Source organism: Achromobacter agilis, from assembly GCF_900496965.1.
Lineage (GTDB): Bacteria > Pseudomonadota > Gammaproteobacteria > Burkholderiales > Burkholderiaceae_B > Achromobacter > Achromobacter agilis.
In genome coordinates this window covers 1-114,700 of record NZ_UFQB01000015.1, presented here as the reverse complement: position 1 = coordinate 114,700, position 114,700 = coordinate 1, and the positions used below count along the sequence as shown (strand labels likewise).

At 65.9% G+C, this 114,700-nt stretch carries 98 protein-coding genes, 1 tRNA gene and 4 pseudogenes (1 of these 103 cut by a window edge); 84 read left to right on the top strand and 19 right to left on the bottom strand.

Annotated features, from left to right (window positions below):
* On the bottom strand, positions 1-235 hold the 5' portion of the coding sequence (gene trxA, locus AGI3411_RS18120) for a thioredoxin TrxA (RefSeq protein ID WP_088145935.1). 92 nt of this gene lie to the left of the window's left edge; only the first 235 of its 327 coding nucleotides appear in the window; its start codon is at positions 233-235; its stop codon lies beyond the left edge, outside the window.
* Positions 236-564: 329 nt separating this feature from the next.
* On the opposite strand from trxA, the gene parE reads away from it, so the two are divergent.
* Genes parE through AGI3411_RS18100 form a run of 4 tightly spaced genes read left to right on the top strand, consistent with a single transcriptional unit; the run spans position 565 to position 6,716 of the window.
* On the top strand, positions 565-2,526 hold the full coding sequence (gene parE, locus AGI3411_RS18115) for a DNA topoisomerase IV subunit B (protein ID WP_165359203.1): 1,962 nt from the start codon (positions 565-567) through the stop codon (positions 2,524-2,526).
* Positions 2,526-3,131 carry a YcxB family protein gene (locus tag AGI3411_RS18110; RefSeq protein WP_129528741.1) on the top strand — a complete coding sequence of 202 codons (606 nt, stop codon included), beginning with the start codon at positions 2,526-2,528 and terminating at the stop codon, positions 3,129-3,131. The genes parE and AGI3411_RS18110 overlap by 1 nt, the downstream gene beginning before the upstream one ends.
* A 35-nt stretch (positions 3,132-3,166) precedes the next feature.
* On the top strand, positions 3,167-5,491 hold the full coding sequence (gene parC, locus AGI3411_RS18105) for a DNA topoisomerase IV subunit A (protein ID WP_129528740.1): 2,325 nt from the start codon (positions 3,167-3,169) through the stop codon (positions 5,489-5,491).
* 7 nt (positions 5,492-5,498) lie between these two features.
* Complete coding sequence (locus AGI3411_RS18100) at positions 5,499-6,716, top strand: DUF418 domain-containing protein (protein ID WP_244240382.1); 1,218 nt, start codon at positions 5,499-5,501, stop codon at positions 6,714-6,716.
* Here AGI3411_RS18100 and AGI3411_RS18095 read toward each other — a convergent pair.
* The 4 genes and pseudogenes from AGI3411_RS18095 to AGI3411_RS18080 form a co-directional block, all read right to left on the bottom strand.
* Positions 6,717-9,336: pseudogene (locus AGI3411_RS18095) on the bottom strand (TRAP transporter permease).
* Between the two features lie 140 nt (positions 9,337-9,476).
* Positions 9,477-10,481, bottom strand: coding sequence for a TAXI family TRAP transporter solute-binding subunit (locus AGI3411_RS18090; protein ID WP_129528739.1), 1,005 nt, complete (start codon positions 10,479-10,481; stop codon positions 9,477-9,479).
* A gap of 162 nt (positions 10,482-10,643) precedes the next feature.
* A pseudogene (locus tag AGI3411_RS18085) lies at positions 10,644-11,985 on the bottom strand (aspartate aminotransferase family protein).
* Between the two features lie 44 nt (positions 11,986-12,029).
* Entirely contained in the window at positions 12,030-12,965 is a 936-nt protein-coding gene (locus tag AGI3411_RS18080) for a MurR/RpiR family transcriptional regulator (protein WP_129528738.1), read from the bottom strand.
* Between the two features lie 261 nt (positions 12,966-13,226).
* Here AGI3411_RS18080 and AGI3411_RS18075 point away from each other — a divergent pair, with 261 nt between their 5' ends.
* The 6 genes from AGI3411_RS18075 (at position 13,227) to AGI3411_RS18050 (ending at position 18,062) form a co-directional block, all read left to right on the top strand.
* A complete protein-coding gene (locus AGI3411_RS18075; RefSeq protein WP_129528737.1) occupies positions 13,227-13,775 on the top strand; it encodes a MarR family winged helix-turn-helix transcriptional regulator in 549 nt (182 codons plus the stop codon).
* The gene (gene ectA, locus AGI3411_RS18070; protein WP_129528736.1) at positions 13,772-14,332 is read left to right on the top strand and encodes a diaminobutyrate acetyltransferase; all 561 of its coding nucleotides are present in this window, start codon (positions 13,772-13,774) and stop codon (positions 14,330-14,332) included. Before AGI3411_RS18075 ends, ectA begins: the two co-directional genes overlap by 4 nt.
* A gap of 121 nt (positions 14,333-14,453) precedes the next feature.
* A complete protein-coding gene (gene ectB / locus AGI3411_RS18065) occupies positions 14,454-15,761 on the top strand; it encodes a diaminobutyrate--2-oxoglutarate transaminase (RefSeq protein WP_129528735.1) in 1,308 nt (435 codons plus the stop codon).
* Positions 15,758-16,162 (top strand): ectoine synthase, encoded by a 405-nt coding sequence (locus AGI3411_RS18060; protein ID WP_129528734.1) that lies wholly within the window; start codon positions 15,758-15,760, stop codon positions 16,160-16,162. Before ectB ends, AGI3411_RS18060 begins: the two co-directional genes overlap by 4 nt.
* 15 nt (positions 16,163-16,177) lie before the next feature.
* Positions 16,178-17,104 carry an ectoine hydroxylase gene (gene thpD, locus AGI3411_RS18055; protein WP_129528733.1) on the top strand — a complete coding sequence of 309 codons (927 nt, stop codon included), beginning with the start codon at positions 16,178-16,180 and terminating at the stop codon, positions 17,102-17,104.
* An 85-nt stretch (positions 17,105-17,189) separates the two neighbouring features.
* Complete coding sequence (locus AGI3411_RS18050; RefSeq protein WP_129528732.1) at positions 17,190-18,062, top strand: MOSC domain-containing protein; 873 nt, start codon at positions 17,190-17,192, stop codon at positions 18,060-18,062.
* A 22-nt stretch (positions 18,063-18,084) separates the two neighbouring features.
* Here the strand turns inward: AGI3411_RS18050 and sugE are convergent, their stop codons facing one another.
* Positions 18,085-18,402, bottom strand: a complete 318-nt coding sequence (sugE, locus tag AGI3411_RS18045; protein WP_129240586.1) for a quaternary ammonium compound efflux SMR transporter SugE — start codon at positions 18,400-18,402, stop codon at positions 18,085-18,087.
* Between the two features lie 208 nt (positions 18,403-18,610).
* On the opposite strand from sugE, the gene panD reads away from it, so the two are divergent.
* The 14 genes from panD (at position 18,611) to AGI3411_RS17975 (ending at position 34,859) form a co-directional block, all read left to right on the top strand.
* Complete coding sequence (gene panD, locus AGI3411_RS18040) at positions 18,611-18,979, top strand: aspartate 1-decarboxylase (protein WP_043541431.1); 369 nt, start codon at positions 18,611-18,613, stop codon at positions 18,977-18,979.
* 65 nt (positions 18,980-19,044) lie between these two features.
* Positions 19,045-20,091, top strand: a complete 1,047-nt coding sequence (locus tag AGI3411_RS18035) for a CDP-6-deoxy-delta-3,4-glucoseen reductase (protein WP_129528731.1) — start codon at positions 19,045-19,047, stop codon at positions 20,089-20,091.
* Between the two features lie 180 nt (positions 20,092-20,271).
* Positions 20,272-21,528, top strand: coding sequence for a D-amino acid dehydrogenase (locus tag AGI3411_RS18030; RefSeq protein ID WP_129528730.1), 1,257 nt, complete (start codon positions 20,272-20,274; stop codon positions 21,526-21,528).
* A 4-nt stretch (positions 21,529-21,532) separates the two neighbouring features.
* Positions 21,533-22,873 (top strand): extracellular solute-binding protein, encoded by a 1,341-nt coding sequence (locus AGI3411_RS18025; protein ID WP_129528729.1) that lies wholly within the window; start codon positions 21,533-21,535, stop codon positions 22,871-22,873.
* Between the two features lie 198 nt (positions 22,874-23,071).
* Positions 23,072-23,932: a TrbG/VirB9 family P-type conjugative transfer protein gene (locus AGI3411_RS18020; RefSeq protein WP_129528728.1), complete on the top strand. Its 861-nt coding sequence runs from the start codon at positions 23,072-23,074 to the stop codon at positions 23,930-23,932.
* Positions 23,929-25,509, top strand: coding sequence for a hypothetical protein (locus AGI3411_RS18015; protein ID WP_129528727.1), 1,581 nt, complete (start codon positions 23,929-23,931; stop codon positions 25,507-25,509). Before AGI3411_RS18020 ends, AGI3411_RS18015 begins: the two co-directional genes overlap by 4 nt.
* Before the next feature lie 2 nt (positions 25,510-25,511).
* The gene (locus AGI3411_RS18010) at positions 25,512-26,837 is read left to right on the top strand and encodes a hypothetical protein (RefSeq protein ID WP_129528726.1); all 1,326 of its coding nucleotides are present in this window, start codon (positions 25,512-25,514) and stop codon (positions 26,835-26,837) included.
* Positions 26,824-27,330 carry a hypothetical protein gene (locus tag AGI3411_RS18005; RefSeq protein ID WP_129528725.1) on the top strand — a complete coding sequence of 169 codons (507 nt, stop codon included), beginning with the start codon at positions 26,824-26,826 and terminating at the stop codon, positions 27,328-27,330. Before AGI3411_RS18010 ends, AGI3411_RS18005 begins: the two co-directional genes overlap by 14 nt.
* On the top strand, positions 27,327-29,042 hold the full coding sequence (locus AGI3411_RS18000; protein ID WP_129528724.1) for an ATPase, T2SS/T4P/T4SS family: 1,716 nt from the start codon (positions 27,327-27,329) through the stop codon (positions 29,040-29,042). The genes AGI3411_RS18005 and AGI3411_RS18000 overlap by 4 nt, the downstream gene beginning before the upstream one ends.
* Positions 29,035-30,171, top strand: coding sequence for a type II secretion system F family protein (locus AGI3411_RS17995; protein WP_129528723.1), 1,137 nt, complete (start codon positions 29,035-29,037; stop codon positions 30,169-30,171). Before AGI3411_RS18000 ends, AGI3411_RS17995 begins: the two co-directional genes overlap by 8 nt.
* Positions 30,172-30,229: 58 nt before the next feature.
* Positions 30,230-30,847: a type 4 pilus major pilin gene (locus tag AGI3411_RS17990; protein WP_129528722.1), complete on the top strand. Its 618-nt coding sequence runs from the start codon at positions 30,230-30,232 to the stop codon at positions 30,845-30,847.
* Positions 30,844-31,899: a type II secretion system protein gene (locus AGI3411_RS17985; protein ID WP_129528721.1), complete on the top strand. Its 1,056-nt coding sequence runs from the start codon at positions 30,844-30,846 to the stop codon at positions 31,897-31,899. Before AGI3411_RS17990 ends, AGI3411_RS17985 begins: the two co-directional genes overlap by 4 nt.
* Positions 31,900-31,977: 78 nt before the next feature.
* On the top strand, positions 31,978-34,602 hold the full coding sequence (gene alaS, locus AGI3411_RS17980; RefSeq protein ID WP_129528720.1) for an alanine--tRNA ligase: 2,625 nt from the start codon (positions 31,978-31,980) through the stop codon (positions 34,600-34,602).
* Positions 34,602-34,859: a sulfurtransferase TusA family protein gene (locus AGI3411_RS17975; RefSeq protein WP_129528719.1), complete on the top strand. Its 258-nt coding sequence runs from the start codon at positions 34,602-34,604 to the stop codon at positions 34,857-34,859. Before alaS ends, AGI3411_RS17975 begins: the two co-directional genes overlap by 1 nt.
* A 77-nt stretch (positions 34,860-34,936) precedes the next feature.
* On the opposite strand, the gene AGI3411_RS17970 is transcribed toward AGI3411_RS17975, so the two are convergent.
* Entirely contained in the window at positions 34,937-35,518 is a 582-nt protein-coding gene (locus tag AGI3411_RS17970) for a hypothetical protein (RefSeq protein WP_129528718.1), read from the bottom strand.
* Positions 35,519-35,943: 425 nt separating this feature from the next.
* Here AGI3411_RS17970 and rpsP point away from each other — a divergent pair, with 425 nt between their 5' ends.
* The 8 genes from rpsP (at position 35,944) to AGI3411_RS17930 (ending at position 42,195) form a co-directional block, all read left to right on the top strand.
* On the top strand, positions 35,944-36,204 hold the full coding sequence (gene rpsP, locus AGI3411_RS17965) for a 30S ribosomal protein S16 (RefSeq protein ID WP_043541446.1): 261 nt from the start codon (positions 35,944-35,946) through the stop codon (positions 36,202-36,204).
* A gap of 93 nt (positions 36,205-36,297) precedes the next feature.
* Positions 36,298-36,915, top strand: coding sequence for a ribosome maturation factor RimM (gene rimM / locus AGI3411_RS17960; protein WP_129528717.1), 618 nt, complete (start codon positions 36,298-36,300; stop codon positions 36,913-36,915).
* On the top strand, positions 36,915-37,751 hold the full coding sequence (gene trmD / locus AGI3411_RS17955; protein ID WP_129528716.1) for a tRNA (guanosine(37)-N1)-methyltransferase TrmD: 837 nt from the start codon (positions 36,915-36,917) through the stop codon (positions 37,749-37,751). Before rimM ends, trmD begins: the two co-directional genes overlap by 1 nt.
* Before the next feature lie 103 nt (positions 37,752-37,854).
* Positions 37,855-38,538: a helix-turn-helix domain-containing protein gene (locus AGI3411_RS17950; protein WP_129528715.1), complete on the top strand. Its 684-nt coding sequence runs from the start codon at positions 37,855-37,857 to the stop codon at positions 38,536-38,538.
* Between the two features lie 99 nt (positions 38,539-38,637).
* On the top strand, positions 38,638-39,393 hold the full coding sequence (locus tag AGI3411_RS17945) for an ABC transporter substrate-binding protein (protein WP_129528714.1): 756 nt from the start codon (positions 38,638-38,640) through the stop codon (positions 39,391-39,393).
* Between the two features lie 121 nt (positions 39,394-39,514).
* The gene (locus tag AGI3411_RS17940; RefSeq protein ID WP_129528713.1) at positions 39,515-40,168 is read left to right on the top strand and encodes an amino acid ABC transporter permease; all 654 of its coding nucleotides are present in this window, start codon (positions 39,515-39,517) and stop codon (positions 40,166-40,168) included.
* Complete coding sequence (locus AGI3411_RS17935) at positions 40,165-40,896, top strand: amino acid ABC transporter ATP-binding protein (RefSeq protein WP_129528712.1); 732 nt, start codon at positions 40,165-40,167, stop codon at positions 40,894-40,896. The genes AGI3411_RS17940 and AGI3411_RS17935 overlap by 4 nt, the downstream gene beginning before the upstream one ends.
* A 9-nt stretch (positions 40,897-40,905) precedes the next feature.
* A complete protein-coding gene (locus tag AGI3411_RS17930; protein ID WP_129528711.1) occupies positions 40,906-42,195 on the top strand; it encodes an NAD(P)/FAD-dependent oxidoreductase in 1,290 nt (429 codons plus the stop codon).
* 75 nt (positions 42,196-42,270) lie between these two features.
* Here the strand turns inward: AGI3411_RS17930 and AGI3411_RS17925 are convergent, their stop codons facing one another.
* On the bottom strand, positions 42,271-45,165 hold the full coding sequence (locus tag AGI3411_RS17925; RefSeq protein ID WP_129528710.1) for a valine--tRNA ligase: 2,895 nt from the start codon (positions 45,163-45,165) through the stop codon (positions 42,271-42,273).
* 391 nt (positions 45,166-45,556) lie between these two features.
* On the opposite strand from AGI3411_RS17925, the gene ndk reads away from it, so the two are divergent.
* From ndk to AGI3411_RS17810, 23 genes are all read left to right on the top strand, one after another.
* Positions 45,557-45,982 carry a nucleoside-diphosphate kinase gene (gene ndk / locus AGI3411_RS17920; RefSeq protein ID WP_129528709.1) on the top strand — a complete coding sequence of 142 codons (426 nt, stop codon included), beginning with the start codon at positions 45,557-45,559 and terminating at the stop codon, positions 45,980-45,982.
* A 42-nt stretch (positions 45,983-46,024) separates the two neighbouring features.
* Positions 46,025-47,179, top strand: coding sequence for a dual-specificity RNA methyltransferase RlmN (gene rlmN / locus AGI3411_RS17915; protein ID WP_129528708.1), 1,155 nt, complete (start codon positions 46,025-46,027; stop codon positions 47,177-47,179).
* Positions 47,176-47,670, top strand: a complete 495-nt coding sequence (locus AGI3411_RS17910; protein WP_129528707.1) for a helix-turn-helix domain-containing protein — start codon at positions 47,176-47,178, stop codon at positions 47,668-47,670. The genes rlmN and AGI3411_RS17910 overlap by 4 nt, the downstream gene beginning before the upstream one ends.
* Before the next feature lie 13 nt (positions 47,671-47,683).
* Complete coding sequence (gene ispG, locus AGI3411_RS17905; RefSeq protein ID WP_129528706.1) at positions 47,684-48,970, top strand: flavodoxin-dependent (E)-4-hydroxy-3-methylbut-2-enyl-diphosphate synthase; 1,287 nt, start codon at positions 47,684-47,686, stop codon at positions 48,968-48,970.
* 54 nt (positions 48,971-49,024) lie between these two features.
* Positions 49,025-50,311: a histidine--tRNA ligase gene (hisS, locus tag AGI3411_RS17900; RefSeq protein WP_129528705.1), complete on the top strand. Its 1,287-nt coding sequence runs from the start codon at positions 49,025-49,027 to the stop codon at positions 50,309-50,311.
* 3 nt (positions 50,312-50,314) lie between these two features.
* Complete coding sequence (locus tag AGI3411_RS17895; protein ID WP_129528704.1) at positions 50,315-50,953, top strand: YfgM family protein; 639 nt, start codon at positions 50,315-50,317, stop codon at positions 50,951-50,953.
* A 5-nt stretch (positions 50,954-50,958) separates the two neighbouring features.
* A complete protein-coding gene (gene bamB, locus AGI3411_RS17890; RefSeq protein WP_129528703.1) occupies positions 50,959-52,116 on the top strand; it encodes an outer membrane protein assembly factor BamB in 1,158 nt (385 codons plus the stop codon).
* Positions 52,117-52,138: 22 nt separating this feature from the next.
* Positions 52,139-53,491 (top strand): ribosome biogenesis GTPase Der, encoded by a 1,353-nt coding sequence (der, locus tag AGI3411_RS17885; RefSeq protein WP_129528702.1) that lies wholly within the window; start codon positions 52,139-52,141, stop codon positions 53,489-53,491.
* A 3-nt stretch (positions 53,492-53,494) separates the two neighbouring features.
* Positions 53,495-54,568, top strand: coding sequence for a histidinol-phosphate transaminase (hisC, locus tag AGI3411_RS17880; RefSeq protein WP_129528701.1), 1,074 nt, complete (start codon positions 53,495-53,497; stop codon positions 54,566-54,568).
* A 156-nt stretch (positions 54,569-54,724) separates the two neighbouring features.
* Entirely contained in the window at positions 54,725-54,961 is a 237-nt protein-coding gene (gene hfq, locus AGI3411_RS17875) for an RNA chaperone Hfq (RefSeq protein ID WP_006218585.1), read from the top strand.
* A gap of 84 nt (positions 54,962-55,045) precedes the next feature.
* Positions 55,046-56,152 (top strand): GTPase HflX, encoded by a 1,107-nt coding sequence (gene hflX, locus AGI3411_RS17870; RefSeq protein ID WP_129528700.1) that lies wholly within the window; start codon positions 55,046-55,048, stop codon positions 56,150-56,152.
* On the top strand, positions 56,118-57,419 hold the full coding sequence (gene hflK / locus AGI3411_RS17865) for an FtsH protease activity modulator HflK (protein WP_129528699.1): 1,302 nt from the start codon (positions 56,118-56,120) through the stop codon (positions 57,417-57,419). Before hflX ends, hflK begins: the two co-directional genes overlap by 35 nt.
* A gap of 18 nt (positions 57,420-57,437) precedes the next feature.
* Positions 57,438-58,340 (top strand): protease modulator HflC, encoded by a 903-nt coding sequence (gene hflC, locus AGI3411_RS17860; protein ID WP_129528698.1) that lies wholly within the window; start codon positions 57,438-57,440, stop codon positions 58,338-58,340.
* A 262-nt stretch (positions 58,341-58,602) separates the two neighbouring features.
* Entirely contained in the window at positions 58,603-59,760 is a 1,158-nt protein-coding gene (locus AGI3411_RS17855) for an ATP phosphoribosyltransferase regulatory subunit (RefSeq protein WP_129528697.1), read from the top strand.
* A gap of 76 nt (positions 59,761-59,836) precedes the next feature.
* Positions 59,837-61,132, top strand: coding sequence for an adenylosuccinate synthase (locus AGI3411_RS17850; protein WP_165359201.1), 1,296 nt, complete (start codon positions 59,837-59,839; stop codon positions 61,130-61,132).
* 83 nt (positions 61,133-61,215) lie between these two features.
* Positions 61,216-61,758, top strand: a complete 543-nt coding sequence (locus AGI3411_RS17845; protein WP_129528695.1) for a phosphoribosyltransferase — start codon at positions 61,216-61,218, stop codon at positions 61,756-61,758.
* Between the two features lie 319 nt (positions 61,759-62,077).
* Entirely contained in the window at positions 62,078-62,290 is a 213-nt protein-coding gene (rpsU, locus tag AGI3411_RS17840; RefSeq protein WP_006218592.1) for a 30S ribosomal protein S21, read from the top strand.
* A 19-nt stretch (positions 62,291-62,309) separates the two neighbouring features.
* Entirely contained in the window at positions 62,310-64,355 is a 2,046-nt protein-coding gene (gene dnaG, locus AGI3411_RS17835) for a DNA primase (protein WP_129528694.1), read from the top strand.
* Positions 64,356-64,848: 493 nt separating this feature from the next.
* Positions 64,849-65,088, top strand: coding sequence for a hypothetical protein (locus AGI3411_RS17830; protein ID WP_129528693.1), 240 nt, complete (start codon positions 64,849-64,851; stop codon positions 65,086-65,088).
* Positions 65,051-67,318 carry an RNA polymerase sigma factor RpoD gene (rpoD, locus tag AGI3411_RS17825; RefSeq protein WP_129528692.1) on the top strand — a complete coding sequence of 756 codons (2,268 nt, stop codon included), beginning with the start codon at positions 65,051-65,053 and terminating at the stop codon, positions 67,316-67,318. The genes AGI3411_RS17830 and rpoD overlap by 38 nt, the downstream gene beginning before the upstream one ends.
* A 9-nt stretch (positions 67,319-67,327) precedes the next feature.
* Positions 67,328-67,406, top strand: a tRNA-Ile gene (locus AGI3411_RS17820).
* Positions 67,407-67,602: 196 nt separating this feature from the next.
* The gene (locus AGI3411_RS17815; RefSeq protein ID WP_129528691.1) at positions 67,603-67,848 is read left to right on the top strand and encodes a hypothetical protein; all 246 of its coding nucleotides are present in this window, start codon (positions 67,603-67,605) and stop codon (positions 67,846-67,848) included.
* Between the two features lie 338 nt (positions 67,849-68,186).
* The gene (locus tag AGI3411_RS17810; RefSeq protein WP_129528771.1) at positions 68,187-69,719 is read left to right on the top strand and encodes a GGDEF domain-containing protein; all 1,533 of its coding nucleotides are present in this window, start codon (positions 68,187-68,189) and stop codon (positions 69,717-69,719) included.
* 86 nt (positions 69,720-69,805) lie between these two features.
* On the opposite strand, the gene AGI3411_RS17805 is transcribed toward AGI3411_RS17810, so the two are convergent.
* Positions 69,806-71,929, bottom strand: a complete 2,124-nt coding sequence (locus tag AGI3411_RS17805) for a LamG-like jellyroll fold domain-containing protein (RefSeq protein ID WP_129528690.1) — start codon at positions 71,927-71,929, stop codon at positions 69,806-69,808.
* Positions 71,930-72,259: 330 nt separating this feature from the next.
* On the opposite strand from AGI3411_RS17805, the gene AGI3411_RS17800 reads away from it, so the two are divergent.
* Positions 72,260-72,853 carry a BPSL1445 family SYLF domain-containing lipoprotein gene (locus AGI3411_RS17800; protein WP_129528689.1) on the top strand — a complete coding sequence of 198 codons (594 nt, stop codon included), beginning with the start codon at positions 72,260-72,262 and terminating at the stop codon, positions 72,851-72,853.
* A 55-nt stretch (positions 72,854-72,908) separates the two neighbouring features.
* On the opposite strand, the gene AGI3411_RS17795 is transcribed toward AGI3411_RS17800, so the two are convergent.
* A complete protein-coding gene (locus tag AGI3411_RS17795) occupies positions 72,909-73,841 on the bottom strand; it encodes a LysR family transcriptional regulator (protein WP_129528688.1) in 933 nt (310 codons plus the stop codon).
* 139 nt (positions 73,842-73,980) lie between these two features.
* On the opposite strand from AGI3411_RS17795, the gene AGI3411_RS17790 reads away from it, so the two are divergent.
* The 21 genes and pseudogenes from AGI3411_RS17790 to AGI3411_RS30620 all read left to right on the top strand — a co-directional run.
* Positions 73,981-74,382 carry a Zn-ribbon domain-containing OB-fold protein gene (locus AGI3411_RS17790; RefSeq protein WP_129528687.1) on the top strand — a complete coding sequence of 134 codons (402 nt, stop codon included), beginning with the start codon at positions 73,981-73,983 and terminating at the stop codon, positions 74,380-74,382.
* The gene (locus AGI3411_RS17785; RefSeq protein ID WP_129528686.1) at positions 74,379-75,551 is read left to right on the top strand and encodes a thiolase; all 1,173 of its coding nucleotides are present in this window, start codon (positions 74,379-74,381) and stop codon (positions 75,549-75,551) included. Before AGI3411_RS17790 ends, AGI3411_RS17785 begins: the two co-directional genes overlap by 4 nt.
* Before the next feature lie 32 nt (positions 75,552-75,583).
* Positions 75,584-76,270, top strand: a complete 687-nt coding sequence (locus tag AGI3411_RS17780) for a 3-oxoacid CoA-transferase subunit A (protein WP_129528685.1) — start codon at positions 75,584-75,586, stop codon at positions 76,268-76,270.
* Positions 76,260-76,928, top strand: coding sequence for a 3-oxoacid CoA-transferase subunit B (locus AGI3411_RS17775; RefSeq protein ID WP_129528684.1), 669 nt, complete (start codon positions 76,260-76,262; stop codon positions 76,926-76,928). The genes AGI3411_RS17780 and AGI3411_RS17775 overlap by 11 nt, the downstream gene beginning before the upstream one ends.
* Positions 76,929-76,961: 33 nt before the next feature.
* The gene (locus tag AGI3411_RS17770; RefSeq protein ID WP_129528683.1) at positions 76,962-78,506 is read left to right on the top strand and encodes an acyl-CoA carboxylase subunit beta; all 1,545 of its coding nucleotides are present in this window, start codon (positions 76,962-76,964) and stop codon (positions 78,504-78,506) included.
* 10 nt (positions 78,507-78,516) lie between these two features.
* Positions 78,517-79,884, top strand: coding sequence for an acetyl-CoA carboxylase biotin carboxylase subunit (locus tag AGI3411_RS17765; RefSeq protein ID WP_129528682.1), 1,368 nt, complete (start codon positions 78,517-78,519; stop codon positions 79,882-79,884).
* Positions 79,881-80,093: an acyl-CoA carboxylase biotin carboxyl carrier protein subunit gene (locus AGI3411_RS17760; protein ID WP_129528681.1), complete on the top strand. Its 213-nt coding sequence runs from the start codon at positions 79,881-79,883 to the stop codon at positions 80,091-80,093. Before AGI3411_RS17765 ends, AGI3411_RS17760 begins: the two co-directional genes overlap by 4 nt.
* A 42-nt stretch (positions 80,094-80,135) precedes the next feature.
* Complete coding sequence (locus tag AGI3411_RS17755; RefSeq protein ID WP_129528680.1) at positions 80,136-81,164, top strand: Bug family tripartite tricarboxylate transporter substrate binding protein; 1,029 nt, start codon at positions 80,136-80,138, stop codon at positions 81,162-81,164.
* Positions 81,165-81,229: 65 nt separating this feature from the next.
* Complete coding sequence (locus AGI3411_RS17750) at positions 81,230-82,159, top strand: SDR family oxidoreductase (RefSeq protein ID WP_129528679.1); 930 nt, start codon at positions 81,230-81,232, stop codon at positions 82,157-82,159.
* 51 nt (positions 82,160-82,210) lie between these two features.
* The gene (locus AGI3411_RS17745) at positions 82,211-83,059 is read left to right on the top strand and encodes a MaoC/PaaZ C-terminal domain-containing protein (RefSeq protein WP_129528678.1); all 849 of its coding nucleotides are present in this window, start codon (positions 82,211-82,213) and stop codon (positions 83,057-83,059) included.
* Between the two features lie 18 nt (positions 83,060-83,077).
* Positions 83,078-83,650, top strand: a pseudogene (locus tag AGI3411_RS17740) (MFS transporter); the annotation flags it as partial.
* A gap of 451 nt (positions 83,651-84,101) precedes the next feature.
* Positions 84,102-84,368, top strand: coding sequence for a hypothetical protein (locus tag AGI3411_RS17735; RefSeq protein ID WP_129528770.1), 267 nt, complete (start codon positions 84,102-84,104; stop codon positions 84,366-84,368).
* On the top strand, positions 84,365-85,783 hold the full coding sequence (locus AGI3411_RS17730) for a pilus assembly protein TadG-related protein (RefSeq protein ID WP_129528677.1): 1,419 nt from the start codon (positions 84,365-84,367) through the stop codon (positions 85,781-85,783). The genes AGI3411_RS17735 and AGI3411_RS17730 overlap by 4 nt, the downstream gene beginning before the upstream one ends.
* Positions 85,780-86,385 (top strand): pilus assembly protein, encoded by a 606-nt coding sequence (locus AGI3411_RS17725; RefSeq protein WP_129528676.1) that lies wholly within the window; start codon positions 85,780-85,782, stop codon positions 86,383-86,385. The genes AGI3411_RS17730 and AGI3411_RS17725 overlap by 4 nt, the downstream gene beginning before the upstream one ends.
* A gap of 2 nt (positions 86,386-86,387) precedes the next feature.
* Positions 86,388-87,167, top strand: a complete 780-nt coding sequence (locus tag AGI3411_RS17720; RefSeq protein ID WP_129528675.1) for a hypothetical protein — start codon at positions 86,388-86,390, stop codon at positions 87,165-87,167.
* Positions 87,164-88,024 carry a Flp pilus assembly protein CpaB gene (cpaB, locus tag AGI3411_RS17715; protein WP_129528674.1) on the top strand — a complete coding sequence of 287 codons (861 nt, stop codon included), beginning with the start codon at positions 87,164-87,166 and terminating at the stop codon, positions 88,022-88,024. The genes AGI3411_RS17720 and cpaB overlap by 4 nt, the downstream gene beginning before the upstream one ends.
* On the top strand, positions 88,021-89,379 hold the full coding sequence (locus AGI3411_RS17710) for a type II and III secretion system protein family protein (RefSeq protein ID WP_129528673.1): 1,359 nt from the start codon (positions 88,021-88,023) through the stop codon (positions 89,377-89,379). The genes cpaB and AGI3411_RS17710 overlap by 4 nt, the downstream gene beginning before the upstream one ends.
* Before the next feature lie 4 nt (positions 89,380-89,383).
* Positions 89,384-91,072, top strand: a complete 1,689-nt coding sequence (locus AGI3411_RS17705; RefSeq protein WP_129528672.1) for a TadA family conjugal transfer-associated ATPase — start codon at positions 89,384-89,386, stop codon at positions 91,070-91,072.
* A complete protein-coding gene (locus AGI3411_RS17700) occupies positions 91,069-91,914 on the top strand; it encodes a type II secretion system F family protein (protein WP_129528671.1) in 846 nt (281 codons plus the stop codon). Before AGI3411_RS17705 ends, AGI3411_RS17700 begins: the two co-directional genes overlap by 4 nt.
* 13 nt (positions 91,915-91,927) lie before the next feature.
* Entirely contained in the window at positions 91,928-92,800 is an 873-nt protein-coding gene (locus tag AGI3411_RS17695; protein WP_129528670.1) for a type II secretion system F family protein, read from the top strand.
* Positions 92,797-93,030: pseudogene (locus AGI3411_RS30620) on the top strand (DUF192 domain-containing protein); the annotation flags it as partial. The gene AGI3411_RS17695 and the pseudogene AGI3411_RS30620, both read left to right, overlap by 4 nt.
* Before the next feature lie 6 nt (positions 93,031-93,036).
* Here the strand turns inward: AGI3411_RS30620 and AGI3411_RS30395 are convergent.
* On the bottom strand, positions 93,037-93,840 hold the full coding sequence (locus AGI3411_RS30395) for a BPSS1780 family membrane protein (RefSeq protein WP_244240381.1): 804 nt from the start codon (positions 93,838-93,840) through the stop codon (positions 93,037-93,039).
* A 64-nt stretch (positions 93,841-93,904) separates the two neighbouring features.
* Positions 93,905-94,873, bottom strand: coding sequence for a homoserine kinase (locus AGI3411_RS17685; protein WP_129528669.1), 969 nt, complete (start codon positions 94,871-94,873; stop codon positions 93,905-93,907).
* A 177-nt stretch (positions 94,874-95,050) separates the two neighbouring features.
* Here AGI3411_RS17685 and dusA point away from each other — a divergent pair, with 177 nt between their 5' ends.
* Positions 95,051-96,067 (top strand): tRNA dihydrouridine(20/20a) synthase DusA, encoded by a 1,017-nt coding sequence (dusA, locus tag AGI3411_RS17680; protein ID WP_129528668.1) that lies wholly within the window; start codon positions 95,051-95,053, stop codon positions 96,065-96,067.
* A 29-nt stretch (positions 96,068-96,096) separates the two neighbouring features.
* On the opposite strand, the gene AGI3411_RS17675 is transcribed toward dusA, so the two are convergent.
* Both AGI3411_RS17675 and AGI3411_RS17670 read right to left on the bottom strand, forming a co-directional pair.
* Complete coding sequence (locus AGI3411_RS17675) at positions 96,097-96,555, bottom strand: CBS domain-containing protein (RefSeq protein ID WP_129240525.1); 459 nt, start codon at positions 96,553-96,555, stop codon at positions 96,097-96,099.
* Positions 96,556-96,593: 38 nt separating this feature from the next.
* Entirely contained in the window at positions 96,594-97,904 is a 1,311-nt protein-coding gene (locus tag AGI3411_RS17670; protein ID WP_129528667.1) for a YihY family inner membrane protein, read from the bottom strand.
* A 17-nt stretch (positions 97,905-97,921) separates the two neighbouring features.
* On the opposite strand from AGI3411_RS17670, the gene AGI3411_RS17665 reads away from it, so the two are divergent.
* From AGI3411_RS17665 to AGI3411_RS17655, 3 genes are all read left to right on the top strand, one after another.
* Complete coding sequence (locus tag AGI3411_RS17665) at positions 97,922-98,293, top strand: DUF2069 domain-containing protein (protein WP_129528666.1); 372 nt, start codon at positions 97,922-97,924, stop codon at positions 98,291-98,293.
* The gene (locus tag AGI3411_RS17660) at positions 98,290-99,762 is read left to right on the top strand and encodes a protein adenylyltransferase SelO (protein WP_129528665.1); all 1,473 of its coding nucleotides are present in this window, start codon (positions 98,290-98,292) and stop codon (positions 99,760-99,762) included. Before AGI3411_RS17665 ends, AGI3411_RS17660 begins: the two co-directional genes overlap by 4 nt.
* A gap of 200 nt (positions 99,763-99,962) precedes the next feature.
* A complete protein-coding gene (locus AGI3411_RS17655; RefSeq protein WP_129528664.1) occupies positions 99,963-100,682 on the top strand; it encodes a response regulator transcription factor in 720 nt (239 codons plus the stop codon).
* Between the two features lie 15 nt (positions 100,683-100,697).
* Here AGI3411_RS17655 and AGI3411_RS17650 read toward each other — a convergent pair whose 3' ends face one another.
* Both AGI3411_RS17650 and AGI3411_RS17645 read right to left on the bottom strand, forming a co-directional pair.
* Entirely contained in the window at positions 100,698-102,125 is a 1,428-nt protein-coding gene (locus AGI3411_RS17650) for a sensor histidine kinase (protein ID WP_244240380.1), read from the bottom strand.
* A 104-nt stretch (positions 102,126-102,229) separates the two neighbouring features.
* Positions 102,230-104,203, bottom strand: coding sequence for a bifunctional diguanylate cyclase/phosphodiesterase (locus AGI3411_RS17645; protein ID WP_129528663.1), 1,974 nt, complete (start codon positions 104,201-104,203; stop codon positions 102,230-102,232).
* A 524-nt stretch (positions 104,204-104,727) separates the two neighbouring features.
* Here AGI3411_RS17645 and AGI3411_RS17640 point away from each other — a divergent pair.
* From AGI3411_RS17640 to AGI3411_RS17630, 3 genes are read left to right on the top strand one after another with little or no spacing between them, the layout of a single operon-like run.
* Complete coding sequence (locus AGI3411_RS17640; RefSeq protein WP_129528662.1) at positions 104,728-106,110, top strand: putative bifunctional diguanylate cyclase/phosphodiesterase; 1,383 nt, start codon at positions 104,728-104,730, stop codon at positions 106,108-106,110.
* A gap of 36 nt (positions 106,111-106,146) precedes the next feature.
* Complete coding sequence (gene aroC / locus AGI3411_RS17635; protein WP_129528661.1) at positions 106,147-107,214, top strand: chorismate synthase; 1,068 nt, start codon at positions 106,147-106,149, stop codon at positions 107,212-107,214.
* A gap of 35 nt (positions 107,215-107,249) precedes the next feature.
* Complete coding sequence (locus AGI3411_RS17630; protein ID WP_129528660.1) at positions 107,250-108,092, top strand: M48 family metallopeptidase; 843 nt, start codon at positions 107,250-107,252, stop codon at positions 108,090-108,092.
* Positions 108,093-108,117: 25 nt separating this feature from the next.
* Here the strand turns inward: AGI3411_RS17630 and AGI3411_RS17625 are convergent, their stop codons facing one another.
* The 3 genes from AGI3411_RS17625 to AGI3411_RS17615 all read right to left on the bottom strand — a co-directional run.
* Positions 108,118-110,082, bottom strand: a complete 1,965-nt coding sequence (locus AGI3411_RS17625; protein WP_129528659.1) for a bifunctional diguanylate cyclase/phosphodiesterase — start codon at positions 110,080-110,082, stop codon at positions 108,118-108,120.
* Between the two features lie 17 nt (positions 110,083-110,099).
* Complete coding sequence (locus AGI3411_RS17620; protein ID WP_129528658.1) at positions 110,100-110,783, bottom strand: transglutaminase-like cysteine peptidase; 684 nt, start codon at positions 110,781-110,783, stop codon at positions 110,100-110,102.
* Positions 110,784-110,881: 98 nt separating this feature from the next.
* A partial coding sequence (locus AGI3411_RS17615; RefSeq protein WP_129528657.1) for an Ig-like domain-containing protein occupies positions 110,882-114,700 on the bottom strand: 3,819 nt, incomplete at its 5' end.

The window sequence follows — 114,700 nt, the reverse complement described above, 5'->3', positions numbered from 1 at the left end:
GGGTGGGAATGCCACGGATGCCGTACTTGGCGGCGGTGCCCTGGTTTTCGTCCACGTTCAGTTTGGCGATCGTCAGGCGGCCGGCGTATTCGCTGGCGACTTCTTCCAGGATTGGGGCAATCATCTTGCAGGGGCCGCACCAGGCAGCCCAGTAGTCCACCAGCACCGGCTGGCCGGACTTCAACACATCGGCATCGAAGCTGGCGTCACTGACGTTCTTGATTTGGTCGCTCATGATGGTGATTCTCGGTTCGGCAGCAAAAGGCGCGCAAAAAAAGGATGCGCCTTGCCGTTGTTCTTGTTTGTGGAATGGATTAAAGCATACCACTGTCAATAACAACAGGCACTACCACTGTTAATAACAACAGGGTTTGCCGGATTTGTGTAGGATGTTGCGGCGCAGTTGTCGCGATCCGGGCCGTGTGGCCCCGATGCGCCGGCTGTGATTGTCGTCATCCTACCGAATTCGGAGGTGGTCAGGTCGTGCGCATCCCACCGGGAGCCGCGCAGAACCTGGGCTTATCCGTAAAATGTCGGTTTTTTTCCACAGATGTTGGGGATAACTTGGCCACTCCACGTTACACCGAGGCGTCCATTCGCGTCCTGAAGGGGCTGGAGCCCGTGCGCCAGCGCCCGGGCATGTACACCCGAACCGAAAACCCCCTGCACGTCGTGCAGGAGGTCATTGATAACGCCGCAGACGAGGCATTGGCCGGCTACGGCAAGCAGATCCAGGTCACGCTGCACGCGGACGGCAGCGTTTCCGTCGAGGACGACGGGCGCGGCATTCCCGTCGGCCTGCATCCCGAAGAACACGCTCCCGTCGTGGAACTGGTGTTCACCCGCCTGCACGCGGGCGGCAAGTTCGACAAGGCGGGCGGCGGCGCCTACGCCTTCTCCGGCGGCCTGCACGGCGTTGGCGTTTCCGTCACCAACGCCCTGGCTACGCGCCTGGAAGTCGTGGTGTGGCGCGATGGCGCGGTCAACCGTCTGGTTTTCAAGGGCGGCGATGTCGCCGAGCCCCTGGCGCCCTACGACCAGGGCGGCCGCAAGAAGTCCGGCACCCGCGTGCGCGTCTGGCCGGACGCCAAATACTTCGACAGCCCCAACATTCCACTGGGCGAGCTGACGCATCTGTTGCGCAGCAAGGCCGTGCTGCTGCCCGGCGTGAAGGTGTCCCTCATCAACGAGAAGACCGGCGACACCCGCACCTGGCAGTACCAGGACGGCTTGCGCGGCTATCTGTCCGAGGCGCTGTCGGGGGCCGAGCTGATGGTGCCGTTCTTCGAGGGCCAGCAGTACGCCGGCGCCGACCACGAGAATTTCGCCGAAGGCGAGGGCGCCCAATGGGTGGTGGCCTGGACGGAAGACGGCAATGCCGTGCGCGAGTCCTACGTCAACCTGATTCCCACGCCGGCCGGCGGCACCCACGAGTCCGGCCTGCGCGAAGGCCTGTTCGGCGCGGTCAAGGGCTTCGCCGAACTGCACAGCCTGCTGCCCAAGGGCGTGAAGCTGCTGCCCGAGGACGTCTTTGCGCGCGCAAGCTTCGTGCTGTCGGCCAAGGTGCTGGACCCGCAATTCCAGGGCCAGATCAAAGAGCGCCTGAACAGCCGCGACGCGGTGCGCCTGGTGGGCGGCTTTTCCAAGAGCGCGCTCGACTTGTGGCTGCACAGCAACGTCGAGTACGGCAAAAAGCTGGCCGAACTGGCCATTCGCCAGGCGCAGGCGCGCCAGCGCTCCGCGCAGAAGGTGGAAAAGCGCAAGAGTTCGGGCGTGGCCGTGCTGCCGGGCAAGCTGACCGATTGCGAATCCAGCGATTCGTCGCGCACCGAGGTGTTCCTGGTCGAGGGCGACTCCGCCGGCGGCTCCGCCAAGATGGGCCGCGACAAGGAATTCCAGGCCATCCTGCCGCTGCGCGGCAAGGTGCTCAATTCCTGGGAAGTGGATCGCGACCGGCTGTTCGCCAACAACGAAATCCACGACATTTCCGTCGCTATCGGCGTGGACCCGCACGGCCCCGGCGATACGCCGGACCTGTCCGGCCTGCGCTACGGCCGCATCTGCATCCTGTCCGACGCGGACGTCGACGGATCGCACATCCAGGTGCTGCTGCTGACGCTGTTCTACAAGCATTTCCCCAAGCTGGTGGAAGCCGGGAACGTCTATGTGGCCAAGCCGCCGCTCTTTCGCCTGGACGTACCCGCGCAGGGCAAGCGCCCGGCGCGCAAGATCTACTGCCTGGACGAAGGCGAACTCGAGGCCGCGCAGGACAAGCTGCGCAAGGAAGGCGTGCGTGAAGGCGCCTGGGCGGTCAGCCGCTTCAAGGGCCTGGGCGAAATGAATCCCGAGCAGCTGTGGGAAACCACCATGAACCCGGACACGCGCCGCCTGCTGCCGGTGGGCTACGGCGACCAGACTCCCGAAGATACCACCCGCATGTTCGACATGCTGATGGGCAAGGGCGAGTCCTCGCAGCGCCGTTCCTGGATCGAAGAAAAGGGCAACCTGGCGGAGCTGGACATCTGATGGCCGGATCCGCGTCCGGGCAGGCCCGCATGGACGTCGACCTGACGGCCGACGACTATGCCGACTTCGCCGTCTACGTGTACAAACGCCCGGAGCTGCGCCGCCGCCGCTACCGGTCGCACCTGCGCTTCGCCATCCTGATGGTCGTGGCGCTGCTGGCCTATCTGGTCTGGCAGACCTGGGATGGCAAGGGCCCGAACTGGGGTCAACTGCTTCCGGTGTATTTCCAGGGGCTGGCGGTGGGGCTGGGCATCCTCGCGGTGCTGGCGCTGGCCTACGAATACGTGCTGCCCGCCCTGGTGAAAATGAACACGCGGCGCATGCTCGCCAGGCAGCCCGACGACCTCTTCCTGGGGCGGCATCAGCTGGATTTCGGCCCCGAGGGCATTTCGGATTCCACCGCCGCGGCCTCTGGGCGCATGGACTGGTCCGATGTGCGGCGGGTCGAAGAAACCCCGGAACACCTCTACGTCATTCTCGGCACCCTGCAGGGCGTGATCATTCCCAAGCGCGGCCAGGACGCGGCCACGCTGGACGCGGTGCGCGGCCAACTGCGCGCGCATGTCGCCGACACGCAGCTGATGCCGTCCGCGCAGGCGCATTGACGCCGTTTCGATGAATTTGTCTACCTGAAACCATCATGACCGACAGCAATCAACCCGGCCTGTTCGACCCCACCCCGCCCGATGGCGAGGGCGATGCCGCCATCACCCTGGCGCGCTACGCGGAACAGGCCTATCTGGACTACGCCGTTTCCGTGGTGCGGGGCCGCGCCCTGCCGGACGTCGGCGACGGGCAGAAACCCGTGCAGCGCCGCATCCTGTTCGCCATGCAGGCGATGGGCCTGTCCGCCGGCGCCAAGCCGGTGAAGTCCGCACGCGTCGTGGGCGACGTGCTGGGCAAGTACCACCCGCACGGCGACCAGGCCGCCTATGACGCCATGGTGCGCATGGCGCAGGATTTTTCGCTGCGCTACCCGCTGATCGACGGCCAGGGCAACTTCGGCTCGCGCGACGGCGACAACGCGGCCGCCATGCGTTATACGGAAGCCCGCCTGACGCCCATCGCCAAACTGCTGCTGGACGAGCTGGACGAGGGCACCGTGGATTTCGTGCCCAACTACGACGGCAGTCAGCAAGAGCCCCAGATGCTGCCGGCGCGGCTGCCCGTGATGCTGCTCAACGGCGCCTCGGGTATCGCGGTCGGCATGGCCACCGAAATTCCGCCGCACAACCTGCGCGAAGTGGCCCAGGCCTGCGTGGCGCTCATCCGCCATCCCCAGATGCCGGACGCCGAGCTGCACGCGCTGGTTCCCGGCCCGGACTTCGCGGGCGGCGGCCAGATCATCACCCCGCCCGAGGACATCGTCCAGATCTACTCGTCCGGCCGCGGTTCGCTGAAAGTGCGCGCCCGCTGGCAGTTCGAGGAAATGGCACGCGGCCAGTGGCAGTTGGTGGTCACCGAACTGCCGCCGGGCACGTCAGGCCAGAAGGTGCTCGAAGAAATCGAGGAAATCACCAATCCCAAGGTCAAGACCGGCAAGAAGAGCCTGACGCCCGAGCAGACCCAGGCCAAGGCGGTCATGCTGAACCTGCTGGACGCGGTACGCGACGAGTCGGGCAAGGACGCCGCGGTGCGCCTGGTCTTCGAACCCAAGACCTCGCGCGTGGACCGCGACGAATTCGTCAACACGCTGCTGGCGCAGACCAGCATGGAAAGCAGCGCGTCGATCAACCTGGTGTGCATCGGCACCGACGGCCGGCCGCGCCAGAAGGGCCTGCGCGACATCCTGGTCGAATGGCTGGCGTTCCGCACCAATACCGTGGTACGCCGCACGCGCTTCCGCCTGGACAAGGTCATCGACCGCATCCACGTGCTGGAAGGCCGGATGGTCGTCTATCTGAACGTGGACGAAGTGATCCAGACGATCCGCGAATCGGACGAGCCGCGCGCCGCGCTGATGGAACGCTTCAAGCTGTCCGAGCGGCAGGCCGAGGACATCCTCGAAATGCGCCTGCGCCAGCTGGCCCGCCTGGAAGGCTTCAAGATCGAGCAGGAACTGGCCGACAAGCGCAAAGAGCAGCTCAACCTGCAGGAATTGCTGGACAATCCTTCCGCGCTCAAGCGCCTCCTGATCAAGGAGATCGAGGCCGACGCCAAGCAATACGGCGACGACCGCCGCACGCTGATCGAAACGGCGGAGCGCGCCGTGCTCGAAACCAAGGTGCTGGACGAACCGGTCACCGTGGTGGTGTCGCAGAAGGGCTGGCTGCGCGCCCGCCAGGGCCACGGCCACGACGCCGCGCAATTCGGCTTCAAGCAGGGCGATGACCTGTACGGCGCGTTCGAGTGCCGCACCACCGACACGCTGATCGCCGTGGGCGACAACGGCCGCGTCTATTCCGTGCCGGTTTCCGGCCTGCCTTCGGCGCGCGGCGACGGCCAGCCGGTCACCACCATGATCGACCTGGGGTCGGGCACGCGCATCGTCCACACGATCGCCGCGGCCGCCGACAGCCGCTGGCTGCTGGCGACGCGCGGCGGTTACGGCTTCGCGGCCAAGCTCTCCGACATGGTCAGCCGGCAGCGCGCGGGCAAGCAGTTCATCACGCTGGAAGAAGGCGACGAGCTGCTGCGTCCGGTGCCGCTGTTCGCGGGCGCCATCCAGCTTGCGCTGCTGTCGCACAAGGGCAAGTTCCTGGTCTTCGGCCTGGACGAAGTCAAGAACCTGTCGGGCGGCGGACGCGGCACCATCCTGATGGGCCTGGATGCCTCCGACAAGCTGGAGCAGACCGTGCCCATCGGCGCGGGCGGCCTGCGCGCGACGGGCATCTACCGCAACAAGCAGACCGAGGACATCCTGGCGGGCGAGGCGCTGGCGCCCTACGTCGGCAAACGCGCCCGCAAGGGACGCGCGCTGGACGTCCGGCCCAAGCAGCCCGTGTTGTCTCCGGTACTGGGCTAGCCCGGCAATGCGCGTCCAACCGGCGGCCGGCGCCATGGGGGCTTCCGAGCGGCTGGCCCAGGTGGACGCGCTTCGCGGCTTTGCGCTGTTCGGCATCCTGGTGGTCAACATCGGGGTGTTCGCCTCGCCGTTCTACGGCGCCGGTGTCGCCGATCCGGTGTACTCGCGGCCCTTGGACCTGGCCGTGCGATGGCTGATCGCCTGGCTGTTCGAGACCAAGTTCTACCTGTTGTTTTCGTTCCTGTTCGGCTATAGCTTCACCTTGCAGATGGCGACCGCGGAACGCGGCGAGGCCGCGTTCACGCCCCAGTTCCTGCGCCGGCTGGCGGGGCTGGCCGTGCTGGGCGGCGCGCATGCCGTGCTTTTCTATCAGGGCGACATCCTCCTCACATACGCGTTGCTGGGCCTGGGGCTGCTGCTGTGCCGGCGCATGGACCCAGGGCGGGCGCTGCGCATCGCGCTGTGGCTCATCGTGCTGGCGTCCCTGGTATGGGCCTTGCTGGGCGCGCTGGCCTTCCTGGACCCGGTGCCTGCCGATTACTCGGCACAGTACCGGGCGGATGCGCTGTCGGCCATCGAGGCTTATCGGGGCACCATCGGCACGACCATCGCCCAGCACGTGAAAGAACTGCTCGAGGCCGTCTGGTTCACGGTGCTTTTCGTGCAGGGGCCGTTCGTCTTCGCCATGTTCCTGGCCGGCTACGCGCTGGGCCGCCGCGAGGCGCTGGTCGATCCCTGGCGCCAGCCGCGCGCGCTGGGCTTGCTGTGCGCACTGGGGTTGCTGCCGGGCCTTGCCGGCTCGGCGGTGTATGCCACGACCGCGCTGCCTTTCGCGGGCTCGGCCTGGGAATTGCCGGGGCTGGCGGCCGATCTGCTGACCGCGCCGCTGCTCAGCATGTCATATGCCGCGGCGTTCCTCCTGGCCTGGCGTACGCGGCTGGGCGGGTGGCTCGGCGCCGTGCTCGCGCCAGCGGGGCGCATGGCGCTGACCAATTACCTGATGCAGTCCATCGTCTGCGCCTTCATTTTCACCGCCTGGGGCTTGCGGCTGTTCGCCACGGTGTCGCCGCTGGCGGCCTTCGGAATGGCCGCGGCCATTTTCGCGGCGCAGCTACCGCTGTCCGCCTGGTGGTTGCGGCGGCATGCCTACGGCCCGGTGGAGTGGTTCCTGCGCGCGCTCACCATTGGCGCCTGGCCGGCCTGGCGGCGCGCGCGGGCCGGCTGATCAGGCCGGCGTCGTGTGCAACCGGCGAGCGGGGGCGCCGCCGTCCCGACGCCCCTGGCGCACCCACATGCCTGCCAGCAACAGCAGCGCGGGCACGTACACCCAGAATTCGGACCAGCGTTGCGGGTTCGGCATTTTCACCTCGACCACGTCCCAGCCCTGTTCCCAGCCGGCGCGCTGGGCGCGGCTGCCGAAGCGCAAGCCGCCGATCTGCGTCTGGTCGCCCAGGCTCATCAGCGTCAGGCCGGCTTCGGCCAGGCGCTTGCGGCCCGCGTCCGGCGCGCCGGCATCCCCCGACAGCTCGGACAGGGCGACGGCGACGGTCTTGGTCAGTTCGTCGCCTTCCAGATTGATCCCGCGCAGCACGACGGTCAGGCGGCCGTTGTCCGGCAGCGTGGCGGCGATAGCCTGCAATTCGGATACCGGACGGCTCTCGTGGCGCGCCGCAAAATGGTCCATGAACCAGTCCGGGCGAAAGAGCATGAACGTCACCAGCAGTAGGACGCCGACTTCGAGCAGCGTGCAGCGCGTGCGGAACCACCTCATGGTGGCCGCGGCGAAGGTCAGCGAGGCCAGGGTGGCGCCCGTCACGACCAGCGCCAGCTCCCAGCCGTAGTTGACGTCGATCAGCAGTAGCATGGGGTTGAACACGAACATGAACGGTAGGATGGCCGTGCGCGCCGCGTAGATGACGCCCTGAATGCCGGTCTTGATCGGGTCCTCGCCCGAGATCGCGGCGGCCGCGAAGGTGGCCAGGCCCACCGGCGGCGTGATGTCCGCCATGATGCCGTAGTAGAAAACGAACATGTGGACCGCGATCAAGGGGATGACCAGCCCGCTCTGGGCGCCCAGCTCCACCACCACCGGCGCCATCAGCGTCGCCATCAGGATGTAGTTGGCCGTCGTGGGCATGCCCAGGCCCAGGATCAGGCACACCAGCGCCGTGAAGATCAGCATCAGCAGCACGTTGCCCATCGACACCAACTCGACGAACGCCGTCATGCGCAGGCCCAGGCCGGTCAGGGTGATGGCGCCGACGATCAGCCCCGCGGTGCCGCAGGCGATGGCGATGCCGATCATGTTGCGGGCGCCGTCCTCCAGGCCGCCGATGGCGTCGCGCCAGCCCTGGCGCCAGGCTGGCCCCGCCGGCTGCTGGCGGAACCACGCGATCAGCGGGCGCTGCGTCACCATCTGGAACAGCATCGCCATCGCCGCCCAGAACGCGGACAGGCCCGCGGAAAGCTCCTCAACGCTCAGGCACCAGACCAGGATGCCGATGGGGATCAGGAAATACAGCCCGGCGCGCACCGTCGGCCAGGGCTGCGGCCGCACCGGATGGTTGATGTCGATATCCTGCGGCAGGTCGGGGTGGCGCGCCGCAATGCGCAGCAGCCACAGATAGAGCGCCGCCAGGATGGCCAGCAGCAGCCAGGTGGCGGCGGCGCCCGCCAGCGCCTGTATGCCCGGTGCCGATCCAGTAAACCGCGCCCATGACCACCAGCGTGCCGCTGATGCCCATGCCCCAGCCTGCCAGCTTCTGCAGCGGCGTGCGCGAAGGGCCGGAGGCCATCATCGGCTGGATCCCGAGCTTCAGGGCTTCCAGGTGGACGATGTAGAAGAGGGCGATGTAGGAAATCGCGGCTGGCAGGATCGCGTGACGGATGATGTCGGTATAGGGGATGCCGACGTATTCGATCATCAGGAAGGCGGCCGCGCCCATGACGGGCGGCATGATCTGGCCGTTGACCGACGAGGAGGTTTCGATCGCGCCGGCGCGCACGCCGCCGTATCCGGCCTTCTTCATGAGCGGAATCGTGAAGATGCCGCCCGTCACCACATTGGCCACCGATGACGCCGATACCAGGCCGTTGACCGCGGAGGACACCACGGCCACCTTGGCCGGGCCGCCCCGGAGGTGACCCAGCAGCGCGAACGACACCTGCATCATGTAGTTGCCGGCGCCGCACTTGTCCAGCATGGAGCCCAGCAGCACGAAGATGAAGATGTACGACACCGACACCCCAAGCGCCACGCCGTAGACGCCTTCGGTGGTGAGCCACATATGGGACATCAGGCGTTCCAGCGACGCGCCACGATGCGCCAGCACGTCGGGCAGCCAGGGACCGGCCAGCGCGTAGGCGACGAACACCAGGCCCAGCACCGTCATGGGCAGGCCCAGCGCGCGCCGCGTCACTTCCAGCAGCAGGGCCAGGCCGATGGCCGCCGTGGCCACGTCCATCGTCGTGGGCTGCCCGGGGCGGCCGGCGAGCTCGTTATAGAACAGGTACAGATAGCTGCCGCAGAAGCCGGCCGTCAGCGCCAGCGCCCAGTCGTACCAGGGCATGCGGTCGCGCGCGGACCGTTTGCTGGCCGGATACGCGAGGTAGCCCAGGAACATGGCGATGCCCAGGTGCAGGGCGCGCGCCTCGGTGTCGTTGAAAATGCCCCAGTTCAGCGCGAACGGCAGCGGGGAGGCGTACCAGAGCTGAAAAACGGACCAGATCAGCGCGCCCACGGCCAGCGTGGCGCCTGCAACGCCACCGACGTTGCGGCCTCCGCGGTCGGCGTCTGCGACCAGCTGTTCCAGGTCCGGGGCCGGCGAGTGCGGCTCTTTTGTCATGAAATTCCCCTACGTGTCATAGCGCGCGCCATGGAACGGCGCGCGTTGTGTCCCTGCGCGCGTCAGAGGCGCCCAAGGGCGGCAGCCGCGGGGTTGCGCGTGGCGCCCCCCGCGGTTGCCGGGCAAGCGGCCGGGCAGCTTTAGAGCAGGCCCTTTTCCTTGAAGTACTTCTCGGCGCCCGGATGCAGGGGCGCCGACAGCCCGTTCTTCACCATGTCGGCGGCCTTCAGGTTGGCGAAGGCCGGGTGCAGCTTTTTGAAGTCGTCGAAGTTGTCGAATACGGCCTTGACCACGGTATAGACGGTGGCGTCCGGCACATCGGCCGACGTGACGAAAGTGGCGGTCACGCCGTACGTCTTGGTGTCGTCGGGGTTGTTCGGGTACAGCCCGCCCGGAATCGTGGCGTGGGCGTAGTAGGGGTATTTCTCGACCAGTTTGTCCACCGCGGGGCCGGTCAGCGACACGAGCTTGGCGCCGCAGCTGGTGGTGGGATCCTGGATGTTGGCCGACGGGTGGCCGACGCCATAGAAGAAGCCGTCGATCTTGCCGTCGCACAGCGCGGAGCCGTGCTCATCGGGGCGCAGTTCGGACGCCAGCGAGAAATCCTTCATCGTCCAGCCCATGGTGGCCAGCAGCTCTTCCATCGAGGCGCGGGTGCCCGAGCCGGGGTTGCCGACGTTGAAGCGCTTGCCTTTCAGATCCTCGAACGACTTGATGTTGGCCTCCTTGCGCGTCACAACGGTGAACGGCTCGGGGTGGATAGAGAAGACGGAGCGCAGCTTGGGATATGGACCCGCCTGCTTGAACTGGCCCTGGCCGTTATAGGCGTTGAAGCCGACGTCGGACTGCACGACGCCCAGGTCCAGCTCGCCAGCCTTGATGGTGTTGGCGTTGAAGACCGAACCGCCGGTCGATTCGACCGAGCAGCGGATGCCGTGGGTGGAACGATCCTTGTTGACGAGACGGCAGATGGCGCCGCCGGCGGCATAGTAGACGCCGGTGACGCCGCCCGTGCCGATACTGACGAACTTCTGTTGAGCGGCGGCAGGAGCCGGCGCCGCGGACAGCAATGCCGTGGCCAGGCCCGCCGCGGCGAGCGACCAGCCACTGCGATGGCCCAAGGGGTGTTTGACGGACGTGGTCATGCAAACTCCTTTTGGGGTTTTTCCCCGTGAGATTGCCGGTCTTTGCCGGCGGTTGGCGCATCCCGCGAGCCGCGGAACGCCCTGTGCGAATCGTCACGTACCCGCGCAAGGCGGGCGGAGGTGCGCAGCGGATTCCCCCCGCTGCGCCGGCAGGCGCCGCGCTTAGGCGCGCGTCTGCGCGATGGCGGCGTCGATGGCGCCGGCCAGGCGTTCGGTCAATTGGTCCAGTTCGTCTTCCGTGATGATGAAGGGGGGGCGCGAGCAGCACGTGGTCGCCCTGGCGGCCGTCGATGGTGCCGCCCATCGGATAGACCATCAGCCCGCGCGCCATGGCTTCGCGCTTGACACGCGCATGCAGCGAGAGCGCGGGGTCGAAGGTCTGCCTGGTTGCCCGGTCCTGCACGAGCTCGATGCCCATGAAAAGGCCCCGGCCCCGGATGTCGCCCACCTGCGGGTGGCCGCCCAGCGCGCGCTCGAGCCGTTCGCGCAGGCCGGCGCCTTGTTCGCGCACGCGCGCCAGCAGGCCGTCGCGGCGGATCACGTCCTGCACGGCGAGCGATGCCGCGCAGGCGACCGCATGGCCCAGATAGGTGTGGCCGTGCTGGAAAAAGCCGCTGCCTTGCTGCATCGCTTCCACGATGCGCCGTTGCGCCATCACGGCGCCGATCGGCTGGTAGCCGCCGCCCAGGCCCTTGGCGATGGTGATCAGGTCGGGCGTCACGCCTTCCTGTTCGATCGCGTACAGCGTGCCGGTGCGGCCCATGCCGCACATCACTTCGTCGGCGATCAGCAGCACGCCGTGGCGGTCGCACACTTCGCGCATGCGGCGGAAGTAGCCGGGTACCGCCGTAACCGCGCCCGCGGTGGCGCCGACCACGGGTTCGGCCACGAACGCCATGACCGTGCCGGGGCCCAGCCGTTCGAATGTCTGCTCCAGTTCCTGGGCCAGGCGTTCGCCGTACTGCTCGGCGCTTTCGCCGTCGCGCTGGTCGCGGTAGGCATAGCAGGGCGAGACGTGCTCCACCTCGATCAGCAGCGGCGCGAATTGCGCGCGGCGCCAGGCGTTGCCGCCCACCGCCAGCGCGCCCAGCGTATTGCCGTGGTAGCTCTGGCGCCGCGCCACGATGTGGCGGCGCTCGGGCTGGCCGATTTCGACGAAATACTGGCGGGCCATCTTCAGCGCGGCTTCCACGGCTTCCGAACCGCCCGACACGAAGTAGGCGTGCGAAATGCCCGCTGGCGCGTCGGCGACCAGGCGGTCGGCCAGGCGCTCGGCGACCTCGGTGGTGAAGAAGCTGGTGTGCGCGTAGGACAGCGCGTCGATCTGCGCATGCATGGCGGCCTGGATGTCGGGGTGGTTGTGCCCCAGGCAGGAAACGGCAGCGCCGCCCGAGCCGTCGAGATAGGCGCGGCCGGTGCTGTCATAGACCCACACGCCCTGGCCGCGTACGGCGACAGGGGGCGTCTGGCGTAGGGAACGATGCAGGACGTGGGTGTGGCTCATGGGGCGATTCCGCAATACAGGAGTTGAAGACGAATCGGGAGGCGTCAGGCCGCGGGCCGTCGGCCCCGGCCGCCGGCCCAGTAGATGTTGTCGGTAAGCAGGCGCTGTTCCACTTCGGTCAGGCGGCTGAGCACTTCGTCTCCGCCACGGGCCGTCAGGCGCGCGATCAGGTGTTCGGCCAGGCCCAGCAGGCCGGCGGTGGTGTGGAAGAACGATCCAGGGCCCTGGCGCGCCGGCCGCGCCTGCACGCCGTCGCGGTCCGGCGGGGCGAAGCGCAGCGTGTGGCGGGCGTCCACGGCCAGCGGCGACAGCGGATCGTCGGTCAGCGCGATGATCGCCACGCCGCGCTGGGCTGCCTGGCGCGCCAGCTGGACGGTGGCGGTTGGATAGGGGGCCTGCGAAATCACGATCAGCGCATCGCTGGCGCCCAGGTTGTCGGCCTGCTCGGCGGGCGCGCCGCCCAGGCCGTCGATCAGTACGCTGTTGCGGCGCACCAGTTGGTAGGCGTAGCGCATCTGGAAGGCAATGCCGAACGCGGAGCGGGTTCCCAGGAAACCGACCTGCCTGGCTTCCAGCAGGGTCTGTACCGCCGCATCGAAGGCCGAAGGCGGATTCAGCGCGCACACGGAACTCATGGCCTGGATCTGATATTCGGTCAGCACGTCGTGTCCGGGCGGCGCGGGCTCGCCCGCCGCGGCCTGCAGGGCGGCGGCACGGTCGCGCAGCCCCGGCTTTCCTTTGCCTGCCAACGCCTGCTGGAAGGGAAGGCGGAAATCCTCGTAGCTGGAGAACCCCACGGCCCGCGCCAGCCGCAGCATTGTGGCGGGCGCGACGCCCAGCGCCTGGGCCTGGCGCCGCATCGACCACAGCCCCACTTCGGCAGGGTGCGCCACCACCCACCGCGCCGCCCGCTGGAGTTCCGGGGGCAGGTGTTCCAGTTTTTCCTGGAGGGCGAGAAGCAGGTCCGACGGCAGGGACATATCAGGCGGTATCATGGAAAAAACACATGATAAATCTGCAAACAATGAAAAAACATATGTTTTTTGTAGGGGCTTCCCCTTATGGCTCGGAAGCAAAACCCCGCGATTGCGTCTCCGTCCGCAAGTCCACGAATCTTGCGGTCATCCACTGCAAATACGTATTCATTTATTTACATCGTGCGCCGGGGTTTTTGTTTGACTCAAATGGATCGTGCGCATATCATTTGTGTAGAAATGAATTTCAGCCAACCCACTTCTTCCATGACTGACGCCGCGAAATCCGATCCTGCACAGCAGTACGACCTGCGCATTTTGCGGGCCCTGCGCCGCATCACGCGTTCGATCGCGCTGCATTCGCGCCAACTGTCCGCCGTCAGTCATATCACCGCGCCGCAACTGATGTGCCTGCGCACCGTGATCGGCAATGGCCCCATGACGGCCACGGCGATCAGCCGCGAGATGCACGTCAGCCCCAGCACGGTGGTGGGCATCCTGGACCGCCTGGAAGACAAGGGCTTGATCCGCCGCGAACGCGGCCGCGAAGATCGCCGCATCGTGTTCGTCACGGCCACGGAAGCCGGGCGCGAACTGGCGCAAGGCGCGCCTTCGCCGCTGCAGAAACATCTGGCCGACGCGCTCAATGCGCTGCCGGAACTCGAACAGGCCACTATCACGCTGTCCCTGGAGCGCATCGTGACGCTCATGGAACAGGACGGCCAGGCCGCCGTCGACACGCATGGCGATGTGTCGTCGCCCATCCTTGAAGTGCCCACGGGCGGGGCACCCCCAGAATCGGGAATCGTCGCATGAAGAAAAACGAACTGGATAACCCAACTCTCTCAAGTGCCGTGGCGCCGGCGGTCAGCGCGCAGACCCATACCATGCGTCTGCCCGACCGCAAAGACGGCGCCGCCATCCACCGCCTCATTTCCGAGTGCCCGCCGCTCGACCTGAATTCCCTCTACGCGTACCTGCTCCTCGCTGAGCACTTCCGCGACACCTGCGTCCTGGCCGAAAGCAACGGCGGACGTATCGACGGTTTTATCTCCGCTTATGTGATCCCGACCCGGCCCGACGTTCTGTTCGTCTGGCAGGTCGCGGTGCACACCCGCGCACGCGGCCATCGGTTGGGCCGCTCCATGCTCCGCGAGCTCTTGCGCCGCAAGGGTCTCGAGCATGTCCGCTATCTCGAAACCACGGTGGGGCCTGACAACCAGGCATCGCGCCGCAGCTTTGCCGGCCTGGCCGGCGAACTGGGCGCCCACGTCTCCGAACAGCCGTTCTTCGACCGGCACCTCTTCGGCGGCGCGGACCATGACGACGAGATGTTGTTGAGGATAGGTCCGTTCGCCTTGCCGACCCCCTAGGGGTAGTGCAAGCCCAGCGGTCTTATCGATTACCGGGATGGTTGGCCGATCCGGATGCGCATACGCGTCCGGAGGGCGCTGGCCGTCTATCAACTTATGAGATGAAGGGAGGATTAATCATATGGACTTGAAAATCTTTGACCGGATGGAGTCGGAGGTGCGGGGCTACATCCGGTCGTTTCCCGTGATCTTCAGCCAGGCCAGGGGTTCGACGCTGATCGATGAGGACGGCACCGAGTACATCGATTTCTTCAGCGGCGCCGGCACCCTCAACTACGGCCACAACAATCCTGTTCTCAAGGAAAAGCTGCTGGAGTATGTGCAATCGGACGGGGTCGTCCATGGCCTGGACATGGCCACCAGCGCGAAGAAGCGTTTCCTGGAGACCGTGGAACGCGTGCTGCTCAAGCCGCGCAATTGGCAGTACACCTTGCAGTTCACCGGCCCGACGGGAACCAACGCGGTCGAGGCCGCGCTGAAGATCGCCAGGCAGGTCAAGGGGCGTCCGAACGTGATTTCGTTCACGCACGGCTTTCATGGCGTGAGCGGCGGCTCGCTGGCGGTGACCGCCAACATGAAGTTCCGCGAAGCCTCCGGCTATGCGCTGGGCAATACGACCTTCATGCCCTACGACGGATACTTCGGTCCGGACGTGGATACCATGGCCTATCTCGAACGTATGCTCGAGGATCCCAGCAGCGGCATGGACAAGCCCGCCGCCGTCATCGTGGAAACGGTGCAGGGCGAGGGCGGCGTCAACGTCGCCACCTTGCGCTGGCTGAAAGAGCTGGAAAAGCTCTGCAAGCGCCACGACATGCTGCTCATCGTGGACGACATCCAGGTCGGCTGCGGCCGGACCGGCACGTTCTTCAGCTTCGAGGCCGCGGGCATCCGGCCCGACATCATCACCTTGTCCAAGTCGCTGTCCGGTTTCGGGCTGCCGATGTCGCTGGTGCTGATGAAGCCCGAGCTGGACATCTGGAAGCCGGGCGCCCACAGCGGCACGTTCCGGGGCAACAACCTGGCCTTTGTCACGGCGACTCAGGCGCTGGAAACCTACTGGACCAACAGCGCCTTCACCGCCGACATCCAGCGCAAGGAGCGCCAGGTGCGCGACTGGCTGGAGAACCTGGTGCACAGCTACCCGAACGCCGGCCTGTCGGTGCGCGGCCGCGGCCTGATCCAGGGCCTGGTGTGCAACGCCACGCCCGCCCTGGCCAACCAGATCGCGCAGAACGCTTTCAAGAAGGGCGTCGTGATCGAAACCTCGGGAGCGCAGGACGAAGTGCTGAAGCTGCTGCCCGCGCTGACGATCGAAGAAGAGCTGCTGAGCAAGGGCCTGGAAGTGATCGAAGCCAGCGTCGCGGAAGCGCTCGCCGAAGAAGGGCAGTCCGCCCGCATCCTGAAATTTGGAGGAAAGCGTCAATGATCGTACGCAATGTCAAAGATGTGATCGGCACCGCCGATGAAGTCCGCACCGATACCTGGGTCAGCCGCCGCGTGCTGCTGAAGAAGGACGGGATGGGTTTTTCCTTCCACGAAACCACCATCTTCCCGGGCGGCCGCACCCATATCCACTACAAGAACCATCTTGAAGCGGTGTGGTGCATCGAGGGCGACGGCTCCATCGAAACCATTGCCGACGGAAAGAAGTACGACCTGGGGCCCGGCGTGGTCTATGCCCTGAACGAGAACGACGAGCACTGGCTGTGCGGCGGCAAGGAGCCGCTGCGCGTCATCTGCGTGTTCAACCCGCCGCTGACCGGCCAGGAAGTGCATGACAAGGAAGGCGTCTATGCGCTGCCCGAAGCCGAGGCCCAGGTCGCCTGATACAAGGAGGTTCGCATGATCTCACCTGCACAGGATCCGTACGCCTCGCGTACGGATCGAAGTTCCGCCATCATCGCCCGCCAGGATCCGGTGGTCTACGAGAACGGCCAGTACGCCAGCGCGCTGAATGCCGAGCAGCTCGGGCAGTACGAGCGCGAAGGTTTCATCCTGTTGGAAAACCTGTTCTCCGACGATGAAATCCGCGCGCTGTCCTCCGAGGTCGAGCGCATGACGCGCGATCCCTCGATCGTTCGCCGGGAAGAGTCCATTACCGAGCCGGGCAGCAACGCCGTGCGCTCTATCTTCATGGTGCACGTGCTCAATCCCATCCTGGCGCGCCTGGTGCGCGATCCCCGGCTGGTCAACGTGGCGCGTCAGATCCTCGGATCCGAGGTGTACATCCACCAGTCGCGCGCCAACATGAAGCCCGGCTTCAAGGGCAAGGAGTTCTACTGGCACTCCGATTTCGAGACCTGGCACGTCGAAGACGGCATGCCCTCGATGCGCGCCCTGAGCTGCTCGGTGCTGCTGACCGACAACAATGAGTGCAACGGCCCCTTGATGCTCGTGCCCGGATCGCACCGGCAGTTCATCTCGTGCGTGGGCGAGACGCCCAACGAGCATTACAAGCAGTCGCTGAAAAAGCAGGAGTATGGCGTGCCGGATCCGGTCAGCCTGCAACTGCTGGTGGAGCAGGGCGGCATCCGCTCCATGACGGCCAAGGCCGGTTCGGTGGTGTTCTTCGACTGCAACACGATGCACGGCTCCAACAGCAACATCTCGCCGTGGCCGCGCGCCAATGTGTTCATGGTCTACAACAGCATGGAGAACACCTTGAGTCCGCCCAAGTATGGGCTGACGCCGCGTCCGGAACATATCGCGACGCGCAAGGGGTTCAAGGCGGTCACGCCGCTGGACACGCTGAAGCTGGTCGGCGGTTGATCCGCCAGTAGGAAAGCCCGGGCCCGCCCCGGGTTTTTTCTTTGCTATTCTTGGCGCATTCCGCAACCTTGGAACCCGGTCCGCCATGCCTGCCCGCATTCTCAGCCTGCACATTTACCCGCTCAAATCCTGTGCGGGCATCGACCTGAGCGAATCCCCTATCGATCGTGCCGGCCTGGCCTATGACCGCCGCTGGATGCTGATCGGGGACGACGGGCAGTTCATGACGCAGCGCCAATGGCCGGCCATGGCGCTGATCCGCACGGCGATCATGGCGGACGCCTTGCGCCTGTCCGCGCCCGGCATGCCCGATCTGGACGTCGCCCTGGACGGTTCGGGCCTGGCGTCGGGCTCGGCGGACGTTCCGGTCTGGAGCGACACGATTGCGGCCCGGCGCGAAAGCGAGGCCGCCGGGCGCTGGTTTACCGAGTTTCTCAAAACGCCTTGCCGACTCTACAAGGTGGATCCCGCCGCGCACCGTCCGGCCAAGCCGGACTGGGTATCGCGCTGGACCGAGGCGCATCCCGACCTCGCGGACAGCTTCGTCGGAGATCACTATTTCGGCTTTGCCGACGGCTTTCCGCTGCTGATCGCCAATCAGGCCTCGCTGGACGATCTGAACGCCCGCCTGCAGGCCAAGGGCGTGGCGCCGGTGCCGATGGACCGATTCCGTCCCAATATCGTGGTTCAGGGCGAGTGGGAAGCCTTCGAGGAAGACCAGACCGCCATGATCTCGGCGGCGGGCGTGAAGATGGCTTTCGTCAAACCCTGCACGCGCTGCTCGATTCCCGATATCGACCAGCGCACCGCCCAGCGCCACGAGGAACCGGGCCGCACCCTGGCGGGCTACCGCAATCTGGAAATAGGCGTCGTATTCGGCCAGAACGCCATTCTCGACGCGCCCGCCGGGGCGCGCCTGAAGGTCGGGGACGGGGTAGAGATCGAACTGGATTTCTAGCCCGCCGCCAAGGCTGGGGGCCTCAGGCCGAGGACAGCTTCAGGCCCACCAGGCCGAGCACGATGAGGGTGACGCTGGCGATCCGCATCCAGCTGGTGGATTCGCCGAACAGCACGATGCCGGCCACAAAGGCGCCGATCGTACCGATGCCCACCCAGACCGCGTAGGCGGTGCCCAGGGGCAGGGATTTCATGGCGACCGCCAGCAGCCAGACGCTGATGGCCATGCCGCCCGCGGTAACGAGAGATGGCCAGAAGCGGGTGAATCCATGGGTGTACTTCAGGCCCACCGCCCAGACGATTTCAAACAGGCCTGCAAGTACCAGGATGATCCAGGTCATGTACGACTCCTATTGCATTGCCGGCAAGGCGCCGGCCTAGGGGTCGTCCCCGGAAAAGGGCATGCCGGCCGTGTGGCCGCGCGCGGCAGCGGGCCGTCCCGCTGCGGCAAAAATTATAGAATACGGGCTTCCGACGGCAAAACCGGGTGCCGGGCATCAACTCTTGCAACACTTCGCGGTCCGGGCGCGAAACCAGGATATTCCCATCATGCAACGCATTATGCTGCGGGCAAAGCTGCACCGCGTCACGGTCACCGAAGCCGACCTCCACTACGAAGGATCTTGTGGCATCGACGAAGACCTGCTGGACGCTGCCGGCATGCGCGAGTTCGAACGCATCGAACTCTACAACGTCACCAACGGCGAACGCTTCGACACCTACATCATCAAGGCGGCCCGCGGCAGCGGCGCCATCTCCTTGAACGGCGCCGCCGCGCGCCGGGCCCAGGTCGGCGATCTGCTGATCATCTGCACCTACGGCCCGATGTCCGAGGCCGATTCGGCCGTGCACAAGCCGCAGGTCGTGCTGGTGGACGACGCGAACCGCGTCAAGGAAATCCGCAAGTTCCCGGCCTGACGCCGGGCCGCGCGCGGCGCCAGCCTTGCCGGCCGGCGCCGCGTAAACCCTGAACCCGTTTCATCATGAGCTTCCAGGTCATCATCCAACCCAGCCAGCATCAATTCCCGGTCGAGCCCGGCCAGACCGTGCTCGATGCCGCCCTGGCCGCGGGCATCGTCCTGCCCTACAGCTGTCGCAACGGCGCGTGTTCCACCTGCAAGGGCCGCGTGGTTTCCGGGGAGTTCGATGCCGGGCAGTATCCGGCGCAGATCCTTTCGCCCGAGGAGCTGGCCGACGGCTATACGCTGTTCTGCCAGGCCCGTCCCGCGTCCGACATGGTGGTCGAGTCCACCGAGGTCCGGCTGGCCAGCGACATCCAGATCCGCAAACTGCCTTCGCGCGTGCAGACGCTGGAGCGTGTGGCGCCCGACGTAACGGTGGTCAAGCTGCAGCTGCCGGCATCCGAGCAGTTCCGCTACTACGCCGGCCAATACATCGAAGTCATCCTGAAGGACGGGCGCCGCCGCAGCTATTCCATGGCGGGCGCGCCGCATACCGGCAGCCCTCTCGAACTGCACATCCGCCACATGCCGGGCGGCGTCTTCACCGACCACGTGTTCGGCGCGGGCGACACGCAGATGAAAGAGCGCGAAATCTTGCGCCTGGAAGGGCCGTTCGGCTCCTTCTTCCTGCGCGAAGACAGCGATAAGCCCGTCGTGCTGCTGGCCAGCGGAACGGGTTTCGCCCCGGTCAAGGCGATCGTCGAGCACATGATCCACAAGAACATCAACCGTCCCGTCGCGCTGTATTGGGGCGGACGCCGTCCGCGCGATCTCTATATGCATGAGCTGGCGCAATCCTGGTCGGCCCAACTGCCGGATTTCCGCTATGTGCCCGTGGTGTCCAACGCCCTTCAGGAAGACGGCTGGACCGGGCGCACCGGTTTCGTCCACGAAGCCGTCCTCCAGGACATCGCGGACCTGTCGGGCCACCAGGTCTATGCCTGCGGCACGCCGCTGATGGTGGATGCGGCCAGGCGCGAGTTCAGCACCCAGAACGGGCTGCCGCCGGAAGAGTTCTATGCGGACGCCTTCACGTCCGAAGCCGACCTGGCGAAAGCCGCGTCCTGAGTAACAGGGCGTGAACGAAAGGGGTGGAACGAACGGGCCTGGAAAGGTTTGTGACTTCCGCCCCTTTTTATTCCGTAGGCGCGTGCAAATCGCCGGGGTAAACTGCCGTGGCAGCAGCTTGCCATGGGTCGCGGACATCGGGTCCGGGAACCGAGCTGGCACGCAAGGAGCAATGCGGGCATGAAAGTAGCGGTATTGGGTGGCGGCATCATCGGAATCTCCAGCGCCTGGTGGCTGAACCAGGCGGGCCATGACGTCGTGGTCATCGATCGCTGCACCGGTCCCGCGCAGGAAACCAGCTTGGCCAACGGCGCCCAGATCTCGGTGTCGTATGCCGAGCCCTGGGCCAATCCGCAGGCGCCCCTCAAACTGCTCAAATGGATGTTCCAGGACAACGCCCCGCTGCTGTTCCGTCCGCAGCTCGACTGGCGGCAATGGATGTGGGGGCTGGCGTTCCTGCGCGAATGCCTGCCGGGCCGCCTGGCACCCAACATCCGCGCCATGGTCCGCATGGCGGAATACAGCCGCGCTACCCTGCGCGGCATGCGCGCGGACCTGGGTATCCAGTACGACCACCTGGAGCGCGGCATCCTGAATTTCTACCGCGACCAGCACGAATTCGAGAATTCGCAACGCGCGGCCGGCCTGATGCGCGATTTCGGCGTGGAGCGGCGCGTGGTGTCCACGGACGAAGTGATCGCCATCGAACCTGCCCTGGCCCCGCACCGCCAGACGATCGTCGGGGGCGACTACACCCCCGAAGACGAGAGCGGCGATGTGCACCTGTTCACGGTGGCCCTGGCGGAACGCTGCGTCCGCGCCGGCGTGGAATTCCAGTACAGCACCCGCGCCACACGCCTGCTCACGACGGGCGGCACGGTGCAGGGCGTCGAACTCATCGGGCCGGACGGCCGCTATGGCACCCTATTGGCCGATGCCTATGTCGTGGCGATGGGCAGTTTCAGTCCCGCCCTGCTGCGCCCGCTGGGCATCGCCTGCAACGTCTACCCGGCCAAGGGCTATTCCGCGACTTTCCCGGTACTCAAGCCCGAGGCCGCGCCCACGGTCAGCCTGACGGACAGCAGCCATAAAGTCGTCTTTTCCCGGTTGGGCGACCGCCTGCGCATGGCGGGCACCGCGGAACTGTCGGGTTATTCCCGCAGCCTGAATACGGGGCGCTGCGAAGCGATGAGCCGCCTGGCGCGCGAACTTTTTCCCGACGCGCTCGATTTCGAGCGCGTCAGCTATTGGTCGGGCTTGCGCCCGTCCACTCCCTCGAACGTGCCCATCATCGGCCGCAGCCGCATTCCCAACCTGTATGTCAATACAGGCCACGGAACGCTGGGCTGGACGATGGGCGTTGGCTCGGGCCGGGCATTGGCCGATCTGCTCAGCGGACGGCGGCCAGAACCGGAATTTCCTTTTCTTGGTCTGTGAACCTATGAAGAATCTGCAATTGGCGGGCATTGCCCGCGCGATGTTCGCCAACCGGCGGGCATGGGTATTCGGCGCCGCCATGGCGGTGGCCGGAGCGGCGAATGCCGCCGCCGTCGAAATACAGGTCTGGCACACGCTGGGCGACGCAAACAAGGCTGAGTTCGAGAAACTCGCCAAGCAATACAACAAGGAACAGGACCAGGTCCGCGTAACGTTGCGCGGCTTTGCCTCGCCCGCCGCGCTGGAACAGGAAGCCGTGTCCGCGGTCAAGGCCAAGAAGGGCCCGAACCTGCTGCAGCTGACCGACAACCATTCGCCCGAGGTCGTGGCCCAGCACAAGGCGGTGCTGCCGCTGTACGAATTGCTGGCCAAGTATCCGATCAAGGACCTGAACTGGTTCGTGCCGGCCACCAGCAGCTTCACGCGCGACAGCAAGGGCCGTCTGCTGGCTTTCCCCTGGATGGCCGAAGTGCCGGTGATGTTCTACAACACCGCCGCCTACAAGAAGGCCGGGCTGGATCCCAACAAGCCTGCCCGCACCTGGACCGCCCTGCAAGGCGAACTGCTGAAACTGCGCGATGTGGCCGACATCGACTGCCCGTACGCATCCAGCGAGCAGGTCACGGTCCACCTCGAGAACCTGGCGCCGATCAACAACCAGCTGTTCACCAGCAACAACAACGGGCTGGACGCGGTCTCCAAGAAATCCGCCGCGCCGGCCATGCAGTTCGATACGCTCTACATGCGCCACATCTCGCTGATGGTGAGCTGGAAGCGTTCGCTGTTGTTCATGGCGCACTCGGGCGACAACGCCAGCGACAAGCTGTTCGCCAAGGGCGAATGCGCCGTGCTGACCTCCAATACGGGCGCCTTCGGTCAGTTCATCAACACCAAGTCGCTGTCTTTCGGCGTGGCGCCGCTGCCTTACTACGACCAGGTCACCAAGGACGGCGGCAAGCCGTTCGTGAGCGGCTCGGCGCTGTGGGCGCTCGAGGGCCATCCCCAAGCAGAGGAAAAGGCCACCGCGCAATTCCTGGCCTGGTTGTCCAAGCCCGTCATCGCGGCGGAATGGCACCAGCGCACCGGCTATCTCCCGCTGACGGAAGCCGCCTTCCGTGCCTCGGACGTGTCGTTCTACAACCGCATCCCGGGCGTCCAGGCGCTGATCGCCTCCATGCGTACCCAGCCGGCCACCAACAGCCGCGGCTTCCGCATGGCGAACTACCAGCGCATCGAACCCGTGCTCAACCAGCAGCTCAACGATGCGTTCGACGGCAAGGTGCCGCCGGTCGCGGCGCTGAACAATGCCGCGTCGCAAGCGCGCAGCATCGCCGCGCAGCGCTGATCGCAGCAATGCGGGCCGGCGCTGCCGGCTTCTGGGAAAACCCGGTCCTCGGACCGGGTTTTTTTTCGTCCGGCGGTAGCACGAGAGGAGGGGACCAAACCATCCATGCGTACATGCCAGTCTGGCGAGGCAGGAGGCGCTCATCCACCATGCGTTCATGCGCATCGCTTCCGGTGCGCCCTTTGTTCGCGGTGAGGCATGGTTCGACTCTTCTTCATGGCGGCAGGCCTGTCCTGCCTGGGGGCTTGCACATGGTCCGACAAGGTCCCCGCCGGATCGTCCTGGCAGGGCGCGCGGCCGGCAGCGCAAGGCTTTCGTTTCGATTGGCAACTGTCCGGCGATCCGGCCGTGGCGCCCATGCAGGTGTTCGACGACGGCAAGGAAACCTGGCTGCAGTTCGCGCCCGGCCAGGCGCTGCCTGCGATCTTCGGCGTCGGCAGCGACGGCGAACGGGCCTTGCCGTATTTCCGGCGCGATCCCTATGTGGTGCTGACGGGCGGATGGAACAGCCTTTCGTTCCGGGGAGGGCGCCTGATGGCGCGGGCGCAGCGTCTGCACGCGGTTGCCGGGGCCGAACCGGCGCCGTCCGCGCAGCAAGCCGTCGCGCAACGTATCGGGCCACCGCCGGCGGCCGTGGGCGGCCTGGCGGCCGGCGGCCCGCTGGCCCTGGCCGCGGCGCCGGCAGAAGCAGGCGCGCCCGCCGCCGATCCTGGCGCCGCCGCGCCGCCATTGCCGATCGCGCCGGATAGCCCGGCCGTGCCGGCCACGCTTTACCGCGCGGCTCCGCCGGACGCCACGCTGCGGGCCGTCCTGGCGCGCTGGGCAGGCATGGCGGGGTGGACATTCCAGCCGCAGCATTGGGCGGTGGACGTGGATATCCCCTTGTCCGCCACGGCGGAATTTCCCGGCGATTTCAAATCGGCCGTGCGCGACCTGCTCGGCGCCACCGAGCTCGCCGAACGGCCGCTGCAGCCTTGCTTCTATGGAAACAAGGTGCTGCGCGTCGTCCCGCTGGCCCAGTCCTGCACGCGCATGGCCGCGCCGGGAGGAACCGCATGACACGCAGACTGCTTTTGTGCGCCGTAGCGTCCGGGGTGTTGGGCGGCTGCTCGATATCGCAGCAGGTCTCCGACCTGCGCCGCGGCGCCAGCGACCGGCAAGCCGGCGTCACCGCCCGTCATCAGGCGTTCGCCGACAGCCTGTCGGATCGCGCGGCACGCATGGCCGCGCAAGAGGTGGCCACGCCCTGGCTGGCCGGCAAACCCCAGCCCCTGGCGCGCGAGGTGCTGTTGCCTCCCGCTTTGCGCGAAAACGTGCGGACCACGCTGATGTTGGCGGACGACGCCGACCTGTCCACGGTGGCGCAACGTCTCACTGCCGCAACGGGCATTGCCGTGCGGGTGCAACCGGATGCCTTGCTGCCGCTGGACTTGTTCCTGCCGCGCCTTGCCGTCAGCGGTGCGCTGGCGGTCCCCGCGCCGGCCAATATCGAGATCCGTGCGGGCGGGCAGCCGCTGGCCGATCTGCTCGATGCGCTGGCGGCGCGCTATTCCGTGCATTGGCGCTACGAGCGCAATGCCCTGGAGTTCTATCGCATCGAAAGCCGGGTGTTCGATCTTCGGGCGCTTTCGCTCGCCAGCAAGGTCGACATCCGGCTGGGCCGTTCGGGCAGCCCGGAAGGCGAGGGCTTCGAAAGCGCCTCCAATACCTCGCTGTCTGCCGGCCAGCACGATGCGCTGGCCATCCTGCGCGCCAACATCGTGCCGTTCCTGACCCGCTCCGGCGTCGTGGCCGATGCCGTCGAGGGGGCCACTTCCATCGTCGTCACGGACACCCCCGAGGCGCTGGAACGCGTCGCCCGCTACCTCGAGCGCGAGAACAAGGCGTTGACGCGCCGGGTCAGGCTGGTCTTCGAGGAAATCACCGTCATCGCCAACGAGGCGGTGTCGGGCGGCATCGACTGGAATGCCGTCTACGCCGCCGCCGGGGCGGCTGCCCGGCTGGCGCTGCCGGGCGGCGGCGACGGCGTGTTCGACGCGGCGGTGCGCGAGGGGCCGTTCCAGGGCTCGCAAGCCATCGTGTCCGCGCTCAGCGCAATGGGGGCGGTCGTGCGGCACAGCAAGGTCCCCGTCCTGACGTTGAACCGCCGGCCCGTCACCCATGCCGTAAGAACTACGTTTTCCTACATCGACCGGGTGCAGAGCACCGCCGTCCCCGGCTCCACGGCAGGTGGCGCCAATGGCACGCTGCCCGCGGTGTCCATCAGCCAGAAGGAAGAAACGGTCGGTTCGTTCCTGACGCTGCTGCCCGACATCCAGGAAGACGGCCAGATCCTGCTGTCCCTCGCCTACGACAATGCGGTTGCGCAACCCTTGAAGACCATTACCTTCGGCGAACGCGGCAATCAGGTCCAGGTCCAGCAGATCACCATCGATGGCAACGGCACCGTACAGCAGATCGAACTGCGCCCCGGTCAGCCCGTCATCGTTTCCGGCTTCGACCGCAAGCAGGACCAGCACGAACGCCGACGGCTCGCGCCCGGAGCGCCGCTGATCGCGGGCGGTCAGGACAGCGGCGCCTCGGAACGCACGACGACGCTAGTGCTCGTGACGGCCCAGGTCGAAGAGGGGTACTAGGCATGGACCGCGTTCCTCACTCGCTGCTGCTCGATTGTCCGGGCTCCGGGCGGCTGCTCGCGTTCGGGCTGCGCTGGTTCGCGCTCATCGGTTCCAACGCGCCGGCGCTGGCCCGTTCGCGCGGTCGGCGCCTGCGCGCCAGCCATTATGTCGTGGGCGGAGCGCCCGCCACGATGGCCGGCTATGGTCGCCTGCGGCCACCACGGCTGGGCCGGTTGCGCGCCACGCGCGGGTACGGGCGCGGCGCGCCTCACATCCAGGCCGCAGCGCAGCTCTATGCCTTGCTCCACCCCGACGGCGGGCACAGTCTGATCCGCCTGCCGGATGGCAGGCATTGGCTGGTGGCGGCCCAGCGCGGCACCGTGCTGTCGCAGACCGATCGCGTATTCGCGTCCCGGGACGAGGCCTTGCGCGAGCAGGCGCTCTTGCTTGCCCAGCGGCCTGCCTTGCCCTTGCTTGAGGCCGACGCCGTCTGGGCGGCGCTGCTGCAGGCGGTGGATCCCGCCTCTCGCCTGAACACGCTGCCGAGCCGCTGGGCTGAATTGCCGCTCGCCCTGAGGCTGTTCCTGGCCTGCGTGGGGCTCGCTGCCGCAGCGCCTTCGCTCTGGAGCCTCCTGGCGGCGCAATGGCCCGGGCGCGAAGCGGCTGTGCCTGACGGCCCCGACGAAGGCACGCCGAGGCAGGATCCCTATCTTGCCTTGTTGCAGACCACCGCAGCCCATGGCCCGTCCGAGGTGCGCCGTCTATTGGCAGGCATGGGCAGGCTGCCCATACAGGTCCAGGGTTGGGCGCTGAGCCGCGCGCATTGTCTTGCCGAACCGCAGGCCTGGACGTGTTCCGCGGCCTACGTCAGGGCCCATCCCTACGCCACGAACCAGATGCTGCATGCGCTGCAGCCCGCCGGTTGGAATCTGTCCTTTCAGCCGATGGAAGCCGCGACGCTGTCCTGGCGGATGTCCTCGGGGCAGGCTTGGCTCGCGGATTTGTCCCTGCCCACGGGCATCCAGGTCGATACCGAACTGGTCGCGGCCTTGCAGCGGCTGCAGCCAGCATTTTCCGCCATCGCACTGGCGGCGGCCTTGCCGGTGCCAGTGCCTGCGCCGCCCGAGGCTGAAGGGGCCGTCGCCGCTGCGCCGGGCCGGCCGGGCATCCGCCGCCGGTCCATCACTTTGCGAGGGCCATTGCGTTCATTCGCGCTGCTGCCGGACGCCATTTCAACGGCGCGGTGGTCACGTTTATCGCTGGAGATCCAGCCACAGCCGCGGCCCAGCCTGGCCGCGAGCATGCTCACCGCCGAACTGCAGGGAGAACTCTATGAACAGGAATAGCGCGAAGGCCGTCTGCCGCGCGGTTGCGGCCCGGGTCGCCTGCAGCCTTGCGTTGTCAGCCGCGCTGGCGCCATGCGTTCGCGCCCAGCTTCCGCCGGCGGCCGCGGAAGATCCTCAAGCCTGGCCGGAAACGGAAACCGTGCGCACGCTGCTGCGCGCGGATGCCGCTGCCGCCTTGGCGGATTGCCGCGTTCCCGGTATCTGCGCGGCGGGTTCGGGGGCCGCATCTCCGCCGGGGTTGGCGGCATCCTCCGCCCGCCCATCCGACGACATCCGCGTGCTGGCCATATTCGGCGTCGCCCGCAGCCTGCGAGTCGACCTCGACGTCAACGGCGCGGTGCTGCGCTACCAGTCCGGCCGCGGCGCGCCTGTGGCGGGTTCCGCCGTAACGGGCGCCTACCAGTTGCTCGCCATCGAGGACGCCTGCGTACGGCTGCGGCGCGACGATCTCGAACGCACCGCCTGCCTTGATCTCGGCAGGGCCTATCCATGAATCCATCCACCTTGCTGCCTGCCGTCGCGGCATGGCATCCGCCTGAGCTGCGGACGCCGGAAGACATCGCCCGCATGGCGCCGGCCTTCGTGCGCGCCCTCGGCCGCGAGTTCGATCTGGCGGCCTTGGCGGGCAGGCTGTGTCCGGTGCTGATGGAAAACGGCGAGGTCGCCGTCTTCGCCGTGAAGGACTACATGCTGGGAGACCAGATCGACGAAATCGAGCGCATGGTCAAGGCGGAGGGGTACCGGATGGCGCAGGTACCGCGCTATCAGGTGCCCGCGCCGCTGCTGCTGATGGTTGCCCGGGGCCAGTTGGCGGCGCCAGGCCTGGCCAGCCGGGGCAGGGCTCAACAGGAAGCGCGTACCTCGGCGCTTGCCGCGCTCTTCCTGGACATCGTGCGCTGGGGCGTGGCCCAGGGGGCGAGCGATGTGCACATCAATGTCGACCGGCGGCGCGAAGCGTGCGAGATCCGCTACACCATCGGTGGGGAATACATCGGCACCGAGCGCTTTGCTGGCCTGTCCAACGCAACGTTGCTGGAAGTCCTGGCGGTGGCCTGGATGGACGTCAGGGGCGGCAACGGCGCGGTGTTCGATCCGGCGCTGGAACAGCAGGGGCGCATCGGGCTGGACATCGACGGCATTCCCATCGTGTTGCGCTGGGCTTCGCTGGCCGCCGACACGGGCCCATCGGTCTGCCTGCGTATCCTGCGGCTGGATGCAACTGCCGACGGCGACCTGCTCGCGCTGGGTTATCTGCCGGCGCAGGTTGAGACCCTGGTACGCGCCCGCGAACGCGAGGGCGGGGCCATCGTGCTGGCGGGCGTGGTGGGCTCGGGTAAATCCACGACCATCGCGGCGCTGATGCGCGGAATCGCCTCCACCCGCAAGGTCATTACGCTCGAAGATCCGGTCGAATACCTCATCGGCAACGCCTTGCAGAACACCTTGGGAAGCACCTTGGCGGAATCCGCCTGGTCCGCGTTCGACGCCAAACTCAAGACCATCAAGCGGTCCGCGATGAACGATCTGCTCATCGGGGAAATCCGCGATGCCGACACCGGCCGCGCGTTCATGGACCTGGCCAGTTCCGGCGTCAGCCTGTACACCACGACGCATGCGGCCTGCGCCGTGATGATCCCCGAGCGGCTGGCCTCGGACGCGATCGGCGTGTCGCGGGATTTCCTGGCCTCGCCCGGCATCCTCAAGCTCCTCGTCTACCAAACCTTGCTGCCGCGCCTGTGCGCCCGCTGCGCGTTGCCGGCGGACAGCCTGTGGGCGGCGTCCGCCGGATTGCCCAAGGTGGTGGTGGACATCGATTGGCGCAAGTGGATCCATACGATGGCCGCCAGATTCCAGTTGGACGCCAGCGCGCTGCGGATCCGGAATCCGGCGGGTTGCGCCGATTGCAGGCGCCTTCACTTGCCGGAGCTGAACGGAACGGCGGGCCGCTGCGTCGCGGCCGAGATGGTCGAGCCTGAACGCATCGACGGTTTTCTCGAATGCGTGCGCACACGCGACAACCTGGGCCTGAAACGGCAGGCCCAGGCGGCTGGCCCGGCGGCGTGGCGCGATGAATCCACGCGCGGCGCGCAGGCGCTGGACAGCGCCCTGTACCGGGTCAGCCTCGGCGACATCGATCCGCGCTCCCTGTTGCGCCGCTTCGACCTTCCGGCGGACGCGGCATCGCGCAGGAGGGCTCATGGCTGAGCCTCTCGCGCACGCGTTCGCCTGGCGCTGGCGTGCCGGCCGCGCGCCGCTGCTACGCCTGGATGCCGCCCGCTTCCGCTCCCATCGCGCGGACTACTACGAATACCTCGCGGACCTGATCGAGGGAATGCAAGGGCGCAAGAGCCTGCGCGACATCTTCGAAGACGATGCACGCCGGTATGGCCAGGATACGGTGCGCGGACGCCTGTCGCAGCGATGGGCGGCCGCGTACCAGGAAGCTGGCGGAGACCTGGGCGCGGCATGGTCCGATACGCTGCCAGCCAGCGAATGCCTGATGCTCAGCTGTGTGCAGGAAGAGGGCGGGGACCTGCCCGCGGCGCTGCGGGATCTGGCGCGCGCCGTGCGGCTGGCCGAAGACGCGTGGCTGGCCCTCGTGTCCGCGGCCGCGGCGGGCGTGGCGGCTGCGGCCGTCGCCTTCGCAGTGCTGTGCGCCATTCCTTTCTTCACCGTGCCGCGGCTGCAGCAGGTGTTCATGGCTGTGGCGGTGGAAGACTACGCTCGCCTGACCCGCGCGTTGTTCTCGCTTGCCCGGGGCCTGAAGGCATGGCTGCCCCTGTGGCTGGTGCTCGTCTTCGGCCTGGCCGCGCTGAGCCTGTGGTCGCTTCCGTACTTCACCGGTCCGGTCAGGGCACGGCTCGACCGCTGGCTGCTCTGGCGGCTGTATCGCGATTTCCAAGCCATCCGCTTTCTTTCCCTGCTGGCCGTGCTGGTCAGGCAGCACGGATCGGCCGACACCCGCCTGCGGCGAGCCCTGGCCGTGCAGGCGCGCGAAGCGCCGCCGTGGCTGTTCGCGCACCTGCAGGACATGCTGGGGCGCATCGACGCCGGCCTCGCTGGCCCGGAGATATTCGGCACGGGCCTGCTGGAGGCGGATACCTGGTGGTACCTCGCCGACATGATCGACGCTTTGGGCATGGAGGCGGGGCTGGCCCGCGCGCGCCAGCGCGTGGAGGGGCGTCTTCTTGCGCGTGTGAGGCGGCAGGCTTCGGTGTTGCGCTGGTCGCTGCTGATCGCGTCCGTGTCGGCCGTTCTGGGGATCACGCTCTGGCACTACGGCGTGATCGACGAATTGCGCCAGGGGCTCACCAATTTCTATGCCAGCCGGTAAGCGGCTGGGGCCGGCTGCTTGCCCGCAGCCGGCGCTTCATTTCACCTAGGAGATAACCATGCGACTTTGCCATGCATTCCCGTCCAACGTCATCCGGCAACGGGGTTTTTCACTGATGGAAGTTTCTATCGTCACCGCCATCGTCCTGCTGATCGCGATCGTCGGCATTCCGGCCATCGGCGCCTACGTCATTGAAAACAAGGTGCCCAAAGTGGGCGAGGAATTGCAGCGCTTCATCGCCAGTATGAAGATCAACGGGCTGGGTGGCGGCGTCACGCCTTATGCAGGCCTGGACACCGGCGCCATGGCCAACGCCCTGCGGGATTCCAGCGTCCTGTCCGTGCAGGGCTCGGGAGCGGGGGCGCGCGTCGTGCATGGCTTGGGCGGCACCGGCGTGGGCAGCAATGGCGTCATCGAGGTGGCGGCCGCCGCGGTCGGCAGCGCAGGGCTGGGTTCCGCGTTTTCCATCACGCTGACCAACGTCAGCCATGCGGCGTGCCCGGCGCTGGCCTCGGTGCTGCAGCGGATGTCCGAAACCATCTCCATCGGGGCGGCGGGCGGGGGCCGGGTCGTGAAAAACTCGCTGGCCACGCCCGAGGTGCCGTACCGGGCCGCCCAGGCCCAGGCGCAGTGCAGCAAGGGCGACGTCAATACTTTTGTGTTCACCGCCAAATGAGCCGGGGCGCGCGTCCGCGCCGCCAGCGCGGATTCTCGGTGCTGGGCCTGGTGGTGGCTCTGGCCCTGACCGTCATGGCCGCCATCTGGGCCTCCAACCAGTTGGCGCAGAGGATCGAGGACGCGGCGGCGCGTTCGACGGGGGTGTGGCTCACCCAGATCCGGATGGCCGTGGCCCAGATGCTGTCCAGCCATTTCGCGGCGCTGGCCAAGGGAGAGACGCCGCGCAACACCCAGGGAACGCCGCTGTTCGCGGATCCTCTGGCGCCGACCTTGGGCGAATTGCGCGGCGCGGGGTTCCTGCCCGCCGGCTTTCCCGACCGGTCCACCATGGGTTTTGGGGCGCAGCTGCGGATCGCCAGGGCGCCGGCCTGCCCCGGCGCGCCGTGCCGGCTGGACGGGCTGGTCTACAGCGCCCAGCCTGTGCTGAAAACAGGGACGCAAGCGCCGGACCTGGTCGGCATGGCCGCCATCATCGAGGCCGCGGGCGGCTATGGCGGTGCGGTGTGGCCCGGTTCGCCGGGGCGGCTGCGGGGGGCGGCATTCGACTTCGCGAATCCATTGATGGTGGGCGGGCCGGCCCATGCGCCCGGTACCCTGGCGCTGTGGGCGGGGGAAGGGGCGGGCGACGGAACAGGGCCCGGCGGCCCGGACCTGGACCGCTTCGTGCAGATCCGCGACACGCGCGACCCCCAACTCCAGGGAACGCTGAGCGTCGCGTCCTCGGCGTCGGTCGGCGCATACCTTTCCGTCGGCGCGCAGGCCGCGGCGGGGCAGTACTGCGGCCTTGCCAACGGAACGGTAGCCAACTCGGCCCAGGGAGAGCTGCTGACCTGCCAATCCCATGTCTGGGCGCAGGCCAGCGGGGGCTTCGGCGGGGCGTACAGCGTGAATTACCCCCTGGGTTGCTACCATTACACGGGTGTGTCCACGGCCAATCCACGCACGGGCTCCTGCTCGTGCCCGGTAGGGTTCCACTCGGTGGTCGTTTCAGCGGGTGGAAAATGGACCGAAACGGAAGGCTGGACCACCGGCTATGTCTGCGTGCGCTGAGCCCGCTCCCGCCCGTTGCCGCGTATGCCCGCCAACCCTCTATAATCAAAAATTCGCCTAAATCCTGCTTCATCCACGATGAAATCCTCCGAGATTCGCCAGCAGTTCCTGCAATTCTTCAAGTCCAAGGGACACACCATCGTCCCGTCGTCGTCGCTCGTCCCGGGCAACGACCCGACTTTGCTCTTCACCAATTCGGGCATGGTCCAGTTCAAGGACGTCTTCACGGGCAAGGAATCGCGGTCCTATACGCGTGCCACCTCCTCGCAGCGCAGCGTGCGCGCGGGCGGCAAGCACAATGACCTGGAGAATGTGGGCTATACCGCCCGCCACCATACGTTCTTCGAAATGCTGGGCAACTTCAGCTTTGGCGACTATTTCAAGCGCGACGCCATCCAGTACGCCTGGGAGCTCCTGACTCAGGTCTACAAGCTGCCGGCCGAGAAGCTCTGGGTCACCGTATACCAGGAAGACGACGAGGCTTACGACATCTGGGCCAAGGAAGTCGGGGTGCCGGCCGAGCGCATCATCCGCATCGGCGACAACAAGGGCGCGCGCTACGCGTCGGACAACTTCTGGCAGATGGCCGATACCGGCCCCTGCGGTCCTTGCTCGGAAATCTTCTACGACCACGGCCCCGAAATCTGGGGCGGCCCTCCGGGATCCCCCGAGGAGGACGGCGACCGCTACATCGAGATCTGGAACCTGGTGTTCATGCAGTTCGAGCGCGACGCCGCCGGCAACATGCCGCGCCTGCCGCGTCCCTGTGTCGATACCGGCATGGGGCTGGAGCGTATCGCCGCCGTGCTGCAAGGCGTGCACTCCAACTATGAAATCGATCTGTTCCAGCACCTGATCGCCGCCGCCGCGCGTGAAACCGGCATCAAGGACCTGGAAGACAATTCCCTGAAGGTCATTGCCGACCACATCCGCGCCTGCTCGTTCCTGATCGTCGACGGCGTGATCCCCAGCAACGAAGGCCGCGGCTACGTGCTGCGCCGCATCGTCCGCCGCGCGCTGCGCCATGGCTACAAGCTGGGGCAGACCAAACCGTTCTTCCACCGCCTGGTGCCGGATCTGGTCGCTGAAATGGGCGAAGCCTATCCGGAGCTGGCCGCCACGGCCGACCGTGTCGCCCAGGTCCTCAAGCAGGAAGAAGAACGTTTCGGCGAAACGCTGGAACACGGCATGCGCATCCTGGATTCCGCCCTGGCCAATGTGCCCAAGGGCGGTCTGCTGGACGGCACCACGCTGTTCACGCTGTACGACACCTACGGCTTCCCGGTGGACTTGACCGCCGACATCTGCCGCGAGCGCGAAGTAGACGTGGACATGGCCGGCTTCGAAGTCGCCATGGAACGCCAGCGCGACCAGGCGCGCGCCGCGGGCAAGTTCAAGATGGCCGAAGGCCTGAGCTACGAAGGCGCCGATACGCGTTTCGAAGGCTACGAAAAGCTCGAGCTCGACGACGTCAAGGTCACGGCCCTGTACGTCGACGGCACGCAGGTCCAGCAGGTCAAGGCCGGCCAGAACGCGGTCGTCGTGCTGGACGCTACGCCGTTCTACGCGGAATCGGGCGGCCAGGTGGGTGATACCGGCCTGCTCGAGGCGGATGGCGTGCGATTCGCCGTCGCCGACACCCTGAAGATCCAGGCCGGCGTCTTCGGCCATCACGGCCAGCTGGAGTCCGGCGCCCTGTCCGTGGGCGACACGCTGCTGGCGCGCGTGGACGCGGTGCGCCGCGCCCGCACAGTGCGCAACCACTCCGCGACCCACCTGATGCACAAGGCCCTGCGCCAAGTGCTGGGCGCCCACGTGCAGCAGCGCGGCTCGCTGGTGGATCCCGACAAGACCCGTTTCGACTTTGCCCAGGATGCGCCGCTGACTGCCGAGCAGATCGCCCGCGTCGAGGCTATCGTCAACGCTGAAATCCTGGCCAACCAGCCCACCGTGGCGCAGGTCATGGCCTACGACGACGCCGTCAAGGGCGGCGCCATGGCGCTGTTCGGCGAAAAGTACGGCGATACCGTCCGTGTGCTCGACATCGGCTTCTCGCGCGAACTTTGTGGCGGCACGCACGTCGGCCGCACCGGCGATATCGGCCTGTTCAAGATCGTTTCCGAAGGCGGAGTGGCCGCGGGCGTGCGCCGCATCGAGGCCATTACCGGCGACAACGCCCTGGTCTGGGTGCAGAACCAGAATGCCCTGCTGACGCAAGTCGCGGGCATGCTGCGTTCCACCCCGGCGGACCTGCCCGCGCGCATCGCGCAGGTGCAGGACCAGGTCAAGGCGCTCGAGAAAGACCTGGAGCAATCGCGCAGCAAACTTGCTGCCAGCGCGGGCAATGACCTGGCCTCCAGCGCCGCGGTCGACGTCAAGGGCATTAAGGTCCTGGCCGCCGGCATCGGCGACGTGGATCCCAAGGCGTTGCGCGGCATGGTCGACAACCTGAAAGACCGCCTGAAGCCGGCTGTCGTGCTGCTGGCCACGGGTTCTGCCGATGGCAAAATCAGCGTGGTGGGCGGCGTCACCGCCGACCTGACCGACCGCATCAAGGCCGGCGATCTGGTCGGCTTCGTGGCGGCTCAGGTGGGCGGCAAGGGCGGCGGCCGTCCGGACATGGCCATGGGCGGCGGCACCGACGTCAGCGCCTTGCCCGCGGCGATCGCCAGCGTGCAGAAATGGGTGGACGAGCGTCTGTGATGAGCGGCCCTGACGCGAGCGCCGAAGCGCCGTCCTTCGAGCAAGAGGTCGACGCCAGCGGCCTGACCTGCCCCTTGCCCATCCTGCGCGCCAAGAAGGCCCTGGCGCAGATGGCCAGCGGCGAGGTGCTGCGCGTCATCACCACGGACCGCAACGCGATCCGGGACTTCCAGGCCTTCGCCCGCCAGACCGGCAATACCCTGGTCGCGCAGCAAGAGGTCGATGGCCGCGGGGTGCATTTCCTGCGGCGGCGCTGACCGGCAAGCCGGCCGAGCCATTCAGCCAAAAGGGCCCGCCTTCCGGCGGGCCCTTTTGTTTTGGCTGCCCGAGCCCGCTACTTGTGGATGGCGGCGGCGACGGCCTGGGTGATCGTGAAGTCGACGAGATCGCCTTCCTTCAGTTGCTGGAGCCGCGCCTGCAGGGCGGGGTCCTGCACCTGGATGGTACGCATGCCGCCTTGCGGGCCCTTCAGCGTGACCAGGTTGGCGCTCTTGTTGATGTGCCAGATCTCGGCGGTGATCGTGGTCTGACGGCCGGCGGCGCCGCCGGGCATGGCTCCCTTGGGGTTGCGCGTGCCGGCCGATTCCGTGACGACCTCGGGCGCGCCCGATCCGGCCGGCCGCACGGCCACTGCCACGGATTCGTAGTAGTCGAGCGTCAGCGAGTCGCCCGGCTTGATCTGCTGGAAGTTGCGCACGTTGGGGCCGGCAAGGATGTTCAGGGTATTGCCGTTCTCGCCTTGCAGCGTGATGGTCCGGGTGGCCGGGTCCACTGCGGTGACCTTGCCCGTGGCCGTCGTCAGGGCGGCGCCGACGATGCGGGCGGAGGCCGTCAGCGGCATCGCCAGTGAACCCGCCAGCAAGCCCGCTAGGGCCAGGCGCGCGACAGGGGTGAAGACCGAGTTCTGTTTCTTCATGATGTTGCACCCTCCGAGTAGAGGAAGTTTGGGGGAAAAGCGCGGGGAAGAGGGGACGGCGACGAGGAGCGGGGAACCCGTCCTCAGGGGAATGGCTTGAAGACGGCGCGGTAACAGCGCCGCAGTGTTGCAGCAGGGGGGAGCAAAGCGCGGGATCTTGCGTACGATGACATAAATCCGATCTCCAAAATCGGGTTTTTCTTCAAACGCACTGACTTTGAACGCACTGAGACGGACACAAGCGCGGCCGGGCGGCTACACTTTGTGCTGCGGCGGGCTCCGGCCCGTTTTTGTAGAATACCCGGATGTGGTGTTTTAGGATACAAATCCTGCCGCTATGCAAGATTCCCGCACTTCCATTTGCCAGCTGGCTGGTTTAAGTGCTAGAATTTCCCGTTTTTCACAACTAATTCAAGGGATTACCTATGGTGGTGATTCGCCTGGCCCGCGGTGGGTCCAAGAAGCGTCCGTTTTACAACCTGGTGGCCACCGATTCGCGTAACCGTCGCGACGGCCGCTTCATTGAGCGTGTGGGTTTCTACAACCCCGTCGCCAGCGAAGGCACGGAAAACCTGCGCATCGCGCTGGATCGCGTGCAGCACTGGACCAGCAACGGCGCCCAACTGTCGCCCGCTGTCGAGCGTCTGGTCAAAGACTACTCGGCCAAGGTTTCCGCCGCGGCTTAATTGCCCGCGTCGCTAAGCCTTAAGCCCTGCTAGCTTTACTACGCTTTAAAGCTACCATTCATAGCTGCTTCATAGCTACCAAGAGCACGATACATGCCTGATGCCGCAACCTCCAACGCGGCGCCGACGGATTTGATCGAGCTGGGCCGCATCAGTGCAGCCTACGGCGTGAAAGGCTGGGTTAAAGTGCAGCCGCATTCGGCCAATGCCGAAGTGCTGCTCTCAGCATCTCAATGGTGGTTGACTCGCCCTGTGCCTGAATTGGCGCGGGGCGCTGTCGCGTCTGCGCCTGTCGCATACAAGGTCGTGCAATCCCGTTCGCAAGGGGCCACTGTGGTGGCTCAGCTGGCGGGCATTGCCGATCGCGACCAGGCCGAAGCCCTGCGCGGTTGCTCCGTGCGGGCGCCGCGGGGAGCTTTCCCCGCGACCGAGGAAGACGAATACTACTGGGTCGATCTCATCGGTTGCGCGCTGTATTCCAGCGCCAACGGCGAACCCGCGCTCCTGGGCGTGGTCGACGAGGTCCTGGACAACGGCGCTCACGCCGTCCTGAAGGTCCGGTGCCAGACGGCAGGGGCCCAAGGTCCCGAACCTGTCCTGGACGCCAAGGGCCGGCCCGCCGAAATGCTTGTTCCGTTCGTGCGCGCGCACATCCACGCTGTCGACCTGGCTGCCCGCCGTATCGACAGCGACTGGCCCGCGGATTTCTGATGCGATTCGACGTCGTTACGCTCTTTCCCGAAATGTTCGGGGTAGTGCGGGACCTGGGCGTCACCGGCCGGGCGCATGCCCAGGGCCGGTGGTCCCTGCATGCCTGGAATCCGCGCGATTTCACGCAGGACGTGCACCGCACCGTGGACGACCGCCCATACGGCGGTGGCCCTGGGATGGTGATGATGGCGGGGCCGCTGGAAGCCGCCGTCAACGCCGCCCAGGCGTCGCGTGCCGCGCAGGGCCTGGGCCGCGCGCCCGTCGCCCTGCTGGCGCCGGTCGGCCGGCGCTACGACCAGACCGGCGCTGAATCCCTGGCCGCAAGCGAGGGCATCATCCTCATTTGTGGCCGCTACGAAGGCGTCGACCAGCGGTTTATCGACCGCTGCGTCACGCAGGAAATCTCCCTGGGCGACTTCGTGCTGTCCGGCGGCGAGATCGCGGCGCTCGCGGTGATCGACGCCGCCGTGCGGCTTTTGCCTGGCGTCCTCAACGACGGCGATTCCGCCTTGCAGGATTCCTTTAACGACACGCTCTCCGGCTTGCTGGACAGCCCCCACTACACGCGCCCCGAAGTGTACGAGGGCGAATCGGTGCCTGCCGTGCTGCTCAGCGGCCACCATGCCAATATCGCCCGTTGGCGGCGCGAGCGCTCGCTTGCGCTGACGGCCGCCCGGCGGCCCGAACTGATCGAATCCGCCCGCGCCAAGGGTTGGCTCGACAAGGCGGACGAGCGCTACCTGGCCGAACTGGCCGGTACCTGGGATCCCGCCGCAGAAGCGCCCAAACGCAGGCGCAGGCCCGCCCGGCCCGCCAAGGCGCCCGACGCGTCCTGACTTCCCCCTCTGATTAGGCCCGCAAGCGCTAGGGATGTTCCTAGCTTGTGGGCCTTTTGGCTGCTCTCTAGCATTGAAAATTACATGGAAATGAAATTTTCATATGAGCCACTCCAATCTCGCCCGACCCGCGAGCCACGCCGCCGATTCGCTACGGCAGGCGAAGCTTCAGTCTGGCCGGCCGGAATCCGCCGTTGACTTGTGGCTGGGCCAGCAGCTGCGCCAGCTGCGCAAGCAGCAGGGCCGCTCACTGGCGGACGTGGCTCACGCCTGTGGCATCTCGCTGGGGCTGCTGAGCCAGATCGAGCGGGGCCTCAGTTCCGTCTCGGTAAAGATCCTGCATCTGCTGGCCCGCGAATTCCACGTATCGGTGAATTCGCTGCTGCGCAACGCCGAGCATACGCAGCTCGAGGACGGTGGGCGGGTCGCCCGCGCGGGCACGCACCGCTATATCGACTTGAGCGAAAAAGGCATCAGCAAAGAGATGTACACGCCGCCGGCCTGCCGCAGCATGGACCTGTGCCGCGCCACCATTGAACCGGGCGGATCCACCGGCAATGAACTCTTCGTGACCGGGCAGGGCGAGCAGATCGGCGTGGTGGTCAAGGGGGTGCTCGAATTGTGGGTGGGCGACCGGGTCGTGCTGCTCAATGAAGGCGACAGTTTTTGCTATGCCAGCAGCACGCCTCGCCGCTGGCGCAATCCCGGGTCGCAGACGACCGAGGTCATCTGGGCCATTTCCAACATCACTCAAGTCGCGGGGGGCGATACGCAACAGGCGCCATGAGCGCATAGCATCCACAGCGGCGCGATGACGCAGGGGATCGTCGCGCCACCGGACGCGCAAGGCGCCGTCCGGGTTTCTTTGCCACGACGAGGAAATGTCATGAAATTCAAGACTCTGGCTGTCTCTGTAATTGCTGCATTGTCCATGGCCGCGGGCGCGCAAGCCCAAACGGTGTTGAAAGTGGGCTCCACGCCCACCGGCAGTCCGTTCACGTTTCTCGACACCAAGACCAATAGCATTGAAGGCGTGATGGTCGACATCGTGAAAGCGGTCGGCAAAGAAGCGGGATTCGAGGTGCAGATCGAACCCATGGCGTTTTCCGCGCTGATCGGCTCGCTGACGTCCAAGCGCATCGATATCGTGTCGGCGGCGATGTTCATCACGCCGCAGCGCCAGCAGGTGGTGAGCTTTTCGGAGCCCGTGTATCGCTATGGCGAGGGGCTCATGGTGCTCAAGACCGACAACAAGGAATACAAATCCTTCGCCGACATGAAGGGCATGACCGTCGGCGTGCAGGTCGGCACGGCCTTCGTCGAACCGATACAGAAGAGCGGCGTATTCAAAGAGGTCAAGCTCTACGACAATCCGCCCGACATGATGCGCGACGCCAATGCGGGCCGCATCCAGGGCGGCTTCATGGACTACCCCATCGCGGCCTACATCCTGACGCAGGGGAACTATCCCAACCTGAAGATGGCGCAGGCCTACCAGCCGACGGTAATGGGCAGTCTGGGTCTGGCGACGCGCAAGGAAGACACCGCGCTGCTCGACCGGATCAACAAGGCACTGACCAAGCTGAAGGCGGACGGCGCCATCGACGCCATCCTGAAGAAGTGGGGGCTGTCCGGCGCTTGATGCCGGTCAGGCCTCGAGCAACCGAACGCCACTGCGGTTGCCCGTCCGGCACGCCTTCGCGCGCCGGCGGGCGGGACGCATGCCGCGTTCCCGCAGGCTGTCTTGTTGGGGTGGGTGAGTCATGACGGAATTCTTCAAGGATGCGGCGGAGTACCTGCCGATATTGCTGCAAGGCGCGAAGCTCACGATTCTGGTGACGCTGGGTTCGCTGGCCCTGTCCACGGTGTTGGGCCTGGTATGGGCGCTGATGCGCGTTTCCGGAAACCGCTACCTGTCCAAGTTCAGCGCCGGGGTGATCAACCTGCTGCGCGGCATTCCTATCATCGTGCTGCTGTTCTACATCTACTTCGTAATGCCGGACATGGGCGTGTCGCTGACGGCGGTGCAGGCGGCCATCATCGGCCTGGGCGTGGCGTATTCGGCCTACCAGGCCGAGAATTTCCGCGCGGGCATCCAGGCCATCGACCGCGGCCAGATCGAAGCCGCCATGGCCATGGGCATGAGCTGGAGCATGACGATGCGGCGCGTGGTGCTGCCGCAGGCGGTGAAGATCGTGCTGCCGCCCTACGGCAACATCATGATCATGATGCTCAAGGATTCCTCGCAGGCGTCGACTATCACCGTGGCGGAACTGGCCTTGCAGGGCAAGCTGATCGCCGTCTCCACGTTCAAGAACGCCACCGTGTTCACGCTGGTGGCGCTGATGTACCTGGTGATGTGCGTGCCGCTGATCCTGCTGGTGCGTCATCTGGAAAAAAGGAGCGCCGCGAAATGATCGAGCTTCAAGGGGTGCGCAAGAGCTTCGGCTCGCTCGAAGTGCTCAAGGGCATCGACGCCGAGGTCACGAAGGGCGAGGTCGTGTGCGTGATCGGCCCGTCGGGTTCCGGCAAGTCCACCATCCTGCGATGCATCAACGGGTTGGAGCGCTACAACGCCGGCCGCATCACCGTGGATGGAGAATTGGTCGACTGCGACGCGCCGTCCATCGTCTCCATTCGCACGCAGGTGGCAATGGTGTTCCAGCGCTTCAACCTGTTTCCCCACCGCACGGCGCTGGAGAACGTGATCGAAGGTCCGATCTACGTAAAGAAGGAGCCGCGCGCGCAAGCGGTGGAGCGGGGGCGCGAACTGCTGGCCAGCGTGGGGCTGGCGGACAAAGAACATGCGCACCCGCCGCAACTGTCGGGCGGCCAGCAGCAGCGCGTGGCGATCGCGCGGGCGCTGGCGATGCAGCCCAAGGCCATTCTCTTCGATGAACCGACTTCCGCCCTGGATCCTGAACTGGTCGGCGACGTGCTGGGCGTCATGCGCAAACTGGCCGAGGCCGGCATGACGATGGTCGTCGTGACCCACGAAATGAGTTTTGCCCGCGAGGTGGCGGACCGCGTCATGTTTTTCGACGGCGGTGTCATGGTGGAGCAGGGTGCTGCCCGCGAAGTGCTGAATCATCCGCAGCATCCCCGGACGCAGGATTTCCTGCATCGGGTGTTGCACCCCATGTGAGGAAGGATCATGCCGCAAGCGCCATTTCCGCTTTCCCCTTCGTTATGGGCCGCCACGGCGGCGGCGCCTCCTCCCACGCAGCCGCTGGCGGCGTCCGCGCAGGCCGACGTGCTGGTGGTGGGCGGCGGCTATGCCGGCTTGAGTACGGCGCTGCACCTGGCGGAGCGCGGCGTCAGGGTCGTGTTGCTGGAAGCGCGCGAGATCGGCTTCGGCGGGTCGGGCCGTAACGGCGGCCAGGTCATTCCCGGCCTGAAGTACGATCCCGACGCGCTGATCTCCCTGTTCGGCGCCGAGCGCGGCGAACGGCTGATCCGTTTTGCCGGCTCGACGGCGGATACGGTATTCAACCTGATCGAGCGGCATGGCATGGACGTGCCGCACGTGCGGGGCGGCTGGATCCAGGGTGCACATACCGCCAAGGCCTTGCGGCTGGCGCATGACCGGGCGGCCCAGTGGGCGCGGCTCGGCGCCGATGTCCAGCCGCTGGATCGCGCGCAGGTGGCCCGGCTGATCGGCACCGACCGCTACCAGGGCGGCTGGGTCGACCGCCGCGCCGGCGCCATCCAGCCGTTGAGCTACGTGCGCGGCCTGGCCCGCGCCGCGTTGAGCGCCGGCGCCGTGATCCACACCGGCTCGCCCGTCACCGGGCTGACGCGCGCGGGAGGTAAGTGGACCGCGGCCACGGCCGGCGGGCCGGCCGTCACCGCCGACCGCGTGGTGATGTGCACGAACGCCTACGGCGGAGACCTGCTGCCCGGGCTGAAGGCGTCGATCATCGACGCCAATACCTTCCAGGTGGCTACCGCGCCGCTGCCCGAGGCGGTACGCGCCGGCATCTTGCCCGAGGGGCACGTCACGTCCGACACGCGCAATCTGTTGCTGTACTTCCGGCTGGACCACCAGGGCCGGCTGCTGATGGGCGGGCGCGGCCCGTTCCGTGAACCCAAGGGGCAACAGGACTGGGCGCACCTGGAGCGCGTGATGCTGAAGTTGTTTCCGCAGGTCGCGGGCTCGCCGTTCGAGTACCGCTGGTGCGGCAGGGTCGCGGTCACCCGAGACTACCTTCCGCACCTGCATGAGCCCGAGCCCGGCCTGCTGGTGGATATTGGCTGCCAAGGGCGCGGGGTGGGGCTGCAGACCAGCATGGGCCGCGCCATGGCGCAGTACGTGGCCACGGGTGACGCCAACGCTTTGCCGGTGCCGCTTTCGCCGGTGGTGCCGTTTCCGTTGTATGGCCTGCGGCGCCTGTACGTGAATGCGGTCGTGAGCTGGTACCGCATGACCGACGGCGGTGTGTAGCCTGGAGGGTGAAGCAAGACAAAAAAATCCCCGGAGCTCCGTCCGGGGATTTTTTCGTTCAGGCAGGCACTGCGGTCAGTTGCCCAGCTTGGCGCGCTGTTCGCGCACCTTCTGCAAGGTTTCGCCGAACTGCGCCAGGCGCGCCTTCTCCTGTTCGACCACGGCCGCCGGCGCGCGCTCGACGAAGCTGGCATTCGACAGCTTGCCGTTGGCCTTGGCCATTTCGCCTTCCAGGCGGGCGATTTCCTTGTCCAGGCGGACGCGTTCCGCGGCCACGTCGATTTCGACGTGCAGCATCAGGCGGCTGGTGCCCACGACCTGGACCGGCGCGCCCGCGTCGGGCAGAGCGTCCAGCACCTCGACTTCGCTCAGCTTGGCCAGCGCCGCCAGGTAAGGCGCATTGCGCTTGAGCGCCGGCGCGTCGCCCTGGGCGCACAGCGGCACCTTCTGTGCCGGCGACAGGTTCATCTCGCCGCGCAGCGCGCGCACGGCCTCGACCTGGGCCTTCAGTTCGGCCACGTCGGCTTCGGCGGCGGCGTCGACCGCTGCCGGGTTGGCCTGCGGGTAGGGTTGGACGCTGACGCTGTCCGCCGCGCCTTCCTTGCGCTTGCCGGCCACCAGCGACACCTTCTGCCACAGCTCTTCGGTGATGAAGGGAATGATGGGGTGCGCAAGGCGCAGCACGCCTTCCAGCACGCGGATCAGCGTGCGGCGCGTGCCCAGCTGCTGGGCCGGCGTGCCGGTCTGGATCTGCACCTTGGCCAGTTCCAGGTACCAGTCGCAGTATTCGTCCCAGACGTAACGGTAGAGCGCGTTGGCGACGTTGTCGAAGCGGTAGTCGGCGAAGCCGCGCGCCACGTCCGCTTCCAGCGTCTGCATCTGGCTGACGATCCAGCGGTCCACGAAGGACAGCTCGCCGGCGTCCGGGCCCGTCAGGTCATGGCCTTCGGTGTTCATCAGCACGAAGCGCGTGGCGTTCCAGAGCTTGTTGCAGAAATTGCGGTAGCCCTCGCAGCGCTTCAGGTCGAAGTTGATGTTGCGGCCCAGGGTGGCATAGGCGGCCATCGTGAAGCGCAGCGCATCGGTGCCGAAGGCGGGGATGCCGTCTGGATACTGGCGGCGGGTGGCCTTTTCGATGGCGCCGGCCTGCTTGGGATTCATCAGCCCGTAGGTGCGCTTGGCGACCAGGCCGTCCAGGTCGATGCCGTCGATCAGGTCAACGGGGTCCAGGGTGTTGCCCTTGGACTTGCTCATCTTCTGGCCGTCGGCATCGCGGATCAGGCCGTGCACGTAGACGTGCTTGAACGGGATCTGGCCGGTCAGGTGCGTGGTCAGCATGACCATGCGCGCCACCCAGAAGAAAATGATGTCAAAGCCCGTGACCAGCACGCTGGACGGCAGGTAACGCTGCAGGTCCGGGGTGTTTTCCGGCCAGCCCAGCGTGGTGAAGGGCACCAGGCCGGAGGAGAACCAGGTGTCCAGCACGTCCGGGTCGCGCTTGAGTTCGCCCGTCACGCCGGCCGCGCGGGCCTGTGCGGTGGCTTCGGCTTCGTCGTGGGCCACGAACACCTGGCCGTCGTCCGAGTACCAGGCCGGAATCTGGTGGCCCCACCAGAGCTGGCGCGAAATGCACCAGTCCTGGATGTTGTTCAGCCACTGGTTGTAGATGGTGGTCCAGTTGTCGGGGTAGAACTGGATGCGGCCGTCGGCCACGACATCCAGCGCGACCTCGGTAATGCTCTTGCCCGGGTTCAGCGTGCCTTCGGGCGCGGGCTTGCTCATGGCCACGAACCATTGGTCCGTCAGCATGGGCTCCAGGACGACGCCGGTGCGGTCGCCCTTGGGCTGCATCATCTTGTGGGGCTCGACCTTGACCAGATAGCCTTCGGCCTCCAGCTGGGCCACTACGGCCTTGCGGGCCTCGTAGCGCTCCATGCCCTGGAATTGCTTCGGGCCGTTTTCATTGATGTGCGCGTCCAGCGTGAAGATCACGATCAGGGGCAGATCGTGGCGCATCGCGCAGGCGTAGTCGTTGAAGTCGTGCGCGCCGGTGATCTTCACGCAGCCAGTGCCGAATGCGGGGTCGACGAAATCGTCCGCGATGATCGGGATGTTGCGGTCGCACAGGGGCAGTTCGACTTCCTTGCCGACCAGGTGCCGGTAGCGGGGGTCTTCTGGATGAACGCACAGCGCGCCGTCCGCCAGCATCGTTTCGGGGCGGGTGGTGGCGATGGTCAGGCCGCGCAGCGTGACGGTCTGGCCGTCCTTGTCGACGATGGTCTGCGGGCCGTCCACGAAGGGGTAGAGGATGTGCCACATGTGGCCATCGGTCTCTTCGGACTGGACTTCCAGGTCGGAAACGGCGGTCAGCAGCTTCGGATCCCAATTGACCAGGCGCTTGCCGCGGTAGATCAGTCCCTGTTTATGCAGGCGGACGAAGGTCTCGACGACGCCGCGCGACATGCGGTCGTCCATGGTGAAGTATTCGCGCGGCCAGTCGGCCGAGGCGCCCAGGCGGCGGACCTGGCCGGTGATGGCGTTGCCGGACTTTTCCTTCCATTCCCACACTTTTTCCACGAATTTTTCGCGGCCGAGGTCGTGGCGAGAAACCTTCTGGGCGTCCAGCTGTCTTTCAACCACGATCTGCGTGGCGATGCCGGCGTGGTCGGTGCCGGGGATGAATACGGTGTCGTCGCCCAGCATCCGGTGGTAGCGCACCAGGCCGTCCATGATGGTCTGGTTGAACGCGTGGCCCATGTGCAGGGTGCCCGTCACGTTGGGGGGCGGGAACTGGATGACATACGGCTTGCCTTCCGTCCCCGTTTTTACGTGCTGGCCCGCCTGGAAGTAGCCGCGCTTTTCCCACTCGGCGTACCAGCGGGATTCCAGTTCGGCGGGTTCGAAGCTCTTGGAGAGTTCCTGGGTGTCGCTCGCGGGTGTCGCGGCGTTCGGGGAGGCGGCTTGAGTCATTACAGGGTTCCGGCAGACAGGGGCGCCCGGGCTAAAGATGCGGGCAGCAAACCGCTCATTTTAAGATGTAATGCGGTCTTCTCAGCGTGTTAGAATACCGGGTTACTGTAAACCTTTTAGAAGTCCCTGAATTCATTGAGGATTCCTTCGGAAACACGCACATGAAAACGCGTATCCGGGGGCCCCGATGGAAATCTGGGTCGAGTCCGACAGGTGGGCAGTGTCGAATCCCTGCCTTGGCCCAGCGGTTCAGGCCGGCCCGAAACATCCCCCGTTTCGGACCGCCTGTGCGCCAACAGCGCGATGACGCTTCAAGGGTGACACCGACAAGCGCAGAGCCGCGCCAGGCAATTGATCAGAAACCAGTCAGAAATCAGCTTTCGGAGTTCTTATGTCCATTCAACGCACCCTCTCGATCATCAAGCCCGACGCCGTTGCCAAGAACGTGATCGGCCAGATCGTCAGCCGTTTCGAGCAAGCCGGCCTGAAGGTCATCGCCGCCCGCCTGGCTCAGCTGTCGCGCGCCGACGCCGAGCGTTTCTACGCCGTGCACAAGGAACGCCCCTTCTTCAAGGACCTGGTCGACTTCATGGTCTCGGGCCCCGTGTTCGTGCAAGTGCTGGAAGGCGAAGAAGCCATCCTGAAGAATCGCGACCTGATGGGCGCCACGGATCCCAAGAAGGCTGCCCCCGGCACCATTCGCGCCGATTTCGCCGACAGCATCGACGCCAACGCCGTGCACGGTTCGGACGCTCCGGAAACGGCTGCTGTCGAAATCGCCTTCTTCTTCCCCGAAATGAACATCCACAGCCGTTGATTTTCGCGGAACTGTTTTAGCTTTTCGAGTTTTACCCAGGTCATGGAAACCGCCGAACGAATCAATCTGCTGGGGCTTGACGGCTCCGCCCTGTCCGAGCTCGTGGGGCAGTGGGGGGGCAAGCCGTTTCGCGCCCGCCAGCTGCAGCGCTGGATGCATCAGCGCGGCGCCGATTCGTTCGACGCCATGACCGACCTGGCCCGCGATTTCCGCAGCCAGCTTGCTACGCATTGCCGCATCGAGGCATTGCCCGTCAATATCGAGCAGCGCTCGTCCGACGGCACCCGCAAGTGGCTGTTCGACGTGGGGCAGGGCAACGCCATCGAGACCGTCTTCATCCCCGAAGACGACCGCGGCACGCTGTGCGTGTCCAGCCAGGCTGGGTGCGTCGTGAACTGCCGCTTCTGCTCGACCGGGCACCAGGGATTCAACCGCAATCTGAAGACCAGCGAGATCATCGGCCAGCTGTGGTGGGCCAAGCGCGTGCTGGAGGCCGATATCGGCACCGCCCGCCTGGAAAGCGCCAAGGCGTCCGAAGATACCCGCGTCGTCAGCAATGTGGTCATGATGGGCATGGGCGAACCCCTGCTCAACTACGACCAGGTCCTGCCGGCTCTGCGCCTGATGCTGGACGACAACGCCTACGGGCTGTCGCGCCGCCGCGTCACGGTGTCCACCTCCGGCGTGGTCCCCATGATGGACCGCCTGTCGCAGGACTGTCCCGTGGCCCTGGCCGTTTCGCTGCACGCGCCCAACGACGCGCTGCGCGACGAGCTGGTGCCGCTGAACAAGAAGTACCCGCTGAAGGAGCTGCTGGCCGCTTGCGAACGCTACCTCGCGTTCGCGCCGCGCGACTTCATCACGTTTGAATACTGCATGCTGGACGGCATCAACGATACCGATCAGCACGCCAAGGAATTGATCCACATTGCACGCCAGCTGCGGTGCAAGCTCAATCTGATTCCGTTCAACCCCTTTCCCGAGTCCGGCCTGAAGCGTTCGAACTCGGCGCGGGTGAAGGTGTTTGCCCAGCGTCTGATGGACGCCGGCATCATCACCACCGTTCGCAAGACCCGGGGCGACGACATCGATGCGGCTTGCGGCCAGTTGGCCGGAGAAGTGCGCGACCGCACCCGGATTACCGAGCGCAACGCCGCACAGCGCCAGACCATACCCATTAAACAGGTGCATGCATGACGCAGGATTTCGCTTCTGCAGTTTCAGAGACGCCCGCCGGCGCCGCAGGCAGCGTGGGCTCGGCATTGCGCGCGCTGCGCCAGTCCAAGGGCTGGTCGCTCGACGAAGTGTCCAGCCGCATCAAGTTCTCCACGAAGCAGATCGAAGCCCTTGAAAATGAAGAGTGGGCGACTTTGCCCACCGGCGTTTCATTGCGTGGCCTGGTCCGCAATTACGCGCGCCTGCTGGGCGCCGACGCTCAAGCCATCGTCGACTCGCTGGACCCCAAGGCCCGCGTCACCGGCCCGGTGAAGCTCAGCCCTGGCGCCTTGCATTCGGCGCACTCCATCCCCCAGTCGGGCGCCGACGACGACCGTTCGTCCTCGACCTCCTGGGGGTGGCTCATCGCCATCGTGCTGGTGCTGGCCGCTGGCGTGGCGTATGCCTTCTGGCAAGGCTGGTTGCCGCAGCACTGGCTGCCGTTCGACTGGCTGCCGAAGCCGACCAAGTAACCCGGTTCCACCGATGCAAGAATCTTCTCTGCCTTGCCAGGATGCGCCGCCTCCCGACGTGGGGGCCGCAGTGCGCCGCGCCACGCGTTCGGTGGCGGTGAAGTGGGGCGACCGTGTCGTGACGGTGGGCGGCGATGCCCCGGTCGTGGTCCAGTCCATGACCAACACCGACACGGCGGACGCCATCGCCACGGCGATACAAATCAAGGAGCTGGCCCAGGCCGGCTCCGAGCTCGTGCGGATCACGGTGAACACGCCCGAGGCGGCCCGTGAAGTCGCGGCCATCCGCGAACAGCTCGACCGGATGGGCGTGGACGTGCCGCTGGTGGGCGATTTCCACTACAACGGCCACAAGCTGCTGACGCAGTTTCCCGAATGCGCCCAGGCGCTGTCCAAGTACCGGATCAACCCGGGCAACATGGGTGGCGGCAAGCGCCGCGACGACAATTTTGCCCAGATGATCGAAGTGGCCTGCCGTTACGACAAGCCCGTGCGCATCGGCGTGAACTGGGGCAGCTTGGATCACGAGCTGATGGCGCGCAAGATGGACGAAAACAGCCGCCGCGCGCAGCCCTGGGAGGCCCAGGCGGTGATGCGCGATGCGCTGGTCGTGTCTGCCATCAGCAACGCCGAGCGCGCTGAAGAGCTCGGCCTGCGCCGCGACGCCATCGTCCTGTCGTGCAAGGTCAGCCACGTGCAGGACTTGATCGCCGTCTACCGCGACCTGTCCGCACGTTGCGACTACCCGCTGCACCTGGGCCTGACCGAAGCCGGCATGGGCAGCAAGGGCATCGTGGCATCCACGGCCGCGCTGGCCGTACTGCTGCAACAGGGCATCGGCGACACCATCCGCATTTCGCTCACGCCCGAACCCGGCGGCGACCGCAGCCGCGAAGCCATCGTGGCGCAGGAAATCCTGCAGACCATGGGCCTGCGCGCCTTCACGCCGATGGTGGTCGCGTGCCCCGGCTGCGGCCGTACCAGCAGCACGTTTTTCCAGGAACTGGCGGACAGCATCCAGGGGTATCTGCGCCGCCAGATGCCGCTCTGGCGCGCGCAGTATCCCGGCGTCGAAAGCATGAACGTCGCCGTGATGGGCTGTGTGGTCAACGGGCCGGGCGAAAGCCGTCATGCCGATATCGGCATCAGCCTGCCGGGCACCGGCGAAGTGCCGGCCGCGCCGGTGTTCGTCGACGGCGAGCGCACGGTCACGCTCAAGGGCGACCATATTGCCGAAGAGTTCCAGGCCATCGTCGAAGACTACGTCGCGCGCCGCTACGGCGCGCCCGCCTCTCATTAAAGTAAGGGTGTAGCCGCTAGCGCGCTTGCCGGCGCGCGACGCGGCATGATCAAGATGACTCAAGCTTTCCAGAAAGTCGCCGCCATACGCGGCATGAATGACCTGTTGCCGGGGGCGAGCGCCCGCTGGGAGCAATTCGAGGAAATCGTGCGCGGCTGGCTGCGCGGCTACGGCTACCGCAATGTGCGTACGCCCGTGCTTGAGCATACGCGCCTGTTTGCGCGCGGCATCGGCGAAGTGACCGATATCGTCGAAAAAGAGATGTACACCTTTACCGATGCGCTGAACGGCGAATCGCTGACCATGCGCCCGGAAATGACGGCCGGCATCGTGCGCGCGTCGATCGAGCACAATATGCTCTACGACCGCCCGCAGCGCGTCTACTCCATCGGTCCGGTCTTCCGCCACGAGCGCCCGCAGCGCGGCCGCTACCGCCAGTTTCATCAGATCGACGTCGAGGCGCTGGGCTTCTCCGGTCCGGACGTGGATGCGGAACTGATCGTCATGCTGGCCCGTCTGTGGAAGCTGCTGGGGCTGACCGACGTGCGCCTCGAACTGAATTCGCTGGGCCAGCCGGCCGAACGCGCGGCGCATCGCGCCGCGCTGATCGAGCACCTGGAAAAGCACCGCGACGTCCTCGACGAAGACGGCCAGCGCCGCATGTACAGCAATCCGCTGCGCGTGCTGGACACGAAGAACCCCGCCATGCAGGAAATGGCCGACAGCGCGCCGCGCCTGTTCGATTTCCTGGGCGATGAGTCCCGCGCGCACTTCGACGGCGTGTGCCAGCGCCTGGCGGAAGCCGGCATCGAATACCGCCTGAATCCGCGGCTGGTGCGCGGGCTGGATTACTACAACCTCACCGTGTTCGAGTGGGTGACCGACAGGCTCGGCTCTCAGGGCACGGTCTGCGGCGGCGGCCGCTACGACGGCCTGGTCGAATTGCTGGGCGGCAAGCCGGCGCCCGCCGTCGGCTTCGCGATCGGCATGGAGCGCCTGCTGGACCTCTGGGAACAGAGCGTGCAGATGCCGGCGCCGGCCGAATGCGACGTCTACGTCGTGCACCAGGGCGAAGAGGCCCAGCGCCTGGCCGCCCGCGTCGGCGAAGACCTGCGCGACGCTGGCCTGTCGGTCATCGTGCATGCCGGTCCGGCGAGCTTCAAGTCCCAATTCAAGCGCGCCGATGCCAGCGGCGCCCGGGTTGCGGTTATCCTTGGCGCCGATGAAGTGGCTGCACAGGCCGCGAGCGTCAAGTACCTGCGCAGCGATGCGCAGGGCGAAACCGCGCAGCAGCAGGTCCCATTGGCGGGATTGGCCGACGTATTGAACATCAAGGGTTAATGCATGGCATACGATCTGGAAGAACAGGAAAAACTGGACGCGATCAAGGCGTGGTGGGCCCGTTACGGCACCCTCGTCGTCACGCTGGCGGCGGCGGTTGCGCTGGCCTGGGGCGGATGGTGGGGCTGGAAGGCCTACCAGGCGCATCGCGCCAACCAGGCCATGGGCTACTTTGAAGCGCTGGAAGATGCGGCCCGTCTGGGCGGCGCCGATTCGGCGGTGCGCATCAAGACCGCGGCGGCCACGCTGCGCGAAGAATATCCGGCCACGGGCTACGCCGCGCGCGGCGCGCTGGTGGCCGCCCAGGCTCTGCAGGCCCAAAAGGACGAGGCCGGCGCCCGCGAGCAGCTGGAATGGCTGGCGGCCCAGGGCAAGAACCCCTCCATGCAGTCCGTGGCGCGCCTGCGCCTGGCCGGCATGCTGCTGGATCAGAAGCAGTACGATGCCGCACTGGGGCAGCTCAACAACCCGCCGCCGGCCTTCGCCGCCTTGTACGCGGACCGCCGTGGCGATATTCTCGCTGCGCAGGGCAAGCGTGAAGAGGCCCGGGCGGCATGGCAAAGCGCCATCGATGGCCTGGGCACGGCGAATCCCTTGACCCAGGTTGTGCAACTGAAACTGGATGCCCTGAGCGGAGCGTGACTGTAATGCGTAAATTTGCACCTGGCCGTACGTGGCGTGGCGCCGTTTGCCTGGCGAGCCTGCTCGCCCTGGGCGGATGCGGCATGTTTTCCAGCGACGACGGCCGCTACGATCCCGCGCCCCTGACCGAATACAAGGCCGGCATGTCCGTGCGCCAGGTCTGGTCCACGTCGATCGGCAGTGGGTCGGGCCTGGGCTTTGCCCCCACGGTCCTGGGCGACGCCATCTACGCCGCCACGCCGGACGGTTCGGTCGGCAAGTTCGACCTGCAAAGCGGCCGTGTCATCTGGAAGGCCAAGACCGAGAGCAAGCTGTCCGCCGGCGCGGGTAGCGACGGCACGACCACCGCGGTGGCCACGCCCGACGGCGATGTGATTGCCTTCGATGACACCGGCAAGGAAAAATGGAAAGTCCGCGCCACCAGCGATGTGACGATTCCGCCCGTCGTGGGCTTCGGTATCGTCGTGGTCCGCAGCGGCGACTACCGCATCCAGGCATTCGACGCCAACAACGGCGAACGGGTCTGGAACGTGCAGCGTCCCGGCCCCTCGCTGGCCTTGCGCAGCGTGTCGCAGATGGTCCTGGCCGAAGGCCTGATCATCACCGGCCTGCCCGGCGGCAAGCTGATGGCCATTGCTTCCAATAGCGGCAACGTGCAATGGGAAGGCACCGTGGCGACGCCGCGCGGCGCCAGCGACCTCGAACGCCTGACCGACGTGGTCGGCGCGCCGCGCCTCGCCGGCAACCTGCTTTGCGCCGTGGCCTACCAAGGCCGCATCGTCTGCTTCGACGTGACGGCCGGCGGCCGTCCGCTGTGGGCCAAGGACTTCTCCAGCGTCAGCGGCCTGACCCTCGACGATCGTTTCGCCTATGCGCCGGACCAGAACGGCGTGCTCAACGCGTTCGCCCTGGACAACGGCGGCAACGTCTGGAAGCAGGCTGCCCTGAAGAACCGCCAGCTCACCGCTCCGGCCTTGCTGGGCGGTGCGCTTGCCGTCGGCGACCTGGATGGTTACGTGCATTTCCTGTCGCGCAGCGACGGCAGCCTGATGGCTCGCCTGTCGGTGGGCGGAGGCCCGGTCGTGTCGCCGCCGCAAACCACCCCCCAAGGTGTGCTGGTCCAGACGGGCAATGGCAATCTCGTCCTGATCGGCGCCAACTAATCCTATAGAAAAGCCTTACACCGTGTCTTTCAAGCCTGTCGTCGCCCTGGTCGGTCGCCCCAATGTGGGCAAGTCGACCCTTTTCAACCGCCTGACGCGATCGCGCGCCGCGCTGGTGGCCGATTATTCCGGTCTGACCCGCGATCGCCACTATGGCGAGGGCAGAGTGGGCGAGACCCCCTTCATCGTCATCGATACGGGTGGTTTCGAGCCCGTCGCCAAGGACGGCATCCTGCTGGAGATGGCGCGCCAGACCCGGCAGGCCATCGCCGAGGCCGATGTGGTGGTGTTCCTGGTGGATGCCCGGGCGGGCATCAACGCCCATGATCACGAGATCGCCAAGCTGCTGCGCAAATCCGGCCAGCAGCGTGTGCTGCTGGCCGTGAACAAGGCGGAAGGCATGGGCGCCGGCGCCGCGGTGTCCGAGTTCCACGAGCTGGGGCTGGGGTCGCCCTATCCCATTTCGGCGGCGCACGGCGACGGTATCGTCGACCTGATCGAGCTGGCCCTCGCGGATCTGGTCGAGCCTCCCTCCGAAGAAGAGCCGGAAGAAGAGGGCGAACACGACCATCGCATCAAGCTGGCGATCGTGGGGCGCCCCAACGTGGGCAAGTCCACGCTCATCAACACCCTGATGGGCGAAGAGCGCGTGATCGCGTTCGACATGCCCGGCACCACCCGCGACGCCATCGAGATCGATTTCGAGCGCGACGGCCGCCGCTATACGCTGATCGACACCGCGGGCCTGCGCAAGCGCGGCAAGGTGTTTGAAGCCGTCGAGAAATTCTCCGTCATCAAGACGCTGCAGGCCATCGAGGCCAGCAATGTCGTGTTGCTCATGCTGGACGCCCAGACCGAGATCTCCGAACAGGACGCGCATATCGCCGGCTTCGTGCTGGAAACGGGGCGCGCCGTGGTCGTGGCCATCAACAAATGGGACGGCCTGGACGGCGAGGCCAAGGAACGCATCGAACGCGAATTCCAGCGCAAGCTGCGCTTTCTGTCGTTTGCCCGCATGCACACTATTTCGGCGTTGCGGGGGCAGGGCGTGAAGCCCTTGCTGAAGTCCATCAATGCGGCGCATGCCGCGGCGTTCGCCAAGCTCTCCACGCCCAAGCTGACGCGCGAGCTGCAGGCGGCGGTCGAGCAGCAGCCGCCTCCCCGCAAGGGTATTTTCCGTCCGAAAATGCGCTATGCGCACCAGGGCGGGCAGAATCCTCCGCTGGTCATCATTCATGGCAATGCGCTGGACGCCGTTCCGGACTCTTACCGCCGTTACCTGGAAACGCGTTTCCGCAACGCGTTCGACCTGGCCGGCACGCCGTTGCGCATCGAATTCAAGTCTTCGCACAACCCTTACACGCAGGAAAGCTGATCCATGAGCCGCTTCTGGAGTCCCGTGGTCGGGACGCTCAGTCCGTACGTTCCGGGCGAGCAGCCCAAACTTCAGAACCTGGTCAAGCTGAACACCAACGAGCACCCCTACGGTCCGTCGCCGAAGGTGCTCGATGCGATCCGCGCGGCCTGCGACGACGCGCTCAAGCTCTACCCGGACCCGTCGTCCGACCGGCTGCGCCAGGCCATCGCCGAAACGGCTGGCGTGCAGCCCGGGCAGGTATTCGTGGGCAACGGCTCCGACGAGGTGCTGGCGCACGTGTTCCTGGCGCTGCTCAAGCATGACCGTCCGCTGCGCTTTCCGGACATCACGTACAGCTTCTATCCGGTCTATTGCGGCCTGTACGGGATCGAGTACGAAACGGTTCCGCTGACGTCCGATTTCCGCATCGACGTCGATGACTATCTGCCTGGGCGCAACGGGCAGGCCGGCGCCATCATTTTCCCGAATCCCAATGCGCCCACCGGCCGCGCGCTGGACGCGGCCGAGATCGAGCGCATCGTGGCCGGCAACCCCGACGCCGTCGTCGTGGTGGATGAGGCCTACGTGGATTTTGGCGGAGAGTCCGTCATTCCTTTGGTCACCCGCTACGACAACCTGCTCGTCGTGCAGACGCTGTCCAAATCGCGCTCGCTGGCCGGGCTGCGGGTCGGTTTCGCCGTGGGCAGCGCCGCGCTCATCGAAGGGCTGGAACGGGTAAAGAACAGTTTCAACTCCTACCCCATCGACCGTCTGGCGTCTGCCGGCGCGGTGGCGGCCCTGGAGGATACAGAGTACTTTGAGAAGACTCGCCTGGCCGTGATCGAAACCCGGTCGCGGATGACGGCGGGCCTGCAGGCGCTGGGCTTTGAGGTGCTGCCTTCTTCCGCGAATTTCGTGTTCGCGCGGCACCCGTCGAAGGACGCTGCGGGCCTGGCCGCCGCCTTGCGCGAGCGCAGCATCATCGTGCGCCATTTCCGCCAAGCGCGCATCGATCAGTTTCTGCGCATTACCGTGGGCACCGAGGCACAGTCCGAACTGTTGCTGAACGCGCTTGCGGAGGTCCTGCAGGCGTGAGGGCCGGAGCGTTCCAGCCGGAAAACTCTGGTGTCACTTTTTGCATCCTGGCCAAGTAGCACGGGCCGGGAAAACCCTGTAGAGTACATGTTTCGGCGTACCCCACCAGTTCACAAGTACGCCATCATTCAATAACAAACAAATGGAGCCTGGCCAATGAGCAATAAAGGGCAAACTCTGCAAGATCCGTTCCTGAACACGCTGCGCAAGGACCATGTCCCCGTGTCGATCTATCTGGTGAACGGCATCAAGCTTCAAGGGCAAATCGAATCCTTCGACCAGTACGTGGTGCTGCTGCGCAATACGGTCACGCAAATGGTTTACAAGCATGCCATTTCCACCGTCGTTCCCGCGCGCGCCGTGAATTTTCAGGTGGAAGTCCCTGCTGAGTAATCTCGCTCCAGCTTTACCTTTTATTGCCCGCCAGACGGCTGACGTCGGCGGGCATTTTCGCTTTGGCTCCAATATGGTGCATGTATGCGCGCTTTGATCATCAGCGTGGATCTGGGAAATCCGGACTTCGCGGCCCATGCGGAGGAATTCGCGATGCTGGCCAAGGGCGCTGGCGCGGAAATCGTCGGCACCCTGACCGCGCGGCGCGACCGGCCCGACGCGAAGTTCTTCATTGGTTCGGGCAAGGCCGACGAGGGCGTCGCCATGGCGCAGGCGCTGCTGGCCGATATCGTCCTGTTCGACCAGCCCTTGTCGCCCGCCCAGCAACGCAACCTGGAACGCGCTTTCAACCTGCGCGTGGTGGATCGCGTCGCGCTCATCCTCGACATTTTCGCCCTGCGGGCCAAGAGCCATGAGGGCAAGCTGCAGGTCGAGCTGGCCCAGCTGCAGCATCTGGCCACGCGCCTGACCCGCCTGTGGTCCCACTTGGAACGGCAGCGCGGCGGTATCGGCATGCGAGGGCCGGGCGAATCCCAGCTGGAAATGGACCGGCGCATGATCGGCGCCAAGGTCAAGGTGCTGCGCGAACGCCTGGACAAGGTCGAGCGCCAGCGCGTGACCCAGCGCCGCGCGCGCGCCCGGGGCGGCGCCCTGTCGGTGTCGCTGGTCGGGTATACCAACGCCGGCAAGTCCACGCTGTTCAATGCGCTGACCCGGGCCGACAGCTATGCCGCGGACCAGCTTTTCGCCACCCTGGACACGACCACACGCCGCATCTGGATAGAAGGGGCAGGGTCGGTCGTGGTGTCCGATACGGTAGGGTTCATCCGCGATCTGCCTCACGGCCTGATCGCGGCGTTCCGCGCCACCCTGGAAGAAACCGTGCATGCCGATCTGCTGCTGCACGTGGTCGATGCTGCCAGCCCGCAGCGTGATGAGCAGATTTTCGAGGTCAATAAAGTGCTGGCGGAAATCGGCGCGGCGTCCATTCCCACCATTCTTGTATACAACAAGATTGACCGGGCGGGATTGGAACCCCGGGTAGAGCGCGATGCACATGGTACGATTGCGCGAGTATTTGTAAGCGCCACCGAGCGCGCCGGTTTGGACGCGTTGCGCGGGGCAATTGCGGAGACCGGACAGATTGTGGGAAACAATGCCGCGAATTATCAAACTCTTCAATCTGAATGACCCCGGCTGGGGTCGTGGGAACAATAACGGCTCCGAGCCGCCGCCGAAGCGGCCGCAAGGCAACGGAGACGGTCCTCCCGATCTGGACGAGGTCTGGCGCGATTTCAATAATCGCATCGGGTCCTTGTTCGGGCGCAAGGGCGGGGGCGGCAACAATCGCCCCGGCAACCGGGGCGGCATGACGCCGCCTTCGCCGCGTGGAGCGCGCATCGGCCTGGGCGTCGTCGCTCTGGTCGCAGTCGGCATCTGGCTGGCCAGCGGCTTCTACATCGTGCAGGAAGGTCAGGTCGCCGTCGTGACCCAGTTCGGCAAATACAAGAGCACGTCCCAAGCCGGCTTCCAGTGGCGCATGCCTTACCCGATCCAGGGCCACGAGATGGTCAACGTGTCGCAACTGCGCACGTTCGAGGTCGGTTTCCGCGGCGGCGCGCGCAACAAGGTCTTGCCCGAAGCGCTGATGCTCACGACGGACGAGAACATCGTCGACATGCAGTTCGTCGTCCAGTACCGCCTGCGCGCCGACGGCGCGCCCGACTACCTGTTCATGACCCGCGATCCGGATGAATCCGTCCGCCAGGCCTCCGAAACGGCCATGCGCGAAATCGTGGGCAAGCAGTCGATGGACTTCGTGCTCTACGAGGGCCGTACCGCGGTCGCCTCGCAAGTGCAGACCCTGATGCAGCAGATCCTGGACCGCTACCAGACCGGCGTGCAGATCAGCACCGTCGCCATCCAGAACGTGCAGCCGCCCGAGCAGGTTCAGGCCGCGTTCGACGACGCCGTCAAGGCAGGCCAGGACCGCGAGCGCCAGATCAACGAAGGCCAGGCGTACGCCAACCAGGTCGTGCCGCTCGCCAGCGGCCAGGCTTCCCGGATGCTCGAGCAGGCCGAAGGCTACAAGGCCAAGGTCGTCGGCGACGCCCAGGGTAATACGTCGCGCTTCACGAGCATTCTCGGCGAATACGAGAAGGCGCCGGCGGTCATGCGCCAGCGCATGTACCTGGATAGCATGCAGGAGATCTTCACGCGCGCCAGCAAGGTCATGGTCGACACCAAGAGCAACAACAACATGTTGTATCTGCCCTTGGACAAGATCATGCATCTGGCCGCCCAGGACGCCAGCAAGTCCAGCGCCGGCAGCGCCGGGTCGTCCGGCTTGTCGAGCCAGCCCGTCCAGTCGCCGCTGCGTGGCAGCGCCGCGCCGGTGCCCCAGTCTTCCGGCAGCAGCAATAGCAACACGCTGCCCCGCGACCGTACGTCGCGCTAACCCGGAGGAGTCCTGATCATGCAACGTCTCATGCCTGTCCTGGTCGGCCTGCTCATCGTGCTGGCCGCCCTTTCTTCCTGCGTCTTCGTCGTGCGCGAGCGCGACTACGCCCTCGTGTTCTCGCTGGGTGAAGTGCGCAAGACCATTAGTGAACCCGGCCTGTACTTCAAGGCCCCGCCGCCGTTCCAGAATGTGGTGACGCTCGACAAGCGCATTCTGACCATCGAAACCAACGAAGCCGAACGCATCCAGACTTCCGAAAAGAAGAACCTGCTGATCGATTCCTACGTCAAGTGGCGTATTGCGGACCCCCGCCAATACTACGTCTCGACGGGCGGCAACGAGCGCGTGGCGCAAGAACGCCTGCAAGCGCTGATCCGCGACGCGCTCAACGCATCGGTCAACGTGCGCACGGTGCGCGACGTGGTCTCGACCGAGCGCGACAAGATCATGGCCGAGATCCTGACCAACGTGGCCAAGCGCGCCGAGCCCATCGGCGTGCAGATTGTCGACGTGCGCCTGCGCCGTATCGAATTCGCGCCGGAAATTTCGGAATCGGTGTATCGCCGCATGGAAGCGGAGCGTACCCGCGTCGCCAACGAGCTGCGTTCCATCGGTGCCGCCGAAGGCGAGAAGATCCGCGCCGAAGCCGATCGCCAGCGCGAAGTGATCGTGGCCCAGGCGTATGCCAAGGCCCAGGGCGTCATGGGCGAGGGCGATGCCGCCGCGGCAGCGATCTACGCGCAGGCCTACGGCAAGAACCCGCAGTTCTACACGTACTACAAGAGCCTGGAAGCCTACCGCGCTTCGTTCTCGAAGCCGGGCGACGTGCTGGTGGTCGACCCCAGCTCCAGCTTCTTCCAGTTCATGAAGGACCCGGCCGGCGCCGCCCTGGCTCCGGTCACCGTGCCGGCCAAGTAAGGCGGCACCGGCAATGCGGTAAGCAAAGCCCCTTGGATTTCCAAGGGGCTTTTCACTTTCCGGCGGGCAGGGCACCGCTCTGCCAGATTATGGGGGACGGTTTCGCGCGCGGGCAATTCCGGCTGGCGCTGGGCGCCGAACCATGTACAATACCGCGTAAGCTAGAAAACATTCCGCAGCGGCTGAGCGGGCTTACGCCCCTCAGCCGCTTTTCGTTTGGGCGACGCCCATGCATCACTTGGCGTTATTCAGGTAAATATTCATGGGTAACTGGTTGCTGCCCGAGAGCCTTGCCGACGTACTTCCGGCAGAGGCCCGGCGCATCGAGGAATTGCGCCGCGAACTTCTCGATCTGTACCGCACGTACGGCTTCGAACTGGTCGCGCCGCCCCTGGTCGAATACATCGATTCGTTGCTGTCCGGTACCGGCAGCGATCTGGATCTGCGTACGTGCAAACTGGTCGACCAGCTGTCCGGCCGCACGCTGGGCGTGCGCGCTGACATGACTCCTCAGGTCACGCGCATCGACGCGCACTTGTTGAACCGCGCGGGCGTCACCCGCCTGTGCTATTGCGGCAACGTGCTGCATGCCCGTCCGGCGGATCTGCTGTCCAGCCGCGAGCTGCTGCAGATCGGCGCCGAGATCTACGGCCATGCCGGCTCCGAGGCCGACCTGGAAATCATCCAGCTCGTGCTGGAAACGGTGGCCATCGCCGGCGTGCGCAATCCGCGGCTGGATCTTTGCCATCCCGGCGTGCTCCGCGCCATCCTGGAGTCGGACTCCGCCCTGGCCGCGCTGTCGGAAGAGGTCATCCTCCTGATGCGCGAAAAGGACGTTCCCGGCCTGGTCGAACTGTCGGCGCGCGCGCGCGGCATGCGCGCCGAGACGCTGCAGGCCTTGAAGCTGCTGCCCAATCTGTACGGCGGTCCGGAAGTGCTGCAGGAAGCCCGCCGCGATCTGCCCTTGCTGCCTGGCGTGGCCGCCGCGCTGGACGCGCTGCAGGCCGTGGTGGATGCGATGCCCAACGTGTCGTTCGGCGTCGATCTGGCCGATGTCGGGGGCTATGGCTACCATTCCGGCGTGAAGTTCGCGCTGTACGCTGAAGGCTGGCGCGATGCGCTGGTCAGCGGCGGGCGTTATGACGACGTCAGCCGTGCATTCGGGCGTGCGCGTCCGGCCACGGGTTTCAGTCTTGATTTACGCAAGCTGGCGGCGGGTTTGGCGCCGGCGGAACGGGCACGCGCGGTTCGCGCGCCCTGGGGGCAAGCCCCCGCCTTGACCGAGGCGGTTCGCCGTCTGCGCCGGTCGGGGGAAATTGTCGTTCAGGTATTGCCCGGCCACGAGCAGGATCAGGACGAATTCGTTTGCGATCGCGAGCTGGCGCTGGAAGATGGCGCCTGGACGGTCAGAACGCTGTGACTAACTCCCTCTCGGAAACGAGGGGGCCGCGGGGAGATTTCCGGATTTCCCGAGAAACTCGATATTGATTCGTAACATGAGCAAGAACGTAGTCGTAATCGGCACCCAGTGGGGTGACGAGGGCAAGGGCAAGATCGTCGACTGGCTGGCGGAATCCGTCCAGGGCGTGGTCCGCTTCCAAGGCGGTCACAACGCCGGCCATACGCTGTGGATCAACGGCAAGAAGACGATTCTTCGCCTGATCCCGTCGGGCATCATGCATCCCGGCGTCACCTGCTTCATCGGCAACGGCGTCGTGCTGTCCCCGGAAGCCCTGCTCAAGGAAATCGAAGAGCTTGAGGCCGCCGGCCTGGACGTGCGTTCGCGCCTGCAGATTTCCGAAATCTGCCCGCTGATCCTGCCGTACCACGTTGCCATCGACAAGGCGCGCGAAGCGCGCAAGGGCGAAGGCAAGATCGGCACGACCGGTCGCGGCATCGGCCCCGCGTACGAAGACAAGGTCGCCCGCCGCGCGCTGCGCGTGCAGGACCTGTTCAATCCCGCCTTGTTCGACGAAAAGCTCGCCGAGGTGCTGGATTACCACAACTTCGTGCTGACCAAGTACCTGGGCGCCGAGGCGGTTTCCGCCAACGAAGTGCGCGACCAGGCCATGGCGCTGGCCCCGGCTATCGCCCCGATGGTCAAGGACGTGTCGAGCAACCTGTTCGCCATGCAGCAGGCAGGCCAGCGTCTGCTGTTCGAAGGTGCGCAGGGCGCTCTGCTGGACGTCGATCACGGCACCTATCCCTTCGTCACCAGCAGCAATTGTGTTGCAGGCGCGGCCTCGGCCGGCGCCGGCGTCGGCCCCCAGCAGCTCGACTACGTCCTGGGCATCACCAAGGCTTACACGACCCGCGTCGGCTCGGGCCCGTTCCCCACGGAACTGGTCGACGAGATCGGCACGCGCCTGGCCACCATCGGCAAGGAATTCGGTTCGGTCACCGGCCGTCCGCGCCGCTGCGGCTGGTTCGACGGCGCTGCGCTGAAGCGCTCGGTCCGCCTGAACGGCATTTCCGGCCTGTGCATCACCAAGCTGGACGTGCTCGACGGCCTGGAAACGATCCAGCTGGGCGTCGGCTACCGCGTCAACGGTGAATTCCGCGACGTGCTGCCCTACGGCGCGCACGCCGTGGCGCAGGCGCAGCCGGTGCTGGAAGAGCTGCCCGGCTGGAGCGAATCCACCGTCGGTATCACCGAATACGACAAGCTGCCCCAGGCGGCCCGCCGTTACCTGGAGCGCGTGGCCGAAGTCTGCGGCGTGCCTATCGACCTGGTGTCGACCGGCCCCGACCGCAACGAAACCATTGTGCTGCGTCATCCCCTGAAGGGCTGACATCGGGTTATTATTCGTAAGGCCGCCGCCGGTCTCACACCGGCGGCGGCCTTTTCGTATCTTTAAGCAGGAGATGCTTGCCTATGAGCACGCCGACCAATGATGACAGCCATCTGTGGGTGACGTGGGACGACTACAACCGCCTGATCGAGCGCCTGTCCTTGCAGGTGCATCAATCGGGTTGGAAGTTCGACAAGATTCTTTGCCTGGCGCGCGGCGGCATGCGCGTAGGCGATGTTATGTCCCGGATTTTTGACGTGCCGTTGGGCATTCTGGCCACCAGCAGCTATCGCGAAGCGGCCGGCACCAAGCAGGGTGATATGGATATCGCCCAGTTCATCACCATCACGCGCGGCACCCTGTCCGGGCGTGTGTTGCTGGTGGACGACATGGTCGATACCGGCAAGACCTTCAGCAAGGTCTACGATCACCTCAAGAGCCAGTTCACCGACATTACCGAACTGCGCAGCGCCGTGCTGTGGTGGAAGGGGCATTCCCAGGCCACGCCCGACTACTACGTCGACAAGCTTCCTACGAACCCGTGGATCCACCAGCCTTTCGAGGATTACGACAGCCTGCGTCCGCACCAGCTCGAGGCCTGGATCCGCAAGGGTTCCCAGGCTTGAGCCCGGCGGCCGGGCAGGGAGGGGTGCCTGGCGGCGTTCAGGCGCCGGACTGTCCTCCTAGTAGTCAAAATGGCCGTGCCCGTGCTAGAATCGCTGGTTATCGCTAAACCGAACTTGGCTTGTTACTCTTTGGGTAGTCTTTGGGTAACGGAAACAGCCAGCTGGAACCCGGTTCCCAGTTCGCGGCACTTGCCTCTGTTGGTATGATTTTCGTGTCATCGAGGGCGGTCTTCGCGTACCTGGGCCCGCGCAGCGTTGCTGGTAAGCAAGCCAGGTTTGTCATCAACTTTTGTTACCCTACAAGCAGGCCAATCACTTTATGCCTATCGTTCGACTGAAGGAAAACGAACCGTTTGAAGCCGCTCTGCGCCGCTTCAAGCGCACCATCGAAAAGACCGGTTTGCTCACCGAGCTGCGTTCGCGCGAGTTCTATGAGAAGCCCACGGCTGAGCGCAAGCGCAAGCACGCCGCCGCCGTGAAGCGCCACTACAAGCGCATCCGTAGCCAACAACTGCCCCCGCGCCTGTATTGATTTTTGATTCCCGAATCTATTGATTCCAGAATCATTCATCCAGGATTTGCTCGCCCGAGTCGACGTCGTCGACATAGTCGGGCGATACGTGCAGTTGAGAAAGGGCGGGGCCAACTTGCTTGGCCTGTGCCCTTTTCATAACGAAAAAAGCCCGTCGTTCACTGTCAGTCCCACCAAGCAGTTTTATCACTGCTTCGGCTGCGGAGCACATGGCAGCGCCATCACCTTCCTGATGGAACACACGGGCGCCAGTTTCCCCGAGGCCGTGCGCACGCTCGCCGGCTCGGTGGGAATGACGGTCCCCGAAGAAAACCGCAGTCCACGCCAGCAGCAGGAATCCGCGCGTCGCAAGGCCGAGGAGTCCCGCCATACGCAGGTGCTGGATGCCGCCCAGGCGCATTACCTCAAGCAGTTGCGGGCGTCGCCCGCGGCGATCCGCTACCTGAAGCAGCGCGGCCTGACCGGCGAAATCGCAGCGCATTTCGGCCTTGGTTGGTCCGGCACGGACCGCCACGGTCTGTCGCATGTCTTTCCCAGCTACGAAGATCCTGTCCTGGTGGAATCGGGCCTGGTCATCGAATCGGAAGACGGGCGCCGCTACGACCGTTTCCGGGAACGCATCATGTTCCCGATCCGCAATGCGCGGGGCAGCCTGATCGGGTTCGGCGGCCGCATCATCGGCAAGGGCGAGCCCAAGTACCTGAATTCGCCGGAAACTCCGCTTTTTTCGAAGGGCCACGAGCTCTACGGGCTGTGGGAGGCGCGCCAGGCCATCCGCCAGGAAGGGCAGGTGATCGTGGTCGAAGGCTACATGGATGTCGTCGGCCTGGCGCAACAGGGCATCGCGAACGCGGTGGCCACGCTGGGTACCGCCACTACGCCGGACCACGTAAAGAAGCTGCTGCGCACCAGCGACAAGGTGATCTTCAGCTTCGACGGAGACGGGGCGGGGCGCCGCGCCGCCTGGCGTGCGCTGCAGGCTTGCCTGCCGGTGCTGCGCGACGACATCGCGATCCGCTTCCTGTTCCTGCCGTCGGAGCACGATCCCGACTCGTACGTGCGCGAATTGGGATCGGAGGCGTTCCGCGCCTGCCTGGGTGATGCGGTGGCGCTGTCGCGCTTCCTGCTGGATGAGCTCGCCTCGCGCCACAACATGGATGAGGCGGAAGGCCGGGCAAGCTGCCTGCACGAGGCCAAGCCATTGCTGGCCTCCATTCCCGAATGCGCGCTGCGCGTGCAGATCGAACGGGAAATGGCCAAGCTGGTCCAGCTGACACCCGAGGAAATGGCCCAGGTGCTGGCGCAACAGCCAGCGAAGCCTTTCGCGCCAGCCTCCCGGCCGGGCGAAGCGGCGCCGGCGGCCGGGCAAGGGGCCAGCCAGGATGTAGGCCCGCCGGACATCGGCTATGACTTCGGTGGACACGATTTCCACGACATTCCGGCCGAAGAGTCCGATTACGCGGACTACGGCCATTTCCCGTCCCAGGACGGTGAACCCGCCGGGGCTGGCGCCGCGCGCCCGGCCCGGCAGGAATGGAAGGGCAAGAGCGACTGGAAAGGCAAGGGCGACTGGAAGGGCGGCAAGGGCAATTGGAAGGGGCGGCGCGATAACGACGTGGGCGGATTCGAAGGCCGCCGCACCATGCCGTCGCTGGCCAAGCGCCTGCTGGGTTTGCTCCTTGCACACCCCGAACTGGTGGACTCCATGGGAGATCAGCAGCTTGAAGTCATCGACCATGGCCCCCATCTAGGTCTTGTAAGAGACCTGATCATGCTGGCGCAATCCAGCGGCGCGCGCCATGTTGGTGCTTTGCTGGAAGCGGCGGATCCCGATTCGGACCTGGCGACCGTGCTGAAGGGCCTGAGGGCAGACATCCTGTCCCAGGAGGATCTTCCCGATCCACAAACCGAATGGGACGACGCGCTGCGCCGCATCGAATTCGACGCCGCCAAGTCCGAGATGGCCAAGTTGGCTGCCAGCGGCTTGACGACCGAAGAGGGTCGCAAGCGCTATTTGGAGCTTTCCAGCCGCATGACCGTGCTCAAAGGTGCTGGAATACGCTAAATGCGCTAAAATCAAGGGTTTTCCGCGAGGCGGAGCGCTTGGCCTTGGGGTTTGGCCCCAAAGACTCTCGCGGACTCTGCGAAGAAGTTGAGCCCATGGATTGTGGTGTTTGCAGTCGATTGGTGCCGGATTCGTGCTGAATTTGGTGCTAATCCTGGCTCTGCAGGCCATTGGCGGATAAGTTGGCAGTACGAATGTATCCGGCCGGCGGAATCTATTCCGGCAGCCGGAATCTAATTGGTGTAAGGGTTTGACGCGGCACCTGGGGTAGTCGACCAAAATAAATGCGGATGCGTGCGTCAAATTTGTTACATGGTTAATTAATATAGCGGTGGATCAGGCAGTTCGGCGGCGGTTGTTTTCCGCGTAGCGTTAGTGGTTTGGGTGCTGTGTCTACTTAGCTGCTTGGGGCGATGACCCGACAAGCAAGCAACGCCTATTTATAGGCAGGCAGCCCCCCCAACGCCCGGAAAACCCACCGGCGAATGATGCCATGCACGCCAAGCGCCACTACGGTCATGCACCGGAACGGCGCAAGGCGGGCTCGACAGAGCTGGCGCTGCGAACAACGCAGCCGCATGGTTTCGGCCGGTTCACCAGTTTTACCCGTAATACCGCCGCGCTGGGCAGCCGTCCAGGGTGGCTTTATGCGGTGCAACATGCCCAATCGGGTTGCGACGACCACGGAAGCGACTATGACCACATCCACCGGCAAATCCTCCTCTGCAATTGATGCGACCGAAACCGCGGCCAAGACGGCCAAGCGTGCGGTAAGCATGGCGGCGGAAAAAGCACCCGCCAAGACGGCGGTGAAGGTCGCCAAGCCCGCTGCCAAGACGGCCGCCAAGAAGGCTGCCAAGACTGCTGCCGGCGCTGATAAGCCTGAAAAGGTAACGAAGGCTCGCGCCAAGAAGGCCGAAGACAAGCTGGCCGACCTGGTCGGCAGCGCGCGTCCGGCGCCTAGCGGCCGTCGCCCGGGCCGTCCCGCGAAGAACGCCAACAATGATTCCGATGGCTTCGACGATACGATGGACGGCGAAGGCGAAGTCCTGCCCGACCTGAAGCCGCCGAAGCGTGGCGGCAAGCGCGGCAAGGCCGATCCCAAGGACCTGATCGCTCGCGGCCCGGTGAGCCCGGAAGAATACGAAGCCCGCCGCAACCGCCTGAAGCAGCTGATCAAGCTGGGCAAGGACCGCGGCTACCTGACGTACGGCGAAATCAACGACCATCTGCCCGACGACCTGGTCGACGCGGAAGCGATCGACGGCATCATCAGCACCTTCAGCGACATGGGCATCGCGGTCTACGACCAGGCCCCCGACGCCGAAACGCTGCTGATGAGCGAGAACGCGCCGGTCGCGTCCAATGACGACGACGTCGAAGACGAAGCCGAAGCCGCGCTGACCACGGTGGATTCCGACTTCGGCCGCACCACGGACCCCGTCCGCATGTACATGCGCGAAATGGGTTCGGTGGAACTGCTGACGCGCGAAGGCGAAATCGAAATCGCCAAGCGCATCGAAGACGGCCTGAAGCACATGGTCATGGCCATCTCGGCCTGCCCCACCACGATCAACGAGATCCTGGCCCACATCCTGCGCGTGCGGGAAGGGCAGGCGCAGATCGACGAAGTGGTCGACGGCCTGGTTGATCCGGAAGACGGCGAAGAATACGCCGGCGCCGGCGTCACCGCGGACGAAGACGAAAGCGACGACGGCCCCGCCGGCGGCATGTCCAGCAAGCAGCTGGAAGACTTGCGCGTGAAGGCCCTGGCCAAGTTCGACGAGGTCGGCAAGCAGTTCGACAAGATGCGCCAGTCCTACGAAAAGGACGGCTACAAGTCGGACATCTACGTGCGCGCCCAGGAGTCCATCCAGAACGAACTGATGGGCATCCGCTTCACCGCCAAGATGGTCGAGAAGCTGGCCGACACGCTGCGCCAGCAGGTCGAGGAAGTGCGCCAGCTCGAGCGCGCCGTCCTGCATACGTGTGTGGACCGTGCCGGCATGCCGCGCACGCACTTCATCAAGGTCTTCCCGGGCAACGAAACGAATCTGCAGTGGGTCGTGGACGAAGTGGCCGCCGGCCATCCGTACGCTGAAACGCTGGAGCGCCAGATCCCCGCCGTGCAGGAACTGCAGCAGAAGCTGATCGACCTGCAAACGCGCGTCGTGCTGCCGCTGAAGGACCTGAAGGACGTCAACAAGCGCATGGCCACCGGCGAAGCCAAGGCCCGCAAGGCCAAGCGCGAAATGACCGAGGCCAACCTGCGCCTGGTGATCTCGATCGCCAAGAAGTACACGAACCGCGGCCTGCAGTTCCTGGACCTGATCCAGGAAGGCAACATCGGCCTGATGAAGGCCGTGGACAAGTTCGAGTACCGCCGGGGCTACAAGTTCTCGACCTACGCGACGTGGTGGATCCGCCAGGCCATCACCCGTTCCATCGCCGACCAGGCGCGCACCATCCGTATTCCGGTCCACATGATCGAAACGATCAACAAGATGAACCGGATCAGCCGCCAGATCCTGCAGGAAACCGGCGCCGAGCCGGATCCCGCGACCCTGGCGCAGAAGATGGACATGCCGGAAGACAAGATCCGCAAGATCCTGAAGATCGCCAAGGAACCGATCTCCATGGAAACGCCGATCGGCGACGACGACGATTCGCACCTGGGCGACTTCATCGAGGACACCTCCACGCTGGCGCCTTCGGATGCGGCGCTGCATGGTTCCATGCGCGATGTGGTCAAGGAAGTGCTAGACTCTCTGACCCCGCGTGAAGCCAAGGTCCTGCGCATGCGTTTCGGCATCGAAATGAGCACCGACCAGACCCTGGAAGAAGTGGGCAAGCAATTCGACGTGACGCGCGAGCGCATTCGCCAAATAGAGGCAAAGGCACTGCGCAAGCTGCGTCACCCCAGCCGGGCCGATAAGCTCAAGAGCTTCCTGGAAGGGCAGTAATCGTTTCCTGGGCCTCTAGCTCATGCCTGGTTAGAGCAGCGGACTCATAATCCGTTGGTGCCGAGTTCGACTCTCGGGGGGCCTACCAAGTATTGACGCGGGTTTGCATGAGATTCATGCAACCCGCGTTTTCTTTTGCGGCGGCGCTATACCCTAGGTCGTGAAAGCGCAGGTGGCCCATGCCGACAGCGACGGCGGTGGCCTTGAACTCCCACGTAACTTCCATACCGATAGACTGGGCGTCCGTTCACATCCGGATCGCGTCAACCGTCAGAGGGAATCGCATGTTTCGCGACTTGGGTTGGTCTTTCTACAGTGTCTTTGCGCTGATTTGCGGCGTTGTGACTGCCTGGCTGCACTGGTGGGTGGTAATGCACCAAGGGCTATGGCCTTACATCATCTTCGAATTGATTCCTGGGCTGCCTGGGGTGGCTTCCGGTGTCTATGCCATTCACCAGAACGAGAGCAAGATAGCGTGGGCCGGCGTTCTACTGTCGCTGTCACCGCTGTTAACTTGGCTCGGTATCTGACATACGTCTTCTTGGGCATTTCCTCAGTGTTGGGGTGTCAGGCTGCTGCCTGTTCTGCTTCGCGGGCTTGCCGCAGAACGAGCAGAACGAAGAAAGCACGTCGATCTGTCCGTCGCGCTCGCTTTGGTAGCTTGCTTCCCGCATTGGTGCCGCCCCTGCGCGAATGGACATATGATGGTGCGTGACAGCATGTGCGCCATGCCAAACCGATCGACCCAGGCCTCCAGGCTGCGGTGGGCGGTCGGGGCCGGCGATCGCGAGAAAAGGGTTTCGAACCAGGGGACGGTGTGAGCGACGATTTGCCGCGGCGGGGCCGACGTGGACGACAACGGTGTGCCATGGTGCGCCGAGCGACGCTGGGCCTGGTGGTCGCTTGGCTGGTGCTGGTGGCTGGCGTCGCTCGATGGCTGTCCCAGGAGGTCGTGGCATCACGGCTGGACAGCCTGGCGGCCAGCGCCGAATACGAGGTCAAAATCACTGCGCGCGTGATGGATCGCTTGTTCACGGAAATGATCAGCGTGGCGAACATGGTGGCGCGCCAGGGCCAGGTGATTCAACTTGCCATGCGATACCGCACCGATCCGCCTGGCGCCGCCGAGCTGACTCGAGAGGAGCGGGCCGAGCTGTTCACGCGCGACCCGTTGGTGCGCAAGGTCGGCGATTTCATGAACCTGCTGGCCAGCGATCTGCGATACGCCCGCATCTACATGAACAACATGTCCGATGATACGGTGACGGCCAGCAACTGGGCCGAGGACGATAGCATCGTGGGCATGATCTATTCGGGCCGGGCCTATCTCAACGACGCATTGCGCAACGGCAACGGTAGTTACTTCGGTATCGCCCGTCTCAATAAAAGCCCGTCCTATTTCGTCGCCAGCCGTATCGAAGACGCGGACGACGTGCCGCAAGGCTCGGTGACCGTGAAGTTCGATGCGCCTGATGTCGCGCTATATCTGGCCGGGCGGCATATCGCATTGGTGGTGAATCGCCAGGGGCGAGTAACGACGGCCTCTTCCGCGCCCTTCATGCTGCGCAATGTGGCGGCGCTTCTGCCGCCAGATATGGTACTGCCCTCGGATGGAGACGAAGATCCGGGCGACCCGATGGATGTGCGCGCTATTGCGGATTCCAGTCATGCCGATCAATGGTTGATCGACGGCAAGCCGTATCTGGTGCGGCGCCAGCCGCTGTCGAATTCCCAGTATCAGTTGCTTGCGCTCGCCTCGCTGGACGAAGTGGCTCCGATGCGCAGGCAGCACATCCTGGCGGCCGCATTGGTGGCCATGTTGGGCCTGGTCCTGATCTTTCTTTCCAGCCACGCCGTGGGGCAACTGGTGATGCGCCGCCAGGATGAACGGCACGCGGCCAACCATGACGCGCTGACCGGCTTGCTGAACCGGCGTGCGGTCGTGGCCGAGCTGGATCGGTATTTCTCCCTGGCGAAGCGGACGCAACGGTCTGTGCTGGTCGCATTTATCGATCTGGATGGGTTCAAGGCAATTAACGACACCTACGGGCACGACATCGGCGATAAGTTCCTGATCGAGGTCGGCCGGCGCCTGTCGGCCGGCCTGCGTGCGGGCGACATTCTGGGGCGATGGGGAGGCGATGAGTTTGTCGTTGCCGGCCTGGTGGCTTCATCGAGCGCCCATGACCCGGACGCAGTTGTCGAAGCGATGCGCAAGCGGCTCGCGCCGCTGCTGAGCGGCACGTATACCTTTGACGAGTGCAGTTTCCACTATCCGGGCGCGAGCTTTGGCATCGTAAGCGTCGATCCCTCCGCCAGTTCGCTGGAAACCGTGCTCAAGGACGCCGATCAGCTCATGTATGCCGATAAGCAGGCAAGGCGGGCAATGCAGATGGCATAGCGTGCGCGCCTGCCCGCCGAAACGCGCGGAAGTGCCGGCACAACGGCCGCCGGCGATGGCGGCCGTTGCCCGTGGGGGGATGCGCGCTAACTACGCCGGGCGGTCAGCCATTGGCTGGACGGCAGCGGTTCGCTCGCGATCCGGATTTCACCGATGTTGCCCAAGAACCCGTCGGCGCGCTCGCCGTCCCAGGAGCCCGCGCCGACCACCCAGGGCATGGCGGCCGACACTGAGGCCAGGCCCGAGGCATTGCCCGAATTGCGCAGGACGGGAGCGCCTTCGATGTACATAATGCTTTCCTGCGCCGCCGGATCGGCGACGAGCGCGATGTGCACCCAGCTGTCGGCCATGATCTCTCCGGACCAGCTGGCTTGGGGAGAACGGGTTCCGGCTTGCGGGGTGACCACTTCCCACTGGATTTCGCGCAGGCTGGATACCGCGAACAACAGGGGAGGCGATTCGCCGTCGCCGCCGGAGAAGCCCGGGATCGTGTCGCGCCGGCCATCGCGGGTCATGATATTCATCCACGCATGCAGGCTGGAGCTCCAGTCCTTGTCGATCTTCACGAACGCTTCCACGGTATAGCCCGTGCCCGCGAAATCCATAGCGTTGAGCGGCGCCGATGCTTCGGTCAGGAAGTAGCTGAGGCGCTTGGCATTCTTGTCCGTGTTGGCAAAGCGCACGGAGCCCGGGGCGGCCGACAGGTAGTGCTTGTCGCTGGTCCAGAGCAGATCGTCCAGCTGCGCCGCCTGCACGCCGGCCTCGGAATTCAGCGCGGCGCGGCGCAGCGGATTCAGGCCGGCGCGATCTTCAATCACCTGGCCCGCGGCAACGGTTTGTCCGGCCGCGCCGCCGACGAAACGCCAGTGCGCGACGGTGCTGCCCACCTTCGGATAGTCTTCGGTATCCACCGGCGCGCGCGAAGCCGCGACATCGGGTTCGGTGTAGCCGGCGAGAATCATCGCGCTGGCGGCGTCTACGAGCGAGGCCCGCAGCTCGGAGCTCGGCCCGAACGTCTTGTTGAATCCCGAAAAGCGGGAGGCAAAATCCATGTCGATGGAGAACTGTTCGTTCCCGGTCTTCAGCACGGCCTGGTCGAACTGCGTCAACGTGTCGCGCGGCTTCTGCACGACCCAGGGCGAGAACGACAAGACATGGATCTTGTTGTGGGTGAGGTCGAACTCGTACAAGCGCATCAGGCCGTTTCCGCCCTGGTAGGCCATTTGGTAATCGACGACCATCAGCTCGACCTTGTTGCCGAAGTCATTGGTGCGCGTTCTGTGCGCGGCGCCATGGTGATGGCCATTGAGTGTCATGAAAATCTGGTCGTTGTCCCGGATCAGGCGCTCCCACAGCATGTTGCCGTATTCGGTGTCCAGCGGGCTGACGCCATCCCGGTCGATATTGAGAAGCTGGTGATTGACGAGAATGACAGGCAGGCCCGGATTCTCGCCGATGATGCGCCGCGCCCACGCAATGCCATCATCCGAGATGCGCCAGGATAGGGACAGGACCATGAACTTCTGCCCTTCGGCTTCGAAGACATGGTATTCATGGAAGCCGGTGGTATCGCGGCCGCCAAAAGTCGACATGCGTTTGGCGCGCGCGGTGTTGAACCATTGCAGATAGGGCTCGTTGCCCAGGTTGCGCTGCGCATCGGTGCCGCTGGATTGGCTGGAGGCATCAACATACTCCAGCGATTGAAGCACGTCGTGATTGCCGGCCAGGACCGAGTAGGGGACCTTGGCGGTTTCCAGCACCCGCATGGCCTGATCGGCCACCTTCCATTGATCCGGCTTGCTCGCCTGGTCTACTACGTCGCCGAGATGCGTCACGAACGGGATGTTCAATGCCGCGGCATTGGCAGCGATCCAGTATGTTTGCGCCATGAACGGCTCGCTACCGAACTTGCGGCTGTATTGGCTGTTCTCAGCCACGGTGGCGTAGCGGGCGTAGAACTGCGTATCCGGCAGGACGGCCAGGGCAAAGCGGGAACCTTTGCTGGAATCTTCGATGGGGCCCGGCTGGGGCGTTTCACCCGTGACAGGGGCATCATCGCCGTCATCATCATCGTCTCCGCCGCCGCAAGCGGTCAGCAGGCCAGCGCCAGGGATCAGGGCTGCGGCCAAGCCGCCACGCAAGAAAGTGCGGCGCGTGGGAACGCTCGGGGTAACAGCCTGCTGGCCCTTGGCTTCATCAAACTTCGACATTGCAAAAACATCCTGATTGGACACGAGGGCCTGTTTTATAGACCGCGCCAGTGACGCGGCCGTGACAAGGCGCAGCCAGGCGATCCGGCGGATCGACCGTGTTCTTGCGGTGCGCAATGCGCGTTGTCCGGTGCTCGGGCGCCGAGTGCAAACGAAAGCTCTCGCGGGCTTTCTTGTCTGGCAGTCTTCCTAGCGCGCATCGCCAACTGCTGTGTGCCACGGACGTGACGAAGCCGCGGCCAAGGCATCGAGCCCAAAACAGGGTAGGATTGCAACGCCCGCCCGGGCTGTTCCGGGCAGTCAGGATCGATAAAAAGAAAGGAGCGCTAGATGCTTGATACGTTTCCGAAGTTGCGCCGGGCCGGCGTGGCCGCAGCAATGCTCAGCGTGGCCAGCCTGCTTTTCGCGGGCTGCACGACAACCACCTCTCAGTCGACGGCCACGGCCGCCGAGAAAAGGCAGGAGCTGGACGCCGCCGCGAACGCCACCTTATCCAAGCTCTACGAGTCCTCGCCCCAGGCCAAGCAATTGGTGGAGCGCGCGCGCGGCGTGCTGGTGTTTCCCGCCGTGCTGAGCGCAAGCTTCATCGTGGGGGCCCAGCACGGAACGGGCGTATTGCGCGTGGAAGGCGCGGACAGCGGCTACTACAGCGTCACCGGAGGCTCCATCGGGCTGCAGGCAGGCGCCCAGTCCAAGGCCATGGTGCTCCTGTTCATGACGGACGGCGCCCTGGCCCAGTTCCGCAACAGCAGCGGCTGGACGGTAGGCGCGGACGCGACGGTCGCCGTGGCCAACGTCGGCGTCAACGGCAGCATCGACACGAATACTGCCCAGCAGCCCATCGTCGGCTTCGTCCTGAACAATGGCGGTCTGATGGCTGGCGTGTCGGTCGATGGCAGCAAAATCTCGCCGCTGCTTCTGTAACCGGGCCGCGCGGGGATGACAAACCGGGGCGCCTTTCGAGGCGCCCCAACCGTTTCTACAGGCCCATGGCCGTTTCCCAGGGCAATTTGGGGGGCAGGGCTTCGGTCATTGCATCGACGAACGCGCGGATGCGCGGCGATAGGTGCCGGTTGGGTAGGTAAACCAGCTGCACCGGCGTGCCGGGCGCGATCCAGTCGGTCAGGACGAGTTTGAGGCGTCCGTCCATGACGGCCGACTCCGCGATGAAACTCGCCATACGCGCGATGCCGGCTCCGGCTACCACGGCGTCCAGGATCGCCTCCGGGTGGTTGACGTTCAGGTTGCCGCCGGGCGTGATCGTGTAGCGCTCTTCTCCTTTCTGGAAGTCCCATTCGTGGTAGCGGCCGGTCTGCCACTGGACGTAGGCCAGGCAGTTGTGCCGTTCCAGGTCGGCCGGCGTGGCCGGCGTGCCGTGCGCATTCAGGTAGGCAGGGCTGGCGCACGTGACGTAGCGCAGCCGCGAGAGCGTCTTGGCGATGACCCGCGAGTCGGCGGTGACGCCGATCCGGATGGTGGCGTCGAGCCCTTCTTCGGCCAGGTTGGGAACGCGGTCGCTGAAATCGGAATTGATCGATAGGCCGGGGTAGCGTGCCGTCAGCGACAGCAGGGCGGGCATGATGACTTTTCTTCCCATGCCGACGGGCGCATGCACGCGCAGCTTGCCGCGGGGCGTCAGGCTGGCGCCCGTTACTTCCGCTTCCGTGGCCTCTACCTCCAGCAGGATGAGACGGCAACGCTGCAGCAGCAGCTCTCCGTCGTCGGTCAACGACAGGCTGCGCGTGGTGCGGTTCAGCAGCTTCACGCCCAGCTTGCCCTCCAGCAGGGAAACGCTTTTGCTGACGGCGGCCGGCGACACGCCGAGCCGGTGCGCGGCGGCGGTGAAGCTGCCGCTGTCCGCGACACGCACGAAATTGAGGACGTGCTTGAGATGCTCGATCAGGATGTACATGGCGGCCGGGCGTGGGAATCCACGCCATCTTAGCGATTCCTTCGCAGAAAGTTAAAGGTGATTTGCCCTAGGATCCGTTTATCTCTGGAATCCACCTCCCTACACTGGCCCGCAATGCTGGACATAACAGGAGACGAGGGTGGAGATCCAGAGCAGTGCACGGGCCGGGGCAGGACCCGAGCAGATCTATCTAGACGGCCTGGCGGCGGGCCGGTTCGAGATTCAACGCTGTGCCGGTTGCGGCCAGGCGATTTTCTATCCGCGCTGGATGTGCCCGCATTGCGGCGGCACGGCATTGGAATGGTTCGCGCCGTCCGGCAAGGGCGTGGTCTATGCCACCACCACCGTGTATCGCAAACCGGAGCAGGGCGGCGACTACAACGTATGCCTCGTCGATCTGCAGGAAGGCGTGCGGATGATGAGCCAGGTCAGGACGATCGCGCCCGAGCGCGTGCGGATCGGGATGCGCGTGGCGGCCCGCATCGCCGCCCTGGGCGATGCCGCGCAAATCGTGTTCGAACCCTCGGAGGAAACGGCATGAACCTGCACGATTTGCGGGGCCGCGCGGCTATCGTCGGGGTGGGGCAGGCCGGGCTGGGGCAGGCCGCGGGCTACACCGAGCAGGAGGTGCTTGCGCAGGCGGCAATGACAGCCATTGCCGATGCCGGCCTGAGCCTCAAGGACATCGACGGGATCACCACCTGCAGCTCCCTGTCGACCATGTGGGGGATGTCGGTTGCCGAGTATCTCGGCATCCGGCCCACGTTCCTGGACAGCACCATGATAGGCGGGTCCAGTTATGTGGCGCACCTGCTGCCGGCTATGCACGCGCTGGCCTCCGGGCAATGCAATGCCGTCCTGGTGTGCTACGGCAGCACGCAGCGCACGGCCAAGTTCAACCGCGCCGACCTGACCCGGGTCCGGAAATTCCTGGATCCCCAGCCCTACGAGACCCCCTACGACCCGCCCATGCCGGTGGCTGCCTACGCGTTGGCGGCAAGCCGCCACATGCATCAGTACGGCACGACGCGCAAGCAGTTGTCGGAGGTGGCGGTGGCGGCGCGCAAATGGGCGCAATTGAACCCCGAAGCCACCATGAGGGATCCCTTGTCGCTGGATGACGTGGCCAGCGCCCGCTCGGTGTGCGAACCCTTTACGGTGCGCGACTGCTGCATGGTGAGCGACGGCGCCGGTGCATTCGTCATGACGCGGTCGGACCGGGCGCGGGACTGCGCCAAGCCGCCCGTCTACGTGCTGGGCAACGCCACCGCCGTGTGGAACCGCCAGGTGTCGTCCATGCACGACCTGACGGTGACGGCGGCCCTGGAGTCGGGCAAGCGCTGCTACGAGATGGCCGGGGTGAGCGCGAAGGATATGGACCTGGCCATGCTGTACGACGCTTTCACCATCAACACGATCCTGTTCCTCGAGGACCTGGGCTTTTGCGGGAAAGGCGAGGGCGGAGCCTTCGTCGACGACGGCGCGATCGCGCCTGGCGGGCGCCTGGCGGTCAATACCAACGGCGGCGGCCTGTCTTGCGTGCACCCTGGCATGTACGGCGTGTTTCTCATGGTGGAGGCGGTGCGGCAGTTGCGCGGCGAGTGCGGCGCGCGCCAGCTGAAGGAGCCGAACCTGGCGCTGGTGCACGGCAACGGCGGCACCTTGTCCAGCCAGTCCACCGCGATCCTCGGTACGGGGCAGGCGCTGTAGGCGCCGCCGGGTCCATCGACTTGGGAATATCCATGCTGAACAAAATCGTACCTTCCCTGGAGGCCGCGGTCGCCGGAGTGGCGGACGGCGCGACGCTGCTGATCGGCGGCTTCGGGGCGTCGGGCGTGCCGACGGAACTGCTGCAGGCGCTGCTGGAGACGGGCGCCCGCGAGCTGACCATCGTCAACAACAACGCGGGCAATGGCGAGCAGGGCCTGAGCCAGCTGATCCGGGCCGGACGCGTGCGGAAGGTGATCTGCTCTTTCGCGCGTTCGTCGAATCCGAAGAAGCCGAACGCGGCCGCGTTCGGGGAATGGTATGCCGCCGGCCGTATCGAGCTGGAGGTCGTGCCGCAGGGCACGCTGGCCGAACGGCTGCGTGCCGCCGGCGCGGGCATCGGCCCCTTTTTCACGCCTACGGCCTATGGCACCCGCCTGGCGGAGGGGAAGGAAACTCGCAGCATCGATGGGCGCGGCTACGTGCTGGAAACACCGCTGCCGGGCGACGTGGCGTTCGTAAAGGCCCAGTACGGCGATCGCGCCGGCAACCTGACCTACCGCTACGCCAGCCGCAATTTCGGGCCGGTGATGTGCATGGCCGCCCGGCTGGCTGTCGCCCAGGTCGACGAGATCATGCCCTTGGGAGACCTGGCGCCGGAGCATGTAATGACGCCGGGAATATTCGTGCAACGCATCGTCGAGTGCCGCCATGCCAATTGAACCCTTATCGCGCGAACGCATGGCGCAGATCGTCGCCGGCGACATCGCGCCCGCTTCCTACGTCAACCTGGGCATCGGCATGCCGACCCTGGTAGCCGATTACCTGTCGCCCGAGCGCGGCATCGTCCTGCACAGCGAGAACGGCATCCTGGGCATGAAAGGCCTGGCGCCGGGCCAGGCGGTCGACGGCGACCTGCTCAATGCCAGCAAGGACCCGGTCGCGCTGGACACCGGGGCATCCATCACCGACCACGTCGTGTCCTTCGCCATGATGCGCGGCGGCCATATCGACCTGACGGTGCTGGGCGCATTCCAGGTCTCGGCCGAGGGAGACCTGGCCAACTGGGATACCGGAAGCGAGGACTCGATCCCGGCCGTGGGCGGCGCCATGGACCTGGTGGCGGGGGCCAAGCGCATCTTCGTGATGATGCAGCACATGGACCGGGACGGCCGGCCGAAGATCGTGCCCGAATGCACCTATCCGCTCACCGGCAAGGGCGTGGTCGACCGCATCTACAGCGACCTCGCCGTCATCGACGTGACGCCGGACGGGCTGCGCGTGCGGGCGATGGCAGGGGGGCTGGATTTCGCCACGCTGCAGGCGCGAACCGCCGTGGCCTTGACCCTGGACGATGCGTGGATCGAATTGGCGCCTTGAGCCGGCAGGCGGGCGCCGCTATTGGAGGCGGTAATGAGTTGGACTCACGAGTTGGAAGAGCTGGAACGCCGCAAGGAATATTCCCTGCGCATGGGCGGTCCGGAGAAGATCAAGCGCCAGCATGACGCGGGCAAGCTGGACATCCGCCAGCGCATCGAGCGGCTGGTCGATGGCGGGTCGTTTCTCGAAGTGGGCGGACTGGCCGGCAGCGGCGAGTATGACGAGCACGGGCAACTCACGAACGTGGTGCCGTCCAACGTGATCATGGGGCGCGCGACGCTCGACCGGAAAAGCGTCGTGGTGGTGGGCGACGACTTCACGGTGCGCGGCGGGGCGAACGACGGAGCCGTCGGCGACAAGATGATGTTCGCCGAACAGATGGCGTTCGACCTGCGGCTTCCTCTTGTGCGCCTGATCGATGGCACGGGCGGCGGCGGGTCGGTCAAGAACATCGAGAAGATGGGCCATGCCTTGCTGCCCAAAATGAAGATATGGCCCTACGTGGCCCGCAACCTGACCCAGGTGCCCGTGGTGTCGCTGGCGCTGGGATCGGTGGCGGGGCAGGGCGCGGCGCGGGTCGCGGGCAGCCATTATTCGGTGATGGTGAAGGACACGTCGCAGCTGTTCATCGCGGGGCCGCCGGTGGTGGCCAAGATCGGCCAGCACCTGAGCAAGAACGAGCTGGGCGGAAGCGCCATCCACACGCGCAACGGCGTGGTGGATGATGAGGTAGACAGCGAGGACGAGGCGTTCCTGGCCGCCCGCCGCTTCCTGTCGTATCTGCCCGCTTCGGTGTACGACGTGCCGCCCCGGGGCGAGGTCCCGGCGGCCGCCGCGGAGCAGGAATGGCTGAGAACGGCCATTCCGAAGGACACGCGCAAGGTCTACAAGATCCGGCCGATACTGGACACCCTGTTCGATCCCGGCAGCGTGTTCGAGATCGGGCGGCATTGGGGCAAGGCGATCGTCGGCGGCCTGGCAAGGATCGATGGCTGGCCCGTGCTGTTCGCCGCCAGCAATCCTTATCACTACGGCGGCGGCTGGGACCGGCAGACCGCCGAGAAATTCATCCGCCTGGTTGATCTGGCCGAAACCTTCCACCTGCCGGTGGTGAACCTGGTGGATATCGCGGGTTTCCAGATCGGCCTGGAAGCGGAAAAGGACGGCGTGATGCGCGCCGGGGTGCGCGCCCTGACGGCGGTGTCGCAGTCGACGGTGCCGTGGTTCTCCCTCATCATGCGGCGCGCCTTCGGGGTGGCCGCCGGCGGCCACCAGAATTCCAGCCGGTTCAACTTCCGCTATGCCTGGCCCTCGGCCCAGTGGGGGTCGTTGCCCATCGAGGGCGGCCTGGAGGTGGCCTACCGGTCGGAAATCGAGGCGTCCGACGATCCCGAGGCCAAGCGGGCGGAGATCGAGGCAAAGGTGCGCAGCCTGACGTCTCCGTTCCGCAGCGCCGAAGCCTTTGTGATCGAGGACATCATCGATCCGGCGGCGACCCGCGCGCGCCTGGTCGAATTCGCGAACCTGGCCGCGCCGCTGCGCAAGCCGGGGCAGGTGGCCACGGGATACCGGCCTTGAGGCGACGTCCATGAAAAAAATACTGATCGCCAACCGTGGCGCCGCGGCCGCGCGCATCTTGCGCGCCGTGAAGGCGCTGGGCCTGCAGTCCGTCGCGGTGTATTCCGAGGCCGACGCCGATCTGCCCTATGTGCGGCAGGCCGACGAGCGCTTCTGCGTCGGCCCGGCGCCGGCCCGGGACAGCTATCTCAACCAGGATGCGCTGCTCGGCGTCATGGCGCGCAGCGGCGCCGATGCGCTGCATCCCGGCTATGGATTCCTATCGGAGAACGCGCAATTCGCCCGCCGCGTCGAAGCGGCCGGACACTGCTTCATCGGCCCTTCCTCCCAATGGATCGACGCGCTGGGCAACAAGGCCGCGGCGCGGTCGCTGATGCAGCGGCATGGGCTGCCTGCGGGCGGCAGCACGGGCATCCTGCCCGGAGCCAACTTGGCAGCCGTCCGCCGCGCCGCCGAAGCGCTGGGATTTCCGGTCCTGATCAAGCCGGCGGGAGGAGGGGGCGGCATCGGTATGGTTCCGGTCGAAGATGCCGGCTCCCTGGCGGTTTGCTGGGAGCGCGCCCGCGGCATGGCCGAGAAGGCATTCGGCGACGCTTCCCTGTATCTGGAGCGGTTCATCCAGGCGCCGCGGCACATCGAATTCCAGTTTCTGGCGGACCGGTACGGGAACGTCCTGTCCCTGTACGAACGCGATTGCTCCACTCAGCGCCGCTACCAGAAGGTGATCGAGGAGGCGCCTGCGCCCGCGATCGACCGCCAGGCCGTGGCGGACATGGCCAGCCGGTTGTCGGCGATCCTGGGCGAGATCGGCTATGACGTCATCGGCACGGTGGAGATGCTCTACACGCCCGACAGCGGCTTTTCCTTCCTGGAGGTCAATACCCGCCTGCAGGTGGAGCATGCCATTACCGAGGCGGTTACCGGCGTGGACATCGTGCAGGCCCAGATCCGCCTGGCCGCGGGCGAGACGCTGTCGGCGGTGATCGGGCAGAAACCGGTCCTGAAGGGGCATGCCATCGAAGCGCGCGTGTATGCGGAGGACCCGGTGCGTTTCCTGCCGTCGCCTGGCGTCTTGAAGGCGTTCGACCTGCCGGCCGCGCGGCCGGGGCTGCGGATCGAAACCGGCTATGCCGCGGGCAACCGGGTTTCCAGCCATTACGACCCCATGGTCGCGAAGATCGTCACGCATGCCGAGACCCGCGAAGCCGCCACCCGCGCGCTGATCGACGCGTTGGGCAATACGCGGGTAGAGGGCATCAAGACCAATATTCCGATGATTCTGCAGGTGCTCCGGTCCGAGCGGTTCCAGGCGGGCGCGATGACCGTGGACGGCTTGCAGGCATTGATCTCAACCGAGGCGATAAAGGAGCAAGCATGAAGAAGATTGTGTCGAACGTGGCGGGCCGCGTGGTGGCTTGTTGCGTAGAGGAGGGAGCGCAGGTCGGACCGGGCGACGAGGCGTTCAAGGTCGAGTCCATGAAAATGGAGATTCCCGTCGAGAGCGAAGCAAGCGGCCGTATCGCCAAAGTTCTGGTGGCGGTCGGAGACGAGGTGGAAGAGGGGCAGGAGCTCGCATTGCTGGACTAAAGCGGGCCGCTCCAGAAAAAACTGACAACAAGCGAGGAGACAATGTTCAAAACAATCCGTAGCGACGCGCCCGCATCCCTGGCGCGAAAGGCATCCCTGAAGGCCTTGGCCATTCTGGGATTGGCGGTGGCGCTGGGTACCGCGAACGCGGCCGAGGCGCAAGGCGCACAGGGCTATCCCGGCAAGCCGATCACCATCAGCGTCCCGTTCTCCGCCGGGGGAACCACCGATATCCTGGCGCGCGTGATCGGCCAGCGCCTGAGCGAGCGGTGGGGCGTATCCGTCGTGGTCGAGAACAAGCCGGGCGCCGGCGGCAATATCGGCACCGCGCAGGTGGCGCGCGCCGCGCCGGACGGCTACACGCTGGTGATGGGCACAATCGGCACGCATGCGATCAACCCCAGCCTGTACAAATCCATGCCGTACGACGCCATCAAGGACTTTGCGCCGATCACTCGCACGGCCATGGTGCCCAACGCCCTGGTGGTGCCCAAGGACGCGCCGTACAACACCGTCAAGGAGCTGATCGCCTACGGCAAGAGCCACCCCGGGAAACTCACCTTCGGCTCGTCCGGCCATGGCAGCACGCTGCACATGTCGGGCGAGACCTTCAAGATGATGACCGGCGTCGACATGGTGCACGTGCCGTACAAGGGCAGCACCCCCGCGGTGACGGACCTGCTGGGCGGGCAGATATCCATGATCTTCGACAACCTGCCGTCGGCGCTGCCGCACATCAAGGCAGGCCGCCTGAAGGTCCTGGCGGTGACCTCCGCCCAACGCAGCGAGCAACTGCCGGATGTGCCGACCGTGGCGGAAGCCGGCGTTCCGGGGTACGAGGTCGTCTCGTGGTTCGGGCTGTGGGCGCCTGCCAAGACGCCTGACGCGATCGTTGCGGAAATCAACAAGCAGGTGGTCGACATCATCCGGACGCCCGATATGCAGAAGCAGATCCGGGACCAGGGGGCCGTGCCCCAGCCGGACTCGCCCGCCGAGTTCGCCGCGTTCATCAGCAGCGAAAGCAAGAAGTGGGCCGAGATGGTGCGCCGCGCCAACGTAACGACCGAGTAGGACAACGACGTTTGCCGCCGAGTCCGCCGGCGTTTCCGGCGGACCGGCTTCGAGGAGACAGAAGCATGGAACGCATGATGGAAGGCAAGGTGGTGGTGGTGACCGGCGCGGGCGGGGGCATTGGCCGCGAAATCGCGCTGCAGTTGGCCGCGGAGGGCGCGAAGGTGGTGGTCAACGACATCGGCGTCGCGCTCAACGGCGACAACCTGTCCGCTGACGAGACGCCGGTGGCGCCGGCCGACGGCGTCGTCGCCGAGATCCGCGCGGCGGGCGGCACGGCGGTGGCGAATTTCGACTCGGTCGCGGCGCACGCATCGGCCAACGCCATCATTCAATGCGCCATGGATGAATTCGGCCGCATCGACGGCGTGGTCAACAATGCGGGCAACCTGCGCGACCGTTCGTTCCACAAAATGAGCGAAGACGAGTGGCGCTCGGTGATCGCGGTCCACCTCGACGGCACGTTTTTCGTCAGCCGCTCGGCGGCCGCGCATTTCCGCGAGCAGGAGGGCGGGGCGATGGTCCACATGACATCGACCTCGGGGCTGATCGGCAACTACGGCCAGGCCAACTACGGCGCGGCCAAGCTGGGCATCGTGGCGTTGTCCAAGATGATCGCGCTGGACATGGGCCGGTACAACGTGCGCTCCAACTGCATCGCGCCGTCCGCCTGGAGCCGCATGACCAGCTCCATTCCCACCGACACGCCACAGCAGCGGGACCGCGTCGAAAAGCTCAAGAAAATGGAGGCGGGAAAGATCGCGCCGATGGCCGTGTACCTGCTCAGCGACGCAGCGCGTGAAGTGAGCGGGCAGATATTCGCCGTGCGCGCCAACGAGATCATGCTGATGAGCCAGCCGCGCCCCTTGCGCTCGGTGCACTTCAGCGAAGGCTGGACGCCTCAGCGCATTGCGGAGATCGCCATCCCCGCGATGCAGAAGCACTTCTATCCCCTGGAGCGCTCTCCCGACGTGATGAGCTGGGATCCCATCTGATCCCGCTTCGACCGCCGCGCAAACGATTTCCGGGCAACAGGGAGGAGCGCCATGCGCCTGAGCTATGAGCAATTGCTGAATTACGAGCTGCCTGAAGTCCGGCAGCGCTACACCGCGCGCGACACAATGCTGTACGCGCTGTCGGTCGGCCTGGGGCAGGACCCCCTCGATCAGGCCGACCTGGCGTATGTGGGCAGGCAGCACGACCCGCTGGCGCTACCGTGGATGGCCGTGGTGCTGGGGTATCCGGGATTCTGGCTGAAGGCGCCAGAGATCGGAGCCGATACGGTGAAACTGCTGCATGGCGAGCAGGGGATGGAACTCTTCCACCCGATCCCGCCCGAGGGCGAACTGATCGGCAAGACCCGTGTCGTCGAGGTCGTGGACAAGGGCGAGAAAGGGCTGTTGTTGTACTCGGAGAAGTCGTTGACGGAAGCGGAGTCGGGACGGCTCATCGCGCGAACCTCCGCGACCCACGTATTGCGCGGCGACGGCGGCATGCCCAATGCCGGCAGGCAGGCGCGTCCCGCCCATGCCATGCCGGAGTCCGCGCCGCAATGGAGCGTGTTGGTGAGCACGCGGCCCGAACAGGCGCTGGTCTACCGGCTGAACGGCGACTACAACCCCCTGCACAGCGATCCCGAGGTGGCGCGGGCGGCGGGATTTCCCCGACCCATCCTGCATGGCATGTGCACCTTCGGTATGGTGGCCCATGCCGTGTCCCGGCAGTTGCTGTCCGTGGCCGGCGGCTCCCTGCGCTCGCTGTCCTTGCGTTTTTCGGGCCCGGTGTTCCCGGGCGAGACGCTGACGGTGGAAGTCTGGCGGGACGGTTCCTTCCGGGCGCGGGTCGTCGAACGCGGGTTGATGGTGATTGACAATGGGTTGATGCGGATGGGGTGAGGCTTCCTGTGGGGCGCGCGCCTTGCGGTTGTCAGCGGCCCGTCGGCATGGCAGGGGTACGATGCATGTCATGCCGAAACCTCCGTCGCAGCAAGCCCTGCTCAGGGTCGTCGCGGCCTGCTTTTTCAGCAGGCGGCGAGCTGGCACTGGATTTTCATGTTCAACGTGCCCATTGGGATCGCTGGCCTACTTGCGGTCCGGCGCTATCTGCCCGAAGACGCTTTGAGCGATGTGGCGCCGTTCGATGTGCTGGGCTGCGGTCTGCTGTCCCTGTGCATGGTGGCATTTTCGCTGGGGCTGGATCTGCCTGCGGGTGAGGCCCGCATGGCGTGGTCGGCGGCGCTTTTCGGGACCAGTGCGCTGACGGTGCTGCTTTACGTGCTTCACGCCTGGCGGCGCGAGAATCCGCTGTTCCAGCTACGCCTGTTCGGCGAGCCCAATTTCAGTGTGGGGCTGGCGGGCAATCTGGTGTGCAGGATCGGCAGCAGCGCAGTGCCTTTCTTGCTGCCGCTACTGCTGCAGCTTCAGCTGGGCTACACGCCCTTGCAGTCCGGCCTGATGATGCTGCCCGCGGCGATTGCGGGAACGGTCTGTGCGTGGGGGCGATCACGCTGTTGTCGGCCTGGATTTTTCGGCACCTGGATATGGCAAGTCTGCGCGCGGCATCAGGCAAGGCAGCCGGCTAGCCGATCACGCCAAGCGTTGCGGCAGCCAGCAACATGGGGCCGGAAATGGAAGAGCGCCCCAGCTCATGGTGAGTCTGAGGCGCTCCTGCCCGGCTTCGCACGCGATGGGTGTCAGACAGCCCGGCAACTCAAATCTACTGCTGGGCGGTAGGCCGAACAATAGGGAAAACCCTGGAAAATTAAAGGGTTACAAGATTTTCCCGCGCCGTACGAGGCGTTCTTCAGATCCGTCCTCTGAGCACGCCGGTCCCCGGCAATGAGACGGCGACACTTTTGTCCGCCTCGGTATCCGCGAATTGTCGCGCGCGGCCCGGAAATCGACACTGAAGCCTTCTTTCACTGTGTCGGGGGCGGATATGCCAGGGTTTCGGAAACGTCAGTTGGGTCAAGGCATGACCGAATACATCGTCGTCGTGGCTTTGGTGGCCGTGGCGGCCATCGCGGTCTACCAGTATTTCGGCCAGGTCGTGCGGTCGCAGACAGCCGCCATGGCGCGTGAACTCGCCGGAGAAGACGGCGGCACGGAGGCGCGCGCGGCGCAGCAGGCGGCGAAAAAAGCGGCCGCGCAAACCAAGGCCCGTTCGCTCAAGTCATTTACCGGCAACGCCGCGGACGCGAAGTGATCGGGTTCATCTGCGCATCGCCGAGTCGTCAGCAGGGGCAGGCACTGGTGCTGGGCATGCTGATGGCAACGGCCGCCACCGTGTCTCTGGTCGTCCTTTACAACCTGGGCCAAACCGTGGAATCGCGGGAGCGGTTGACGCATGCCGCAGACGCCGCCGTGTATAGCGGCGCACTCGAACAGGCTCGCACGCTCAATACGCTGGCCTACGTCAACCGCACGCAGATCGCGCATCAGGTGGCTATGGCGCACCTGGTTACGTTGGCCGCGTCCGCCCAGTACGCTCGCACCATGCAGGCGCAGCGCAGCCGCGGCAACCCGCCCGCCGGCCTGGTCGCCATGCTGTTCGGCCCCGATGCGGGGCTTGCCTATCAGGCGGGGCAAGCGGTGCCCGATGTCGAACGGGGGTTGGCCGCCGCGTTCGACCAGCACGACCGTATCGTCCATCAGGTGCTGGAAGCGGCGGCGGCCACCGCTATCGGCGAACTCCCCAAGTCGCGCGAGCGCATCATGCGCAAGGTGCTGTCCGCCAATTTTCCTGAAACGGTCTCGCAGGGCGTCGCGGGTGGCGGGGGGCGTCAAGGTCCGGTGCTGCGCCTGCTGTCCGATGGATGGCAAGGGTATGTCGAGCGGGGCCTGGCCACACGCAAGGCGGGCCTGTGGCCGGCCGTCGAGCAGGCCGCGGGGCGCTATGGCTTCCTGGACAGCCGCAGCGCCACTCGCCGCAATACCTGGATGGTCTCTCCCCGCTGCCCGTTGCATCGGCATGAGCTGCGCCGCCGCGGCTATACCTGGCTGGGTCCAGACGGGCGCTGGGGCGCCTTGGATACCCAGTCGTACCATGCGCTGCGTTCCAATCGCTGGGTCGGCTGCTATTTTCGCGAGTATGCGATGGGATGGGGAACGGCGCAGGGCGAGAAAAGCAAGGCTCCGCAGGGGCTGGAGTATGTGGAAGAGCCGCCCCTCGATTTTTCGCAGCAAGACTTCTGGCGTTGGGTCGAGCAGTCCACGTCTTGGGACATTTTCGGCGGCGCGACCAATCCCATGGCCAACTCCTACGCCATGGCCGGCGCGCAGCGCTGGCCGTCCCGGGGCTTGCCCGCGTACCGCGAAATCGCGCTGGCGCGGCATGGCGCACCTCTCCGTTTCGCGGTGGCGGTCAGGTTGCCGGGGGCAGCCTTGAAAACCACGGACGCTGGCAGTTCGGTCGCCGCATCTTCAGGCCGGTTCGCTTACGCCGCGCTGGGTAAGGCTGGCGGTGTTTCCGTGGTTTCGGCCGCCGAAACCTATTTCGTCCGCCCGGAGCGCCGGTCCGATGGGCGCGGTGAGCTTGCAACGCTTTTTCGGCCCTATTGGCAGGCGCGGCTGTCCGCCGTTACGCCGCAGGAGGCCACGCGGGCAGGGGAGGCGCCATGAACCGGTTCTCATTGCGGCAACGCGGCCAGGCCGTCGTCGAAGCGCTGCTGATGCTGCCGTTGTTGGCGCTGCTGCCATGGGCCATTTCGAGGATCGGCGGGTTGCAGTTTTCGGCGCTGGAAATGGCGCAGGCCAGCCGCAAGGCCGTGATGGCCGTCGCCTTGGGGCAGCCTCTAAAAGATCTTGGCGCTGCGGCGGCGGGCCCGACTGTGTCGGGCGGCGCGAGGCCATTGGCCGGCGTTGCGCCGCAGCGCGTGGCCGCCTTGCAGGACGCTTGGTTCGACGCGGGCTTGCAGCTGTTGTCGGCGGAGGCCCGCCAAGCCGGGCCGGATTCCCTGAGAATTTCCCGCCATACGCACGTCGCAACCGGAGCGGGCCATGCGCACGGGGACGCCGACGCGCAACGCCGTGTCGGTCAGGCGCCCGAATCCTGGCGCCGGGCGGAAACCGCCTCGTTGGCCCAGGCCCGGCGCCTGAGCTCCCTTGTCGACCGTCTGGATCGCCCTTGGCAGCGGCCGAGGCTGTCGCTGGACTGGTTGTCGGCCTGGTCGGACGTCGTGCCGGCGGACCGGTTGGGTTCGCGCGGAAGTTGGAGCAAGTGACTATGTGGCCCGCACCTCTCTTCTTCATCGGCTGCCGCGTCAGCGTACCGGAGCGGCGCCTTGCGGCTGCCCGCGCGGCCCGCGTGCTGCTGGCCTGCATGCTGGCAGCGGCAGGCGCGTGCCCCGCGACGGTCTCGGGGGCGGACTTCCCGGCAAGCCTCAACGACGAGGGCCGATCGGCGCGGGCAGCTTCCGGGCCGGTGTCGTTGGCGGCGCTGCGCCTGCCTGCCGGAACCCGTCACGAACTGCTGGGGGAACGCGTGTGGCTGCATGGCATGCCGGCTCAAGTGTTGGTGTTCGATGCGCCGCATAGCGCTCCGGAACTGATCCGCTTTCTTTCAGGCCGGCAGCCTGCGCTGGCCGACCTGAACGTGCTGCCCGGCCAGGCGATCCTGTCGGGGCAGGTCGGGCATGAGCAGTGGGTCGTGCAGATGGAAGGCCTGGGCCCGCGCCGCACGGTCGGCAGTATTTCCACGATCAGGCTTGACGCCGCGGCGGGTCCGCCCGAGCCGTCGTGGCTGCCCGCGGGCGCTCGGCTCCGGCTGGATATCGGGGTGCTGGACCAGGGCGTGAAGGTCACGGAGCGCATCTGGCAATACGATTCTCCGCCCGAACGCGTGGCTCCGCGCCTGGAGGCCGCTTTGAAACAGGATGGCTGGGAGGCGAGTCCCGCCGCCGATGGCGGATCGCAATGGTGGACCCGGGGGAAGGCGAGGCTACGCATTTCGCTGATGCCGCTGGATGCCGGCAGCGGGCTGTTGGCCAGCGGGTGGGCGCAATGACAAGCCGGATCGTACTGGTCGCCCAGCGGCTGCGCAGGACCAGCGTGTACGCATTGGCCCTGGCCGCGGGTCTGGTCTCGGCGTGGGCGGTGCGCGAGCACGTGCAGCAGCGGATCCAGGTGCTGGAAGCCAAGGCGCGCGTGCCTCAGGTAAGCCGCCTGGTTGCGGCATATGACCTGCCCGCGGGTACGCTCCTTGACGAAGCGCATCTGGCCGTGCGCGAGATCCCCGAGCAATGGGCGCCCCGGGCTAGCATCGATCCGCTGGACGTGGCGGCCGTTGTAGGCGCCACGTTGTTGGCCGATGCTGCCAATGGCGAACCGTTGCTTCGCTCCCACTTGACATTCAATGCGCCGGTTCCGTCCCTGGCGTCGCGGTTGAAGGCCGGGCAGCGGGCGCTGACCGTGGCGGCGGCCGATCTGGGCGGGCTGGGAGAGATGCTCCGCGCCGGGGACGCCATCGATATCTACGTCAGTTTTTCGCACCGGCAGCGGGAGCTCACGGTGCCCGTGCTGCAAGGCATGCGCGTGCTGGCTGCGGGCAGAGAGACCGAGGGGGATGACGGCAGGGGCGCCGGCAACATCACGCTGGCCGCCAGCCCCGATGAGGCCATGCGTTTCGTGGCGGCGCGCCAGGCCGGTGCGTTGACGGCTCTACTGCGCCATCGCGACGACGCAGCGGCGGTCGGCCGCGCGGCCCAAAGTGATCTTGCCTCGTTGATCGGGCTGGACCCGGAAGCCAAGGCAGCGCCCGGCGTCGCCATCCTTTACGGAGACCGGCTGGACGGGCAGGCAGGCGAACTTCTGCAGGATTCTGCCGGTTCAACCCCCACGGGCATCCAAGGAGGAACGCCATGATCCGCATTCTTGCAGCACTGGCAGGGTTGGTGGTGTGTCTGGCCGGCGCTTCCGCGCACGCCGCGGCCGAAATGCTCGAACTTCAAGTCGGAGAAACGCGGATCCTGTCGCATCCCGGCGTCCGGCGGGTGGCCATCGGCAATGGTCAGGTGCTTGGAGCGGTCGCGGCAGAAGGGCGCGATGTCGTGGTATTCGCCCGTGCCGAAGGCGTGTCGTCGATGCATGTCTGGACTGGAGCCGGCCGGGCCAAGGCCTACGAGCTGCGGGTCGTCCCGGCCGGGGCACCGCGCTTGCGGGCCGAGGTCCAGGCACTGCTGGCCCGCATTCCGGGGGCACGCAGTTCAGAAGTCGGCGGACGCATCCTGATCGAAGGCGACGATCTTTCCGACGACGACCGTTCCCGGATAGCAGCGCTGGCCGAGCGCTATCCTGCCGTGCTGGATTTCACGGGGCAGGTGGGGTGGGACCGCATGGTGCTGCTGGATGTGCAGGTGGTCGAGATTCCTACGTCCAGGCTGAAGGAAATGGGCGTGCGCTGGGACGGCATGAGCCAGGGCGGCATCAATGCGGGGCTGGCGTGGGACGCGGGATCCCTGGGGCGCCTGAACCGTCCTGGCGAAGCCGTGATCGAGACCGCCGGCCAGGCCTCCGCAGCGGCAGGCTACTTCGGCGTCAATGCGCTGTTGTCGGCCCGCATTGCCGCGTTGGCCCAGAGCGGTGAAGCCGTCATGCTGGCCCAACCTCAATTGCTTGCGCGCAGCGGCGCAAGCGCAACCTTCCTGGCGGGGGGAGAAGTGCCCTATGCGTCGACTGATTCCCGTGGCAACTCCACCACGCTGTTCAAGCCGTACGGCGTGTCGCTCAGGATCACGCCTCGCATCGACCGAAACGGGGTCATCCGCTCCTTGATCGAGGTGGAGGCCAGCTCGGTGGATCCCTCCTTGAGCGTGGCCGGCGGCCCCGCGCTGCGGACGCGCCGCGCATCCACCGAATTCAACGTCCGCTCCGGCAACACGCTGGTCATCGGCGGGTTCCTGTCGCGCGAGCGCGTCAGCGAGATCAATGGCCTGCCGTGGCTGCAGGATATCCCCATCCTGGGCGCCTTGTTCTCGTCGCGCCGCTACCAATTGCGCGAAACCGAGCTGGCGATATTCGTGACGCCCAAGATCATCTCGCAGGGCGAGCCGGCCATGGCGGACCGGGTGCGGCGGGGCCGCGACACGCTGGACGCGGCCTTTCCCGCGCCGCCCCGGCTGGGGACGGCAGTGCCTGCTGCCAGCGGCTGGGATCCCTATTCGGGCGCGGGTTCTCAATGGGCCGCGCCAGAAGACGCCCGCGTCTTGCACAAGGAATGAGGCCATGCTTGTCATAGAAATGACTTTCGAGGACGCCGCCGTGCGCCGGATGGAGGCCGCAGCGCCGCTATTGATAGGGAGGGCCGCGCAGTGCGGACTGCGCATCGCGAACTGGCGGGTGGGGCGGCAGCATGCCCGTCTGCTCCGCGAAGACGCCGGCATCGTTCTGGAAGACCTCGGCACGCTGGCGGGCACGATGGTCAACGGCGTCCGGGTGGTGCGCCATGCTCCCGTGCTGCCCGGCGATGAAATCCTGATCGGGCCATGCAAACTGCGCGTCTCGCTGCCGCAGGAGGAACAGTCCGTTCCCGAGGAGGCGCGCCCAGCCTCCAACGGCACGGCCGTCGGACGTGTACAGGCGGATGTGGTTCCGGATCTTTCGCCCACGCCGGTGCCGGCCTGGGTGCCGCAGCATCAGCAGCAGGAGCGCCGGCGCCTGCATGCCGCCCTGCTTGACGCGCTGGATTTGCGCCGGCGCGACGTGGCAGGCATGAGCGACGGCATGCTGCGCGCCGAGGCCGAACGCCTGCTGACCCATATCGTCGCGACCGATGCGGATCTTCCTCCGGACGCGGACCGGGCGGCGCTGTGCCGCGAGGTGCTGGACGAAGCGGTCGGCCTGGGGCCGTTGGAGCCCCTGCTGGCGGCGAACGACATTACCGAGATCATGGTCAATCGCTACGACGAGATCTACGTGGAACGCGGCGGCAGGCTGTCCCGCCATCAGGCGGCATTCACCAGCGAGCAGTCGGTGCGCTGGGCGATCGAGCGCATCGTAACGCCCTTGGGCCGGCGCATCGACGAGAGTTCGCCGATGGTGGATGCCCGGCTTTCGGACGGATCCCGTGTGCACGCCATTATTCCGCCCGTTGCCATGAAGGGCGCCAGCCTGACCATACGCAAGTTCCCACGGCAGCGTCCCCGCATGCCCGATCTGATCGCGGCAGGCTCATTGAGCGGCGCCATGGCCCAATTCCTGGCGCTCTGCGTGAAAATGCGCAAGAACCTCGTGGTTTCCGGCGGGACGGGTTCCGGCAAGACGACGTTGCTGAACATCCTGTCCAACGAGATTCCGGATGGCGAGCGCGTCGTCACCATTGAAGACGCGGCGGAGCTTTGCCTGAACCACGACCATCTGGTCGCACTGGAAGCGCGGCCCGCCAACCAGGAAGGCCGCGGGCGCATCGATATTCGCGAACTCGTGCGCAACGCGTTGCGCATGCGGCCCGACCGGATCGTCGTGGGCGAATGCCGTGGTCCGGAGGCATTCGACATGCTGACCGCCATGAATACCGGCCATGAAGGGTCATTGACGACCTTGCATGCAAACTCTCCGCGTGACGCCCTGGGGCGGCTGGAATCGATGATCCTGATGGCCGGCCTGGACTTGCCGCTGGCGGCCGTGCGCGAACACATCGCCGCCAGCGTGGATATCGTCATCCAGCAGGCAAGGCTGGCCGACGGGCGGCGCGTCGTGACGTCGATCGCCGAGGTCGCCGGCATGGAAAGCGGTCGCATACAGCTGCAGGACTTGTTCCTGTATGACCGCCACCGTGGTTTCGCGGGGTGCGGGGCACTGCCTGGTTTCGCCCGGGAATGGACGGACGGAGGCGCGGGCGTTGACGCCGCCTGGTTCTCTGACGCGGCTGGGCAGGAGGCCGGCGCATCGGCTTTTACGCAGGCTCTGCCATGATCTGGCTGGCGGCAGGGGGGGCGATGGTCTGTGCGGTCGTGCTGGCGTGGCGGGCGCAGGCCTGGTTTGCGCCCGCATTGCGGCGCTACCGGGAGGTCTACACCCAAGAGGCAGGCCTGAGGCTGAGCGAAGTGTTCCTGTTCATCGATCCTGCCCAGCTTTGGGTGGGCGCCGTGGCGTGCGCGGCCCTGGCTGCGGCATTGATCTTTTCCATCACAGGCAGCGGCGTCGCGGCCGCGATAGGCGCGGTGCTGGCCGCGCGCGTGCCTCGCGGGCTTGTCGATGCGCTGCGGCGCAGGCGCGCGCGCCGCTTCGAACAGCAGTTGCCGATGGCCCTGTTGATGCTCGCGTCGGCCTTGCGCGCGGGCGTGGCGCTGGCAACGGGCCTGCGCCACGTTGTCGAGCAAAGCCATGCGCCGTTGGCCCAGGAGTTCGGGCTGATGCTGCGCGAACAGCGCATGGGCGTGCCCTGGGATGCCGCGCTGGAAAACCTGCACGGCCGCATGCCGGCCGATTCGACCTCGCTGGTGGTGGCCGCCATGCGCATTGCCGCGCAGACGGGCGGCAATCTTGCCGAGGCGCTCGAGAGCATCGCCCACACTCTGCGCGCCAGGCTGCAATTACAGGCGAAGCTGCTGGCATTGACCTCGCAGGGCCGCTTGCAGGCTTGGATCGTGGGCGCGCTGCCGATTCTGCTGCTGGCGGTGCTGAATCGCCTGGAGCCAGAAATCATGGGTTTGCTATGGAGCACGCCCATGGGATGGGCGGTGCTGGCGGTCGTGGCCGTGCTGGAGATCGTCGGGGTGCTGTTGATCCGGCGCATCATCCGGATCGATATCTGACGGGAGAACTGCCGTGTGGCTGTATCTGGGGCTGTTGGCCGCCGGGCTCGGCGCGAGCTGGCTGGCGTGGGTGGCGCTGCAGCCGCTATTGCTGGAAAACCAGGGGGCTTCCGGGGCGCTGCCCTGGTGGTGGCGGGCGGCCTGGCCATGGGTGTCGGCCGTGGCGCCGCTGGCGGGCCCTTTGTGCTCGTGGCGCTGGCGCCTGCGCCTGACTCGCGCCATCGAGCAGGCATCACTGCCCGCCGGCATCGGCTATGCCCATCTGGCGGCGCTGTGCTGGAGCGCGGCCGTGGCGGCGGCCGGGGTGACGGCGGCGTGCGCCATCGCCATGACGCAGGCGCAGCCTTGGGAGTGGGGCGCTTGGGCGGCGGCGGCTGCGTTGGCCGCCGCCGCCGCGCCGGGGCTGTGGCTTCGGGATCTCGGCCGGCAGCGGCGCCGCGGCATCGAACGCGATCTGCCCTTCGTGTTGGACATGATGACACTGTGCGTCGAAGCGGGGCTGAGCGTGCAGGGGGCCCTGCAATTGGCAGCGCAGAGCGGGCCGCCCGGTGTCTTGCGCGATGCGTTGGCGGACGCCTTGGCGGAGATGCGGGCGGGTGTCTCGCGCGGCGCGGCGATCAAGGCCTTGGCGGAACGCAGCAACAGCCCGCTTGCGCGCAACTGGGCCGCCGCCGTGGCACAGGCCGAGGCGCTGGGGATCAGTCTGGGTCCGGTGCTGCGGGCGCAGGCGGCGCAGTGCCGCAGCGATCGCCACGTGCGGGCGGAGCAACTGGCGATGCAGGCGCCGGTCAAAATGCTGCTGCCCCTGATCGGCTGCATTTTCCCGTGCACGTTCATCGTGCTGGCCTTCCCGATCGCGGTTCAGTTGCTGCAGAGCGTGCAATGAGCGGCCGCGCGCCTTTGCCGTGGGGCCGCCTCCGGTTATTGAAGGTCACGCGCTGGCGCGGCCGGATGCGGGGGCTGCTGGGCAGGCCGCCGCCGGGGCCGCGTTCGGGCATCTTGCTGGCGCCTTGCGCCGCCGTGCATACCTTCGGCATGCGCCATGCCATCGACGTGGCGTTCGTCTCGGCGGCAGGCAGGGTGGTGGGGGTGCGCAGGGCGCTGGCGCCCTGGCGGGTGGCTTTATGCTTGCGCGCCGTTGCCGTCGTCGAGATGCGCGCCGGTGTTTTCGATGCCGAATACGGAGGTATAGGCGGGGTAGAAGCTGCAATACAGCACGCCGCCCGCGGCGATATTGAACGGGATCTGCAGCGTGCCCGCGAACTGCGGAGACAGGCCGATGGCCACCAGCAGGCCGGCGCAGAGGTCGATGAACAGGAATACCAGAACCCAGGTGGCGCCGTAGACCAGGAACGGCAATTTGTTGCGCCAGCAGGCGATGCCGGAGAAGAACAACGCCTGGACCAGGCGCAGCCCGTGCCAGGCGACCAGAACGGGCGCGTGCCAGAAGAGGGCCGCGATCACGACGTAGACGATGGCGAACAGCGTGAGAGGAACGGCCATCGCCGACAGGATCGGCTCCATGCTTTTCTCGACGGAGGCGATGCGCATCCCCTCGACCATTGCGTCGGTGAACGGCAGGAAAATGACGAGGCCGGCCACCATGCACAGCGCGGCATACAGCAGCCCCATCAGGAACAGCTTTCTGAAGACGCCGGGCTGCTTGAGCGGTTTGGCCCACATCGAGGGCAGCATGACGCGGTCCGCCTCGACATGCTTGCATGCGGACAAAGTCATCAGGGTGATGATGGGCATCAGCGCCACGACCAGGATCGGCCCGATGGGCGGCGTCGCGGTGGCGAAAATGACCAGTAGGCTGATGGCCATGGCCCAGGTGAACATGGCCAGGGGTTGCTTGCGGAACAGACGGAAGCCGTCTCGAACCCATTGCCAGCCGGATGCCGCGGGAAGGAATGCTGCTTGCATGGCTCTCTAGAAGGGGGAATCTCTCAAAAAGGGACGCTATATGCCATTATGGGGGGCACGACGGTTACGGCAATATGGGCAGCCCCGGGCGGTGGCGTGCCTGCAACACTCTTTCGAAGTGTCGTGGGTCATGCGGCTTGAGGGTCTGGGCCGGCCGGGGCACGAAAAAGTCGTACAGGCGCGATATCCAGAAACGCAGCGCGGCCGCGCGCAGCATCAGGGGCCAGACTTCGCGTTCGGCGTCCGTGAAGGGCCGTTCGGCGGCGTAGGCGCCCAGCCAGGATTCCACCAATTCGGGGACGAACTCACCCGTGTCCCGCTCGATGCACCAGTCGTTGACGCTGACCGCCACGTCGAACAGCCAGGTGTCGCAACCGGCGAAATAGAAGTCGATGATTCCGCCCATGAGCGGATCCTCGAACGTGCCGGCGAACAGCACATTGTCCCGGAAAAGGTCGCAGTGGGCCGGGCCGGTCTGCAGCGCCCGCCAGGCCGGCGTTGCCGCGGCGGCCTGCTGGGCGGCCAGCTCCGAACTCAGCAATTGGGCCTGGGCCGGTTCCAGGAAAGGCATGACCTTGGGCGCGGTTTCCAGCCACCACGACAGCCCGCGCAAATTGGGCTGGTGCAGCGGGAAGCCCTGGGCGGCCAGATGGGCGCGGGCCAGCGTGGCGCCGGCCAGGGCGCAATGCGCGGCGCCGGGGGCGGGTTCGTAGCCGCCGGGCAGGCGCGACACGATGGCGCAGGGCTTGCCGTGCAGCGTGGTCAGGCGCGTGCCGTCCTTCAGGGTCTGGGGGCGCGGCACAGGGATGCCGCGTTCGGCCAGGTGGTACATCAATTCGATATAGAACGGCAGCTGGGCCTGCGTCAGGACCTCGAACAGCGTCAGGACATACTCGCCGCGAGTCGTATACAGGAAATAATTGGTGTTCTCGATACCCGCCGTAATCCCCCGCAGCGAGACGAACTCGCCCAGGTCGAAATGCGCCAGGAGGGCGCGCGCGTCGTCTTCGGATACGGGAGTGAATACGGCCATTGATATGCGGGAGTTAAGGGTTAACGGACGCTTGGACATGCCTGTGCGGCGGCGCAATTTTAGACCACATGGCGGGCGGGCCTTTCCGGCGTTCGGGGGGCGGACGGAACCGGCCGCCGGACATAATCCCGCCAAGCACCGTAAAATACCGCATCCCCTTGTTTTGTAGAGTGATTCTTGGACTCCCCCGACTGGCGGCTGTGCGTCGCCCCGATGATCGATGTGACCGACCGCCACTGCCGCTATTTCCATCGGCTGCTGGCGCCGCGCGCGCGCCTGTACACGGAAATGATTACCACGGGCGCGCTGCTGCATGGCAATGTCGAGCGTCACCTGGATTTCGACGAGGCCGAGCATCCCGTGGCACTGCAGCTGGGCGGCAGTGAGCCGGACGCGCTGGCTCAATCGGCCCGGCTGGGCCGGCAGTGGGGCTATGACGAGATCAACCTGAATTGCGGCTGCCCCTCGGAACGGGTGCAGAAGGGGGCGTTCGGCGCCTGCTTGATGGCCGAGCCCGCGCTGGTCGCGGATTGCATCAAGGCCATGCAGGATGCCGTGGATATCCCCGTTACCGTCAAGCACCGGCTGGGGCTGGATTACGACGAGTCCTATGAATTCGTGCGGGATTTCGTCGGCAAGGTCTACGACACCGGATGCCGGGTGTTCGTCGCCCATGCCCGCAATGCGGTGCTCAAGGGCCTGACGCCGAAGGACAACCGCGAGATCCCGCCCCTGCGCTACGACGTGGTCAAGCAGCTCAAGCGCGACTTTCCGGATTGCACCTTCGTGCTGAACGGCGGCCTGGCCGATGCCGAGCAATCGGTGCGCGCCGCGGGCGATTTCGATGGCGTCATGCTGGGCCGCGCCGCATGGCATACGCCGCGCGTGTTGTCGGAGGTTTCCCTGCAGCTGTGGCCGTCCTTGCGGCTGCCCAGCGATGCGCAGGTCGTGGACGCCATGACCGCATACGCCGCGCGCCAGGTCACGCGGGGCGTGCCCCTGCGCGTGATGACGCGGCCAATGCTGGGGCTGGTAAACGGGCAGTCGGGCGCGCGCCGCTGGCGCCGGATGCTGTCCGATCCGGCCTTGCTGGCGGCCAATAGGCCGGAACTCATCTATGACGCGTGGCGCAGCCAGCGGCATGCGCCTGACCTGCGCGGCGCCGCATGTGAGGCGGCGCCGGCGGGAGCATGATCAGCGGCGGGCGCCGCTAGCGCGGCGGGTCAGGACTTGGCCGGTTCGGCGCTTTCGGTGGGCCAGTCGCGGATGTAGGCCTTCAGCATGTTGTTTTCGAATTGCTGGGCCGCGACGATGGCCTGGGCCATGTCGTAGAACGAAATCACGCCCATCAGGGTGGGGCCGTCCATGACCGGGATGTAGCGCGCATGCTTTTCGAGCATCAGGCGCTGCACTTCTTCCGCGCTGGTGTTGGGCGACACGCTGACCGGCGCGTCGTCCATGATCGAGCGGATGGTGGTTTCGCCGGCGCCGCCATGCGCATGCATGTGGCGGATGATCTCGCGGAAGGTGAGCATGCCGGTCAGCGTGCCGAATTCCATGATCACGAGCGAGCCGATATCCTGTTCACTCATTGTCTGTACGGCCTGGGATACAGGCATGTCGGGCGACGCCGTATAGAGCGTATCGCCCTTGACGCGCAAAATCTCGCTGACCTTCAACATCGGTTCCTCCTGGGCGGACTACGCCCGAATGCTATTTACTATTTCTTGTTCGCTTCCAATTGAAGTATGGGAGCGATTCCATTTTCAGTATTTTGCGCTTCTCCGCAGACTTCTTCCAGCGTGGGCGTATTTTGCTGGGAAATTACGGCCGAGGCGACTCGCAGTATTTCCGGGTCGTTGCGGACCCTGGGCTGGGTCCGATCCAGCAGGAAATGGTCCACCACGGGCGCCATTGAAGTCTGCCGGGCGTCGCAGGTAAGCACCCAGTTCTCGTCGGGCGTGCGCGTTGCCAGCCCCATGCCGCTCAGCGTTTCCAGCACTTCGTTCAATTCGTCCTGGTGCAGGCGCAGCTGCGAGGCCAGCACGTTGGCAGGCAATCCGGGCGGATTGGCGGCCTGCGCCTTGCGCAAGGCGCGCAGGGCGTCCAGGGCGTCGACGAAGGGCGCGCCGGGGTAGCGGTTGATCTCCCAGCGGCCCAGACGGATCAGCGGCGCGCTGGATGCCAGCGTGGCGCCCAGCAGCACGGCCAGCCACGACAGATAGATCCAGAGCAGGAAGATCGGCAGGGTGGCGAAGGCGCCATAGATGACGGTGTAGGTGGGGAAGCGCGTCAGGTAGTACGCGAAGGCCGATTTCATGATTTCCAGCGCAATGGCGGTCACGCCGCCGCCGACCAGCGCGTCGCGCCACAGGACTTCGCGGTTCGGGACCACCACGAACAGCGCGGCAAAGCCCAGCGCGGTCAGGATCAGCGGGATGAAGGAAATGGCGACGCTGACGATTTCCGGCACGTCCCGGACCAGCCCCAGCGATTCGCGCGCCACGAACGACGTCGCCCACAGGCTGGCGCCGGCCACGACCGGCCCGAGCGTGATGAGCGCCCAGTACACCAGCGCGCGCTGCCGCAGCGGCCTCTGGCGCGATACGTGCCAGATGTCGTTGAACGCCTTGTCGATCGTCATGATCAGCAACAGCGAGGTGACCAGCAGGAACGCGCCGCCGATCGCGGTCAGGCGGGAGGCCTGGCGCGCGAACTGGTTCAGGTAGTTCATGATGTTGTCCGAAACGGACGGGGGCATCAGGCTGTTGGTCAGGAAATCCTCGAGCGCAACGCGGAATTCCTGGAATACCGGAAAGGCGGTGAACAGCGACAGCACCACGGCCAGCATGGGCACGATGGCGAGCACGGTCGTGAAGGTGAGGCTGGAGGCGACCTGAAGCAGTTTTTCTTCACCGGCGCGTTCGGCAGTGAAGCGGACGACGCGTCCGACCCTCGCGCCCCATGAAGAGCGCGATGTCGAGGGCTCGGTGGCCGCCGGCGCGGCGGCGGGCTCGGCGGGGCTATTCATCAGGCGATAATAGCAGTATGAACCCTGAACTCAACCCCCGTTTGCGCCTGCTGGCCTCGGTTTCGCTATTTGCCCTGATCGTGCTTTGCGTTACCTGGGAGACCGTGGTGGCGCCGGTGCGGCCAGGCGGTTCCTGGATGTTGCTGAAGGCTTTGCCGCTTGCGTTCCCGCTGCGCGGCATCCTGCGCGGCAATGTCTATACCTACCAATGGGCGTCCATGCTGTCGCTGCTGTACCTGATGGAAGGGGCCGTGCGCGCCATGTCCGATCCGGCTCCGCTGTCCGCCGGGATGGCGTGGGGAGAGATCCTGCTGTCGACGGTCTTCTTCCTGAGCGCCATTTTCTATGTACGGCCCGCCAAGCGGGCCGCCAGGAGGCAACGCGCATGAGCGCCCATTCGCTGTCCGATCTTCGTACGGTCAATTCCTTTGCCGCCTTGCCGGCGGCTTTCCATACCCGGCTGGCGCCCCAGCCCTTGAACAATCCGCGCCTGCTCCACGCCAATGCCGACGCGGCGCGCCTGATCGGCCTGGATGCTTCCGTCCTGTCCACGTCCGAATTCCTGAATGTGTTTTCCGGCGCCCAGCCGCTGCCTGGCGGCGACACGCTGGCGGCCGTCTATAGCGGCCACCAGTTCGGCGTCTGGGCCGGCCAGCTGGGCGACGGGCGCGCCCACCTGCTGGGCGAGGTCGACGGGCCGGAAGGCGCCTGGGAACTGCAGCTCAAGGGCTCCGGCATGACACCCTATTCGCGCATGGGCGACGGCCGCGCGGTACTGCGTTCGTCCGTGCGTGAATACCTGGCCAGCGAGGCCATGCACGGCCTGGGCGTTCCCACGACGCGCGCGCTGGCGCTGGTGGTTTCCGATGACCCGGTCATGCGCGAAACCGTCGAGACGGCCGCCATCGTGACTCGCATGTCGCCCAGTTTCGTGCGTTTCGGCTCGTTCGAACACTGGTCGTCGCGCCGCCAGCCCGATCAGCTCAAGACCCTGACGGACTACGTCATCGACCGTTATTACCCGGATTGCCGCGACCCCCAGGACGACTCCGCCACCATCCTGAACCTGCTGCGCGCGGTCACGCGCCGCACGGCGCTCCTGATGGCGGACTGGCAGGCGGTGGGCTTTTGCCATGGCGTGATGAATACGGACAATATGTCCATTCTGGGGTTGACGCTGGACTATGGCCCCTACGGTTTCATGGACGGCTTCAGCCTGGGGCACGTTTGCAACCATTCCGACACGGAAGGGCGGTATTCGTGGAACCGCCAGCCGTCCGTGGCCTTGTGGAACCTGTACCGCCTGGGCGGCAGCCTGCATGCGCTGGTGCCGGACGTGGACGGCCTGCGGGCCGTGCTGGACGAGTTCGAGCCGGTGTTCACGCGCGCCTTCCATGACCGGATGGCGGCCAAAATGGGCCTGGCCGCGTGGCGGCCGGAGGACGAACCGCTGCTGGACGATCTGCTCAAGCTGATGGACGCCAACCAGGCCGATTTCACCCTCGCCTGGCGGCGCCTGGCCGATGTGCTCTCAGGGCAGCGCAACGCGTTCGAGGATCTGTTCATCGACCGTCCGGCGGCGGCGGCCTGGCTGGACCGGCTGCTGGCCCGCCATGCGCAGGACGGGCGGCCCGTGCTCGAAGTGGCCGCGGGCATGAACGGCGTCAACCCCCTCTATGTGCTGCGCAATCACCTGGCGGAAGAGGCGATCCGCGCGGCGAAATCGGGGGATGCCAGTGAAATCGATACGCTGATGAAGCTGTTGCGCAACCCGTACGTCGCGCAGCCGGGCCATGAACGGTATGCCGGATTGCCGCCGGATTGGGCTGGCGGCATCGAGGTCAGTTGCTCATCTTGAATACTGCGCGCCAAACCGAAAGCGATTTTCAGGGGATTTACGCGAAAATAACGATTTAGAAAAGGAATATCGCAGTTTTTTTCACTGCAATCATTCGTTTCCATTGTAAAAGTCGTAAGATTGTCGCCAACGGGACACCCCGGGGGCCGAGCGTCCGCGGGGCATTTGTCGATACTCTTAAATATAAAGCACTCTAAATTATGGCTGGCGCAGATGGTTTGCTGTGTATCGGTCTGCTTGAGGATGACGCCGATTTCCGGGAGGAATTGGCGTTAGGCTTGGGTGGCTATGGTTTCCGGGTGGCATTTGCCTGTGATAATGCGGCGGCGTTTTATCGCCGGTTGCAGGAACAGCCGTGCGATATCGTCATTCTTGATGCCCATCTTCCCGGCGAAGATGGTTTTTCCGTGGCAACCCGCCTGCGCGCCTTGAGCCCGGTCGGTATTGTCATGCTGACCGGCCGCAGCGCCCTGGAAGACCGGGTGCGCGGCCTGGAGGGCGGCGCCGACGTCTACATGACCAAGCCCGTGGACCTGCTGGAACTCAGTTCGGTCATCCGCAGCCTGGCCCGGCGGATGCGCCTGGCCAAGGCGCCGCGCCCCGCAGATGCGGAAACGCGGGCCTCGCCGGACAGTTCGTGGTCCTTGCAGGACGGCGGCTGGATCCTGGTGGCGCCGGACGGGGCTTCGCTGCACCTCAGCGCCCAGGAACGCACTTTCCTGGTGGCGCTGATGGATGCGGCCGGAAGCGCCGTCAGCCGGCAGGTTTTGGCGGAATTGTTCCTGCCCGACAGCCCGGGCGGTTTTGAATTGCGCCGCATCGATGTGCTGGTCAGCCGCCTGCGCGCCAAGGCGCAGAGCGCGGGCCTCAAATTGCCGGTGCTGTCGGTGCGCGGCCAAGGTTACGTCTTTGCCGCATGAGTCCGCTGCCGGCCGTCAGGCGGCCGGTGTCCTGGAAGGCAACGTGACGACAAAGCGCGTGCCTACGCCGACCTTGCTTTGCATCGTCAGCGAGCCACCCTGGTTCTGGCAGATGCGCCGGGCCAGATAGAGGCCGATCCCCATCCCCTGTGTTTCCCGATGCGCGGCGCGCCGGAAATGCGGCTCGAATATCCGGGCCTGTTCTTCTTCCCCAATCCCCGGGCCGCGGTCGGTGACGGCCACCCACGCCATCGGGACATCGCCCGCGCGGCTCTCGCCCGTCTCGATGCGGACCGTTTCGTTGGCCGGCGAATACTTGATGGCATTGTGGATCAGGTTGCGCAGCACCACGCTGGTCAGGGGCTGGTCGCAATAGACGGGCAGAGGGCCTTCGGCCTGCAGCACCAGCGCGTGGGCGGTGTCCGGTTGCATCGATGCCACGACGTCCCGCGCCAGTTCCGCCATGTCTGTTTGCTCGCCCCGCGGCATCCAGGCCTGCTCGCCCAGCCGGTCCTGGTTCAGCAGTTGGTCCATGAGTTCGGTCATCCGGGCGACCGAGCGGTGGATGCGCGCCAGGCGGTTGCCCACGGCCTCGCTGCCGTCGGAGAGAATCATGTCCAGCGATTGAGCCGCCGCGCTGACGGTGGCAAGCGGCGCGCGCAATTCGTGGGAGATCAGCGCGTTCATCTGGCGCTGCGTATCCAGCGCGCCGGCCAGTTCGGCCAGCCTGAGTTCGCCCTGCGCGAGATGTTCCGCATCGCTGGGCGTGTGGCTGCCGCGTGCCGCGGGCTGGCCAGGCGCTTGCCTGCCGATGGCCTGCAGCAGCAAGGCGCTCGATACCAGCAGCAATCGCACGAGTTCAACGGTGGTGCCCACGCCGTTGGCGCCTTCGGGTCGCAAGGCGTCGTGCGCGAGCATCCAGGCCGAAACGCCATACGCCAGGGCCAGGGCCAGTGCTGGCGCGCTTCCGGGTGTGCGGCGCGCGGCGCGCGCCAGGAGCCACCCGGCCAGGGGCAGGCTGGCGGCGGCGCAGGCGCCTGCGATCGCGGTGGGGACCACGCCGTTGCCGGGTTCGTAGGCGAAGATCAGCGCCAATGCCGCGACGGCCGCCACGATGACGCTGGCCCAGCGGCAGGCTGCCGCCAGCCGGGATGCGGCGGGCGAGCCGGTCAGGAACGGGACGGTGAGGGCAAGCAGGGCGGCGTAGGAGCCGGCCTGCAGCGCGCCGGGCGGCAGCAAAGAGGGGGTGGCGCGGAGCACGCCTTCGACCAGCATGAACGCCAGGCCTGCGCCCTGCATCGCGTTGCGCGTGGCGGCCCAGGCGACGGCACAGGCTACGCCGCAAGCCATCGCCACGCCCGCGGTCAGGCCCAGGTGGATGTCTTCATAGGGGGCGCCTGGGGCGTAGGCCAGGGCGGCGGCGGGAAAGAACAGGGCGTACAACAGCAGTAGCCCCAGCCGCGGCAGGATGGCTTGCCGCCCGCTGTTCGCGCGGCGCGCGCCGCTGGGGCGGCGAGGCCCGCGGATGCGAAGAGGAGATCCTTCCGTCAACTAGAAACCCATGGATGTTCGGATGCAAGGTCGTGAGCCTGGGCGCAGTTTACGCCAGCGCCGCGTATGGCGTGGACGCCCAGGCCTTCCAGGATGTTCTGCGTTGCGATGTCGGGCACATCTTCCGCATAGACCGCCATATGCAGCGTCGTGGCCGTCGCCACCACGGTGGCGGCCAGGTGGCGGCTGCCCGGGCTGTGCAGCAGGCCGGTAATGAAGCCGCCGCTCAGTTTCAGGTAGGACAGGGGAAACTCATGCAGGCGCTCCATGGCGCCGAACTGGTGCGACAGGCGCGCCACGCCGACCCGGCTGCCGGCCGCCGTGGCGATGACGCAAAGTTGGCGCAGGTCGGCTTCCTGCTCCACGAGCGCCGCCGCGTCGACCTCGATGATAAGGCGCGCCGTCAATGCCGGGCGATCGGCCAGCATGCGTTCCAGCCGGGACAGGAACGAGGGCTGCGCAAGCGACGCCAGGGCGATGGGTACCGCGAGCGCGCCAGTGCGGGCGTACAGCCAGTCCAGTCCCAGCCTGATGGCCTGCACGTCGCATTCCGCGGAAAGCCCGAGCCGCACCGCGGGCGGCATGAAGATGGACGCCGGCACCGGGCTCGCGTCGGCGGTGTCGTGCAAGGTCAGGCTGGCCTCCTGGTGCAGCAGGGCGCCGGACATATCGTGCAGCGGCTGCACGGCGAGCGAGAACCGGTGCTGCTCCAGTGCCGTGATCAGGGCATCGTGCCAGCTGTATTCGCCGATGTGGGTGCTGTCGGGCGCGCGGTTGGCCGGCGTGACCTGGTCGTCGTCGGCGCTTTCGGCGCACATCAGCGCATGGTCCAGGCGGGCGAGCGTCTCGCTCATATTGTCTCCCGGCGCGTAGGCGGTCATCGCCATCGCCCAGCGGCACCACCCGTGCTTGTCCATGGGCACGCGCAGCGAACGCAGTTCGCGCCGCACGCGTTCGGCCAGCAGGCCGGCTTGCGGCGCCGATGTGCGGGGCAGCAATAGCGCGAAGTCGGAGCCGCTCAGGCGGGCGATGAACGCAGCCTGGCCGCCGAACTCGGTCACGAGTTTCTGCAGCCGGTCGGAAGAGGAGCGCAGCCACTGGTCGGTGAAAGCGCGGGAGAGATGCCGGTTGATCTGGGCCAGGTCGCGTTGGCGGAACATCAGGAGATGTCCGCCCGCCTCGGATTCCTTGTCTGCCAGCGCCAGCCTGAACTGTTCGACGAAGTACCGGCGGTTGCTCAGGCGGGTGACGGGGTCCCGGTAGACTTCGCTTTGCAGCGATTCAATGCGGGCGTTCTGTTCCTGCACCGTGGCGGCAACCATGCGCTGCGCGTCGACCAGCGCCTGATCCACGCCGGCCAGCGCGCAAGCGCCGCTCAAGGCCGCATCGTTGCCCGGCGCCAGCGCACGCACGCGTTCGCAGATATCGCGCGAAGCCTGCGCTTCCATCCGCCGGACCAGGTACAGGGTAAACAATAGCCATAAGGCGCCCGCGGCCAGCAGCAGGCCGAGCAGCCGCACGCCGCCTTGCCAGAGGGTGTCGCGCGCCTGGCGCGAATCGGCCTGGACCGTGACGGTGCCCCGCAGGGCGCCGTTCGCGGTGGCGTAAGGGCGCGAGACGGCGGGCGCTTCCATGTCCAGCCAGGCGTTGCGCCAATCGTGTTCACGGCCCGGTACGTCTTCAGGCCGGGCCTGCCGGTCAAGGCCGGGCCCTCCTTTTGCGTCCGTGATGCGCACCAGTGCGTATCGGCCCTGGCCGAACAGCTCATCCGCGAGCGCGGCCTGTTCTTCGGGGGCGTTGCTTGAACGCGACAGCGCCCAGGCGAGCGTGGTGGCGCCTTCTTCGCTGCGCTGCGCCAACTGCGTTTCCAGGTACCGGTGCGCGGCCATCATTCCCAACGCTTGCGCGCCGGCCAGAACAAGGCCGATCAGGAAGGTGGTGAAGAAAAGTAGCCGGCGGAAAGTGGACATGTATTTGAAGGTTCCCTTCCTGCCCGGCGCCGCGCCCCGGGGGCGCGGAGCTGCCCGGTGTCCGGTCAGCGGGGCATCGAACAGAAAGCGTCCAAGAAAAGCTGGATAAGAAACGTGACACACGTTACTAATACATCAGCGGCGCCTTGTGTACTGTAATTCTACATGTCACATAACGTACAGAATATTACTAAATCCGTGCCGAGATCAGACAAGCTGTGCAATTATTTCGGACCCGGCCGTTTTTCGAATGACAACTATCGAGACAAGGCGTATTAATTTTTTGGGTCTGGCTGTCGTAGAAGTAAGGACGAAGCATGCCGCAAGGGACGGGGAACGCCATGCATGGGCTATCTTCCTCGTTCGCGGGCAATCAGAGAACCGTAGGAATACAAGGAAAAAGAGGCGCGTTGCCTCTGAAGTGTGGCGTTTTTTTGCGAAACTAATGCATAATTTAAAAAATGTTACAGCCCTTGGGTTCCTTGTCGAACCGCAACGCCGGGGGCTTATGGATAGGGGGCTCCGTGCGTGAGAGTTACCTGCTCGCACTGTGCCTCGTGCTGGCGGTCGCGCTTGTTGTGATATGCCTGATCTTCGCGCGCAGGGAGCGTGTGCTGCGCCGCCGCCTGACGTGCGATGAATTGACCGGTGTTCTCAGCCAGCAGGAACTGCACCGGCGCGCGCGCGCCTGGCTCGGCAGCGGCGGTGAGCGCTCGCGCCGGGGCGCTTTCTTCCTGGTCGGTTTCGAGCAGTACGCCGAGATCAGCGCCATGCTGCGCGCCGGGGAAGACCAGGCTTTGCTGGTGCAGGTGGGCGGCCGGCTCAGCTTGATTGCCCGCGCCCTGGGCGGCATGGTCGCGCGCACGGGGTCCGACGCGTTCACCATTTGCGTGCCCGAGGTGGACGAAGAGGGCGCGGCGCAGGTGTCGGCCAAGCTCCTGGAAGACCTGAGCGCGCCCTACGAATTGGGCGGCCGTCCGCTGATTGCCGTATTCCGCGTCGGCGCGGCCCTGTACCCCGAGCACGGACGCAGCGTGGAAGAGCTGCAGCGTTGCGTACAGGTGGCCCTGGTCCCGCTGAAGGAGCGCGGGGGCCCAGGCTGGAGCCTGTTCGACTTCCGCATGCTTGCGCACCAGCGCGACCGGCAGGGCCTGGAAAACGATTTGCGCCTGGCGCTGACCACGCAGTCCATGGATCAGTTCGAACTGTATTACCAACCGGTCTGCGATAGCGGCACAGGGGTGGTGCAGGGATGCGAGGCGCTGTTGCGCTGGCATCACCCGGTGCTGGGCAGCGTATCACCCGCCGTGACCATCGAGCTGGCCGAGCGCAGTGGCCTGATCGTGCCGTTGGGCGCCTGGATACTGGAACGGGCCTGCACCCAGGCGGCGCAGTGGCCGGCGGCTTGGCGCGTGCACGTGAACCTGTCGGTCAAGCAGATGAACGAAGACGGCCTGGTCGACCTGGTGTCGAACGTGCTGGCCGCAGCGAGCCTGGCGCCGCGCAAGCTGGTGCTGGAGATCACGGAATCCATCTTCATCCTGCACTACGAGCAGCACGTGAAGGTATTGAATGCGCTGAGGGCCACGGGCATTGGCGTGGCGCTGGACGACTTCGGCTGTGGCTATTCCAGCCTGAATCATCTGCGTTCGTTGCCCATCGATTGGGTCAAGATCGATCGCAGCTTCATTTCCGCCTTGGAATCGGACGCCGGCAGCCGCGAGGTTGTGTCCGCACTGTTCGGGCTGTGCCAGGCGATGCATTTGCCCGTGGTGGCGGAAGGCGTCGAAACAGAGGGCCAGCGCGAGATACTCAAGTCCCTGGGATGCAGGGTCATGCAGGGATTCCTGCTGGGGCGCCCCGCGCCGGCGTCGGAAATCCAGGCTTTGGCCTCGGCGGTGTCATAATCGGGGTTGCTCGCAAACCCGACCCGTTGACTCCCTATGCCCGGCAACACCCTAGGTACCTTCTTTACCGTCACCAATTTCGGCGAATCCCACGGACCGGCCATCGGCTGCGTCGTGGACGGCTGTCCTCCCGGGTTGTCCCTGGACGCTTCCGACATCCAGCTCGAACTGGACCGCCGCCGTCCCGGCACTTCGCGTCACGTTACGCAGCGCCAGGAAGCCGATCAGGTCGAGATCCTATCCGGGGTGTATGAAGGGGTGACGACGGGCACGCCGATCGGCCTGCTGATCCGCAACACGGACGCGCGCAGCAAGGACTACTCCAACATTGCCGATACCTTCCGGCCGGGCCATGCCGATTACGCCTATTGGCGCAAGTTCGGCGTGCGCGACCCGCGCGGCGGCGGCCGTTCGTCGGCGCGCCTGACCGCACCCACCGTGGCCGCGGGCGCCATCGCCAAGAAATGGCTGGCCGAGCAATATGGCGTCAAGGTCCGCGGCTACATGAGCCAGCTCGGCCCGGTCGCCATCCCCTTCGTATCCTGGGATGAAGTCCCCAACAATCCGTTCTACGCGCCCAATGCCGAGGTCGTCCCGGAACTCGAAGCCTATATGGACCAGTTGCGCCGCGACGGCGACTCGGTCGGGGCCCGCATCGAGGTCGTGGCGGAAAACCTGCCCGCGGGCTGGGGCGAACCCATCTACGACCGCCTGGACGCCGATATCGCGCATGTGATGATGGGCCTGAACGCGGTCAAGGGCGTGTCGATCGGGGCGGGCTTCGACAGCATCGCCCAGCGCGGTTCGGAGCACGGCGACGAGATCACGCCTGACGGCTTCCTGACCAATCATGCGGGCGGGGTGCTGGGCGGCATTTCCACCGGCCAGCCCATCACCGTGTCGCTGGCTATCAAGCCCACGTCCAGCATCCGGGTCGAGCGCCGCTCGGTGAACCGCGCCAACGAACCGGTCATGGTGCAGACGCTGGGCCGCCATGATCCCTGCGTCGGCATCCGCGCAACGCCCATCGCCGAGGCGATGCTCGCGCTGGTGCTGATCGACCACGCCCTGCGCCATCGCGGGCAATGCGGCGATCCGGTCTGATACGCTGACGCTCTTCGAATACCTTGGAGGCCGACATGATCCGGAAACGTTATCTGCTTCGCAACGCGGGCGCGGCGCTCGCGCTGGCCGCCCTGGCTGGCTGCACGGGCATGAATACCACGCAGTCCGGCGCGATCGGTGTCAACAGGACGCAGTACATGTCCAGCATGGTGCCTTCGCAGGCGCTGGAGCAGGAAGCGAACCAGCAGTACGCCGAGATCCTTCAGCAGGCGAAGGCCAAGGGGCTGCTGGACCGCGACGCCCAGCAGCTGGCGCGGGTGCGCGCGATTTCGCAGCGGCTGATCGCGCAGGCGCCGGTGTTCCGGCCGGATGCGTCCGGCTGGAAATGGGAAGTGCACGTGCTGTCCAGCGACGAGATCAACGCCTGGTGCATGCCGGGCGGCAAGATCGCCGTCTACACGGGCCTGATCTCCAAGATCAAGCCCACGGACGCCGAACTGGCGGCAGTGCTGGGCCACGAGATCTCCCATGCGCTGCGCGAGCATGCGCGTGAACGGGTATCGCAGCAGATGGCGACCAATCTGGGGCTGTCCGTGCTGTCCATCGCGACGGGGTCCAGTGCGGCATCCGACCTGGGCGGGCAACTCACGAGTGTGATGTTCACGCTGCCCAACAGCCGCACCCACGAAACCGAGGCCGACCGCATGGGGGTGGAGCTGGCGGCCCGGGCGGGTTACGACCCGCGGGCTGCCGTGACCCTGTGGCAGAAAATGGGCGCCGCCGAACAGGGCAGCGCGCCGCCCGAATTCCTGTCGACCCATCCGTCTGCGGCCTCGCGCATCAGCGATCTCCAGTCGGCGGCGCAGCAAGTGCTGCCGCTGTACGAACAATCCAAGGGCAAGGCCGCCGCGCGCTGAGCCCGCCCACCGCAGCGGGGCGTTCTTAGGCCCCGCCTGCGGCCATCTTGACGCCAGGGCCCCGCATGATGCCGATGCCCAGGTTGGCCAGGATCCGTTGCGTTTCCGCGTCGGGCACATCCTCGGCATAGACCGCGATTTTCAAGTTCCGGGCCGTTTCCAGCACCGATGCGGTCAGTTGCTGGCTGCCCGGGCTTTGCGACATGCCGCCCACGAAGCCGCCGCCCAGCTTCACGTAGGACAGGGGCAGGGTGTGCAATTGCGCAACGGCGCCGAACTGCTGCGCCAGGCGGCGCACGCCGATATGCGCGCCGAACTCCGAGGCGACGCGGGCCAGCGTGGCGATCTGTTCGTGGCATTCCACCAGGCCGTGCGCATCGACTTCGAGGTACAGGCGCGGCGCCAGCGGGCGGTGCTCCGTCAGCAGCAGGGCCAGCTGGCGGAAGAATTTCTGGCCCCGCAACGAGGGCAGGGCCACGCGTACGGCCAGTTCGCCGGGGTTGGCGGCCAGCCAGTCCAGCCCCAGGCTTACGGCTTCCAGGTCGCAATCGGCCACCAGGTCCAGGCGCACGGCCGGCGGGATGAACAGCGTTGCCGGGATCGGCTCCTCGCCGGCGGCGGTGCGCAGCATCAGCATGGCTTCGATGCGGACCGTGCTGCCGTCCGCGGCCTGCAGGCGTTCGGTGGACAGTTCGAAGCGATGGTCTTCGAGGGCGGACACGATGGCGTCCTTCCAGGCCCGTTCGCCGGATTCCGAGGGGGATTGCATGTCGGTCGCGCCGGCGATCACGACTTGGTCGTTGCCGGCGCTTTCCGCCCGCATCAGCCCGAAGTCCAGCCGCGCGAGCACCGGGCCGGCCTGATTGCCGTGGCCGTAGTCCGTCATGGCTTGCGCCCAGCGGCACAGGTGGCCCTCGCCGACGGGGATGCGCGACGCGTGCAGGTCGGCCCGCACCTGCTCCGCGACCATCATCGCCTGCGGCGCCGCGCAGCCGGGCAGCAGCAGGGCGAAATCCGATCCGTTCAGGCGGGCCAGCAGCGGCGAGGCCACATGCAGGCGCCTGAGCGTACTGTTGATGCGTTCGCACGCCGTGCGCAGCCATTGGTCGATGAATTCGCGGGGCATGTGGCGGTTCAGGTCCGCCAGGTCGCGCTGGCGGAACACCAGGATATGGCCGCCATCGACGGCGCGCCCGGCAACGGCCGGCGGCGCTTCGAGCGCGCGGCGGAATTCGTTGACGAAGTACTTGCGGTTCGGCAGGCCGGTGACCGGATCCTGGTTGAGCTCCACTTCCAGCGATTCGATCTTGGCGTTCTGCTCTTCGACGCTGGCGTAGACGCGTTCGCGCGTCTGGTTCAGGGCCTGGACCACGCCGGACAGCTCGGGCACGCGCGCCTCGACCTGCTCGGACGGGGATTCCTGGCCGATGCCGCGCACGTGATCGCTGATTTCGCGCAGCAGGCGGTTCTTGATCCATCCCACCAGCAGGAAGGCGAACACCGCCCACAGAATGCCCGCGCCCACCACCAGGGCAATCATCTTCAGGCTGCTGCGCCACAGGGCTTCCCAGGCGTAGGCGTCGTTGGCGACCAGCGTGACTTCGCCGATCTGGCGCCAGCCATCGCTGACCGCGTGGGTGGCCGGCTCCGAGTTCAACGGCGCCAGCGCCTGGAACCAGGCGGGCACCGACGCGGCCGTCGCCGTGGAGCGGCGCTCGATGAGGACCTTGCCTTCCGGATCGGACAGGCGCACCAGCGAGAAATGCCCGCCGTCGTACAGCGCCGACACCAGCAATTCCTGGACCACGGGATCATTGTTGGCGGGCTGCGAGAGGGACAGGGCCAGCGATACGGCGGCGTCGGTGCTCTGCACCTGCAACTGGCCCGACAGGTATTCCCGGGCCGTATTGACGCTGAGCGCCAGCGTGCCCAGCAGGATGACGCCGATCGCGAGGGTAACGCTGAGCAGAAGCTGTCGAAGTATGGACATGGTCTTATTTCCGGACATCAGGGGCGCAGGCCTTCCCGTTCCATGCGTTGAAGTAGATCACGCCAGCGGCTGAGGCGGTCAACCGGGGCGGCGGGTTTGCCGTCAACGTACACGCCGTCGGCGTTGAAACTGAACACCGGCGTCAGGTCGCGGCGCTGCGAGGCCGGCAGGATGGTCGAGATCAGGCTGTCCAGCACCAGCGGCACGGCATTCGGGGTTTCGTAGTAGCCGAGCACCATGTGGGCGACCTGGCTGCTGCTGGCGGCGCCGCCGATGCGCGCGCGCACGTAGATGAAGCGCAGCTTGTTGGCCGGGACGCCCAGCTTGAGCAGCGTGAAGTACTTGCCGATGACGTAGTCTTCACAGTCGCCGGCTCCCTTGCCCAGGGATTCCAGCGGCGTGGCCCAGTAGTCGGGCTGGCGCCAGATGACCGAGTCTTCCCCGGACATCAGGCTGCGATTCCAGAAATCGTTGGCCATCACCAGCGCATCCCGCTCCTGGCCCGGGGTGGGGGCTCGCAGCAGATCGAGCCACGAGCCCACCGCGCGGGCGCCTTTGGCCCCATAGCGGCTGGCCGACAGGCTTTGCAGTTTGCCGGCATCGATCTCCAGGGCAAAACTGCCGCCCCAGGCACAGGCCAGACACAACAAAGCCCATCGGCACAACGTCAGCGCGGGGCGGAAACGGGGAAGCGATGGCATGCGACGGATTTTCACATGTTTCCGAACGTTTCAGATGAAATGTCTGAAAAATGTGTCGTCCGGGGAAGGGCCGGCCAGGCCCTTCCCGCCGCTACCGCTTAGTTGTGGTCGACGTTCAGCTTCCCCTTCTGCAGCAGGTCGTTGATGATGGCCTGGTTGCTCATCAGCTGGCCGTTGGCGTCATGCATGAGGTCAACGTTCTCCAGCACGATCTTCTGGTCCGCACCCTGGCCGATCTGGCCCTTGGTGTTGATCTCGAGGATCGTGTTGTTGGCGTTGGCCGGATCCTGCTTGAAGTTCAGGTACTGCGACAGGTTGCCGTCCTTTTCGCCCACGAGCAGGTCCTTCAGGTCCAGCACGTCGCCGCCGTCGGCGACCAAGGCCTTCGAGAAGTCCTTGATCGTGTCGATTGCGGGCTGCGCGGTGGTGCCTTCGTCGCCGAGCTGCCACTTGAAGGTGTCGCTGCCGCCGTCGCCCCACAGCGTGTCGTTGCCCTTGCCGCCGACCAGGATGTCGTTACCGGCGCCACCATGCAGTTCGTCGTTGCCGGTACCGCCGTAGAGCTTGTCGTTGCCGTCATCGCCCCACAGGACGTCGTTGCCGCCCTGTCCGTAGATGATGTCGTCGCCCTTGCCCCCGTGCAGTTCGTCATTGCCGCCACGCGTGTCGCCCTGGACATCGAACATCCCGTGGTTGTCCGAGATGAACTTGTGCAGGTCGGCGTCCGTGGGCTGCGTGCCGTTCTTGAGCAGCAGGAACTGCTTGAGCGCATCCAGGCCCGCTCCATCCGCCAGGTCGGTCGGCTTGGCCGGATTGCCATCCACGCCCCACGGCAAGTGATCGGTATTGATCGTATCGCCGAACAGGATGTCGTTGCCGTCACCGCCGAAGATCTTGTCGTCGCCGACAGGAGCCAGTTCGTTGGTCGTGCTGCCGCCAACGAGAGCCGACTCCAGATCCGACGGGTTCAGCACGACCTGCGAGTTGTCGGTGCGGCCCGTGGTGTACGTGCGGATGTTGTCAATGTCTACGCGGAACGCGCCGCTCGAACTCTTGTCGTTGAGGATGAACTGGTACAGGTAGTCCCCAGGGCCGTAGACACCTACCGTCTTGGTATTGGCCTCGGTACCGGACTCGACTTCCTTCCATTCCGAACCATTCCACTTCAGCAGGACCCACTTGAACGTGTCGGCGGAATTCTTGTCCGCAACGGAGGCATCGAAGCCGAACGACGCGCCGGCGGGGTTCGTTACCGTGATCTTGTCGGAATCCCTCATGGTGACGGTGAATGCGTTGCCATCCGACGTCGTATCCGAGATACGCATCTTGTAGCTGTTGTTATTGTTGCCCGTCCGCGTCACCGTGCCGTCGCCGTCCTTCTGCCAGTTTGCGACGTTGTTCGCTCCTGCAGGCGAGTTTCCGGAGAAGTTCACATAAACCTCGCCGCCAGTGGTGAAGCGGCCGCCGGTGTTGTCGTACTTGTTGAGCGTGGAGGTGGAGACACCCGAGCCGATGCCGATGCCGTGCACTTCGCTGACGCCAGCCAGGGAATTGAACTCGTTGTCGCGGTTGTACTGCCACTCGGAGGTGGGTTCGCCGTCCGTGAGGAAGAACGTCAGGTTCTTGTATGCATTACCATCGGCATCCTCGGTGGGCTGACCGTCGAACCAGTCCTTGGTCTCGTTGAAGGCCGCGCCATACGGCGTGCTGCCACCAGACCGGAGGCCCATCAGGATGTCGACCATTTCGTCGACATTGTCGGTCGTCAGGCCGGAGATTTCCTTCTGCAGCTTCGCGCTGCTGCCTTCGAACGTGATCAGCGACACGTTGATGGTGCCATCGTGGAGGGCCAACTGATTCTCCAGCAGCGCCTTGAGAGCCTTCTTGGCGGTCTCGAGGCGTCGCTCCTGATTGGAACCGCTGCCCCAGTAGTAGTCCATCGAGCCCGACAGATCGAGCACCAGTGCGATGTTGTAGCTGGTGCCGGGGGTCACGTTCTTCAGCATGCCGCCCTGGTCGCCCAGCAGCACGTCGTCGCCCGAGCCGCCCTTGACGGTGTCGTTGTTGTTGCCGCCGCCCGTGAATTGGTCCACGCGCAACTCGAACGTCTGCTGCTCCGAGGTGTCCTGGCCGCCGTTGGCGGTGCCGCCGGAATCCTTGACGCGGAACTCGAAGGACGAGCCGGCGTTTTCACCCACGTTGGTGGCGTCGGGGCGGAACACCAGCTTGCCGTCCGTGAGGTCCGCAACGCTGATTTCCTGGCCCTGAGTCACCGGCTGCCCATCGATGAGCAGCGTGCCGCCGGACGGCAGGGAGTCGATGATCACCGACTCCATCGAATGCCCCTCCACCGGGTCGGAGAACTCGAAGTCGTCCATGTCGAACACGTAGTCCCGGCCCTCCGTCACGTTGCCCGAGGCATCCGCCGAAACCGGAGCGTCATTGACGGGCAGGACGTCGATGTCCAGCGTGGAAGAGGTCGTTTCCGAGCCGTCCGTCACGGTATAAGTGATCTGCGGGACGTCCCCGTTCCAGTTCGCATCAGGCGTGAAGACATAGCCGCCATTGGCATTTACGACGATAGTGCCGACGCCGGCAATGGTCGCCGTCTGGCCCGCATCGTACTTCGTGCCGTTGATCGAGAACTCGGTGACGGACAGCGCGTCGTTGTCGGCATCCGTCGCGCCCGTAAGCACGTTGCCGCTGGCGATCTGGTCTTCCAGGATCTGATTGGTGTGGGTCTCGAGGACCGGCGCTTCGTTCGTGCCGTTGATGGTGATGACGATCACCGCTTCACTGATGTCGCCGTCGGCATCAGTGATGGTGTAGTGGATCTCCTCGGTCAGGGTCTGGTCGTTGCCGAGCGCCCGGACCGCGGCCAGGCTGTTGTCCAGTTGGTACGACCAGGTGCCGTCGCCATTGTCGATCAGAGTGCCGTACTTGGCGTCGCCCGCCGTAATGGTCACGGTGCTGGCGTCGGCGCCCAGCGTGTCATTGGCGAGCACGTTGCCAGTGATCGCGCCGGTGGCGCCCTCGTCGACCGATGCCGTGTCGTCCTCGGCCTTGGGCGCGGTGTCGATGATCTGGATGACCAGGTCATCGCTGTGGGTCTGGCCGGCCAGGTCCTTGACCGAGACCTGGAACAGGTCGCGCACGGAGTCGTCGCCCGCGCTGTGGTCATCGGCGCCGCCGGTCTCCTGGTAGGAGTAGGTGATGGTGCCGGTGGCCGCGTCGTAGCCGGTGATGCTGAGCACCCCCTTGCCGGTGGTGATGACGACCGGATCGGCGGCGGTGGCGCCGGTGATATCCAGGCCACCCACGGTGACGCCGGCGATGCCGGCTTCCGCGGAGACAGTGACGGAACCCGTCACGGTGTCGCCGGTGCCTTCGACCACGCTGTTATGCGCGCCGGTGACGTTGCCGTCGCTGTCTTCCGGGGTGATGACCGGCGGCGTATCGGCCTGGCCCTGGATGCTGAAGCTGAGCTTGGCGTCGGAGGTGTCGTTGTCGGCGTCCTTGACGGTGTAGTTCAGCGTGAAGTTCAGCTTGTCGGTGGCGCCGAGCGCCTGGACGGCCGGCTTGCTGTTGTCCAGCGTGAACTGCCAGGTGCCGTCGGCGTTGAGCGTGAGCGAGCCGTACTGTTCGATCTCGGCGCGCTGGGCGTCGGAGACGTTCCAGGTGACGCCGCTGATGGCGTCGGCGCCCTTGACGTCGTTGTCCACGACGTTGCCGCTGAGGGTATCCACAGCTGCATCTTCGGTGACCGTACCGCCGTTGTCGTCCTTGGCTTCCGGCACGGTGTCGATGATCTGGATGACCAGGTCATCGCTGTGGGTCTGACCGGCCAGGTCCTTGACCGAGACCTGGAACAGGTCGCGCACGGAGTCGTCGCCCGCGCTGTGGTCATCGGCGCCGCC

Bases quoted from the DNA above. Each gene is read 5' to 3' on its own strand.
- AGI3411_RS17755 (WP_129528680.1), top strand. From the start codon at position 80,136: ATGTTCAAAACAATCCGTAGCGACGCGCCCGCATCCCTGGCGCGAAAG.
- AGI3411_RS17685 (WP_129528669.1), bottom strand. From the start codon at position 94,873: ATGGCCGTATTCACTCCCGTATCCGAAGACGACGCGCGCGCCCTCCTG.
- AGI3411_RS17995 (WP_129528723.1), top strand. From the start codon at position 29,035: ATGGCTGAGCCTCTCGCGCACGCGTTCGCCTGGCGCTGGCGTGCCGGC.
- hflC (WP_129528698.1), top strand. From the start codon at position 57,438: ATGCAACGTCTCATGCCTGTCCTGGTCGGCCTGCTCATCGTGCTGGCC.
- AGI3411_RS18000 (WP_129528724.1), top strand. From the start codon at position 27,327: ATGAATCCATCCACCTTGCTGCCTGCCGTCGCGGCATGGCATCCGCCT.
- AGI3411_RS17925 (WP_129528710.1), bottom strand. From the start codon at position 45,165: ATGACTCAAGCCGCCTCCCCGAACGCCGCGACACCCGCGAGCGACACC.
- AGI3411_RS17855 (WP_129528697.1), top strand. From the start codon at position 58,603: ATGGGTAACTGGTTGCTGCCCGAGAGCCTTGCCGACGTACTTCCGGCA.
- AGI3411_RS17710 (WP_129528673.1), top strand. From the start codon at position 88,021: ATGATCCGCATTCTTGCAGCACTGGCAGGGTTGGTGGTGTGTCTGGCC.
- AGI3411_RS18005 (WP_129528725.1), top strand. From the start codon at position 26,824: ATGAACAGGAATAGCGCGAAGGCCGTCTGCCGCGCGGTTGCGGCCCGG.
- AGI3411_RS17775 (WP_129528684.1), top strand. From the start codon at position 76,260: ATGCCAATTGAACCCTTATCGCGCGAACGCATGGCGCAGATCGTCGCC.
- AGI3411_RS17745 (WP_129528678.1), top strand. From the start codon at position 82,211: ATGCGCCTGAGCTATGAGCAATTGCTGAATTACGAGCTGCCTGAAGTC.
- AGI3411_RS17620 (WP_129528658.1), bottom strand. From the start codon at position 110,783: ATGCCATCGCTTCCCCGTTTCCGCCCCGCGCTGACGTTGTGCCGATGG.
- AGI3411_RS17660 (WP_129528665.1), top strand. From the start codon at position 98,290: ATGAGCGCCCATTCGCTGTCCGATCTTCGTACGGTCAATTCCTTTGCC.
- AGI3411_RS17645 (WP_129528663.1), bottom strand. From the start codon at position 104,203: ATGTCCACTTTCCGCCGGCTACTTTTCTTCACCACCTTCCTGATCGGC.
- AGI3411_RS17725 (WP_129528676.1), top strand. From the start codon at position 85,780: ATGAACCGGTTCTCATTGCGGCAACGCGGCCAGGCCGTCGTCGAAGCG.
- aroC (WP_129528661.1), top strand. From the start codon at position 106,147: ATGCCCGGCAACACCCTAGGTACCTTCTTTACCGTCACCAATTTCGGC.
- AGI3411_RS18075 (WP_129528737.1), top strand. From the start codon at position 13,227: ATGACTGACGCCGCGAAATCCGATCCTGCACAGCAGTACGACCTGCGC.
- hflK (WP_129528699.1), top strand. From the start codon at position 56,118: ATGCCGCGAATTATCAAACTCTTCAATCTGAATGACCCCGGCTGGGGT.
- AGI3411_RS17625 (WP_129528659.1), bottom strand. From the start codon at position 110,082: ATGTCCATACTTCGACAGCTTCTGCTCAGCGTTACCCTCGCGATCGGC.
- AGI3411_RS18100 (WP_244240382.1), top strand. From the start codon at position 5,499: ATGCGCGTCCAACCGGCGGCCGGCGCCATGGGGGCTTCCGAGCGGCTG.
- AGI3411_RS17950 (WP_129528715.1), top strand. From the start codon at position 37,855: ATGAGCCACTCCAATCTCGCCCGACCCGCGAGCCACGCCGCCGATTCG.
- AGI3411_RS18035 (WP_129528731.1), top strand. From the start codon at position 19,045: ATGAGCTTCCAGGTCATCATCCAACCCAGCCAGCATCAATTCCCGGTC.
- ectA (WP_129528736.1), top strand. From the start codon at position 13,772: ATGAAGAAAAACGAACTGGATAACCCAACTCTCTCAAGTGCCGTGGCG.
- AGI3411_RS17760 (WP_129528681.1), top strand. From the start codon at position 79,881: ATGAAGAAGATTGTGTCGAACGTGGCGGGCCGCGTGGTGGCTTGTTGC.
- AGI3411_RS17675 (WP_129240525.1), bottom strand. From the start codon at position 96,555: ATGTTGAAGGTCAGCGAGATTTTGCGCGTCAAGGGCGATACGCTCTAT.
- AGI3411_RS17785 (WP_129528686.1), top strand. From the start codon at position 74,379: ATGAACCTGCACGATTTGCGGGGCCGCGCGGCTATCGTCGGGGTGGGG.
- rpsU (WP_006218592.1), top strand. From the start codon at position 62,078: ATGCCTATCGTTCGACTGAAGGAAAACGAACCGTTTGAAGCCGCTCTG.
- AGI3411_RS17975 (WP_129528719.1), top strand. From the start codon at position 34,602: ATGAGCGGCCCTGACGCGAGCGCCGAAGCGCCGTCCTTCGAGCAAGAG.
- ispG (WP_129528706.1), top strand. From the start codon at position 47,684: ATGCAAGAATCTTCTCTGCCTTGCCAGGATGCGCCGCCTCCCGACGTG.
- AGI3411_RS17845 (WP_129528695.1), top strand. From the start codon at position 61,216: ATGAGCACGCCGACCAATGATGACAGCCATCTGTGGGTGACGTGGGAC.
- AGI3411_RS17945 (WP_129528714.1), top strand. From the start codon at position 38,638: ATGAAATTCAAGACTCTGGCTGTCTCTGTAATTGCTGCATTGTCCATG.
- AGI3411_RS17770 (WP_129528683.1), top strand. From the start codon at position 76,962: ATGAGTTGGACTCACGAGTTGGAAGAGCTGGAACGCCGCAAGGAATAT.
- AGI3411_RS18010 (WP_129528726.1), top strand. From the start codon at position 25,512: ATGGACCGCGTTCCTCACTCGCTGCTGCTCGATTGTCCGGGCTCCGGG.
- hisC (WP_129528701.1), top strand. From the start codon at position 53,495: ATGAGCCGCTTCTGGAGTCCCGTGGTCGGGACGCTCAGTCCGTACGTT.
- AGI3411_RS17990 (WP_129528722.1), top strand. From the start codon at position 30,230: ATGCGACTTTGCCATGCATTCCCGTCCAACGTCATCCGGCAACGGGGT.
- hflX (WP_129528700.1), top strand. From the start codon at position 55,046: ATGCGCGCTTTGATCATCAGCGTGGATCTGGGAAATCCGGACTTCGCG.
- AGI3411_RS17720 (WP_129528675.1), top strand. From the start codon at position 86,388: ATGTGGCCCGCACCTCTCTTCTTCATCGGCTGCCGCGTCAGCGTACCG.
- AGI3411_RS17670 (WP_129528667.1), bottom strand. From the start codon at position 97,904: ATGAATAGCCCCGCCGAGCCCGCCGCCGCGCCGGCGGCCACCGAGCCC.
- AGI3411_RS17705 (WP_129528672.1), top strand. From the start codon at position 89,384: ATGCTTGTCATAGAAATGACTTTCGAGGACGCCGCCGTGCGCCGGATG.
- AGI3411_RS17805 (WP_129528690.1), bottom strand. From the start codon at position 71,929: ATGTCGAAGTTTGATGAAGCCAAGGGCCAGCAGGCTGTTACCCCGAGC.
- AGI3411_RS17940 (WP_129528713.1), top strand. From the start codon at position 39,515: ATGACGGAATTCTTCAAGGATGCGGCGGAGTACCTGCCGATATTGCTG.
- bamB (WP_129528703.1), top strand. From the start codon at position 50,959: ATGCGTAAATTTGCACCTGGCCGTACGTGGCGTGGCGCCGTTTGCCTG.
- AGI3411_RS17810 (WP_129528771.1), top strand. From the start codon at position 68,187: ATGGTGCGCCGAGCGACGCTGGGCCTGGTGGTCGCTTGGCTGGTGCTG.
- AGI3411_RS17970 (WP_129528718.1), bottom strand. From the start codon at position 35,518: ATGAAGAAACAGAACTCGGTCTTCACCCCTGTCGCGCGCCTGGCCCTA.
- ndk (WP_129528709.1), top strand. From the start codon at position 45,557: ATGTCCATTCAACGCACCCTCTCGATCATCAAGCCCGACGCCGTTGCC.
- AGI3411_RS17895 (WP_129528704.1), top strand. From the start codon at position 50,315: ATGGCATACGATCTGGAAGAACAGGAAAAACTGGACGCGATCAAGGCG.
- AGI3411_RS30395 (WP_244240381.1), bottom strand. From the start codon at position 93,840: ATGCAAGCAGCATTCCTTCCCGCGGCATCCGGCTGGCAATGGGTTCGA.
- cpaB (WP_129528674.1), top strand. From the start codon at position 87,164: ATGACAAGCCGGATCGTACTGGTCGCCCAGCGGCTGCGCAGGACCAGC.
- AGI3411_RS17850 (WP_165359201.1), top strand. From the start codon at position 59,837: ATGAGCAAGAACGTAGTCGTAATCGGCACCCAGTGGGGTGACGAGGGC.
- AGI3411_RS17750 (WP_129528679.1), top strand. From the start codon at position 81,230: ATGGAACGCATGATGGAAGGCAAGGTGGTGGTGGTGACCGGCGCGGGC.
- AGI3411_RS17630 (WP_129528660.1), top strand. From the start codon at position 107,250: ATGATCCGGAAACGTTATCTGCTTCGCAACGCGGGCGCGGCGCTCGCG.
- rpoD (WP_129528692.1), top strand. From the start codon at position 65,051: ATGACCACATCCACCGGCAAATCCTCCTCTGCAATTGATGCGACCGAA.
- alaS (WP_129528720.1), top strand. From the start codon at position 31,978: ATGAAATCCTCCGAGATTCGCCAGCAGTTCCTGCAATTCTTCAAGTCC.
- trmD (WP_129528716.1), top strand. From the start codon at position 36,915: ATGCGATTCGACGTCGTTACGCTCTTTCCCGAAATGTTCGGGGTAGTG.
- sugE (WP_129240586.1), bottom strand. From the start codon at position 18,402: ATGACCTGGATCATCCTGGTACTTGCAGGCCTGTTTGAAATCGTCTGG.
- AGI3411_RS17765 (WP_129528682.1), top strand. From the start codon at position 78,517: ATGAAAAAAATACTGATCGCCAACCGTGGCGCCGCGGCCGCGCGCATC.
- AGI3411_RS18110 (WP_129528741.1), top strand. From the start codon at position 2,526: ATGGCCGGATCCGCGTCCGGGCAGGCCCGCATGGACGTCGACCTGACG.
- AGI3411_RS17830 (WP_129528693.1), top strand. From the start codon at position 64,849: ATGCACGCCAAGCGCCACTACGGTCATGCACCGGAACGGCGCAAGGCG.
- thpD (WP_129528733.1), top strand. From the start codon at position 16,178: ATGATCTCACCTGCACAGGATCCGTACGCCTCGCGTACGGATCGAAGT.
- ectB (WP_129528735.1), top strand. From the start codon at position 14,454: ATGGACTTGAAAATCTTTGACCGGATGGAGTCGGAGGTGCGGGGCTAC.
- AGI3411_RS18025 (WP_129528729.1), top strand. From the start codon at position 21,533: ATGAAGAATCTGCAATTGGCGGGCATTGCCCGCGCGATGTTCGCCAAC.
- AGI3411_RS18080 (WP_129528738.1), bottom strand. From the start codon at position 12,965: ATGTCCCTGCCGTCGGACCTGCTTCTCGCCCTCCAGGAAAAACTGGAA.
- AGI3411_RS17735 (WP_129528770.1), top strand. From the start codon at position 84,102: ATGCCAGGGTTTCGGAAACGTCAGTTGGGTCAAGGCATGACCGAATAC.
- parC (WP_129528740.1), top strand. From the start codon at position 3,167: ATGACCGACAGCAATCAACCCGGCCTGTTCGACCCCACCCCGCCCGAT.
- AGI3411_RS18090 (WP_129528739.1), bottom strand. From the start codon at position 10,481: ATGACCACGTCCGTCAAACACCCCTTGGGCCATCGCAGTGGCTGGTCG.
- AGI3411_RS17985 (WP_129528721.1), top strand. From the start codon at position 30,844: ATGAGCCGGGGCGCGCGTCCGCGCCGCCAGCGCGGATTCTCGGTGCTG.
- AGI3411_RS17700 (WP_129528671.1), top strand. From the start codon at position 91,069: ATGATCTGGCTGGCGGCAGGGGGGGCGATGGTCTGTGCGGTCGTGCTG.
- panD (WP_043541431.1), top strand. From the start codon at position 18,611: ATGCAACGCATTATGCTGCGGGCAAAGCTGCACCGCGTCACGGTCACC.
- AGI3411_RS18050 (WP_129528732.1), top strand. From the start codon at position 17,190: ATGCCTGCCCGCATTCTCAGCCTGCACATTTACCCGCTCAAATCCTGT.
- AGI3411_RS17815 (WP_129528691.1), top strand. From the start codon at position 67,603: ATGTTTCGCGACTTGGGTTGGTCTTTCTACAGTGTCTTTGCGCTGATT.
- rimM (WP_129528717.1), top strand. From the start codon at position 36,298: ATGCCTGATGCCGCAACCTCCAACGCGGCGCCGACGGATTTGATCGAG.
- hfq (WP_006218585.1), top strand. From the start codon at position 54,725: ATGAGCAATAAAGGGCAAACTCTGCAAGATCCGTTCCTGAACACGCTG.
- AGI3411_RS17930 (WP_129528711.1), top strand. From the start codon at position 40,906: ATGCCGCAAGCGCCATTTCCGCTTTCCCCTTCGTTATGGGCCGCCACG.
- AGI3411_RS17780 (WP_129528685.1), top strand. From the start codon at position 75,584: ATGCTGAACAAAATCGTACCTTCCCTGGAGGCCGCGGTCGCCGGAGTG.
- AGI3411_RS17910 (WP_129528707.1), top strand. From the start codon at position 47,176: ATGACGCAGGATTTCGCTTCTGCAGTTTCAGAGACGCCCGCCGGCGCC.
- rpsP (WP_043541446.1), top strand. From the start codon at position 35,944: ATGGTGGTGATTCGCCTGGCCCGCGGTGGGTCCAAGAAGCGTCCGTTT.
- AGI3411_RS17665 (WP_129528666.1), top strand. From the start codon at position 97,922: ATGAACCCTGAACTCAACCCCCGTTTGCGCCTGCTGGCCTCGGTTTCG.
- AGI3411_RS17935 (WP_129528712.1), top strand. From the start codon at position 40,165: ATGATCGAGCTTCAAGGGGTGCGCAAGAGCTTCGGCTCGCTCGAAGTG.
- AGI3411_RS18060 (WP_129528734.1), top strand. From the start codon at position 15,758: ATGATCGTACGCAATGTCAAAGATGTGATCGGCACCGCCGATGAAGTC.
- rlmN (WP_129528708.1), top strand. From the start codon at position 46,025: ATGGAAACCGCCGAACGAATCAATCTGCTGGGGCTTGACGGCTCCGCC.
- AGI3411_RS18020 (WP_129528728.1), top strand. From the start codon at position 23,072: ATGGTTCGACTCTTCTTCATGGCGGCAGGCCTGTCCTGCCTGGGGGCT.
- AGI3411_RS18015 (WP_129528727.1), top strand. From the start codon at position 23,929: ATGACACGCAGACTGCTTTTGTGCGCCGTAGCGTCCGGGGTGTTGGGC.
- AGI3411_RS17795 (WP_129528688.1), bottom strand. From the start codon at position 73,841: ATGTACATCCTGATCGAGCATCTCAAGCACGTCCTCAATTTCGTGCGT.
- hisS (WP_129528705.1), top strand. From the start codon at position 49,025: ATGACTCAAGCTTTCCAGAAAGTCGCCGCCATACGCGGCATGAATGAC.
- AGI3411_RS18030 (WP_129528730.1), top strand. From the start codon at position 20,272: ATGAAAGTAGCGGTATTGGGTGGCGGCATCATCGGAATCTCCAGCGCC.
- AGI3411_RS17655 (WP_129528664.1), top strand. From the start codon at position 99,963: ATGGCTGGCGCAGATGGTTTGCTGTGTATCGGTCTGCTTGAGGATGAC.
- AGI3411_RS17800 (WP_129528689.1), top strand. From the start codon at position 72,260: ATGCTTGATACGTTTCCGAAGTTGCGCCGGGCCGGCGTGGCCGCAGCA.